Genomic DNA, 115343 nt, shown 5'->3' with positions numbered 1-115343 from the left:
ACCGGCCTACAACATCCCGGTCGCCCTGCAACTGGACGGTGCGCTGAACGTTGCGGCGCTCCGTGAGGCGCTCGGCGACGTCGTGGAGCGGCACGAGACGCTGCGCACCGTGTTCCCCGGTTCCGCCGACGGACCCAGGCAAGTCATCGTCGATTCCGCATCCACCGCCGCGGATCTCGAGCCGATCGCGGTCGGCGATCGGGATCTACGAGACACCCTCGACGCGTTCTTCGGAGTCGGATTCGATGTCTCCGAAGAAGTTCCACTCCGGGCGCGGCTGTTGAGACTCGGGCCCCAGCGCCACGTGCTGGCCGTCGTCATACATCACATCGCCGCCGACGGATTCTCGGTCGGACCGCTGGCGCGGGACCTGATGGTCGCCTACACCGCGCGCGCCCAACGTCAGGCACCCGCCTGGGCGCCGTTGCCGGTGCAGTACGCCGACTACACCCTCTGGCAGCGGGAGATTCTGGGAACGGAGGACCGCCCCGATTCGATTCTGTCGACCCAGCTTCGGTACTGGACGGAGACGTTGGCGGGTATCCCGGACGTGCTTGCCCTGCCCCTGGACCGGCCTCGGCCCGCGCACCGGTCCTTCGACGGAGCCGTCGTCACGTTCGACATCACTCCCGCTCTCCATCGCACCTTGATCAACCTTGCACACCAGAGCAATTCGACGCTCTTCATGGTGATGCACACGGCACTGGCAGCACTGCTCGAGCGGGTGTCGGGATCAGAGGACGTGGTCATCGGCACACCTATCGCCGGTCGCGGGCACGCGGCGCTCGACGATGTGGTGGGCATGTTCGTGGGCACGCTGGTGCTCCGCACGGCGGTGGCTGCGGGATCCTCGTTCGCGGAAGTGCTCACCGACGTGCGGGCGGCGGACCTCGGGGCGTTCGAACATGCAGATATTCCCTTCGAACGGCTGGTGGACGAACTCGCCCCCGAGCGGTCCACCTCGCACGCACCCCTGTTCCAGGTGCTGATCGAATTCCAGAACGCCGCCGGCACACGACTGAACCTGCCCGGGCTCGCCGCCCGGTCCCTCGACGTCGATCTGGATGTGGCGAAATTCGATCTGCAACTGAGCCTGGCGGAACGAGTCGACGAAGACGGGGAGCCGGACGGCATCACCGCCGGATTCCGCTACGCGACGGACGTGTTCGACCGCGAATCGGTGGAGGGTCTCGCGGAGCGACTCCTGCGCGTCGTCGACGCGGTGACGACAGACCCGACGCTGCCCGTCGGAGACATCGACATCCTGCACGGTCCCGAACGCGAACTCCTGCGAACCTCCGCGTACCGAGTGGGGACCACCGTCGCCCCCGCGACGCTTGCAGACCTGTTTGATCGGGCGGCGGCACGCGAGGCCGATGCAGTCGCGGTGCGCTGCGACGACTCCTCGATGACGTACCGCGAGCTCGATGAGCGGGCCAACCGGCTCGCGAGACTTCTTCTGACTCGGGGGGTAGGCCCGGAAGTACTGGTGGCCGTGGGTATCACGCCGTCGATCGACTTGGTGGTGGCACTGCTGGCCGTGGTGAAGTCTGGTGCCGGCTACGTGCCGCTGGACGTGACCTCTCCGCAGGAGCGGTTGGGCTTCGTGATGAGCGATGCACGGCCGATGTGCATGCTCACCACCAATGCGGACGCCGAGACTGTCCGGGCCCCCGGCATTCCGGCGGTAGTGATGGACGACCCCGAGACCCTCGATGCGCTGCGGCCGCTTTCTTCCCTTCTGGTAACCGACGCGGATCGCCGGAATCCGCTGCGCCCGGACTCGGTGGCGTACGTGATCTACACCTCGGGTTCCACCGGACGACCGAAAGGGGTGCAGGTCTCGCACCGCAACGTGGTCACATTGCTGGCGAACGCGCAGACGATGTTCGGGTTCGGTCCGGCGGACGTGTGGACCATGTTCCATTCCGCCGCATTCGACTTCTCGGTGTGGGAGATGTGGGGCGCGCTCGCGCACGGTGGGCGACTGGTCCTGGTGGACTACTTCACCGCTCGCACACCAGAGAAGTTTCTCGAACTCTTGCGGGCCGAACACGTCACGGTTGCCAATCAGACCCCGTCGGCCTTCTACCAGTTGGCGGAGGCGGATCGTCTCGCCGGCAGTCCCGCCCTGCCCCTGCGGTACGTGATTTTCGGTGGGGAGGCCCTCGATTTCGGTCAGTTGGCGCGTTGGTTCGCGCACCGGGGTGACGCGGCGCCCGCGCTGGTGAACATGTACGGCATCACGGAGACGACCGTGCATGTCACCCATCTGCCGATCTCGCGGGAACTCGTCGACGCGGAGTCCGCCTCGATGATCGGCCGGGGACTTCCCGGACTGGGCGTCTACGTGCTGGACCGACGACTGCATCTGGTACCGCCCGGCGTGGTCGGGGAAATGTACGTTTCCGGTGCTCAGGTCTCGCGCGGGTACCTCGGCCGCCCTGCCCTGACCTCCACTCGATTCGTGGCCGACCCTCTCGTCCCCGGGTCCAGGATGTACCGGTCCGGTGACCTGGGCAGGTGGAACAGCGCAGGACAGTTGGAGTATGTCGGCCGTAACGACCTTCAGGTGCAGGTGAGGGGCTACCGGATCGAACTCGGTGAGGTGGAATCGGCGCTGCTCGCCTGCGAGGGGGTGGCGCAGTCGGCGGCCGCGGTGCATCGGGATCGACTGATCGGGTATGTGGTTGCCGAGGCCGGCGCCGCGCTCGACCCCGAGGTGATCATCGACGCCGCCGAGGAGCGGTTGGCCTCGTACATGGCGCCCGCAGCGGTTCTGGTCCTCGACGAGCTGCCGTTGACGGTGAACGGCAAACTCGACCGGAACGCCCTGCCCGCGCCGGACTTCGCGCAGCGGGTGGGTACGGACCGTCGTCCGGTCACCGAGACCGAACGCATCCTCGCCGACCTGTTCGCCGAGGTCCTGGGTCTGGACTCCGTGGGTATCGACGACTCGTTCTTCACCGTCGGTGGAGATTCGATCATGTCCATTCAACTGGTCACCCGCGCGAAAGCTGCAGGTGTGCTGATCTCGCCGCGAGATGTGTTCGAGCGGAAGACGGTTGCGAGGCTCGCCGAGGTGGCGCGGACGGGAGACGAGGCGGTTGTTCTCGACGAGTTGCCCGGGGGCGGGGTCGGCGAGGTTCCCCTGACACCGATCGTGCGCTGGATGCTCGACCGGGGTGGGGACTTCCGCCGCTACTCGCAGTCGGCGGTGTTCACGCTCCCCGGGGCGTTGGACGAGGACACCCTGATTCGAGCTCTGCAGGCGGTGCTCGACCGACACGACCTTCTTCGGGCGCGGTTGTACCGCACCGCCCACACCGACGAGGGTTGGTCGATGGAGGTGCAGGCGGCGGGGGCGGTGCGCGCGACAACGGTGTTCCACCGGGTCGGTGCGGATGCCGCGGGTTCCGAGTTCCCCGACCTCGCCGCGACCGAACTCGACGCGGCGATCGATCGGCTCGACCCGGAATCGGGCGTGATGATGCAGGTGGTGTGGCTCGATGCCGACCACCGTCCGGACAGCCGGTTGCTGGTTGCGATCCACCACCTGGCGATCGACGGTGTTTCCTGGCAGATCCTGATGCCCGACCTCGCTCTGGCGTGCGCGCAACTGCAGTCCGGCTCGGAGCCGGCACTGGAGCCGCCGCGGACGTCGATGCGCCGGTGGGCCCATGCGCTCATCGACGCCGCGAGCGAAACCCGTGCCACCGCCGAGATGCAACTCTGGCGAGGGATGCTCGAGGCCCGCGATCCGATGCTGGGGTCGCGTTCCCTCGACGGGTCGGACACCGCGGCCTCGACGGACGACATCGAGATACGGCTTCCTGCCGCGTCGACCGAGACGCTCTTGACGCATGTGCCGAGCGCCTTCCACGGCAGCGTGGGGGATGCGTTGCTGACGGCACTGGCCATGGCGCTGATCCAGTGGCGACGAAGCCGGGGGATCGACCTCGGGGAGGCGCTGGTGAATCTCGAGGGGCACGGGCGTGAAGAACAGGTGGTGCAAGGGGCGGACCTCACCCGCACGGTCGGATGGTTCACCTCGATCTTCCCGATGCGACTCGATCTGAGAGGCGTGGACCTCGACGATGCGTTCGCGGGCGGCCCGTCGGCGGGGGTCGCGATCAAAACCGTCAAGGAACAACTACTCGCCGTTCCCGATCACGGCATCGGGTTCGGTCTCCTCCGATACCTGAACAGGGAGACGGCGCAGGATCTTTCATCGCTTCGTTCACCTCAGATCAGCTTCAACTATCTAGGCAGGCTGGGTTCGATCGGCGCGGGGCCGCGTGACGGATGGATGCCGGTGGACGAATCCGGACTGCGCGGAGCATTGAAGGCCGGGATGCCCGTCACTGCCGTCGTCGACGTCAATGCGATGGTGGTCGACTCGGACGAGGGGCCCGTGCTGGCCTCCACCTGGACTTACCCTCCGGCAATCGTGACCGGCGAGGAGGTCGACGAACTCGCTCGACTCTGGGTACGGGCCCTCGGCGGTCTCGCTGCGCACGTGCACTCGGGCGGTGGCGGATTCACTCCGTCCGATTTCGATCTGGTCGATCTTCGCCAGGATGCGGTCACCTCGCTCGAGAGCAGGTGTTCGGACCTGACGGATGTGTGGCCCTTGTCGCCTCTGCAGGCCGGAATGCTCTTCCACCACGAACTCGCCGACGAATCACTGGATGCCTACCTGGTGCAGGTGACACTCGATCTCGTCGGGGCAGTGGATGCGCACCGGCTGCACGGGGCCGTCGACGCCCTGCTGCACCGACACGCCAACCTGCGCACCGCCTTCCTGCACGACGCCGACGGCAACGCGGTGCAGGTGGTGCGGCAGCAGGTCGAGGCCCCTTGGCGTGAGGTCGACCTGACGGCTCTCGACCAGAGTGCCGCCGTATCCGAGGTCGAGCGACTGCTGGCCGAGGACCGCGTTCGCCCATTCGACATGACATGCGCCCCGCTGATCCGCTTCATGCTGATTACGACCGCGGAGAACGGATGTCGGCTGGTATCGACCAACCATCACATCCTCCTCGATGGCTGGTCGATGCCGCTGCTGTTCCGAGAGCTGCTGGCGCTGTACGCCGCCGACGCGGACCCGTCTTCGCTGCCACACGTTCGCGGGTACCGCGACTATCTCGCGTGGCGCACACACCGAGATCTTCAGGCCTCCAGAGAAGTATGGGCCCAGGCGCTCGCCGGAGTGGAAGGACCGACGCTACTCGTCCCGGGTGTTCGGGGCCGGGAGTTGTCCACCATGGCACAGGAGTGGATATTCGATCTGGACGAGGATCGCAGCACCAGTTTGCGCGAGTTCGCCCGCGCGCGAGGACTGACCCTCAACACTCTCGTGCAGGTTTCCTGGGCGATCGTGCTCGGTACGCTGACCGGGAGCGACGACGTGCTGTTCGGTGCCACGGTCTCGGGGCGGCCCCCCGAACTGGCCGGAATCGAGACGATGATCGGCCTGTTCATCAACACACTGCCCGTCCGAATCACGTTGCGTCCCAAGGAAACCATGGGCGCTCTGCTGGAACGTGTCCAGGCTGAGCAGGCGGCGTTGCTCGATCACCACTACCTCGGCCTCGCCGAGATTCAGCATGCGGTGGGACCGGAGGTCGGATTCGACACGTTGACCGTGTTCGAGTCGTACCCGGTCGACCGCGCGGGACTATCAAGCGACACCGACATCGCCGGAATGCGCGTTGCCGGAGTACAGGCGCGAGATGCCGCCCACTATCCCCTCAGTCTGGTGGCGTCCGCCGACGATCGCCTGCACCTGAAGTTCGAGTATCTCCCAGACATTTTCGAGGTCGACGTAGTCGAAGACATCGCGGGCCGCGTGCTGCGGGTACTCGACGCCTGCACCACCCCCGACCGCCCGTTGGCGGCACTGTCGCTGCTGACCGACCGTGAACGCGCCGATTCGGTACCGGTCCGGGGACGCCCGGGAGGGTCGATCCGTACCCTGCCGCAGATTCTGGAGGAGGCCGCCGCGCTCGACCCGGACTCGATCGCGCTGTCGTACGTCACACCGATCCACGAGGTCGGCGAGGTGAGCTACGGCGATCTCGACGAGCGGTCGAATCGCCTCGCCCGCGCACTGATTGCGCGAGGTGCGGGCCCGGAGACGTTCGTGGCCATCGGGATACCGCGGTCGGTGGATTCGATGCTGTCGGTGTGGGCGGTGGCGAAGACCGGGGCGGCATTCGTTCCAATCGACCCGAACTACCCCGACGAACGCATCACCCACATGCTTGCCGACTCCGGAATCACACTCGGGGTGACCACGACCGAGCACCGACGCCGACTTCCGGGGAACACGGGCTGGCTGGCCCTGGACGAACCGGAATTCGCGTCCGAGTGCGGCGGGCGGTCTGCTGCGGCAGTGACCGATGCGGAGCGCATCGGTGCGATCACACTGGACACCGCCGCCTATGTCGTCTACACGTCCGGGTCCACGGGAAGGCCTAAAGGCGTGGTGGTCACCCATCGCGGACTGGACAACTTCGCCCTCGATCAGCTCGAAAGACTCCGCGCGACACCACCGTCCCGCACCCTGCACTTTTCCACGCCAAGTTTCGACGGATCGGTCTTCGAGTATCTGCAGGCGTTCGGCGCAGGCGCGACGATGGTGATCGCACCGACGACGGTATTCGGCGGCGAGGAACTGGCGCGGCTCCTAGCCGAGCAGCAGGTCACCCACGCGTTCATCACCACCGCGGCGCTGGCGTCCCTCGATCCCGCCGGGCTCGAACATCTGACCGACCTGGTGTTCGGCGGCGAGGCGTGTCCGCCCGAACTCGTCGGTCGCTGGGCGCCGGGGCGTCGCCTCTACAACGCCTACGGGCCGACCGAGACCACGATCATGTCCAACATTAGCGATCCGATGGTTCCCGGAGAGCCGATTACCATCGGCGGACCCATCCGCGGCGTCACGGCATTGGTGCTCGACAGCCGGCTGCAACCGGTCCCCGTGGGAGCCCCGGGGGAGTTGTATCTCGGCGGCCCCGGGCTGGCCCGCGGATATCACCGACGGCCTGCACTGACCGCGGAGCGATTCGTGGCCGACCCTTCCCGTCCCGGCGAGAGGATGTACCGCACGGGTGACATCGTGCGGTGGACGGAAAACCGCACTGTCGAATTCGTGGGCCGCAGCGACTTCCAGGTCAAGGTTCGCGGGTTCCGCATCGAACTCGGCGAGATCGACGCGGCCCTCATGGCGGAGCCGGACGTCCGGTTCGCGGTGACCGTCACGCACCGCGGACCGACGGGGGACACCCTGCTGGTGTCCTACGCCGTCCCGGCGGCGGGCAGCGCCCTCGACGCCGCCGCACTCACCGATCGTCTGGCCGAACGCGTGCCGTCGCACATGGTGCCCGATTCGATCATGGTGCTCGAGACCATTCCACTGACCGCGGTGGGCAAATTGGATCGTGCGGCACTGCCGGAGCCCGACTACTCGGGAGTCGGCCGATCCCGGCAGCCGGTCGGCCCCATCGAGGAAACGGTGGCCGATGTTTTCGCGGAGGTGCTCGGTTTCGAGCAGGTCGGTGCCGATGCCGCGTTCTTCGACATCGGCGGCAATTCCCTGAGCGCCACACGAGTCATGGCGCGGTTGAGGGCATTACTCGGCACCGAGAGCGGGGTGCGTGATCTGTTCGAGTCGCCGACGGTCTCCGCATTGGCGGCACGAATCGGACACGCCGGTGCGGGGGCGTCCGTACGTCCGGTGCTGGCAGCGAGTGCGCGTCCCGAGGACATTCCGCTGTCGTTCGCTCAGCAGCGCATGTGGTTTATCAACCAGCTCGACACCGCCTCTGCCGCCTACAACATTCCCATCGTGTTGCGGCTGTGCGGTGAACTCGATGTGCCAGCCCTGAACTCGGCGGTCACCGACGTCGTCACCCGGCACGAGTCGCTGCGAACGATGTTCCCCGTGCGTGATTCCGATCCGGTGCAACAGATCGTTCCCGCAGACAGTGCGGCCACATCCCTGGTCCCCGTCCCGGTCGCCGACGAACACAGCCTGCGGGAGAAGCTGGCCCAACTGGTCTCGCCAGGCTTCGACGTCACTTCCAGTCCCCCGATGAGGGCCGGGTTGTTCGCACTCTCCGCAACCGAGCACGTGCTCGGCGTCGTCGTGCACCACATCGCGGCGGACGGGTTCTCGATGGCTCCACTCGTGCGGGACATGATGACGGCGTACGGCGCCCGGGCCGCAGGCGCCTCGCCCGGGTGGGCGCCCCTTCCGGTGCAATACGCCGACTACACCTTGTGGCAACGCGAGTTGCTGGGGTCCGAGCAGGACCCCGAATCGCAGATGGCGGGCCAACTGGACTATTGGAAGACCACTCTGGCGGGTGTTCCCGATCTCCTGGAACTGCCGAGCGACCGGGATCGCCCCTCCCAACAGTCCTTCCGCGGGGCTCGGATCCACTTCTCCATCGACAGTGACCTACACCGGCGCATCCGGTTGCTGTCACGAAGTCTGCGCTCCACCGAATTCATGACCGTCCACGCCGCGCTCGCGGCCCTGCTGGCCAGGCTCGGTGGCACCGACGACGTCGTGATCGGAACACCCATTGCCGGCCGGGGAGAACCCGCGCTCGACGATCTGGTGGGCATGTTCGTGGGCACGCTCGCCTTACGCACGCGGGTGGATGCGAAAGCGTCGTTCGCCGCCTTGGCTGCGCACTGTCGCGAAGTGGACCTCGGCGCCTTCACACACGCCGACGTCCCCTTCGAACGCGTGGTGGACGCCGTCGCGCCGACACGGTCGACCGCATACGCGCCCATCGTCCAGGTCTCGCTGGAATTTCAGAACAACGAGCGCCCCGTCCTGATGCTGCCGGGACTCGAGGTTCACGGAGTCGACCCCGAACTCGGCGTGGTCAAGATGGATCTCGAATTCCTCTTGGCGGAGGAGTTCGACGCCGACGGTGTTCCCGCCGGGATGAGTGGCGCGATCGACTTCGCCACGGACCTCTTCGACGCCGAGACCGTCCGTGGATTCGCCCACCGATTCGTGCAGATACTCGATGCGGTCGCCGAGAATCCCGACCGGACTCTCGGCGAGCTTCCCCTGCTGAACGAGGTGGAGACGCGGGCCGTGGTTCCCGCCCGCGGAAAACCTGATGTACCGGCAAAGCTCTGGCCCGATTTGCTGGCTGACGCCGTGGCGTTCTCCCCGGACTCGGTGGCCCTGTCCAGCGAGGGCCGCCAGGTCAGCTATCGCGAACTCGACGCGTGGTCCAACCGGCTGGCGAGGGTTCTCCGCAGCCACGGAGTGGGACCGGAGAGCTTCGTGGCACTCGGGATACCGCGCTCGATCGAGTCGGTGGTGTCGATCTGGTCGGTCACCAAGGCCGGCGCGGCCTTCGTGCCCGTCGATCCCAAATACCCGCGCGAGCGGATCAACTACATGCTCACCGACTGCCAAGCCTCGATGGGACTCACCGTCCGTGGCAGCCGGAACAACTTGCCCGACGTGGTTCGGTGGCTGGTGCTCGACGACGCCGACTTCGCCGAGCAGGTGGCCGAGGTGTCACCCGAACCGGTCACCGATACCGATCGGACAAGCCCGTTGCGTCTAGCTCACCCGGCCTACCTCATCTACACGTCGGGGTCGACCGGAAAACCGAAGGGGGTCACCGTCACCCACCAGGGCATGGCCAACTTCACCGCGGAAACGCGCGAGAGATTCCAGGTCACTCACGATTCCCGGGTGTCTCACTTTGCTTCCCCGAGTTTCGACGCCTCGGTGTTCGAGCTGACGATGGCGTTCAGCGCCTCGGCGCGGATCGTGATCGTGCCGCCCACCATTATTGGTGGCAGCGAGCTGGCGGATCTGTTCCGCCACGAACAGGTCACGCATGCGACCATCACGCCGACCGCGCTGGCAGCCCTCGACAACAGTGGCCTCGACTCGCTTCGAGTCCTGGATCTTGTGGGCGAAGCATGCCCACCGGAGGTGGTGGCGCAGTGGGCGCCCGGCCGCAGCCTACACAGCGGATACGGTCCCACCGAGACCACCGTCCAGGCGAGTGTCAGCGCTCCCATGCGCCCCGGGGAAGACCCGAATATCGGTGCGCCCGCAGTGGGATTCGCCTTCCTGGTTCTCGACGATCGGCTTCAGCCCGTTCCCGTCGGCGTTCCGGGTGAGTTGTACATTTCGGGGCCCGGTGTGGCGCGTGGCTATCACAATCCCACCGCGCTCACCGCGGAACGATTCGTGCCCTGCCCCTTCGGCAAGCCGGGTGACCGGATGTATCGGAGCGGAGACGTCGTGCGCTGGCGGCGCGACTTCACGCTCCAATACCTGGGCCGTATCGACTTCCAGGTCAAGGTTCGTGGCTTCCGCATCGAACTCGGGGAGATAGATGCTGCGCTCGCCGCGCATCCGGCAATCGCATTCGCGGCCACCATCGGGCACACCGGACCGTCGGGATCGACTGTGCTTGCCTCGTATGTGCGCGCTCGGGGCGGTCGCGATGTGGAGCCGGCGGAACTGCGTCGGTATGCCGCCGAGCGCCTGCCCGCACACATGGTGCCCTCCGCGGTCGTCGTGCTCGACGAAATTCCGATGACTCCGGTGGGCAAACTCGACCGGAAGGCGCTGCCCGCACCGGAGTTCGGCTCCACCGGAGCCGCGTACCGAGCACCGAACACAGAAACCGAGCGCACGGTGGTGGATGTCTTTGCGGATGTTCTCGGGGTAGACCGGGTAGGAACCGACGACAGCTTCTTCGACCTCGGTGGAAACTCCCTGCTCGCCACCAGGATTGTCGGCGAGCTACACGCCAGACTGGGCCGGAAGGTTCCGCTGCAATGGATGTTCCTCGATCCCGCCCCGGCGGGGATCGCCCGACGCCTCGAGAGTCCGACTCGAGGAACCGGGATCGAAGACGCGCTCGCCGTGGTGATTCCGCTGCGTGCGTACGGATCCAGCAGACCGTTGTTCTGCGTGCACCCGGCGATCGGCCTGTCCTGGGGTTACACGGGGCTGGTGCAACATCTGCCACCGGATCGGCCCGTGTACGGACTGCAGCTACCTACGATCAGTGACGACGGCGACTACCGGTCGGTGGAACAACTCGCGCACCGCTACGTCCAGGAGATCAGGGCGATCCAGCCGGAGGGGCCATATGACCTGCTCGGGTGGTCGCTTGGCGGGATTCTCGCCCATGCCATGGCTATCGACCTGCAGAGGTCGGGCGAAGAAGTTGCCACGCTGGCGATCATGGACAGCTATCCGAGCAACGCTCATGACCCGATGCCCCGCGAACTCGATATCCGAGATCTTCTGCGGGGCCTGGGGCTCGAGGTCGACGTGGACGGTGAGACGACCTACGAACGTGCGGCGCGGTTGATCGACGAGTCGTTCGGGACCGAGACCGGCGTGCAAGGGCAACACCTCGAGCGGATCGCCGCAGGGTACGAGAACTCCGGGCGACTAGGGCGCCAGTACGTCCCGCAGGTCTACGACGGTGACCTGCTCATCTTCCCTGCTCTGGGTAAAGGGGCCGGCGCTGCACGAATGCACTCGGCGGACGAGTGGCGGTCGCTCGTGACCGGCCGGATCGATGTGCAGCCCGTGGACTGCGAACACAACGACATGATCGAACCGCAGGCTCTGGCGATCATCGGACCGGCGCTTGCTCGCGCACTTTCGGCTCGTACCTGACGGATTTGCCGCCGCGGCGGGCTAGCGCCGGGGTACTCCGGTCGTGGTCTAGCGGCCATGTGGGCATTTGCGGCGCGTCGTGGACCGGAATCAGTTGCTGGCTGTTAGCCTGCCCTGGGCTGGTCGTCGAATCCGAAGGCCGGGCGCTCCACTGCAAGGTTGATCCGTTTTGTTCTGCTCAGTCAGGAGAGAAATGTGAATCACCACAGTAGTTTCCGCAGGTACTTCACGATTCGTGCGCGTTCCCGGCGTCTGGCCCTCGCGTTGACGGCGAGTGCGGCGATGGCACTCGGTATGGCCGGTCTCGGGACGGGGGCCGCAGCGGCGGACACCGTCATCGACACCATCCCGGTCGGGTCCGCCCCGCAAGGGATGGCGGTCACTCCGGACGGGGCGTTCGCCTATGTCGCCAACAATAGTGACGACAATGTGTCGGTGATCGACACAGCCACGAACGCCGAGATCACCACCGTCGCAGTTGGGCTCAACCCTCAGGGCGTGGCGGTCACCCCGGACGGGTCCTTCGTCTACGTCACCAACTTCGGGCAGGATACGGTTTCTGTGATCGAGACCGCCGGTAACACCGTGTCCACGTCCTTCACTCCAGGAGACGGCCCGATCAGGGTGGCGATCAGCCCAGACGGAACCCGCGCCTACGTGACCAACGCTCTCGGCGACACGGTGTCGGTGATCAACACCGCCACCAACCTCGAGATCACCGAAGTTCCGGTGGGAGTCTTCCCACGAGGGGTGGCGGTGACCCCGGACGGGGCGTTCGCCTACGTCGCCAACTTCACTGACAACAACGTGTCGGTGATCGACACAGCCTTGAACGCCGAGATCACCACAGTCGCGGTTGGGAACGGCCCAACTGGGGTGGCGGTCACCCCGGACGGTGCGTTGGTCTACGTCACCAACCAGATGGACGGCACGGTCTCGGTCATCGAGACGGCCGGAAACACCGTGGTCGACGGCTTCGCGGTCGGGGCCACCCCGTTCGGGGTGGCGGTCACGCCCGACGGGTCTCGTGTCTACGTCGCCAACTTTAGTGACGGCACGGTCTCGGTGATCGAGACGGCCGGTAACACTGTGGTCCAGACAGTTCCGGTTGGGCAGACTCCGATCGATGTGGCGGTTGCCCCGGACGGGTCCCGCGTGTACGTCACCGAGCAGAACGAGAACACGGTCTCGGTGATTGCGGTCGAGGAGTGTCTCGGGTCGCTGTGCTTCGACTTCGGGTCGTTGACCGGTAGCGGTTCGGGGGCGGGCAGCGCGTTCAGCTGACGCTTGCACTTACGAACCGGGTTACGCCGTCACCTCGATTGGGGGGTGGCGGCGTGACGTCGTTCGCTGATGCTCTCCGGCGCGTCGTGGACCGGAATCAGTTGCTGATTGTTAGCCTGCCCTGGGCTGGTCATCGAATCCGAAGGCCGGGCGCTCCGCTGCAGGGTTGATCCGTTTTGTTCTTCTGGGGCAGGAGGGAAATGTGAATCACCACAGCAGTTTCCGCAGGTACTTCAAGATTCGTGCGCGGTCGCGGCGTCTCGTGTTCGGGTTGACCGCGATTGTTGCGGTGGTGCTCGGGCCGTTCAGTCTGGGTTCGGTCGCGGCGGCCGATACCGTCATCGACACTGTCCCGGTCGGGGACTTCCCTGCCGGGGTGGCTGTGACCCCGGACGGGTCCCGCGCCTATGTCGCCAACGGTGGTGACGGCACTGTGGATGTGATCGATACCGGTACGAACACGGTGGTCGACACCGTCACGGTCGGGAGCGTCCCGGCCGGCGTGGCGATCACCCCCGACGGCTCCCACGCCTACGTCACCAACCAGTCGGACGGCACGGTGGATGTGATCGATACCGGTACGAACATGGTGGTCGACACCGTCCCGGTAGGGGATACCCCGATCGGGGTGGCGATCACCCCCGACGGAACCCACGCCTACGTCACCAATCTCTTCGACGGCACGGTGGATGTGATCGATACCGGTACGAACATGGCGGTCGACACGGTCACGGTCGGGAGCGCCCCGATCGGGGTTGCGATTACTCCGGGCGGGTCCCGCGCCTACGTGACAAACGGTGGTGACGGTACGGTGGATGTGATCGATACCGGTACGAACATGGTGGTCGATACGGTCACGGTCGGGAGCGGTCCGCAGGGGGTGGCGATTACCCCGGGCGGGTCCCGCGCCTACGTCACGAACGTCAATGACGGCACGGTAGATGTGATCGATACCGGTACGAACATGGTGGTCGACACCGTCACGGTCGGAAACATCCCGGTCGGGGTTGCGATCACCCCGGGCGGGTCCCGCGCCTACGTAACCAACTTCAATGACGACACTGTGGCGGTGATCGACACCGCCGGGAACTCCGTGATCGAGACTGTGTCGGTGGGGGACGGCGCGTTCGGGGTGGCGATCCCCCCGAGCGGGTCCCGCGCCTACGTCACCAACAGTAACGCCGCTTCGGTCTCGGTGATCGCCATCGAGAGGTGCCTCGGGTCGCTGTGCATCGACTTCGGCTCACTCACTGGCAGCGGGTCGGGGGCCGGCGGCGCGTTCAGCTGACACCCGCACGGTGAAAACGGGCGCCGCCACCCATGATCATGCCGGTGGCGGCGCCCAGGAGTCCGGTGCGTGTGGTCTCTTGGTGATTCCGGGGTCTGATCCGGATTGCGATTGTTAGCCTCATATCAGCATGTGGTCGGGTCCGGCTCTCGGTTGTCGCACAGCATCGCCCGTCTGTCTTGTTGCCCTGATTTAGGAGAGAGATGTGAATTGGCTCAGTGGCTTTCGAGGTCATTGCCCAGCAGGGAAGCCCGCCACCGATCTGATGTTCGGGGCAGCAACTGTTTCGGCGATGGTGCTGGGTATGGCCGGAATCGGTGTGGTGGCCGCAGAGGCGGACACCGTCATCGGCACCATTCAGGTGGGGGACTTCCCGTCCGGGGTGGCGGTGTCCCCGGACGGGTTCCGTGCCTACGTCGCCAACACCGGCGGAGATTCGGTGTCGGTGATCGACACCCTCACGGACACGGTGGTCGACACCGTCGCGGTCGGGGACTTCCCGCGCGGGGTGGCTGTAACACCAGACGGGTCCCGCGCCTACGTCTCGAACAACGCTGACGACACAGTGTCGGTGATCGAGACCGTCGGCAACACCTCGATCGCCGCCATTCCGGTCGGCGACGGTCCCTTTGGGGTGGCGGTCACCCCGGACGGATCCAGGGTCTACGTCGGCAACAACGACGGAACGGTGTCGGTGATCGAGACCGTCGGCAACACGGTGGTCAACACAGTCGGGGTCGGCATCTTCCCGAACGGGGTTGCGGTCAGCCCCGACGGGTCCAGCGTCTACGTCGCCAACACCGGTGGCGATTCGGTGTCGGTGATCGAAACGGCCGGTAATACCGTGGTCGACACCATTCCGGTTGGCGACGGTCCCTTTGGGGTGGCGGTCACCCCGGACGGGTCGTGGGTCTACGCCGCCGACAGCTTAGGCAATTCGGTGTCGGTGATCGAGACCGTCGGCAACACCGTGGTCGACACCGTCGGGGTCGGCATCTTCCCGCTTTGGGCGGCGGTGAGCTCGGACGGAACACGCGTCTTCGTCGGCAACAACAACGGGGGAACGGTGTCGGTGATCGAGACTGTCGGCCACACCGTGGTCGACACCGTCGCCATCGGGGACGGCCCTCTCGGGGTTGCGGTGAGCCCGCACGGAACCCGGGTCTACGTCGCCGACGCTGCCGACGACACGGTGTCGGTGATCGAGACACCGGGCCGCAAATAGTCGACACCGTAGTCATCGGGGATTGCCCTCTCGGGGCTGTGGTGAGCCCGGACAGATCCCGGGTCTACGGCAACAACAACAACGACGGAGCGGTGTCGGTGATTGCATTCGAGACGTGTTCTGGGTCGCTGTGCATCGACTTCGGCTCGTCACGGCGACCGAGTCCGACGTCAGCAGCGTGTTCAGAAGACACCCGCACCGTTGTGAAAAGCGTTTACCGCCAGCGACAATCGTGTCGGTGGCGGCATTGTTCGGTCTGGGGGTTGTTAGCCTCCTTTCGGCTGGTGGTCGAATCCGGCTTCCGGTTGTCTCGCCGTATGGCGTGTCTGTTGTGTTCCTCTGGCATAAGGAGAAATGTGAATCGGCTTAGTGGTTTTCCAGGACACCGCGTGGTCGGGAACGCGCCGCGCGTGTGATGTTCGGGGCAGTATCCGTTTGCGCGATGACGCTGGATACCGCGGGGCTGCGGCAGCGGAAACCGTCGTCGAGACTGTCTCGGTGGGTAGCGCCCCGTTCGGCGTGGCAGTCACCCCGGACAGGTCCCGCGCTTACGTCGCCAACTTTATTGACGACGACGTTTCGGCAATTGCTATCGAGAGGTGTCTGGGATCGCTGTGCATCGTCTTCGGTTCGTTGACGGGCAGTGGTTCGGGGGCGGGCAGCGCTTTCAGCTGACGGCTGCATTGATACCCCGAGTGACGCCACCACCTCAATCGTGAGAGTGGTGGCGTCCTTGGATTCGGTCACAGGAAGGCGAGTGGCCGGTATCGAGTGTGGTTGCGGGCCGGCCCCGGGCCGAGGATCGAAACAGTTTGCTGGCCAAGGTTTATGGGTGTATGCGGCATCCCGAGACCGGTGCTCCTGGTTTTTTCGCCGATCAGGGCTCTGATGATTCCGGGGGCTGATCCCGATTGTGGCTGCTAGCCTCCTTTCGGCCGGTGGTCGGATCCGGACGCCGGTCGTCCAGCTGTATGGACTGTCTGTGGTGTTTCTATGATGCAGGGGAGAAATGTGAATCGGCTCAGTGGTTTTCGAGGTCATCGCACAGTCGGGACCCGCACCGCGCGCGTAATGCTCAGGACAGCATGTGTTTCAGCGATGGCGCTGGGTGTTGCGGGACTCGGGACGGGGGCCGCGGCGGCGGAATCCGTCATCGGCACGGTCTCGGTGGGGGCTGCCCCGTTCGGGGCTGCGGTAACTCCGGACGGGTCCCGCGTCTACGTCACCAACATCGTCGACGATTCCGTGTCGGTGATCGAGACCGGTGGCAACTCGGTGGTCGCCACCATCGGGGCCGGGGACGCCCCGACTGGTGTGGCGGTGAGCCCGAACGGGTCTCTCGTCTACGTCGCGAACCAGTTGGAGGACACGGTCTCGGTGATCGACACCGGCACCAACAGGGAGGTCGACGCTTTCTCTGTCGGGGACGCCCCGACTGGTGTTGCGGTAAGCCCGGACGGATCTCGCGTCTACGTCGCCAACAACAATGACGGCACGGTGTCGGTGGTCGAGACCGTCCGCAACTCGGTGGTCAATACCGTTGAAGTCGGGAACGGCCCGCAGGATGTGGCGGTGAGCCCGGACGGATCCCGCGTGTACGTCACCAATACCCTGGTCCATTCGGTATCGGTGATCGAGACCGGCGGCAATTCGGTGGTCAACACCATCGACGTAGGGAACGGCCCCCGCGGGGTGGCGGTGACCTCGGACGGATCGCGCATCTACGTGGCCAACAGTGGTGACGACACCGTGTCAGTGATCGAGACCGCCACGGACACGGTGGCGCAGGTGATTCAGGTTGGCGACTTTCCGTTCGGGGTAGCAGTCACAGCAGACGGGTCCCGGGCCTACGTCGCGAACAGCGATGACGACACCGTGTCGGTGATCGACGTCCCGACGAATACGGTCGAGTCGATTCGAGTTGGGGCCGTCCCGTACGGCGTGGCGGTGAACCCGGACGGATCTCCCGCCTATGTCATCAACCATACGAGTTCCACGGTGTCGGTGATCGGCCCCGAGACGTGCACCGGATCGTTGTGCGGCGGCTCCTGATCGCTGGCGGGCGGTAGTTCGAAGGGCAGCGGCCCGGGAGCGAGTAGCAGGTTCAGCTGACACCCGCATTGACACGCCAGTGCCGCTGCTGCCCCGATTGCGAGGGTGGCAGCGGCACTCAGCTTTCCCAGAAGCAGTGGTCTCCGCAGTTCACGGGGCAAACCGAGATGGAGTCAGTCCCGTTCATCCGCCAGCCGAGGTGTTTTCCGGTTAACGTGATAGGGAATGTTCTTGGTATCACCGTACGAGGAGCGTGTATGTCTGCAAACGGATACCGTCGGGCGCTCTTGGTCGTAGCTGTCGTTGCCTCGTCGAGCCTGTTCGGTGGTGTCGCCGGGGCGTCTGCAGACGGGTGGCGGGCCCTTCCGGTCAACAACCCGACATCAACGGATGGGTCTTACCTCGATCACATCGAACAGGTCAACGACCGGCAGCTGAACATGTATGTCTACTCGGCGGCGATGGGGAGGGTGATCGAACTCGAGGTCATTCGCCCCGCAGACACCAGCGTGCCCCGACCGACGCTGTACCTGCTCAACGGTGCCGGTGGTGGCGAGGACGAGGCGACCTGGCAGGCCAAGACGGACGTGGTCGGTTTCTTCGCCGATAAGAACATCAATGTCATCACCCCGATCGGTGGTGCGTACAGCTACTACACCGACTGGCTTCAGCCCGATCCGGTCCTCGGTGTCAACAAGTGGACTACCTTCCTCACACAGGAACTTCCCCCGATCGTCGACGCCGCCCTCGGTACGAACGGGGAGAATGCCATCGCGGGACTGTCGATGTCGGGCACCTCGGTCCTGGGTCTGGCCGAGGCCGCTCCCACGCTGTATCGCGCGGTCGGTGCCTTCAGCGGGTGCGCTGAAACCAGCACTATTCCCGGCCAGAATTACGTCGAGTTCGTCGTCAGCGCCCGCGGCGGTGACCCCGTGAACATGTGGGGGCCGCCCGGCGGCCCTGACTGGGTGATCAACGACCCCGTCGTCAACGCCGAGAAGCTGCGCGGCATCAACTTGTTCATCACCAGTGGCACCGGGCTTCCCGGCCCCCATGAGACGCTCGAAGATCCGGGTGTCAACGGGGATTTCGGGGCTCTGGCCAACCAGGTGGTCGCCGGGGGAATCATCGAGGCGGGTGTCAATCAGTGCACCCACCAACTGGCCAACAGGCTGAATTCTCTAGGAATCCCGGCCACATACGATTTCCGGCCGACCGGAACCCACTCGTGGGGTTACTGGCAGGACGATCTGCATGCCTTCTGGCCCATGCTCACCGAGTCTCTCTCGGGAATCTCGTAGACGTCCAGCGGCTGCTGCGAAGCCGATGCCGCCTTGCTTAGTCATCTGGTGGCGGTGAGGAACCCCCACGCGATGTCGGTGCGTGGATCGCGGCCGTACGAGCGGGTGAGTTCTTCCTGGTCTGTGAGAGTGACAGCCCATCCTTGCTGCTCGAGAAGTTGCGGGGCATCCTCGCCGAGCCCACCCTTCCACAGACTGGCGAACTCGGTGGCCTGCGGCATGCTGAGGGCCCAATCAGGAAACGTGGGTAAGGTTTTCGGCGACCGCTCGAAAGACAGTCGGCTACCGCTGGCAGACAGGTCGCCGATGGCCGCAAACAGGCGCGCCGCGTCCTCGGCGGAGAGGTAGACCATCAGACCTTCGGCCAGCCAAGCCGTAGGAACGGTCCGGTCGAACCCGGCTGCGAGAAGTGGCTCCACCCACCCTTCGCTCAGGTCGGCCTCAACGATCGTTCTCTCGCAACGGGGAGCAGCGCCGGCAGCGTCCAGGACGTCGCGCTTGAAGCCCAGCACGTCCGCCCGGTCGACCTCGAATAGTCGCACGCCGTCGGGCCAATCCAGGCGGAACGCCCTGGTGTCCAGGCCGGCGGCGAGCAACGCCACCTGTCGGCATCCGTGTGTACACGAGTCGAGGAGATACGTGTCGAAGAATCGCGTCCGGGTGACGATGTGCGTAGAGAGGTCGTGCCGCAATCGATTTGCCCCCTCCGAATCTGTCGGCAGCTCAGGGGCTGACTCGGGAGCGGCTTCGACAAACGCTGAGGCGTAGGGGTCGTCGAAGAGCCGGTCTGCCCGCGTGCTCTCCTCGGCTCGCGCCCTCGCGACGGAAAGGGCAGTCTTTCCCACGGGAGTCAGTCGATCGCGTGACATGCAGGCCCCCTCGGATTTCGACGGCAATGTTCGATTCCGTTGCCAACCAGCGTGCCTTCTGGTTCGGTCCATTGCAACACCTTCGAACCGGACCGCGACCTCGGGGCGTGCCCGCACCCGGAGTCACGCGGGCCGCATGACCCCCGACGAATCCACCTGGGCACCCGATAGCATGAATCCGGTGAACACAGAATTCGACCGGGTGATGTCCGCAAAATATGTCTTGCTCACCACGTTCCGCAAAGACGGTAGCCCAGTGGGTACCCCGTTGTGGGCAGCCGCCGACGGTGACCGCCTGCTGCTGTGGACGGTGACCGACTCATACAAGGTGAAACGAATCCGGCGCAACTCGGAGGTGACCGTCGCGGTGTGTGATGCCCGGGGCAAGCGCGAGGGTTCCGAGGTTCCGGCCCGAGCCGTGATTCTCGACGCCGAGGAGACCGACCATGTGCGCGACGTGATCGCGCGCAAGTACGGCATCATCGGCTGGCTCACGATGAAGGGCAGCCTGCTTCGCCGTGGGAAGGCCGGCACGATCGGATTGGCCGTCACCCCGGAAGACCGGTAGCCCGTGTGCCGCGACCAGCGTGTTTTCGGCGGGACAGAAACCACCGATTAAGTCTGGGTCCGGCACGCGATCTTTTCCACGGAATCGACCGAAGAGACTGCGAGACAAAACCCTTGGACAAAACCAGGTGGGACAGAATGCTGTTGTCGATGGGTTTTGTCCCGTACGTTCGCTGTAGCGGATTTTCTCGGCTGACCCTGCACCCGTAGGCCCCCTGAATGCTCGGAAACGGCAGAAGTGACGACACGAAACATGGACAGAACGGACATATTTCACCCGCGAGGCGACGGCGGCGGCAGCAAACTTGGGTACTGCCGGGTGTCGACCGGTATGCAGAACACCGATCTACAACTCGACGCCCTCCGTGCCGCGGGGTGCTGGCGGATCTGGACCGACCAGGCGTCCGGTGCAAGGCAGGATCGTCCCGAGCTGCAGAAACTGTTCGAGCACTTGCGCCCCGGCGACACCCTCGTCGTGTGGCGGCTCGACAGGCTCGGGCGTTCCTTGCTGCACTTGATCAAATTGGTGGGAGAACTCGAGGCCAGGGGAGTGCAGCTCGAGTCGATCAACGACAAGATCGAAACCTCCACTCCTGGCGGCAAGTTGATCTTCCACATCTTCGCCGCGATCGCTGAGTTCGAACGCAACCTCATTCGTGAGCGCACTGCGGCGGGGCTGATCGCGGCGCGCGAGCGCGGGCGGGTCGGGGGGCGTCCCCGCGCAGTCGACGACACGAAGGGCAGCTACATCCGCTACCTGTACGGACAGGGGATGTCGAAGAAACGCATTGCCGAGGAGATCGGGGTCTCCACCAAGACCATCACCCGCTACTTCAAGTCGCTCGAGGAGAACGATTTCGACGACGATGACGACATCGAGTTGGGTGGGGGACCAGCGGGAATCGGTGCGTGATCGGATCGCCCAACGCTCGGGCGGTGTTTGAAGCAGCGGCTTCACAGCAGTTCCGGAACGAGTATTCCCGGGACCAACTCTGCGCAGCCCTACCACGACTGGCGACGGATTCCGCCCGCGCCACCACTGGGTGCCTTTCAATTCCGATGGGGTGATCAGCGACGGTCAGAGAGATAGCTAAACAATTGCTAACTGCAAAATACTGCTGGACCATAACTATTCATGGAAATTGTTCGGACTATCGATAGATTGATATTGCGAAGCGGGTGTGAGTTTAGTTTCGGGGCATTTAGACGCGCTCGGTTGGCCGCAGTGGCGAAATCCGTCGGCGCATGCATGGTGGATTTATCGAAGTGGGGGACTGCGCCTGCGAGATGCGCACGTCGGCGCCTCTCGAAACGATCCGGCGAACGGCAACTACCTCGTTCGGCGATCCTGGGATCGTTCCCCGGGGCCGCGCTTCGACAGGTGCAACGCCGCAATACGGCGTCCGTCCATCTCGCTGACGATGAGTCGGTGACCGTCGACTTCGACGGTGTCCCCGAGTCGTGGAATGCGTTGCAGGCGATGTAGCACATATCCGGCGATGGTCTCGTACGGACCGACGGGAACCGCTGTCCCGGTAGTCTTTTCGAAGTCCTCTACGAGAAGCATCCCGTCGATCTCCCACTCCTGCCCGTCTTCGTCCACGGCATCGGATTCGACCAGCGGGGCGAACTCGTCGCCGATCTCGCCGACAACCTCCTCGACGATGTCCTCGAGGGTCGCGATGCCCGCGGTGCCCCCGTACTCGTCGACGACGAGGAGAATCTGTGCGCTCTCCCGGCGCATCAAGGCCAGTGCTGGGAGTGCTGGTTTGGATCCGGGCAGCGCGAGAATCGGCCGGCACAGATCCCCGACGGTTGCGTCTTGGACCGGATCTGCGAGTTGGATATCACGGACGTGGACGAAGCCGACGATGTCGTCGAGAGTGGTGCCGACGACCGGGTAACGGCTGTGTCCCATCGCCAGGGCCTCGTGCCGTGCCTTGTGGACTGGGGTTTCCGCGGCGAGGAAGTCCACCTCGGTTCGAGGCTGCATCACCTCGTTCAGGGTTCGTTGGCCGACGTCGAACACTTCGGCGAGGACGCGACGCTCCTCGTCCTCGATCCCACGCTGACCGAGGACCAGTTCGCGCAACTCGGCGGGCGTCATCTCCTCCCTCTTATGGGACGGGTCCTCGCCGAGAAGGCGAACAAGTGCGTTGGTCGAGACCGACAGCAGCCAGATCACCGGCCGAACGAGGGTCGCAAAGCGGTCCAGTGGCGGTGCCGTCACCAACGCCACCCCGGTGGCGTTCTGCAGGGCAATGCGCTTGGGAACGAGCTCACCGAGGACCAACGACAAGTATGCGATCACGAGGGTGGTAGCGATCAGAGCGACTGTGTCCGCAGCCCTGACCGATATCCCCCAACCCCTCAACGTCGGGGCGATGCTCGGGGCGAGCGCCGCGGCGCCGTATGCCGCGGAGAAGAAGCCGGCGACGGTGACGCCGATCTGCACCGAGGAAAGGAAGCGGTTCGGATTCCGAGCCAGACCGGCCGCTCGCGCACCCCGGCGACTGCGATGCGCGAGGGCGTGAATCTGGCCTTCCCGCAGAGACACGAGGGCGATTTCGGTCGCGGCGAACACCCCGCCGACCAGGATGAACACGACGACCAGAACGAAGTCGAGGAGCGTACCGCCAGTCACGGCGGGCACCGCCGATTCGTACATCGGTGGCGGTTCATGTCCCTTTCACCTCGCCGAACGCAGCTGCGTCCACATCTCAAGACTATCGCGCACCGGGGGCGGCCGGTTCCCCATCCGCGAAAGAGATTCGGGCTTGCGGCAGTACGGTGAGCACCCAGAAGGTGGCGCCCAGCACGATGTCCGGCAGATGAACCACTCCACCTCCACTAGAGCTCGCCGCAACCAAGCGCCCGGAGGGCGGCCGACCCGATCATGCGGGAAGACGTGAAATCGCCGTCACACGCTCCCCGCTCGTTCCTATGGTCACATTCAGAAGCGGTTGCGGTAGAACGCATCTGATGGATTGAAGCTACGACCAGAAGTGCGTCCTGGCGGGCAGCGATGCCGCCACGCGCGGCACTCGGGCTCAGTCAACCGATCGGAGAGGATCGCCAGGGCTGTCCGTGCGATCGCGCATTGCGAGGAAGACAGTCCCGGATTCGAGGTCGAGTTCCTCTCCTGTGGCCGAATCTACTCGGGTCAGTCTCTTGCTTTCCCGTTCTTGCACAACGTTATGCGTCGAAGGTGAGAACAGGGTGTCCATGTACTCTAGCGCCCCCGACGGGCCGCCCGTCCCCTTCTTCTTCCGCCAGTAGATCCACCCGCGGCGTTCCGCCCACAGCCCGAGCTGGTCGAGTGCAAGGGCGCCGGCAACTGCAACCACGAGAACCGTGACACCCACCTGTGGGCCCCCTATCTTGCCGGACTACGTCGCGCTCACTCTATCCCGATGACGTCAAGGTGCGTTGATCCGGCAACCGCTTTTCGGAAAGGTGAAATTTTTGCGACAAAAAGAGTTTTCTCACTTTGTCTCGGCTCTACCGGATTTCCAGATTTCCGAAGAGTTAGCTGTCCGATCTCCATATTGCGCGAGTCGGCAATGGAATTTGGGCCGGGTCGAAACCGGTCAGTGTTGCGGGGAGTAACAACCAACATCGTGACCCGAAATCATTGATTGCTGTTCGATTGCCTGGTTTCCAAACCGCAGCAAATTCCCACGCCGCGAATAACCAGGCGCGGCGGTGGTGTGAGTGTCAGTGGGTGGTGGTGCTGTGCCAGTCGCGAAGTATGGCGGCGACCAGCTCCGGGTCGTCGCACATGGGGAAGTGGAATCCGCCGGGCACGATCTCTTGCCGTGCCCTGGGGAACCGCTGCCGCCATTGCGGTTGGAGGTGGAGCGGGTCGTTGTGTTCGCCGAACACGGTCAACAGGGAGCGACCGGCGAGGGGGCCCGTCAGAGCGGCGTCGATATTCCGGTAGATGAGGTCGGCCCCTCGTGCGTCGGCGAAGTACTGATGCCACGACTTGCGGGCGCTGCGGTCGATTCCGGCTCGGAACACAGTTCGATCCTCCTTCGTCCAGTGCCGCCCCACACCGAACCTGCCCGAGGTGGCCCAGGGGAGCCACCCGAATACCGCGTCACTGCCTCGGACCGGAGCGCTGCCCATCACGGCGAGCATCCCGCGGAACGCGGCACCGGTGGGTCGCCAGCCGAAACAATTCACTGCCGCAATCGCGCCGACCCTGTCCGGCTGCACTGCTGCGGCGGCCAGAGCGGCCGGCCCGCCCAGGTCGTGAGCTACGAGGGTGACATCGGTCAGGTCCAGGTGCTCGAGCAGCGTGTGTACGGCGTCCGCGGAGGCCTGCAAACTCACGCGCTCGCCGTGCACGCGATCACTGAGTCCGCAGCCGGGAGCGTCGATGGTGATGCAGCGAAACCCCGGGGTCAGAGCTCGCAGAAGGTCTCGCCACACGAAACTCCAGCTACCGGTGTGGACGAAGACCATGACGGGTCCGCGCCCCGTGTCGGTGATCGCCACGTGCCCGTCTGCGACGGGCAATGCCCGAGTACGCCAAGGCCATGCCCTCTCGCTCAGCCAGTGCGGTCGGTCAACGAGTGTCAGGGAATCCATCGGGTTCTCCTCGTGCCGGTGGCGCGGCGAGCCCGGGTTCGAGGAAGGCGATCAATCGCGCCAGTTGAATGTCGATGTCCGGGGACTCCATTGGATGGTGCCCGTCGGAAGGGGATGTGGCGGTGGCGAACAGGCCGGTGATGATCGAAACCACGAATCCGAGCCGGATTCTCAGTTCCGCGGCCGGCACTGTCGGAAGCGCCTGCTGCAGAAGCGGTACCAGGCGTTCGGCGACGGGCGCGAACTGGGCGTGCATGAACCCCGACACCGCCTCGCTGGGTTGCGTGTAGGCGCGACCGATGAATCGTGCGATCCGAGGGTTCTTCGCGCGCAGTTCGGCGAGCACTTCGAGGTCGGGTCGCACGAACGCCGTCAGTAGTACCCGCACCGGAACATGGTCGCCGAATGTGGCGACTGCGGCGTCGAACATCGCCATGCGTCGCGCGTTGATCGGTTCGATGTAACCCTCGAGCACGAGGCGCAGCAACTCGTCACGACTGCCGAAGTGGTAGTTGACAGCCGCGACGTTGGTGCCCGCTTCGCGGGTGATAGCCCGCAGCGAGGTTGCGTCCTCGCCGCCCTGTGCGAACAGGCGCTGCGCGGCGGCCAGCAGTCGTTCGCGCGTGGATTCAGCCACCGTCATTCAAACAGTGTATCAAACGGCGTTTAAATTCCGCGGTCAGTGGCTTGGAGGCGACCTCTTCAGAACGCCTTGCTGACCGACGACATATGGAAATCCGGAACACGCAGCGCTGGCATGGCGGTCCGCGTGAACCAGTCCTTCCACTCGCGGGGCAGGGTCCGTTCGGTGGCGCCGGCCTCGGTGACTCGGCGCAGCAGATCGAGTGGGCTCTCGTTGAACCGGAAGTTGTTCACCGCACCGGTGACCTTCCCGTTCTCGATGAGATAGACGCCATCGCGGGTCAGACCCGTCAGCAGCAGCGTTGCGGGGTCGACCTCGCGGATGTACCAGAGGGTGGTGAGGAGCAGGCCGCGTTCGGTCTCGGACACCATCTCGTCGAGCGACAATGATCCCTGCCCGTCGAGGATCAAGTTGTCACCCGGAACGGTGGCCTCGGTGCCGAACTCCTTCGCCGCGGCCCGTGGGTAGGCGAGTGCGTCGATGGTGCCGCCGAGCACCCAGTCGACCCGGCCGGCGTCCATTCCGTTGTCGAAGACGGAGACGGACTCCGACGACGACGCGGCTGTGACGAACGAAGCGTATTCCAATCCGGGCTCGACCGGGTTGGAATACAGGGTGAGGGGGAGCGTGCTCAACCGTTCCCCGATTCGGGTGCCCCCAGGCGCCGACAATGCCGAATGCCCCTCCTGCGCGGCTCGGCCCTCCATCGCCCACATCAGGCAGATCATGAGGTCTGCGACAGCGGAGGGCGGAAGGACCGTCTCGTAGCGGCCTGCCGGCAACTCGACTCGGTTGCTCGCCCAATCGAGGCGGGTTTCCAGATCCCGCAGCAGTTTCGAGGTGGCGACATCGGTGAAATCCTTGGTGCTGGTACCGACCCACGCGCTGGCGTCGCCGCGCTTGCCGTTGATCTCGACCGACCCGATGGGCTGGACCACCCTGCGTCGGATCCCGGTAGAGGTACCGAGCCAGGTGGTGTGTAGCTGGTGATGGGCGAATCCGTAGAGTCGAACGTTGCCGTCGAAACCCTTGCTCAGATCTTGGCCGAGTTGCTCGAATACGCCGATCTCGGTGCGTTCGGCGCGGTCGTCCCAGTGCTCGTCGGTCTCGGTGCCAGTGAGCAGGGGCATCGCATCGGACGCGCGACCGGCGCCGCGGGCGGCGCGTTCGGCGGAGCGCACCACTGCATCGACGTCGGCGGCATCGACGCTGGCCGAGGTGACCACGCCCACCTGTGCGCTCTCGCCGCTCCTGACGATCGAGATGACCGTCCAACTACGGGAGGTGGAGACGCCATTGGTGGTCATCGAGCTACCCGCCCATCGCAGGGACGCCTCACTGGCGTCGGTGACGATGACGATGGTCTCATCGACGGTGGCCCGAGCAAGGACCTGCTCGACGAGCTGCTGCGGTTCGATCATCGGCCGGCCTCCGTCCGGGTGTTCAATACGTTGATGCCACGGAAGAGTGCGGATGGGCAGCCGTGACTGACCGCCGCCACCTGACCGGGTTGCGCCTTGCCGCAGTTGAACGCCCCGCCGAGTTGCCATGTCGACGGACCTCCGACCGCGTCCATCGATCCCCAGAAATCGGTGGTCGTCGCCTGGTATGCGACGTCGCGGAGTTGCCCGTCGAGCCTTCCGCCGCGGATGCGGTAGAAGCGTTGGCCGGTGAACTGGAAGTTGTACCGCTGCATATCGATCGACCAGGATTTGTCACCGACCACGTAGATGCCGTCCTCGACCCCGGAGATGAGGTCATCGGTACTGCGATCGGTCACGGGATCGGGTTGCAGCGATACGTTCGCCATCCGCTGGATGGGAACGTGATGCGGCGAGTCGGCGTACGAGCAGCCGTTGGATCGACTCAGACCGAGCCGCGGCGCGAACGCTCGGTCGAGTTGGTACCCGACCAGGACCCCGTCGGCCACCAGATCCCAGGACTGGGCCTGCACGCCGTCGTCGTCGTAGCCGGTGGTCGCGAGGCCGTGCTGCACGGTCCGGTCCGCGGTCACATGCATGATCGGTGTCCCATAGCGCAGGGTGCCCAGCTTGTCGGGAGTGGCGAACGAGGTCCCCGCGTAGGCGGCCTCGTAGCCGATGGCGCGGTCGTACTCGGTGGCGTGCCCGATGGACTCGTGGATGGTCAACCACAGGTTGGTGGGGTCGATCACCAGGTCGGTGGGTCCGGCCACCACAGTGGGGGCTTTTACCTTCTCCGCCAACAGGTCCGGGATCTGCGCGAGTTCGGCCGACCAGTTCCAGACATCGTCGGGGGCGAGGTACTCCCATCCGCGCCCGACCGGTGGAGCGAGGGTGCGCATCGTGTCGAATACACCGGCCGACTGGTCCACGGTGGTGGCCTCGAGTTGCGGATGTAGCCGTACCCGCTGCTGCACGATGGACGAGCCGGCGAGGTCGGCATAGAAGGTCTGCTCCTTGACCTGCAGGCAATCGGCAGTGACATGATCCACGCCGTCGGACGCGAGCAGTGTGCGGGAGTAGTCGCCGAGTAGGGAGATCTTGTCCGCTGTCGGCACTTCGAACGGATCGACCTCGTAGTCCGATACCCAGTGGACGTTGGTGTAGACGGGTTCGGCGGCGAGCTCGACGTGCTCTCGGTTGAGTCCGCGCAGTGCACGTGCCACGGCCACCGCCTCCTCGGTGGTTGCGACGGCGGTTTCGGGTGTCAACTCGGCATGGGAGGCGAATCCCCAGGTGCCATCGACGAGGACACGAACTGCGAATCCTAGTTCGCTCGAGTCCACCACCGACTGCACCTCGCCCTCGCGCAGTCGTAGTGACTGACTGGTCAGCCGATGCACTCGCAAGTCGGCGTGAGAGGCGCCGGCCGACCGCGCCGCGGGCAACGCCGCATCTGCCAGTGAACGTAGGGGGAGGGCAAGGAACTCCGGATCAACCTGTCGAGAAGCTGTCACCGGAACTACGGTAGTCCGCGGATCAGCCGAACTGCTGCCAGCCCAATCGGATCACCATGACGATCACCACGATCAGCAACGTGATGCGGACGAACCCGGCGCCCTTGGTCAAGGCCATCCGCGAACCGGTGACGGCTCCGATCACGTTGCACACCGCCATGCTCAGACCGAGTGCCCACAACACGTGTCCCGTGGCCGCAAAGAGCACCAGCGCACCGAAGTTCGACCCGAGGTTGATCACTTTCGCCATCGCGGCGCTGCGCACGAACTCCGTACCCAGGAACGTTGCGAAGCTGATGATGAGGAACGTCCCGGTTCCCGGACCGAACAGGCCGTCGTAGAACCCGAAGGCTCCCGCCGCGAGCAGCACAACCGCGACAATCTTCCGCCGCGTGGGAGGGTCCTTCGCCAAGGTGACGCCAAGCTGGGGACGGATCGTGACGAACACCGCAACGCCGACGAGCACCACCATGATGATCGGAATGAACAGGTCCTTGTTGATCCGCGACACTGTCGCCGCACCGAGCGCGGAGGTCGCCGCCGCCAGCAGGAATGCGGGACCGAGCAGTCGCCAGTTCATCGGAATTCGGCGTGCGAAAGTGAATACGGCCGCCGATGTTCCGGTGAAGGCGGTGAGCTTGTTTGTGGCCAGGGCCGCTTGCGGCGTCAACTGGGGGAGGGCGAGGAACAACGCGGGCAAGAGGATCAGCCCGCCGCCACCGACCACCGCGTCGACCCATCCCGCAGCCGCCGCAGCCGTGAGCAGTAGCGTCCAGTCACCCGCATTCATGGTGGACGACTTAATCACACTCATCGGGAGATCCCTAGGCTGCGTCCATGCGGAGATTCAGCCTGTGGTTGCGAGGCAAACCGACTGTCGCGGACTCGATGCTGGCGGCGGTCCTCGTCATGTTGGAGGTGCTGGTCTTCGCGTCATCGGAGGGCACGCCCCCGAGGGTGCAGCTGATCATGGGTTTGCTGTTGTGCCTGCCGGTCGTATGGCGGCGCACCTATCCACGCACGGTGGCCGTAGTCATCCTGGTCGCGTCGATCACGAGCACCACCATCAGCTATGCGATCGGCCTCGACGACCTGGATCCCGAGCACCCCGGATTCTTCGCACTCGCCGTGGCGCTCTACACCCTCGTCGCGTACGTCGGCCGGCGGGCCGCGGCTTTGTACGTGGTGGGTCTCGTCGTCGATTCGGTGCTGGCGATCTGGTTGCTCCGGCAAGGGGTCGCCGCAAACGCTGTGTTCGCGTTGTTGGTCTTCGCACTCTCCTGGGTCACCGCGGAGTTCCTCGGTGCGCGGCGAGCTTACGACGAGGAAGTGGCCGCCCGGCTCGCGGTCGCCGAGTACGACCGGGATCGGCGCGCCGCCGAAGCCGTCGCCGCTGAGCGGACCCGAATCGCGCGAGAGTTGCACGACGTGGTTGCGCACGCGGTGAGCGTGATGATCGTGCAGGCCGACGGCGCCTCCTACGCGGTCAAGACGAAACCTGACGTCGCAATGAAGGCGCTGGCCAACATTGGGTCTACCGGCCGGGAAGCCCTCGCCGAGCTGCGGCGGACCGTGTCGCTGCTCCGCACGGAGCCAGCCACCGACGATATGCCCCAGCACGGAACCGCAGGCCTCGCTCGCGTGGCCGACATGATGCGCAGGGCCGGTCTGCCGGTCGAGATGGAGTTGACCGGGGAGTTGGACGACATCAGCCCAGCGATCAGTCTCGGCGTACACCGACTGGTTCAGGAATCGCTGACGAATGTGCTGCGGCACGCCGGTGAACGCCCTCGCGCCAAGGTGCGCGTGCTACGGCGCGACGCCGACGTTCTGGTCGAGGTCACCGACAACGGCAATGCATCGGGCCAGTTTCCACACGGTTCTGGCAACGGGCTGCTGGGGATGCGCGAGCGGGTCGCCGTCCTGCACGGCACGCTCGAGGCGGGTCGGCAGACTGACGGGAGTTGGCGGGTGGGCGCAGAGTTGCCGCTCGAACCGCGTGAATGAGAGTCGGTGCCTACTCGGTCTCCGGTGGAGCCGTCTCGCCCTTCTGTTCGAGCTGGTTCAACTGGTCGAGGACGCTGACGGTGACGCCGTAGGGGAGGAACCGCACCGACTTGCGCGGGTCGGTGTTGTGTTTGTGTGCGCGGAGCGCATCGAGTTCGGTGGCATACACCTGCTCGACGCGCGCGACCCCTTCTGCGTCGATGGCATAGATGGCCCAAACACCGTCACCTGCTTCGCCGGTCGTTTCCGGCTTGGAAGCCGGGCGAGGCGTTCCGGCGAAGTCCGCGAAGATCCCGGTCCAGGGAATCTGCGAGTCCGCCTGGTCGAGGAACTTGAGGATGCGGTCTTTGACGCCCTGCAACTCCTCGCCCGCCTCCCGGATCACGCGGTCGAGATCGTCGGGATCGAACCCGAACGGATTGCTGTCGGCCATCACTGTCTCCTCACTTCGGCGGGGTTGCCGTAGTCGCGGGTGGGACACCCAGTTGTTTCTGGTGGGACACCCAGTCTGTCGTCGTGACCTGCCCCGGGCATCCGCGAAGGTATCAGCTGCTCAACTCGTCCACGGAGGGCGTCCATTCGCTGATGTGCACTTTCTCCACCAGACCGGCGCGGGCAAACGGTTCATGCTTGAACAGCCGTGCGACGGAGTCGGCGTCGTCGGCATCGACGATGATCACCAGGCCGCCACCGTCGTGCAGGGGCTGCATCGACCGCACCATATGGCGACGGGTGAGCTCGGTGAGCCAGGCGCGGTGATCGGTCCGGTGATCGTCACGACCCGACGACGTTGCCGGGTTGTAGGTGTATTCCACGGCGAACAGAGACATGTCCTTCATCTCGCCTTCTGCGATGTTCGGTGTTGCTGCGCGATCAGCCCTGGTCGATATACGACTCGAGTTGGTCGCGTTCGGTCTGCAGTTCGTCTATCCGGCTCTTCACCACGTCACCGATGCTGACGATGCCCACCAGTTGTCCGTCTACGATTACCGGCAGGTGTCGGATTCGGCGCTCGGTCATAGTTTCGGCGAGACTGTCGACGGTGTCGGACGGAATACAGGCAAAGATTGCGGTGGTCATGATGTCCGCGACCCGTGCACTCAGGACATCGGGGCCGCGATCATGGATTCGGCGGACCACGTCGCGTTCTGTGACGATCCCGGCGACGACACCTTCTTCCATCACCACCAGCGCACCGACGTTATGTCGGGCCAACTCGCCGATCACCTCGCTGACCGACATCCCGGGATCGACGGTCGCCACCGCCGGGCCCTTGTTCCGCAACACATCCGCGATCCGCATCTCCGATACCCCGATCCGAGCGCTCGTTAGATAACCGGACACCTTGATCATAGGCGGATTCCGTGCCCACGACGGCGATTCTCAGCCCACCGCCCAGCGGCATCTCGGTCGGCGACCAACACGAGCGCGATGCTAGGTTTGCGCCCGTGCCTATCACCGTGCTACTCGTCGATGACCAGGAACTGATGCGGATGGGCCTCACCATGGTGCTCGACGCTCACGACGACATCACGGTCGTCGGTGAGGCCGGCGATGGAGCGGCCGCGGTCGTCGCGGCGCGCAAGCTTCAACCGGACGTGGTGCTGATGGACGTCCGGATGCCAGTGGTGGACGGGGTGAGCGCGACCGCCCAGATCGTCGAATCGGGCGCCGCGAGTCGAGTGTTGGTGATGACGACGTTCGACCTGGACGAGCACGCCATGGGCGCGTTGCGGGCCGGGGCCAGCGGGTTCCTGCTCAAGGACACACCGTCGGAGGATCTGGTGTCGGCCATTCGCAGTGTCGCGGCGGGAGACGCGGTGGTGTCACCCAGGGTGACCAGGCGGCTGCTGGCCTGTTTTCTCAGTGAGGATTCCGCCCCACGCCGCGACCCCGAGATTCTCGACGTGCTGACCGGGCGGGAACGGGAAGTGCTGCAAGTGGTTGCGACCGGGCTGTCGAACGCGGAAATTGCCGAACGACTGTTCCTGTCCGAGTCGACGATCAAGTCCCATGTCGGACGGATTCTCACCAAACTGAATCTTCGGGACCGGGTGCAGGCGGTTGTACTGGCTTACGAGACTGGACTGGTGCGACCTGGGGTTCGCCACGGTCGGGAGAAAATCGGTTCAGCCGGACGTTGAACAATCAGGTCGTGGACCGCGTGGGCCCCGCTGAATCTGCAAACCGAAAGGGGACGTCATGTACGCCGCACTGTTCCTGATGTACGTCGTGGTGGAGGTCGCCGCGCTCGTTCTCGTCGGGCAGGTGATCGGCGTGTTGTGGACGGTGCTGCTCCTGCTCGGAGGAACACTCATCGGCCTGCTATTGATGCGCTCCCAGTGGCGCCGGGTGATCGAGGGCTTGCGCCTCGCGGCGCGCGGGAACGGTTCTCCCGGTGCCGCGGTCGCCGACGGTGCGCTCGTCGCACTCGGGTCGGTACTCATGTTCGTTCCAGGCCTGGTCACCTCCGCACTCGGGATACTTCTCCTCATCCCGCCCACCAGGTGGCTTCTTCGACCTGCCGTCGTCCTGCTCGCAGGCAGCCGCGCCACGACCGTCGCTGCAGGGGCGGGGGCTTTCACTCGGGCAGGTCGCCGCGAGTCCGGGGAGGTGGTCGATGGTGAAGTCGTCGACGAGGTCTTCGAGGGCGAGGTGTTCGAAGGCAGGGTTATCGAAGGCGAGGTCATCGAGGGCGAAGTGCGTGAGAAAGAGCCTCGTACCCCTACCCGTGAACCCGACGGTCCGACCTGACAGGCAGACTTCTTGCCCGTGAGTACACAACTGCTGGTCGGCGCTCGAATATATAGTTCCGTTGCACCCGATGCCACGTCGATGGCGGTGACCGACGGTGTCGTGTCCTGGGTGGGAGATGATCGAGCGGCCCGCGCCCTCCACCCCGGCGCGGAGGTGGTCGACCTCGATGGGGCCTTCGTCGCACCGGCTTTCGTCGACACACACGTGCATGTCACCGCCTTGGGCCTGAACATCGTGGGGCTCGACCTGGTCGATGCGGGCTCGCTCCGCGAGTGCCTCGACAGGCTGTCGTCGTTCGCCCACACTCACCCCGACGCCGTCATCTGGGGGCACGGCTGGGACGAGTCGAATTGGGCGGACGGTGGGCCACCGACCACGGCGCAATTGGACGAGGCCGCGCCCGGGCGCGCCGTGTATCTCTCGCGGATCGACAGCCACTCGGCGGTGTGCTCGACCGCCTTACGGCGGTTGGTTCCTTCTCTGGCAGCCGCCGTCGGGTATTCACCGGACAGTCCACTGGTCTCCGAGGCACATCACGCCGCACGCGCAGTCGCGCGCTCCCTGCTGACTGCAGACCAACGATCCGCCGCACGCAGCGCGGCGCTCGACGCCATCGCCGCACGCGGAGTCGTCGGCGTGCACGAGTGCGGTGGCCCTGACATCTCCGGGCTCGACGACTTTCGTGAACTCCTGTCCACCGCGCACGGGGTCGAGATCCGCGGTTATTGGGGTGAGGCCGTCGCCGACGCCGGCGAGGCTCGTGAGTTGCTGCAATCCACGGGTGCCCACGCCCTCGGCGGCGATCTGTTCATCGACGGATCCATCGGCTCACACACCGCCTGGTTGGGTGAGCCGTACGCGGATCTCGGTGACTGCACCGGGAACGGCTACCTCGGAGTCGAAGAGATCGCGAATCATGTCCGCGCCTGCACGGTCGCTGGGATTCAGGCCGGGTTTCACGCGATCGGGGACGCCGCCGTCGCCGCAGCGATCGATGCCTTCGCCCTCGTCGCGGACGAATTGGGCGGTCCTGCGGTCGCGGCACTCGGACACCGACTCGAGCATGCCGAGATGATCTCCGGCGAGGACACGGCACGGATGGCGGCATGGGGTGTGATCGCCAGCGTCCAACCCGCCTTCGACGCCCTGTGGGGCGGGACCAGCGGCCTGTACGCGCGGCGCCTCGGAACCGAGCGCGCGCTTACTCTCAATCCGTTCGCGAAGGCTGCGTCCGCGGGTGTGTCACTGGCCTTTGGTTCCGACGCGCCCGTGACGGAGGTCGAACCCTGGGCGATGCTGCGAGCCGCCGTCCACCATCGTGCTCCGGGCAGCGGTATCTCGCCCCGGGCCGCGTTCGCCGCCGCCACTCGAGGTGCGTGGCGCGCCGGGGGAGTCCGGGACGGTCTCGCCGGAACACTGAATCCGGGTGCGCCGGCGTCGTATGCGGTGTGGAACGTCGACGAACTCGTCGTCGACGCCCCCAAGGATTCGGTGCAGCGATGGTCCACCGATCCGCGATCGCGGGTCCCCGCACTGCCTCGGCTCGACGATGACGCGCCGACACCGGTACTACTGCGTTCGGTCCACAGGGGGAATGTCGTTTATGGGTAATCGGACCGCGCGGAGCTGGGGCACGGGCGCCCAGGGCGTGTACCTGCGCTGTTTGCTGTCGGTGTTCGCCGGATTCTTGGTGTTCGCCGGTTTCCCGCCACGGCCGCTGTGGTTTCTCGCGCCGATCGGCATCGCGCTGCTGACCTTGGTCCTCACCGGCGGAGGCGGCAACCCGCCACGCCTGCGCGCCGGGTTCGGGTACGGCTATCTCGCCGGTCTCGGATTCCTCCTGCCGCTACTGCCGTGGATCGGGGTGTACGTCGGACCCCTGCCCTGGCTGGCGCTCGCCGCCGTCGAGTCACTGTTCATCGGGATGTTCGGACTGTTGGCCGTGCTCGTCTCCCGGCTGCGCTGGGCGCCCCTGTGGATCGCGGCGTGCTGGTCGCTCACCGAGTGGCTCCGTTCGAGTGTCCCGTTCGGCGGCTTTCCGTGGGGCAGGTTGGCGTTCGGGCAGTCGGAGGGGTGGCTGTTGCCGTTGGCGAGTGTCGGCGGCTCCCCGCTGCTCAGCTTCGCGGTCGCTTTGACCGGCGCGGGGCTGGCGTCCGTGGCGGTGACTGTGCGCGCTCGGGCGAGGGGCGCGACAGACCTCGAGCGCCCCCTTGCGGGCGGTTTGGTCGCCGCCCTGGCTGCGACGATCGTGTCGGCAGCGCTCTGGCCGACGCTGCCGAACATGGATTCGGGATACCGAACGATCACCGTGGCCGCGATTCAGGGCAGCGTTCCCAGGCTGGGGCTCGATTTCAACGCCCAACGCAAACAGGTCCTCGACAATCACGTGAACCGGACCATCGAGCTTGCCGAGGACGTCGCGTCGGGCGCAGCGCCGCAACCCGACGTCGTCGTCTGGCCCGAGAACGCGTCCGACATCGATCCACTGCGCAATGCCGACGCGGCCGCCGACATCACGCGCGCGTCCGAGGCGATCGGCGCACCCATCCTGGTGGGGGCGGTCCTGGTCAATTCCGACGGCACCACCACCAACTCGGTGATTGTGTGGGACGGCGACTCGGGGCCGCAGGAGCGGCACGACAAGAAGATCATCCAACCGTTCGGCGAATACCTGCCCTACCGTGAGTTCTTCCGGCACTTCTCCTCCTACGCCGATCGAGCAGGCCATTTCGTTCCGGGTTACGGCGACGGGGTCGTCCACGCGGACGGCATCGCTGTGGGAGTCGCGACGTGCTACGAGGTGGCCTTCGACAGGGCCTTCGAGCAGTCGATCCGCAGTGGGGCCGAATTCTTGGCCGTCCCGACCAACAACGCCACGTTCGGCGACACCGAGATGACCTATCAGCAGCTCGCGATGTCGAAGGTACGGGCCGTAGAGCACGGTCGGGCGGTCGTCGTGGCGGCGACGAGCGGTGTGAGCGCAATCATCGCCCCAGACGGTTCGACGGTCGCGCAGTCCCCGCTGTTCGCTCCGGCGGCGCTGGTGTCGCAGGTGCCCTTGCGGACCGACCTCACATTGGCGAGTCGGCTGGGCCCTGCACCTGAGGTGATTCTGTGCCTCGGTGCGGTCGGGGCCAGCGCTCTTGCCCTGCTACAACTCCGTCGCGATCGTCGTGTACGAGTAGCCGGCGCAGCGGCCGGGAGCCCCCCTGACTCATCCGACGCCTGAATTTCTCTTCGGTCGGTCCGGACTCACTGCGCGACGAGTTCACCGCAGACACTGTGAGGGAATACGCACGATAGGTGAGAGGTTGCACCGATCACGAGTGCCTGTCCCGGTATTGCCACGGCTGACGTTTCACCCTCAGGTGTGATGTTTCGTATTCCAGGTTTCCAGTTTCATACCCCAGGTATGAAACTGGCCTGCAGAGGAGACCGAGCCCCTTGACTCCGCCATACCGGCTAGTAAATTGGGAACGGTCATGTGACCTGGCCTCTTAGCCGAGATTCACGCATGAGGCGCAGGTCATGCGTGGTTTCTTCGACTGCGTGTTCGGGGCGTGACACTCAAACGTTTGTATGCTCGAAATGCAGCGCGCCCACGTTCAACAGATCGGAGTACTCGAATGAGTCCTGTCGAGACAGTGGCCACCCCAATCACGAGTGGGGCCACACCGGTGTCGAACTGGGCGGCCTCGCCTTCCCGGAAGTCGGATTACTCGGGTCGGCCCACCCAGATGCACCGAACGCCGCCCCGGCAGAGCCGAGACGGCGTTCGCGTAGTCGAACTGTCCGGGTCACGCTCCCCGGCGTTTCGCTTTGAGCAGATCGAGGCGCTCCTTGAGCAGGTCTTCCAACTCTTCCTTGGAACGACGCTCGAGCAGCATGTCCCAGTGGGTGCGCGGCGGCTTCACCTTCTTGGCCTCGGGCGCGGTGCCCTCGATCAGGGTTCCCTCGAGCCCGTTCCGGCACAGCCAGGTACCAGGAATCTCGGCGTCGTCGGCGAAGGGAATATCGAAGACCTCACCGTTGTCACACCGGTATTTGGCCATTCGGCGGGGTGCGAGGTCGTGGTCACGATCGGTTTCGTAACTCACCGCTCCGAGGCGGCTCCCTCGAAGTACGCGATCTGCCATGGTTGTGTCCTCTCCTCGTTCGTCTCCCGGCGAGCACGCCTGGACGAGAACCAAGCGTTCACACTCATCTACAACGTCACGGGCTCCCGATTGGTTCCCGCACGCCACGCAGATGCAACCCCGCAATCTTACCGGGCGTTTGTGACGGCGCCTCACAGTAAGGTGGGTGACTATGAACAGCGCTTCCCGCAGAACCGATTCCTGCGTGTGGTGTGGACGTCAGGTGGCAGAGTCCGGGGTCGGGCGGCGTCGCCGGTACTGCCGCCAGTCCTGCAGGCAGCGCGCCTACGAGCAGCGCAACCAGGTCAAGGGCACGAGCATTCCACCCGATGCGGTAGTACTCACCCCCGAGGCGGCGTCCGCCATCGTCGATCGGGTCTTCCAGGTCCGATGCGCAGCCGAGGACGTGGCGACAGCTGTTGCCGAAGGCGCGGCGGCCGAAGAGGTGAAGTCTCTGTGCGCCGATCTTGTGAAAATCGCACGTGAGGCCGAATGTTTTCGCTGAACCACGGTCACGCGCGCGATGCTCGCGCGGCGCACCTGGTTCGCCCCGTTCTAATGTGGCGGAAGTCTGGAATCGACGTCGAATCCGGAACAAACATCACGAATTCGCGAACGCCGGGCCCACACGTACAGGACGATCAGTACAGCGTGCGGCAACGTCGACCGTAGATCCGTCACACGCGCAGAACTTGCGCATCCACAGTTTTCTACCCGCTGGGGGAACGAGATGACGAGTTTGAACCCACCGCAGCCGAACAGTCGTGCCGAAGATCCGAATGTTCCGGACGGGGCCTTCCCCCTCTCCTCGGTGCAGCGGAGCATGTGGTTTGCGCAGCAATTGAGCCCCACGGTTCCCAAATTCATCGCCCAGTACGTCGATCTGCAAGGCGAGATCGATCTGAACCTGTTGAGCGAGGCCGCGGTGACGGCGGGCCGGGAGTTCCAGTCTCCATTCCTTCGGCTGTTGGACGTCGACGGTGAACCATACCAGGCGGTCGATTACACAATCGACCCGTCCATCGGTTTCTGTGACTTCCGCGACAAACCCGACCCGATATCCGCGGCGCGGGCATGGATGGACGAGGACTATGCGCAGCCGGCGCAGTTGACCCGCGACCGACTGGTCGAGATGACCGTCTTGCAGGTGGGAGAGCAGCACTACCTGTGGTACACCAGGATTCATCACGTCGCGCTCGACGGCTACAGCGGCATGACCATGTTGAACCGGATGGCGGCCCTGTACACGGCGGCTATCGAGGGCAGCGAACCTGCGCCGAACCGCGCGCTCGATCTGCGTGAGTTGTACGAGCTCGACCAGAAGTACCGCGCTTCGACCAGGTTCGAGAACGACCGCAACTACTGGGCCGAACGCATCGTCGGTATCGAGAACGGTTCCACCCTCGCCAAGCGTGATGCGCCTGCAGCGGCGCAGAGCTTGCTAGAGAGCGCGGCGCTGTCCGAGACTGCGAGGAGTCTCCTCGAGCAGTCGGATCAGCGGGTTGGCGCCACCTCGGCCGCCGTTCTGGTGGCCGCGTTCGCCTCCTATCTCTCACGGATGACGGGCAAGCGGGACGTGCTCGTCAACCTGCCGGTGTCCGCCCGCACCACCGCCCCGCTGCAGCGGTCCGGCGGCATGCTGGTGAACGTCGCCCCGCTGCGTATCACGGTCCAGCCGGAAGACACCGTCGCCGACCTCGTGCAGCGGGTGCAACTGGCGATGATGGGAGCGCTGCGTCATCAGCGGTGCAGCCTCGAAGACATTCGCCGCGACGCCGGACTCGCCGGAAGCCCGGACGGCTTGGCAGGCCCGATGGCCAACGTCATGCTCTTCCATCAGGCACTGACCCTGGGGTCGGTGACGGGCGAATACCACATCGTCACGTCGGGCCCGGTGGACGATCTTCTGTTCAACATCTACCAGAGCGGTGACGGCCAGACCCTGCTCGACTTCCGTGGCAATCCCAATCGGTACAGCACCGAGGAGTTGCACACGCACCACCGCCGGTTCATGGAACTGGTCGAAGAGTTCGTGACGGCGGAGCCGCACGCGCGGACCGCCGAGATCCACGACGAGAGCGCCCGTCTCGGGGCGCAGATCCTAGAACACAAATCCCAGCGCGAATTCTGGAAGAGGGAACTCGCGGGCGTTCCCGACGTGGCCGCGTTGCCGCTCGACCGACCGCGACCATCCGAGCGTTCCGAGCCCGTCGAGGTCGTCGACTTCGCCCTGGATGCCGACGTGCAACACCGCGCGGCCGCGTTGGCGGAGGAGGCAGGCACCGGGATCTTCACGGTTCTGCATGCAGCGCTCACCGTGCTCCTGTCCCGAATCGGCGACACCGACGACATCGTTATCGGAACGTCCGGCCCCACACAGGATTCAGGCTCCGTCTCCGGCAAGGTCGTCCTGCGGTCGCTGGTTGAGGGTGGGTCGTCCTTCGTCGATCACCTCCACCGGGTTCGCGACACCGACCGGGAAGCGTTCGCACATGCTGCGTTGCCGTTCGACGAACTAGCCTCCTTGCTCGACATCGACCCCGATTCGTCGCACGCCCCGCTGTTCCAGGTGATGCTCGAATTCGCCACCGGCGGCCATCCGCAGGACCCCGCGGAAGGGAAGTCCCGACTCGAGACGGCCGGTTCGGATGAGCGCGGAATCGATCTTCCTGGAATCGATCTCGCCTTCGCCGTCTCCGAATCGGAGTCCGGCGGTTTCAGCGCCCGCTTGGGATTCGCGACCGACGTGTTCGACCGTGGCAGCGCGGAAGCGCTTGCGGCACGCTACGTCCGGATACTGCGGGCGGTCACCGGGAACCCGGTCACCCCGATCGGAGACGTCGATGTTCTCGAACCGGCCGAACTCGCCGAACTCGCGCCTGTCCGCGGCGAACCGTCAGTGGATGCTCGCACCCTTCCCGAACTCCTGCGAGCAGCGGTGGAGGCCGGCGGCGACGGCCATGCCCTCGTCTTCGAGGGTCGGGCTCTGAGCTACACCCAACTCGACGAGCAGTCCGACCGTCTCGCCCGGATGCTGATCTCCCACGGGGTTGGGCCGGGTTCGGTTGTGGCGCTGGCGATCGCACGCTCCATCGAATCGGTGCTCGCCACCTGGGCGGTCGCGAAATCGGGCGCGGCGTTCGTTCCCGTCGACCCGAATTACCCGACCGATCGCATCAACCACATGCTGACCGATTCCGGTGCAATAGCGGGTCTGACCGTAGAGGAGTACCGGTCGTCCCTACCGGAGACCACGTCGTGGTTGGTTATGGACGATGCGGCGTTCGAGCAGACGGTAGCTGAGCATCGGCCCGGTGCCGTCACAAACGCCGATCGACTCCGGCCGCTGCGGACGACTGACCCGGCCTACCTGATCTACACCTCCGGCTCGACGGGCACCCCCAAGGGGGTGGAAGTCACTCACGTCGGACTCGCGAATTTCGCTGAGGAACAGCGGGGCCGGTTCGCCGTCACGGCAGATTCCCGCACACTTCACTTCTCGTCGCCGAGTTTCGATGCGTCCGTCCTGGAACTGCTTCTCGCGGTGGGCGCGGGGGCCACCATGGTGGTGGCGCCGCCGACGGTGTACGGCGGTACGGAACTGGCCGAGCTCTTGCATCGCGAGCGCGTGACCCACGCGTTCGTCACACCGGCTGCTCTGGCGTCCGTCGACCCTACCGGCCTCGACCACATCCGATGCGTGGTCACCGGTGGCGAGAGCTGTCCTCCAGCACTGGTGGCGCAGTGGGCGCCGGGCCGGGCCATGTTCAACGCGTACGGGCCGACGGAGGCGACCGTGGTCGCAAGCATCGCCGGACCGTTGACCGTCGGCGAACCCGTCACGATCGGTCGGCCGTCCCGTGGTTGCAGCCTGCTGGTACTCGATGCGCGGTTGCATCCGGTGCCGGTCGGGGTACCGGGAGAGTTGTACATCACCGGCGACGGTGTGGCACGCGGATACCACAACCGGTCGGTGTCGACCGCGGAGCGTTTCGTCGCCGATCCCTACGGCGCACCCGGTCAGAGGATGTACCGAACCGGGGACTTGACGCGCTGGAACGGGTCCGGTGAGCTCGAATACCTCGGTCGCACCGACTTCCAGGTAAAGATCCGCGGATTCCGCATCGAACTCGGCGAGATCGACGCCGTCGTGCGTGCACATCCGACCGTCGCGTTCGCGACCACGGTCGGACGGACCACACCCTCAGGTGACACCGCACTGGTGACCTATGTACTGCCCGAGGACGACGCACAGATCGACGTCGGCGACATCCTCGACCACGCCGCCGCCGCCCTCCCCGCGCACATGGTCCCCGCGCGGGTGATGGAACTGTCCGAGGTTCCGTTGACGCCCGCGGGCAAGCTCGATCGGAAGGCGTTGCCGGATCCGCATTTCGAGGCCACTTCGACGATATACCGGGCGCCGACGACCCCGACCGAGATGCAGATCGCGGAGGTATTCTCCACGCTGTTGGGGGTCGAAAGGATCGGCGTCGACGACAGCTTCTTCGACTTGGGTGGCGATTCACTCGTCGCGACTCGCGTAGTGTCCCGGGTCAATTCGGCGTTGAGCTCGGATATCGGGGTGCTGGACTTGTTCGAGGCCCCCAGTGTCGCCATGCTCAGCGCCCGAGTGGATGCTCTCGGTCCCCAGGCCTCACCTCGCCCGGAACTCACTCCGCGGCCCGGGTCCGGCCCGGTGCCGGTGTCGCTTGCCCAGCAACGCATGTGGTTCATCAACCAACTCGACACGTCGTCTCCCGCCTACAACATTCCCGTCGGCATCCGACTGCGCGGCACACTCGACGTCGGGGCGTTGCGGGCCGCGATCGATGACGTCCTGACCCGGCACGAATCGTTGCGGACGGTGTTCCCGAACACGCCCAACGGTCCGATCCAGGTAGTTCTGCCGGTCTCCGATGTCAGTCCGAGCCTCAACGTGATCGATGTCGTGGCAAGTGAGCTCGAGTCACGCCTGATCACCGATGCGGCAACAGGTTTCGACGTCACATCGGACCCGCCGCTACGGGCACAGCTCTATCGGATCGCCGCCGACGACCACGAACTGGTGTTCGTGGTTCATCACATCGCCGCCGACGGTCTCTCGATGACCCCGCTGACCAGAGACGTGATGGTGGCCTATCACGCCCGTGTCGGTGGGGATGCTCCGCAATGGGAGCCGCTGGAGGTGCAGTACGCCGATTTCGCCGTGTGGCAGCGCGAACTTCTGGGCTCGCCGGACGACCCCGCCAGTGTGCTCTCGCGTCAACTCGCCTTCTGGTCGAAGACCCTCGACGGCGCGCCGGAGGTCATGGATCTGCCGACCGACCGCCCCCGTCCAGCCCGCCAGTCGATGGTCGGGGCGACAGCCGACTTCGCGATCCCGGCACGCATCCATGCCGGGTTGCTCGGGGTCGCGAACGACCACGACGCCAGCCTGTTCATGGTGGTACACGCGGCACTCGCGGTCCTGCTGTCCCAGTCGAGTGGTTCGCCCGACGTGTCGATCGGGTCCCCGGTCTCCGGTCGCGGGGAACGCCAACTCGACGATGTCGTCGGTATGTTCGTCAATACCGTCGTCCTACGCACCGCAGTCGATCCGGACCTCACCTTCCCCGAGATCCTCTCGCACACGCGCTCGGTGGACCTCGCCGCGTTCAGCAACACAGACCTGCCCTACGAGCGTCTGGTCGAGGAGTTGAAGCCGACCCGCTCCGAGGCGCATTCACCACTGTTCCAGGTGATGCTGGTGTTGCAGGGATTCGCGAACACGCGGCTCGAGCTTCCCGGGCTCGACGTGGAGGTCGAAGCCCTCGAGACCGGTGCGGCGAAGTTCGACCTGCAGGTAATTCTCACCGAGCACACCGAGGATTCCGGCGAGCCGGGCCCCATCGACGTTCAGTTCTCCTACGCCTCGGAACTGTTCGATCCGCCGACGATGACGGCGCTGGCGGAGCGGTTCGTCACCCTGCTCGAAATGATCACCGCACGCTCGACTGCCAAGATCGGGGATCTGGACCTGATCGGTGCGGACGAGACGCACCGGATGCTCGAGAAGTGGATCGACACCGACGTACCCGTACCGGGGTCGACACTCGTCGAGATGTTCGAGAGCCAGGCGGCGCGGACCCCCGACGCCGTGGCCGTCGTGTTCGGGGGAGAGGAACTGCTGTACGCGGAGTTCGACGCGCGTGCCAACCGCCTGGCCCGGGAACTCCTTGCGCGCGGTGTCGGCCCAGAGTCGCGGGTCGCGGTTGCCCTGCGGCGTTCGCTCGAGCTGATGATCGCGATATACGCGGTGGAGAAGATCGGGGCGGCATACGTTCCGCTGGACCCGGACCATCCCGCCTCCCGGATCGCGTACGTGATCGAGAGCGCCGGACCGGCATGCGTTCTCACATCCACTCGAGACCGTCCCGAGGGTATGGGTGACGCGGAGGGCTCTGCCGTCATCGAGATCGATACCCTGCACCTATCCTGCCGGGCGAGTACCCCGATCACCGACGCCGAGCGCGGCGGTCCGATCTACCCCGATTCCGTGGCCTATGTGATCTACACGTCAGGCTCCACCGGACGCCCGAAGGGTGTCGCGGTCAGTCACCGGGCGATCGTGAACCGCCTGTTGTGGATGCAGGACACCTACCGGCTCGATCACACGGACGTGGTGCTCCAGAAGACGCCGGTGACGTTCGACGTGTCGGTGTGGGAACTGTTCTGGCCGCTCCAGGTCGGTGCACGGCTGGTTCTCGCCGCGCCAGACGGCCACCGGGACCCCACCTACCTGTCTCACATCATCGCCGACCACCAGGTCACCACGATGCACTTCGTACCGTCGATGCTGGCGGTGTTCACTGCCGGCGCCGACCCCGACCTCTGCGGTTCCCTCCGGCAGGTGTTCTGCAGCGGTGAGGCGTTGCCGCCGGCCACCGCCGATGCGTTCCGGGAATTCGGCACCGCATCACTGCACAACCTGTACGGCCCGACGGAGGCCGCCGTCGACGTCACGTACTGGGAGTGCACCGAAGGTGACCGGGCATCGGTGCCGATCGGTGCTCCGGTCTGGAACACCCAGCTCTACGTGCTCGATTCACGCCTGCACCCGGTTCCGGTCGGTGTACACGGAGAGCTGTACCTGGCCGGTATCCAGCTGGCCCGCGGATATGTCGGGCGCAGCGACCTGACCTCGGAGCGGTTCGTCGCGAACCCGTTCGGCGAAGCGGGACAACGGATGTACCGCACCGGTGACGTCGTCCGCTGGCGCGCCGACGGCAACATCGACTACATCGGCCGCCGGGACTTCCAGGTGAAGCTGCGCGGCCAGCGCATCGAACTCGGTGAGGTGGAGGCCGCAGTGCTGGCACACCCGTCGGTGGCACAGGCGGTGGTGACCGTTCACCGCAGCGAGGTCACCGGCGAGAGCCTGGTTGGCTACGTAATTCCGGTAGCCGGTGCCGACATCGATACCGCCCATGTGCGGGACGTGGCGGCGGAAGCACTACCCGCCTACATGGTGCCGACTCGCATCATGGTGCTCGACAATTTCCCGCTCGGTGCAACCGGAAAACTAAACCGTGCAGCATTGCCCGAGCCGGAGTTCCTCAGCCCGTCCGCCGAATTCGTGACACCACGCAATCCGATCGAGGAGATCCTCGCGTCGATCTTCGCGGATCTGCTCGACGCGTCACGAATCGGCGTGCACGACAGCTTCTTCGACCTGGGCGGCAACTCCCTGGTGGCCACTCGACTTGTAGCGCGGGTCAACGCCGCACTGGGCAGCCGGATCGGTGTGCGGGAAATCTTCGACGCCCCGACCGTGGCAGCGCTGGCGACCCGGATCGAGTCGGAGACCGGCAAACGGGCTGAGCGCCCACAGTTGGTCGCGGGGGAGCGGCCGGACCGGTTGCCGGTCTCGCTGGCGCAGAAGCGGATGTGGTTCATCAACCAGTTCGACCCCGATTCCCCGGCATACAACATCGCGCTCGCGGTGCGGTTGACCGGCGATCTCGACGAAGAGGCGATCCAGGACGCCGTCGCAGATGTGATGGGGCGGCACGAGTCGCTACGCACCATGTTCCCGATGGTCGACGGTGAACCTCTCCAGCGGGTTCTACCGACCGAAGACGTGGTGCCGGACCTGACTCCGATCGTGACGACCGAAAATGAACTGCACGAACATATCTCGGAACTGGCGGGCGCGGGGTTCGATGTCACCGTAGCGGTGCCGGTGCGCGCCGCGTTGCTCCGTACGGATCCGGAGGAGCACGTGCTGGTTATCGTGGTCCACCACATCAGCGCCGACGGCTTCTCCTTGGCGCCGCTGGCCCGGGACGTCATGACCGCCTACGCGGCGCGGACCGGGGGACAGGCCCCGGACTGGACGCCGCTGCCGGTCCAGTACCCCGATTTCGCGCTGTGGCAACACCGAGTACTCGGCGATGCGGACGACCCGGAAAGCCTTCTCGCCGCTCAACTCGACTACTGGATGCGCGCGCTGACGGGGATTCCGGAGCTCTTGGCTCTACCGACCGACCATCCTCGTCCGACCGAGCAGTCGATGCGGGGCGGCGTCCACACGTTCAGCATCGACCCACAGGTCCACAGCCGGCTCATCACTACGGCGCGCGAACACAATTCGAGCGTCTTCATGGCCGTGCACGCGGCGCTCGCGGTATTGCTGGCGCGGCTGGGAGATACCGATGACGTGGCGGTGGGTACGCCGATCGCGGGTCGCGGCGACGCCGCCCTCGACGACATGGTCGGCATGTTCGTCAACACCCTGGTGCTGCGTACCCCGGTCGATCCCGGCGTTTCGTTCACCGATCTGCTGTCCACGGTTCGAGACACCGACCTGAGCGCCTTCCACCATGCGGACTTGCCGTTCGAGCGGTTGGTGGACGCGATTTCGCCCGAACGCGCGACGTCTCACTCGCCGCTGTTCCAGGTGGTGCTCGAGTTCCGCAACAATGAGCGGCCACGGCTGGAACTGCCGGGCCTGACCGTCACTGGGCTCGACCTGCCGACCGGTATCTCCAATTTCGACCTGCAGCTCACCCTCACCGAGGAATTCGGCGCTTCGGGGGAGCCCGCTGGGATCTCCGCGTCGTTCACGTACGCGTCGAGTCTGTTCGAGCCGTCCACGATCGCCGTTTTCGCGAACTTCCTGGAGCGCATCTTCGACGCGGTGACCTCCGATCCGGAGAGGGCGGTCGGTGACATCGCTCTGATGGATGCGTCCGATCGCGCGGCACTGGCACCGGTGATGGGCGGACCGGATGTGGAGCCGCGGACGCTGCCCGAGCTTCTTGCGGCGGCGGCGGCGATCGATCCCAAGGCGGCCGCACTGTGGTTCGAGGGCAGGGAGGTGACGTACCGGGTTCTCGACGAGAGATCGAACCGGCTCGCCCGCCTGCTCATCGAGCGGGGTATCGGTCCGGAGTCGGTGGTTGCGCTGGCGATGCCGCGGTCGCTGGAGTCGGTGCTGTCGTTGTGGGCGGTCGCCAAGACCGGCGCCGCATTCGTCCCGGTCGATCCGGACTATCCGACCGACCGGATCGTCCACATGCTCAGCGACTCCGGTGCGGCGCTCGCGCTGACAGTCTCGGAGTTTCATTCCAGCCTGCCCGACTGCACCCACTACGTCGTGGTCGATGCACCAGGATTCGACGACGAGGTGGCCGCGCACTCCGCGGCCGGCATCACCGACGCCGACCGAACGGGTCCGCTCGACCTGGAGAACCCGGCCTACCTGATCTACACCTCGGGCTCCACCGGTACCCCGAAGGGTGTCGTCGTCACTCATCGCGGCCTGGCGAACTTCGCCACCGACCTCCGCATCCGGATGGGGCTCAGCCCGCGGTCGCGCACACTGCACTTCGCGTCGCCGAGTTTCGATGCGTCGATCTTGGAACTGCTGCTCGCGGTCGGGTCCGGCTCGACCATGGTCATCGGGCCTGCCTCAGTCATCGGCGGTACCGATCTCGCCGAGGTTCTCCGTGCCGGCCAGGTAACCCACGCCTTCATGACCCCGGCCGCCATGGCAACTGTGGATCCAGCGGGTCTGGACCACCTCCGAGTGGTCGCCACCGGTGGCGACGTGTGCCCGCCGGAACTGGTGGCCCAGTGGGTGACCGGCGGAAGGAAGATGTTCAACGCGTACGGTCCCACGGAAGCGACCGTCGTAACCAGCGCGAGCGGGCCGTTGCTGCCCGGCGAGGGTGTCACGATCGGCCGCCCGCCGCTGGGCACCGGGGAGATGGTGCTCGATTCCCGGTTACACCCGGTACCGAACGGGGTGACCGGTGAGCTATACGTCACCGGATCGGGCCTGGCCCGGGGATACAAAGACAGGGCAGGAACCACCTCGGAACGGTTCGTGGCCAACCCCTATGGCGGTCTCGGCGCCCGCATGTACCGGACGGGCGATCTGGCGCGCTGGAACAAGTCCGGCGAGCTCGAATACTTGGGCCGCAGCGACTTCCAGGTGAAGATCCGTGGTTTCCGCATCGAACTCGGCGAGATCGAGAGTGCACTGACCCGCCACCCGGATGTGGCGCGGGCGGTGGTGTCCGCGCACACGGGAAGCACCGGCGCCAACAGGCTGGTCGGCTACGTGGTCCCGGAGGCTGGCGCGGAACTGGAGACGGACGCAATCCTCGAGTTCGTCGGTGAGTTCCTCGCCCCGTACATGGTGCCGTCCGCTCTGGTCATCCTCGACGAACTGCCGCTGACACCTGCGGGCAAGTTGGACCGTCGGGCGTTCCCGGAGCCGGACTTCGGGGCTCTCGTGTCGCCGAGTCGGGCTCCGGTCTCGGAAATGGAGACCGTCTTGGCCGGTTTGTTCGCGGAGGTGTTGGGTCTCGAGGCTGTCGGGGTGGAGGATTCGTTCTTCGCGCTCGGTGGTGACAGCATCATGTCGATTCAGTTGGTGGCGCGTGCCAAGGCTGCGGGTGTGATCCTGACGCCGCGGGATGTGTTCGAGACCAAGACGGTGGCGGGTTTGGCTGCGGTGGCGTCGTGGGCGGGTGCTGCTGACATCAGGGTGCTCGAGGAGTTGCCGGGTGGTGGTATCGGCGACATGCCGGCTACCCCGATCGTGCGCTGGCTACTCGAGCGCGGCGGCGAGTTCAACCGTATGTCGCAGTCCGCCCTGTTGACCGCGCCGCCCGATTTGCGCGAACTCGAGCCTCTGGTCGGTACGTTCCAGGCCGTCCTGGACCGGCACGACATGCTGCGTGCGCAGTTGAACACCGAGGGTGCCGAGTCACGTCTCGAGGTCCGCCCGGTCGGTTCGGTCGAGGCACGAGATCTGATTCGCGTGGTCGAGGCGTCTGCCGATCCGGGAACACCCGCGTTCGCCGCCACAGTGATCGCGGAACTCGACGCCGCCCTCGACCGTCTGGACCCGGCATCCGGCGTCATGATGCAGGTGGTGTGGTGCGACGCGGGCGACGCGGGTGGGCGCCTGCTGGTGGTGGTCCATCACCTCGTCGTCGACGGCGTGTCCTGGCGCATTCTCGTTCCCGACCTCGCGACCGCGTGGGCGCTGATCTCTGCGGGGCAGAAACCCGCGCTCGACCGGGTGGGCACCTCCATGCGCAGATGGGCGCACGGACTGGTGGACGAAGCCACGAACCGGGCCGCCGAACTCGATCTGTGGCAACGCATTCTCGACTGCGAGGATCCGCTGGTCGGCTCCCGCCCACTCAACCCCGACGTCGACGTCAATGCCACGGTGGGCCGCGTCACGGTCGAGCTCCCGACCGAGGTCACCGAGGCAGTCCTCACCCGGCTGCCAGAAGCTATCCACGGCAGTGTGAACGACGGTCTCCTCACCGCACTCGCGATGGCGGTGACCCAGTGGCGCCGCAGCCGTGCCGTTCTGCCCGACGGCGGTGCCGTCAATCGGACGCCCGACGGCGGTGCTTTCAATGCGACGCTGGTGAGCCTAGAGGGCCATGGCCGTGAGGATCAGGTGGTTCCGGGTGCGGACCTGGGGCGCACGGTGGGTTGGTTCACGGCCATGTTCCCGGTGCGTCTGGATCTGGCGGGCATCGATATCGATGATGCGTTCGCCGGTGGCGGGGCGGCCGGTGCGGCGGTCAAGGCGATCAAGGAGCAGTTGCTCGCCATCCCGGACCATGGCATGGGCTACGGCATGCTCCGATACCTGAACGGCGACACCGCACCCCGCCTCGCGGCGCGGTCGGTACCGCAGATCAGCTTCAACTATCTGGGGCGCTTCGCGGCCGATCTGTCCGAGGCCGGCGAGAAGGTGGGCTGGACACCGACCGGTGAGGTCGACATGGACCGGGCCCAGGATCTCGATACCCCGATCACATCCGCCATCGACGTCAATGCCGTCACCACGGCAGTCGAGGATCGGCCCCAACTGCGCGCCACCTGGGCGTACGCGGCCGGTGTTCTTACCGTCGCCGAGATTCGAGAACTCGCCGATCTCTGGGTGCAGGCGCTGACCGCACTCACGACGTACGCGGCTCGACCCGACGCAGGCGGGCTGACGCCGTCTGACCTGGACCTAGTCAGTTTGAACCAGGACGCCATCGACCGCATCGAAGCGCGCTTCCCCGGATTGTCGGAGATCTGGTCGCTGTCGCCGCTGCAGTCCGGCCTACTCTTCCACGCACTGCTCGCCGATGAGTCGATCGATTCCTACACCGTGCAGATGACGCTCGAACTGAGCGGCGCCGTGGGGTCGCGATTGCGTGTTGCGGGGCAGGCCCTGCTCGACCGGCACGCGAACCTGCGGGCATCGTTCGTCTACGACGAGGACGGGACCCCCGTTCAGGCGGTCCACCAGTACGTGGAACTTCCGTGGACGGAGATCGATCTGTCCGACCTCGACGAGGTGAGTGCGGACGCGGAGATCGCCCGCCTCGTCGAGACCGACCGGGCCCGCGGATTCGACATGGCCGAACCGCCTCTGCTGCGGTTCATGTTGATCCAACTCGGTGGTGACCGGCAGAAGTTGATTGTGACGAATCATCACGTGCTGCTCGACGGTTGGTCGATGCCGCTGTTGATCCGCGATCTGCTGACGCTGTACGTCACGGAGGGTGATGGCGCCGCGCTGCCCCGCGTGCACCCCTACCGCGACTACCTCGCATGGATGGCGGACCGAAGCACCGAGGAGTCTCTCGAGGTCTGGAAGCGCGCCCTCGCCGGGGTGGACGAGCCAACCCTGCTGGCCCCATCCGATGCCACCGGCCAGAGCGATACCCCGTCGAGCGAGGTGATCGTCGACCTCGATGCCGACCGAACCGACATGTTGACGGTGCTGGCACGCGAACACGGCCTGACGCTGAGCACCCTCATCCGCACCGCCTGGGGGATTGTGTTGGGTGGTTTGGTGGGTCGTTCGGATGTGGTGTTCGGTGGCACGGTGTCGGGTCGTCCTCCGCAGATTGCGGGGATCGAGTCGATGGTGGGTTTGTTCATCAATACTTTGCCGGTGCGGGTGGTGTTGGATCCGTCGGAGTCGTTGGGTGAGTTGCTCGAGCGGGTGCAGGGTGAGCAGGCGGGGTTGCTTGATCATCATTATGTGGGGCTTACCGATATTCAGGCGGTGGCCGGTGCTGGTGCGAGTTTCGATACGTTGACGGTGTTCGAGTCGTATCCGGTGGACAAGGAGGGGTTGACCGAGCAGACCGACATCGCCGGCATGCGCGTCCTCGATATCCGCGACAGCGCGAACGCTGCGCACTATCCGCTCGCATTGATCGCATCGGCTCACGAACATCTCCAGTTGAAGCTCGAGTATCTTCCCGACCTGTTCGACCAGGCGAGCATCGAACGCATCGGTGACCGTGTGGTCCGCGCACTCATTGCGCTCGCCGAGAGTCCCGATATGAGGCTCTCCCAGCTGAGCTTGCTCACCGAAGCCGAGGCGGCCGAACTGGTCCCGGTCCGCGGCGGGCCGGGCGGGTCGGAGCGAACGCTGCCGCAGATGCTCGCCGAGATTGCAGCGGCTGCGGGTGATTCCATCGCCCTGGTGTCCGGTGATCGCCAGGTGTCGTATCGGGAACTCGACGAGCAATCCAACAGGCTCGCACGAGTTCTGATCGGCCAGGGAGTTGGCCCGGAGGACATTGTTGCACTGGGTATTACACGATCCATCGAGTCGGTTGTCGCCGTCTGGTCGATCGCCAAGACGGGGGCGGCGTTCGTTCCGGTCGATCCGAACTACCCACGTGAGCGAGTCGAGCACATGCTCACCGACTCCGGTGCCTCCTTCGGTGTGCGAGTCGCGGCCGATCACGACAGGTTGCCTGGCGCGGTCACCTGGCTGACACTCGACGACACCGAGACCGAATCAGCGGTGCGGGAGGTGTCCTCGGCACCGGTCACCGACGAGGAGCGCACCACCCCACTGCGATTCACGTATCCGGCGTATGTCATCTACACCTCCGGGTCCACCGGCACCCCGAAGGGCGTGGTTGTCAGCCATCGTGGCCTCGACAACTTCGCCGAGGAGATGCGGGCCCGGTACGGGACGGACTCTTCGTCGCGCACCATGCACTTCTCCTCGCCGAGTTTCGATGCCTCGATCCTCGACTACCTGCTGGCCTTCGCCGCCGGCGCGACCATGGTGATCGTGCCGACATCGATCTACGGCGGTGAGGAGTTGGCGGAGCTGATCCGTAGTGAAGGGATTACGCACGGGTTCATCACTCCGGCAGCACTCGCCTCCGTGGATCCCGAGGGTCTGGATGTGTTCCAGAACGTGGTGGTCGGCGGCGAGGCCGTCCCGCCGGAATTGGTCACCCGTTGGGCGCCGGGACGGAAGCTGTTCAACGGGTACGGCCCCACCGAGGCGACCGTGATGACCAACATCAGCGACCCCCTCGAGGTAGGTGAGGTGGTCACGCTCGGTGGACCGATCCGCGCGGTTGCCGAGGTGATTCTCGACGCGCGGCTGCAACCGGTTCCCCTCGGTGTTGCAGGGGAGTTGTACATCTCGGGTAAGGGTCTGGCCCGCGGCTACCACGCGCGCGCCGGGCTGACCAGCGAGCGCTTCGTTGCCAACCCCTTCGGCGAACCCGGTGACCGGATGTACCGCACCGGTGATCTCGCCCGGTGGATGCCCGATCACTCTGTCGAGTACCTGGGCCGCACCGACTTCCAGGTGAAGATTCGCGGTTTCCGCATCGAACTCGGCGACATCGACAGTGCACTCTCGGAGCACCCGTCCGTTTCGTTTGCGGTCACCCTCGGGCGTCCTGGACCAGCGGGTGACACCGTCCTCGTGTCCTACGTGCTGCCCGAGGCAGGATCGGAACTCGAACCGCCGGAGCTGAAGGAGTGGGCGGCAGGCCTGCTGCCCCCACACATGGTGCCGTCGAGCATCATGCTGCTCGACGAGATTCCGCTGACCCCGGTGGGCAAACTCGATCGAGCAGCGCTGCCGACACCGCAGTTCCTGCCAACGTCCGATGATTTCCGTCCACCGTCGACGGTGCTCGAGCACACCATCGCCGACATCTTCACCACCGTCCTCGGTATCGAACGGGTCGGTATCGACGACAATTTCTTCGACATCGGTGGAAACTCGCTCGTGGCAACCCGGGTCGCTGCACGCCTGAGCGCGGAACTCGATACCGACATCGGCGTCCGCGTCCTGTTCGAGGCGCCCACGATTCACTCGATGGCCCGCCTGATCGAGTCGACGGAGTTCGCAGGCGTCCAGGACGGCGATCACGCCCGGATCCCGCTCGGTCCGATGCCGCGGCCCGAGTACGTACCGGTGTCATTGGCGCAAAAGAGGATGTGGTTCCTCAACCAGTTCGACACCTCGTCGGCCGCGTACAACATCCCGATGGCCGTCCGGCTGACCGGTCACCTGGACGTGGAGTCGTTGCGCGAGGCCGTGACCGACGTCTTCTTCCGGCACGAATCGTTGCGGACCGTGTTCCCGTCCCACAACGGGGAACCAACTCAGGTCGTACTGTCGCCAGGACAGTGGTCACCGGACCTCGAGGTCACCGAGGTGCCGGAAGACGAACTGCGCGAGCACATCGCAACTCTGGCAACCGCAGGCTTCGATGTGACGGCAGACGTGCCGATCCGGTCGGCGCTGTTCGCTCTTGCCCCCGACGACCACGTGCTAGTCATCGTGGTGCATCACATCTGCGCGGACGGGTTCTCATTCACCCCGCTCGCCCGGGACGTGATGGGGGCCTACGCAGCCCGGATCGCGGGAAGCGCACCGCAATGGCACCCGCTGTCGGTGCAGTACGCGGACTATGCCCTCTGGCAGCTCGACCACCTGGGCAGCGAGAGCGATCCCGAATCGCTGATCTCGCGTCAGCTGCAGTACTGGACCGAGCAACTTGCGGACCTGCCCGAACTCTTGGCGCTTCCGCTCGACCACGCACGTCCGGTCCAGCAGTCCTTCCGCGGAGCGCAGGTCGACTTCACCGTTCCCGCGGACATACATCGGTCGCTCTCGGCGCTTGCCCGCAAGCACAACTCGACCATGTTCATGACCGTCCACGCCGCATTGTCGGTGCTGTTGTCGGCCCTGTCGTCCACCGAGGACATCGCGGTCGGCACCCCGATCGCGGGTCGCGGCGACGCCGCGCTCGACGACCTGGTCGGCATGTTCGTCAACACCCTGGTCCTGCGTGCCGTCGTCGACCCCGCCGAGGGCTTCGGTGCCCTGATCGACCAGGTGCGGGCCACGGACCTGGCCGCGTTCCATCACTCGGATCTTCCGTTCGAACGACTCGTCGACGTGCTGGCCCCCGAACGTTCGACAGCGCACTCGCCGCTGTTCCAGGTGATGCTCGAATTCCGGAACAACCAGACGCCGACCCTGGAGTTGCCGGAACTGACTGCGAACGCAGTCGATTTCGACCTCGAGGTTGCTAAGTTCGACTTGCAGCTCGGCGTCGAGGAACAATTCGACGCCGATGGGGTCGCGGCCGGTATCACCGCGTCGTTCACCTACGCGACCGATCTGTTCGACGCCGACACCGTGCGTACCATCGCCGAGAGGTTCCTGCGCGTCCTCGACGCGGTCACCTCCGACCCGCAAACCCCGGTCGGCGACATTGTGCTCACCGACGCCGCCGAGCGGTTGGCGATGGCAACCGAATGGAATGTCGCCGGCATCGGCTCCGGCGAGGACACGCTCGCCGACCGGTTCGCGCAGAGCGCAGCCAGGTTCCCCGACGCCACCGCGGTGACCTCGGAGGACGTGACCCTCACCTACAGCGAACTCGACGAACGCTCGAACCGGCTGGCCCGACTCCTCATTTCCAGGGGCGTCGGTCCGGAATCTCTGGTCGCCGTGGCACTTCCACGCAACTGCGATCTCATCATCGCCCTGCTGGCCGTGATCAAGGCCGGTGGCGGCTATCTTCCGGTCGACATCACGAATCCGTCCGAGCGCCTGGCGTTCGTCTTCGAAGACGCGGCGCCGAACTGTGTCGTGACCACCGTCGGGGACGCCTCAGCGCTGCCGGCGTCGGAGGTTCCGCCGATCCTGCTCGACGACCCCGAAACCACCGAACACCTTGCGCAGTTGTCGGCGGCGGCGATCACCGACACCGACAGGATGGCGCCGCTCGAGCCGTCGTCTGTGGCGTACGTGATCTACACGTCCGGTTCGACGGGCCGACCGAAGGGCGTCGTCGTCTCACACCGGAACGTGCTGACGCTGTTCGCGAACACCCAGCCGGAATACGGGTTCGATGAGACCGACGTGTGGACGATGTTCCACTCCTACGCGTTCGACTTCTCGGTGTGGGAGCTGTGGGGGCCGTTGCTCTACGGCGGACGCCTCGTCGTCGTGGACTACTACACGGCGCGGTCGCCGGAAATGTTCCACGAACTGCTGCGCAACGAGCAGGTCACCGTGCTCAACCAGACCCCGACCGCGTTCTATCAACTCGCCGAGACCGACCGCTTGGTGTCGGAGATGGACGTGAACGCGGCGGCTCTCGCGCTGCGCTATGTGATCTTCGGCGGCGAGGCGCTCGACCTTGCGCAACTCGGTCGTTGGTACTCGAGGCACGACGCCTCCGCCCCGACGCTGGTGAACATGTACGGCATCACCGAGACCACGGTCCACGTCAGCTATCTCCCGCTGGACCCCGAGTTCGCGGCGTCCACCTCGGCCAGTGTCATCGGCCGCGGTATCGCAGGCCTGCATGTTCACGTTCTCGACCGTCGCCTGCGCCCGGTACCTCCCGGAACCATCGGGGAGATGTACATTTCCGGAGACCAGGTGTCCCGCGGCTACCTCGGCCGGGCCGCGCTGAGCTCGACCCGCTTCGTGGCCGACCCGGCGAACCCCGGTGGCCGCATGTACCGATCGGGTGACCTGGCTCGCTGGAACAAGTCCGGCCAGCTCGAGTACCTGGGCCGCAGCGACTTCCAGGTCAAGATCCGTGGTTTCCGCATCGAGCTCGGCGAGATCGAGTCCGCGCTGCTGTCGTACCCGGGCATCGCGCAGGCCGTCGTCCTCACCCGTGACGACGGGCACGGCGGACACCGGCTGATCGGCTACGTGGTGCCCGAAGCCGGTACCACCATCGACGTGTCTGCGGTGCTCGAATTCGTCGGTGCCCAGCTCACCTCGTACATGGTGCCCGCCACCCTCGTGGCGCTCGATGCCCTTCCGCTGACGAGCAACGGCAAGCTCGACCGTCGGGCGTTGCCGGAGCCGGACTTCGGGGCCCGGGTGTCGGCGGGTCGCGCACCGGCGACGGAAATGGAAACCGTCTTGGCCGGTTTGTTCGCGGAGGTGTTGGGTCTCGAGGCTGTCGGGGTGGAGGATTCGTTCTTCGCGCTCGGTGGTGACAGCATCATGTCGATTCAGTTGGTGGCGCGTGCCAAGGCTGCGGGTGTGATCCTGACGCCGCGGGATGTGTTCGAGACCAAGACGGTGGCGGGTTTGGCTGCGGTGGCGTCGTGGGCGGGTGCTGCTGACATCAGGGTGCTCGAGGAGTTGCCGGGTGGTGGTATCGGCGACATGCCGGCTACCCCGATCGCGTCGTGGCTGCTCGAACGCGGCGGCGACTTCCGCCGCTACACCCAGACCGCCCTGCTCTCGCTTCCCGCCGAAGCCGACGAGACGTTGCTCGAACGCACGATCGCCGCCGTCGTCGATCATCACGACATGCTCCGCGCCCGGTTGCATCGCACCGAGTCGCAGTGGCGGATCGAAGTGCAGCCCGCCGGTGCACTGAACGTCGGCAGCATGTTGCGAAGGATTGAGGTTCCTTCGGTGGTCGGCTCCGGTTTCGCGGAAACCGCCACCGTCGAACTCGATGCCGCTGCAGGAAGACTCGACCCCGAGGCCGGGATCATGCTGCAGATGGTGTGGTTCGATGCCGGCGCGGAGGGCGGCCGCCTGTTGGTGGTGGCTCATCACCTTTCCGTCGATGGCGTCTCGTGGCGGATCCTGGTGCCGGACTTCGCGACAGCGTGGGCGCGGGTGTCCGCCGGTGAGGAACCGGCGCTCGAACCGGTCGGTACATCGATGCGTCGCTGGTCCCACGGCCTGGTCGAGATGACCGGCGCACGTGAGACCGAGATCGAGTTGTGGCGGCGCACTCTCGAAGCCGACGACCCACTGATCGGGTCACGCCCGCTCGACGCGGAGGTCGACGTGGCGGGGACGGTGGACAAGCTCACCGTCGAGGTGACGCCCGACGTCACGGACGCGTTGCTCACCCGGGTACCAGAGGCCTTCCACGGCGGAGTCAACGATGGACTGTTGACCGCGCTGGCGCTGGCATTGGCGAAGTGGCGCCGCAAACACGGAGACCTCACCCGCGAGTCCTTGGTCAACCTCGAGGGCCATGGCCGTGAGGATCAGGTGGTGCCGGGTGCGGACCTGGGGCGCACGGTGGGTTGGTTCACGGCCATGTTCCCGGTGCGTCTGGATCTGGCGGGCATCGATATCGATGATGCGTTCGCCGGTGGCGGGGCGGCCGGTGCGGCGGTCAAGGCGATCAAGGAGCAGTTGCTCGCCATCCCGGACCACGGCATCGGCTACGGCATGCTCCGCTACCTCGATCCCGATACCGCGAAGCAACTGCGGGCGCTGCCCCAGCCGCAGATCACCTTCAACTATCTGGGCCGGCTCGGAGGCGCGACGTCGACAGACATCCATCACGCCTGGGTGCCGGTGACCGACACCAAGCTCGACGACATCCCCGCCTCCGACATTCCGGTGGCCACGGCGCTCGATATCAACGCCGTCACCGGAACCGGGGCGGACGGAAACCGGCTGCGGGCCACGTGGGCGTTCCCCACCGGGGTGCTGGCTGCCTCGGAGGTGCGTGAACTCGCCGATCTCTGGGTGGAGGCGCTCACCGCGCTGACCGCCCATGTGGCTCGGCCCGATGCCGGTGGTCTGACCCCATCCGACCTGGACTTGGTCGCGTTGAACCAGGACGCCATCGACCGACTGGAAGCCAGATTCCCGACCCTGTCCGACATCTGGTCGCTGTCGCCGCTGCAGTCGGGGCTGCTCTTCCACGCTCAATTCTCCGACTCCGTTTTCGGTGCTCAGTTCTCCGATTCCACGGTCGACCCCTACCTCGTGCAGTTGGCACTGAAGCTCCGTGGCGAGGTGAACCCGGACCGCATCCGCCGCGCCGGGCAGGCACTGCTGGACAGGTACCCCAACCTGCGGGCGGCATTCGTCCACGACAGTGCCGGCGCCTCCGCGCAGATCATTCAGGAGCACGTCGAGTTGCCGTGGTCCGAGTTCGACCTATCGGCGCTCGGGGACGAAGACACGGATCGCGAATACGACCGGATCATGCGACAGGACCGAACGGTCAAGTTCGACATGGCCGAGGCGCCGCTACTGCGGCTGGCGCTGATCAGGCTCTCCGAGCACGACTACCGGCTGATTCTGACCAACCACCACATCCTGCTCGACGGTTGGTCGACGCCGCTGGTCATCCGCGATTTGCTGGCGCTGTACGCCACGGACGCCGACGAGAGCCTGCTACCCCGCGTGCACTCCTACCGCGACTACCTATCGTGGATGAAGCGTCACGACGTCACCGAGTCCCTAGATGCCTGGCGTACCGCACTCGGCGAGGTCGAGGAGCCGACTCTTCTCGCCCCGATGGAGCGCGGTGAGGCGCTCTCCGCAGTCGCGGAGGAAACCGCCTTCACCCTGTCCGAGGAGCAGACCACTCGTTTGCGCGATCTGAGCCGCGAACGCGGACTCACCCTCAACACCGTCGTGCAGGCGGCCTGGGGGATTGTGTTGGGTGGTTTGGTGGGTCGTTCGGATGTGGTGTTCGGTGGCACGGTGTCGGGTCGTCCTCCGCAGATTGCGGGGATCGAGTCGATGGTGGGTTTGTTCATCAATACTTTGCCGGTGCGGGTGGTGTTGGATCCGTCGGAGTCGTTGGGTGAGTTGCTCGAGCGGGTGCAGGGTGAGCAGGCGGGGTTGCTTGATCATCATTATGTGGGGCTTACCGATATTCAGGCGGTGGCCGGTGCTGGTGCGAGTTTCGATACGTTGACGGTGTTCGAGTCGTATCCGGTGGACAAGGAGGGGTTGACGGAGCAGACCGACATCGCCGGCATGTTCGTCACCGGCATCGTGGGCAAGGACTCCGCGCACTACCCCCTTGCCGTCGTCGCATCCGGTGACGATCGGCTGAACCTCAAGTTCGAGTATCTGCCCGAAGTCTTCGAGCAGAGCGCGGTCGACGAGATCGCAGATCGGCTGGGGCGGGTGCTCGACGCGATCGCCGAGCGGCCGGAGATGCCTCTGGCCCGGCTGCAACTGCTCACCGACGCGGAACTCGCCGATTTGGCGCCGGTCCGAGGCAGGCCCGGGTTCTCCGTCCGTACGCTGCCACAGATCTTCGAGGACGCTGCCGCGCTGGACCCCAATCGGACGGCGCTGACGTTCGAGGGCCGCAATGTCTCGTACCGTGAGCTCGACGAGCGTTCCAACCAGCTTGCGCGGGTGCTGATCTCGCGCGGCGCGGGCCCGGAGACGTTCGTGGCGCTGGGTATTCCCCGCTCGATCGAGTCGGTTCTCGCCATCTGGGCGGTTGCCAAGACAGGTGCAGCGTTCGTCCCGATCGACCCGAACTATCCGGCGGACCGCATCGAGCACATGCTGACCGACTCGGAGGCCACCATCGGGCTGACCATGTCCGCGTACAAGGAGTCGTTGCCCGATTCCATGCCGTGGCTGCAGCTCGACTCACCCAAGTTCGAGAAGGCATGTCAGGCGAAACCAGCTCTGCCAGTGGCAGATTCGGATCGACGTTCGCCGATCAGCCTCGACAACGCGGCGTATATCGTCTACACGTCGGGTTCCACGGGCAAGCCGAAGGGTGTCGTGGTCACACACGAGGGTCTCGACAACTTCGCCGAGGACCAGCGCCAGCGGTTCGCCGCCGGGCAGACCTCCCGCACCCTGCACTTCTCGACGCCGAGCTTCGACGGGTCGATCTTCGAGTACCTGCAGGCGTTCGGTGTCGGTGCCACGATGGTGATCGCGCCGCGGACGGTATACGGCGGGGTGGAACTTGCCGAACTCATCCGGTCGGAGCACGTCACGCACGCGTTCATCACCACTGCGGCGCTGGCCACGGTCGATCCCCGAGGCCTCGACGAATTCCAGCACGTCGTATTCGGTGGCGAGGCCTGTCCGCCGGAGCTGGTGACGCGTTGGGCTCCGGGACGATTCCTGTCGAACGCCTACGGGCCCACCGAGACCACGGTGATGGCCAATATCAGCGATCCGATGACCGTGGGCGAACCCATTACGCTCGGCGGCCCGATCCGCGGTGTCGGCGAACTGGTGCTCGATTCGCGTCTCCAACCGGTACCCGTCGGTGTGCCGGGTGAGCTGTACATCACCGGGGCGGGCCTGGCCCGCGGCTACCACCGGCGACCGGAGCTGAGCAGTCAACGCTTCCTCGCCAACCCCTTCGGGGAGGCCGGCGAGCGGATGTATCGCACCGGCGACATCGTTCGCTGGCGGTCCGATCACACCGTCGAATACGTGGGCCGCAGCGACTTCCAGGTGAAGATCCGCGGCTTCCGCATCGAACTGGACGAGATCGACTCGGAGATCACCGCGTTCCCGGGGGTCAAGTTCGCGGTGACACTCGGAGTCCCGGGACCGTCCGGCGACACCGTGCTGGTGACGTATCTGCTGACCAATACGCCGGGCGAAGTCGACGAGGCGGAGTTGACCGCACACCTGTCGACCCGACTGCCGGCGCACATGGTGCCGACGAGCATCACGTTCCTCGACGAGATTCCGTTGAACCCGGTGGGCAAACTCGACCGTTCGGCGCTGCCCGATCCGGAGTTCCACACCACCAAGGAGTTCACGCCGCCGTCCAATGATCTCGAAGCGATGATCGCGGACATCTTCGCCGATGTCCTCGGAATCGAACGGATCGGTATCGACGACAACTTCTTCGACCTCGGCGGCAACTCGCTGGTGGCTACCCGTGTCACGGCACGGCTACGGGATGCTCTCGATGCCGATATCGGCGTTCGCGCGCTGTTCGAAGCCCCGGATGTCCGGTCTCTGGCCGCACGTGTCGGGGACGCCGTGCACAGTGGTGGTGCAGCGCCCGCACTCGAGCCTGTCGAGCGTCCCGAACTGATTCCGCTGTCGCTTGCGCAGAAGCGGATGTGGTTCCTCAACCAGTTCGATACCTCGTCACCCGCGTACAACATTCCATTGGCAGTCCGGTTGACCGGGAACCTCGATGTCGACGCTCTGCGACTGGCCATGACCGACGTCCTCGAACGGCACGAAACGCTGAGGACCATCTTCCCCACGGTCGAGGGCGAACCAACTCAGAAGATCCTGGCCGCCGCCGACGCGCAACCGGAAATCACCACTGTCTCGGTTGCCGCGAACGACCTGCCGCGGCACATGATGGAACTGGTATCGCGCGGGTTCGACGTGAGCATCGACGTCCCGGTCCGGGTGGCGCTGTTCGAAACCGCACCCGATCATCACGTGCTCACGATCGTGGTCCACCACATTTGCGCGGACGGCTCCTCGCTGGCCCCGTTGGCGCGGGACGTGATGGTGGCCTACACCTCGCGGCTCGACGGTGCCGCGCCGCAGTGGGATCCGCTGAAGGTGCAGTACGCCGACTACACGCTGTGGCAGCACGCCGACCTCGGTTCGGAGAACGACCCCGACTCGAAGATCAACCGGCAGTTGCGGTTCTGGTCGGACACGCTGGCCGGGTTGCCGGACGTCATCCAGTTGCCGACCGACCGTCCGCGCCCGATCCAGCAGACGTTCGAGGGCGATCGGGTGGAGTTCACCCTCAGCGCGGACCTTCATCAACAGTTGACCGCACTGGCCCGGGCGAACAATGCCACCATGTTCATGACCGTCCACGCAGCGCTCGCGGTGTTGTTGGCCAGGCTCGGCAGCACCGACGACGTCGCCATCGGCACCCCCATCGCCGGACGAGGCGAAACCGCCCTCGACGATATGGTGGGGATGTTCGTCAACACTCTGGTCCTGCGTAGCCGGATGAACCCAGCAGCGACGTTCACAGAGTTGCTCGGGCAGATCCGGGAGACCGATCTGGCCGCGTTCGGGCACTCGGACCTGCCGTTCGAGCGCCTCGTCGAGGAACTCAACCCCACCAGGTCCACCGCCTACTCGCCGCTGTTCCAGGTGGCCCTCGAGTTCCAGAACAACGTGAGCCCCACCCTGGAACTTCCGGAACTACGGGTCGAGAGCGTGGACCTGGAAACCCGGGTGGTGAAGGAAGACCTCGAAGTGATCCTGGTCGAGCAGTTCGATGGAGACGGTGCGCCCGCCGGTATCTCCGGCGGACTGGACTTTGCGGTGTCCCTCTTCGACCCTGAGACCGCACGCTCGTTCGCCGACCGCTTCAGCCGGATCCTCGCGGCCGCCGTCACAGATCCGGACCGGCCGATCGGCACGTTCCCGCTGCTCGACGAGGCCGAGACCGCCGAACTGGCGCCGGCCCGGGGCGAACCCGGAGTACACCCCGAACTGTGGCCCGACCTGTTGTCGGCCGCCGCGGCTCGGGACCCGGAAGCGGTGGCGTTGTCCTTCGAGGACCGTCAGGTCAGCTATCGGGAACTCGACGAATGGTCCAATCGGCTGGCCCGGATCCTGGGTTCCCACGGTGTGGGACCGGAGACGTTCGTGGCCATCGGCATACCGCGGTCGATCGAGGAAGTGGTGTCGATCTGGGCGGTGGCCAAATCCGGTGCGGCATTCGTCCCGGTCGATCCTGCCTATCCAGCCGACCGGATCGAGTACATGCTCACCGACAGCCGTGCGACGGTCGGAATCACCGTCGCCGCCCACCGGGAGGGGCTGCCGGACACCGTTCCGTGGTTGGTGCTCGACGCTGAGGACTTCGCCGAGCAGGTCGAGGCCGTGTCCCCGGCGGCGGTCTCGGACGCCGACCGGACGAGCCCGCTGCGATTGGCCCACCCTGCGTACCTGATCTACACATCGGGTTCGACCGGTCGACCGAAGGGTGTCATCGTCACACACAGTGGTATCGCCAACCTCACCGCCGAAGAACGCGGGCGGTTCCAGGTCACGCATGAATCGCGGGTATCGCACCTGGCGTCCCCGAGCTTCGACGCGTCGATTTACGAGCTGATGATGGCATTCGGGGCTGCGGCACGGGTGGTGATCGTGCCGCCTGCCATCTTCGGTGGCACCGAGCTGGCGGAACTGCTGCGAAGCAACGCGGTCACACACGCGTTCATCACACCCACCGCATTGTCCTCGATGGAAGATGAGGGACTCGATTCGCTCCGCGCCCTCTTGGTGGCCGGCGAGGCATGCCCGCCGGAACTGGTGGAGATTTGGGGCAAGAACCGCAACATGCACAACGGCTACGGGCCCACGGAAACCACCATCCAGGCGAACGTGAGTACCCCGATGCGTCCGGGCGAGGTCGTCAACATCGGTGCGCCAGCACTGGGATTCGGCTCGCTCGTGCTCGATGAACAGCTGCAACCCGTGCCGGTCGGCGTGCCCGGAGAGTTGTACATCATCGGACCCGGGCTCGCGCGTGGGTACCACAATCGGGCGGAACTGACCTCCGAGCGCTTCGTCGCGTGCCCGTTCGGCGAAGTCGGCCAGCGGATGTACCGCACCGGGGACGTCGTGCGCTGGCGGCCCGATCACACCCTCGAGTACATCGGCCGCACCGACTTCCAGGTAAAGGTCCGCGGGTTCCGCATCGAACTCGGTGAGATCGACACCGTTCTCGCCCGGCACCCTGCTGTCGCATTCTCGGCCACGATCGGGCACACCGGCCCTTCGGGCGACACACTCCTCGCGTCGTACGTACGGACCGTGGACGGAGTCGACCTCGAGCCCGCGGAACTGCGTACGTACGCCTCGGAACACTTGCCCGGGCACATGGTCCCGTCCGCGGTGGTGATCCTCGACCAGGTCCCGATGACTCCGGGCGGCAAACTCGACCGCAAAGCACTGCCCGCGCCCGAGTTCGGTACCACCGGCGCGGCGTTCCGTGCCCCGACGACCGAGACCGAACGGATCATCGTGGAAGCCTTCGCTGAGGTACTCGGTGTGGACCGGGTGGGCACGGCGGACAGCTTCTTCGACCTCGGCGGCAACTCGATCGTCGCGACCCGCGTGATGACCGTCCTGCAGGAACGATTCGGGCGGCACATCCCGCTGCAGTCTATGTTCCTGGACCCGACACCGGCGGGTCTGGCATTGCGGATCGACAAGGAGGACGCGGAGGCCTCACCGGTCGACGAGGCGTTGGGCGTCGTCATCCCACTGCGTCCGACCGGCGAGAAGGCTCCGCTGTTCTGCATCCACCCCGGGATCGGCCTGTCGTGGGGTTACGCCGGACTTGTGCAGCATCTCGCGCCGGACCGCCCGGCCTTCGGCCTGCAGTTGCCAATCATCAGCGGAGGCCCGGCCTTCGAGTCGGTCGAGCAGTTGGCGCACCACTACGTGGTGGAGATGCGCCGCGTCCAGGCTCACGGGCCCTACCACCTGCTCGGCTGGTCTCTCGGTGGGGTCATCGCCCACGCGATGGCCGTCGAACTGCGCAGGGAGGGCGAGGAAGTGGCAACCCTGGCCATCATGGACAGCTATGTGACGAACGGAAACGGCCAGGGTCCCGAGCACCTCACCGTCTCCGAACTCCTGAACGGCCTCGGACTGGATCTCGAGTCGGAGACAGGAGAGGAACTGACCTACGAGCGAGCCGTCGAGTTGCTCGATGAAGCGTTCGGGCAGAAGATCGGACTGACCCCACAGCACTTGGAGCGGATCAGTTCCGGATACACGAACTCCTCGCAGATCATGACCAATTTCCGCCCACAGGTGTTCGACGGAGATCTGCTCTTCTTCTCCGCCAGCGCGTCCGAAGGGGAGCATTCACCCGAGGAGTGGCAAGGGTCCGTCACCGGTGGGATCGACGAAGTCAAGATCGATTGTGAACACAATCAGATGATCGAACCGGAAGTGCTTGCCGTAGTGGGGCCGGTGCTCGAGAACTACCTCAGTAGGGGATGACGTAGGACCGCGCTCGACCCGGATCGGGTTCTGTTTCGAGGCTGGTTGCCGGGTTGCGTTCTGCGCGAGCGGGTATCCGGAACTGGTGAGCGTTTGGCTAGCTCCGCGAACGGGTATCCCCACGTAATGCACCCCAGCACACGCGCTGCAGTAGTGACGGCATCCGACTCGGGGTTGGGGAGGGCGATAGCACTCACACTCGCTGACGACCGTTTTCACGTCGGCCTGGCATATACGAACGACCGGCGCAGCGCCGAGAACACGGCCGCGCAGGTGCGAACAAAATCCCTTGGTGCGGCGGTGCGGCGTCTGGACCCGGCCGACCTTCCCGACGCGGTAGCCGTCATCGACGAATTCGCGGGCGAACTCGGTGGCATCGGCGTGCTCGTCAACTGTCCCGGCAGTATGACCGTCGAGTGCATTCGGCGCGCCGTGCGGTACATGATCGATAGCGGCGGGGGCGGCCGAATAGTCAACATCCGAACGTCATTGCCCGGACCGGGCGGACTCACCGGCCAGCTTGCCACCGAATTGGCTCGGTATGCGATCACCGTGAACGCCGTTGTCGTCCCTGCTGCAGAACCGGGCTCCGCTTGTCCCGGTCGCGACGACCCGGCGGCGACGTCCGTGGTCTCGTATCTGACCTCCCCTGAAGCCGCGTCCGTCACCGGTGCGGCGTACGTCGTCGACGGCGCCAGGATCACCATCGTCCCGCACGGCCTGGCCGAGGTCGGAAGCAGACGTCCGGCCCACAACACCGAGCGGACCCATCCCCATACCGGTCACCGTGCGCCCACCCGACGGACGCGCTGAACGATCGGCTTTCGGCTTCGAACCCGCAGCCGAAAGCTCTCTTGCCGAGACACTCCGGGGAGTACCGTGTGCAAGAGGGGGCATGAGTCGAGAGAGACGGTGTACGCCGCCGGGAGTCTGTAATGCCGCCGGGATCCAAGGGCACAGTGGGTAACCTTCCCCACGAGTTGACGAGTTTCGTCGGACGTCGACGTGAGTTGACCGAGGCGAGACGTCTGTTGTCCGTATCGCGGCTGGTCACACTTTCCGGTATCGGAGGAGTTGGGAAGACCCGTCTTGCGTTGCGTGTCGCGGCCGACTCCCGACGCGCGTTCGACGACGGGGCCTGGATCGTCGGACTGGGGGAACTGGACGAGGGTTCGAGGCTCGTCGACGCCGTATCGGCGGCATTGCGATTACGGGAGCAGCTCACCGGGAATCCGGAAGCTCTCCTGGTCGAGTTTCTCTCCTCCAAACGATTGCTGCTGGTCCTGGACAACTGTGAGCACGTGGTTGCCGCCGCCGCGCAGTTGTCGGAAACGTTGTTGCGCAGGTGTCCCGAGTTGCGGATTCTCACCACAAGTCGTGAACCACTGGGCATCGGGGGCGAGGCGGTGCTGCGGGTGCCGCCTTTGACGGTGCCGGAACCGGAGCGATCGTCGCTACAGGGTCTGCCACAGTACGAGGCAGTGACGCTGTTCATGGAACGGGCGGCAGCGGCGGTACCGGAATTCGAACTGACCGAGGCGAACCATGCGGCGGTAGCCCGGATCTGCCGACAACTCGACGGGTTGCCATTGGCGATCGAGCTAGCTGCAGTGCGGTTGCGGGTCATGTCGGTCGAGCAGATCTTGCAGCGGTTGACAGATCGATATCGGCTGTTGACGGCCGGGTCTCGGTGTGCGCCGAGTAGGCAGCAGACTTTGCGGCTGTCCATCGACTGGAGCTACGACCTGTGCACCGAGGTGGAACGGACCCTCTGGGCGAAGCTGTCCGTGTTCGCGGGCGGTTTCGAATTGGACGCTGTCGAGGGCATATGCGCCGGCGACGTCCCGGTCGAAGAAGTGCTCGACGTGGTGGCGTCGTTGATCGACAAGTCGATCCTCATCCGGGAGGAGTCGGGCCCGACGGTACGGTACCGACTCCTCGAGACGGTGCGCCAATACGGAAGGGAAAGGCTGCTCGAGACCGGAGAGATCGTGGCGTTGCGTCGGCGGCACCGGGATTGGTACGAGGCGTTGGTGCTGCAGTCCGAGGCCGAATGGATCAGCCCGCTGCAGGGAATGTGGATCAGGCGACTCGACGCGGAGAAGTTGAACGTGCGGGCGGCGCTGCACTTCTGTCTGACCGAGCCGGGGGAGCTCGAGTCGGGACTGCGTATCGGGGCCGCGCTGTATCCCTACTGGCGTTCACGCGGAATGCTCCGAGAGGGTCGGCGCTGGCTCGATCAGCTGCTGGCACGGCACGACGGCGATCCGAGTCAGGAACGGATCGAGGCGATGTACGTCAACAGCGTGCTCACCGGTATGCACGGCGACGTGGCGGCAGCGCAAGACCTGGTAGCGGAGGGGACGAAACTCGCCGCGCGGAACGAAGACGCCCTGATGCGTGCACTGATGATGCATGCAGCCGGGTGCTGCGCACTGTTCCTGGGTGACTTCGCGAACGCCCGCAAGCACATGGATGAAGCGCTCGTCGTGTTCCGGGACAAGGGCAGCCTTTTGCAGCTGGTTTGGGGATTGTCAGGGGTGGCTCTGGTCAGTGGCATGCAGGGGGAGACTTCGACGGCGAAGAGGTACGGAACCGAGCTCTCCGACCTCACCGAGGCGCACGGCGAATCCGTCTACCGGGGTTGGTCCCTGTGGGTCGCGGGGGTGTCCGAGTGGCAACGCGGGCAGTTGGAACTCGCCGAGGACTATGTGAAGCAGGGTTTGCGTCTGTCCCATCTGGTCGATGACCGGATCAGCGCGTGCGGCGCGCTCGAGGTGCTGGCCTGGATCGCGGTGGGCCGCGATCGGGCGGAGCACGCTGCAGAGCTGATGGGCGCCGCAGCGGCCGTTGCGCAGGCAGTCGGCAACCCCAGCACCGTCTACCCGAATCTGCTCGTCCACCATGCGGCGTGTGAGCAGTCCGCCCGCGATGCAATCGGGGATCGCTCGTTCGACGCCGCGTTCCAGCGCGGCGTGAGCACATCCTTCGGAGCCGCTGTCGCCTGCGCTTTCGAGGAGCAGCCCCGCGAGACGCCATCGACTCCGAATTCGTCGACGGATCTCACCCGCCGCGAATGGCAGGTTGCCGAACTCGTCGCAGACGGGCTGACGAACAAAGCGATCGCTGCGAAGCTGGTCATCTCGCAGCGGACCGCTCAGGGGCACGTCGAGCACATCCTCGCCAAACTGGGCTTCAACTCGCGTAGTCAGATTGCTGCCTGGACGGTCGAACACGTCAAGGCCCAGCACCCTTGATCAGGTGCTTGTTCTGCTCTCGACATTGCCGCCGAATGGTCGACGAGGCCGGCGAAAGTTAACGTCCACCCGCTCGAACCTGCGATATAGGTATACCCACGGGTAGTTTGGCCGATGCCCTGCCGCGCCGAGGTCGGGATGATCGCAGATATCCCCCAAAACCAGGTGATGGACCGAGGTCTTGATGCTTCCCGCGCTGCAAGCAAATCGACAGCTACCCCGATGTGTGTGGTTGCCGACTGAGTGCTGGACGCACATCGCCGATCGACATCACGAGTGGGCCAGGGGATCGGCCGCTTCCGGGGCCGACGTCGAGAATGTAGTCGCATGACCGCAGCGGGGGCCACCCATGTGCAGGGTGCGGCACGGACGTGGGAACTGATGATTCAGCGTTGTTCGGACTGCGGGACGCTCTTGGCGCCGTTGATGGTGACTTGCCCGCACTGTCATGGCCGCAGACTCGAGCGCGTGCCGGTTTCCGGCCGAGGGTCGATCGTGTCCTCGAAGGTTGTCCATCGCGAGGTCGATGGGATCGGGAAGGATTTCGTCCCCTGCACGATAGCCATCGTCGAACTCGACGAAGGGCCTTGGGTTTACACCTGGATAGACGGGGACGTTCCGAACCAACCAGACCGACCGGTACGTGTCGAGTACCGTCCGATGTCGCCGGAAGATCAGCTACCCGTGTTCTCCATCCAATCCGCCTTCCCGAGGTAAGACGCATGAGTACGCAGACCTGGGACGAACCCTCTACCACCTACAGCACCGAATGGCTACGGTCGGCCCTTCGCCGATGTGACCTCCTCGAACGGACGTATGCAGTCAGTTCGGATGCTCGCTGGATGATCGACTTTGCCCTTCAGTGGGCACCGTTCGGGGGCGCCACAGACGCGGACGTGCTCGTCCGGTTCGGCGTAACCCGACACCGATTCATGGACCTGGTTCTGGCCGGTCTCGCCCCGAAGGAAGCGGACCCACCCAAGATTCGTGCAATGAAGAACCAACTGTGCATTTCCCTGGCGCAGGCGTGGAACGTGCAGTAGATCCCGCGATCACTACCGGGTCACTCACCGGACCCGCGGGTTTGAGACCTTCGGGAATGCGCGAGGTAGGGTCGCCGAATCACCCTTTCCCGTCTTCCCTGCGCCGGGGCTTCCCCGCTTACCCCGTGCCAGCGACCGACCGCGGCAGGCGGCATGATTGCCGCGTCGGGCACGCCTGGCGGCGCTGGCGTGTTCCGGCAGTAGTCGTCGATCAGTTCCGCGGTTCTGTCCGAGCATTGGGCGGGAGATGGCATCCGTCCGATGCCCAGACCGTCGATCACGACCACGCTGCAGCCGAGTCCCTCCACCCCAAGGGACCACCCGAAGTTCCTGTTCCATGACAGCACCGCATTGCGATCCGGCAGGTTGTGTAGCCGGAACGGGAGCACGAGGACGACGTCAATGCTCTCCATCTCCCACCAATCGACAGAGTCGGCATGAACGTCCCTGGCTACCGCAAGGATGTAGTCCCGAATGGTGTTCGTGCTGGCAATGCCCGATTCACTCTTCATGGTCCACCCCCACACCTCGTCGAAGATCGAAATACCCTGCCCGGCGACGGTTGAAACTTCAGCCTTTTGATGTCGTCTTTCTGGTAGTGGACCGTCAACGACAGCCGGTAGCCTCGGCCCATGCCTTATGTGGAGCGTGTGGGAGACGTCTTCGTCCTGTACTTCGGCGCGGAAGGGGAGGGGGGTGGCGAAAACACCCTCCACCCGGACTGGATAGAGCGCGTCGAGGAACTTCTCGACGAGATCGAAGCCCACGAAGGTCCTGCCGCCCTGGTGACCACGGCAGTAGGGAAGTACTACTCCACCGGCCTCGACACCGCGTGGGTCCTCGCGAACACCGACCGTCTGAACTCCTACATCGATTCCGTGCAGGCGCTGTTCGCGCGGATCCTGACGTTTCCGATGCCCACCGTGGCCGCGCTGAACGGACATACCTTCGGCGGCGGCGCCATCCTCGCTGCAGCCCACGATCATCAGGTGATGCGCGAGGACCGCGGCTACTTCTGCCTGCCCGGAATCACCGTCGGCGCAAGCTATGCACCCGGCAGTATCGCCCTGCTCGCAGCGCGGCTACCCACCCGCGTCGCGCATACAGCGCTTGTCACCGGTCGTCGGTACGGCGGCATCGAGGCTCGCGAACGCGGACTCATCGACGAGGTCGCGCCTGCACAGGACGTGCTGCCCAATGCCGTCGAACATGCTCGCAGCCTTGTCGCAACTCGTGGCCGCACCCTCGGTGAGATCAAGTCCTCGCTCTACGCAGAAGCTGTTGCCGCGCTGACAAATCCGGTGGTTGACATCAATGCGCAGGAGGCTCTGAACGGTCGGTGATTGTACACCCCGGAGACAAGGGAGCGGCGCCGCGAGAATCGGTACACTTCTGACGAAGGGCGGTGCATGAAGCATCCGCTCTCATGTGCATTCGGAGGCGACCAAATTGAAACGCGTTCTCACCCTTGTCCTGCCGATCCTGTTCACCGTCTTCGCGCTCGCAGCCTGCAGTAGCGGCAACAACGATTCGTCAAGCCCGCCCGCAAGCGCCGATCAGGCGTCCGGCCCGGAAATCGTTGCCGACGACTACACGTTCAGCGTTTCAGGAACCTTCGCGCCCGGCGAGGAGGTCACCATCCGCAACAACGACGATGTCGAACACAGTGTCACCTCGGACGACCCCAACAACCCGTTCGAAGAAGTCGAGATCCATCCTGGTGAGACCAAGACGCTCACAGTGCCCGACCAGCCCGGGTCATACGCCTTTCACTGCAGGTATCACCCGTTCATGATGAGCAGCTTCACCGTGCAGTGACCGCGCACCGAGGCAGCTAACCGGATCAACCGCCCAGAAGGGGGCCGGCGACGGCGGGCAGGGCGAACACACCGCCAAAACCCATCAAAAACCCATGTAGCGGCCACGTTCACGAGCGGCCACGGGAAGCGGCGTGCGTCCTCGATCATGGCCCAATCGGATGGGTTCAATCGGATGGGAAGTGAACCTCGCCGACGCCCGGCACGGTTTCGGCCAGTGCGGCGATGACATCTCGTTCCGGGTCGCCGGTCGTGACTCCGTGAATCAGGGCGGAACCGTCAGCTACCTCCACTCGCCACCGACCGGCACCGCCGTACACGTCGAGTCGATGTTGAGCCTCCTTCGCAATCCGAGCGTCGTCCGCTGTGAGGACGGCGATGAGATCCGGACGAGTGACGATCCCGATGATGTCGTGCTTGTCCACGATGGGTATCCCTCGCAGGCGCGATCGCAGCATGGCCGACGCAAGCTCACTGACCTCCGCGTCGGCCGTCATCGCGACGACCGGACTGGTCATGACATCGGCCACAGTCAACCCTTCGTGCTTCGAACCCGCTTTGTCGATGCCACCGCCAGTTCCGTGCAGGTCGTGAAATCGTGCTCTGAGGAGATCTCCTTCGGTCACGATGCCCACGAGATGGGTCCTCTCGTCGACGACCGGAAGAACCGTGAAGTGCGACCTACTGACCAACCGCAGGCAGTCATCGACCGAAGCCGATCGATCTACTGTCGTGACCGGACTGCTCATCACATGTCGTGCGTGCATGACGACTCCTCTTCTCACATACCAGCATCGGCGCGACGTTGCAGGTATGAAAGGGTCCTAGGACCCTCACATCCCGGAATTGTTCGTGCGGTGACTCGAAGAGTGCTTCAGGGAAAGCCTGGATACCTCGGTGACGCGATCATCGGGGGCGCTGGAGCCGGAAGGCATCCACCCGCCACGCATCTCACGGCTCGGGAACCTTCTGCTGTCCTCACATGTTCGGAATTAGCTGTGCCTCAGAACATTTCTGCTACAGAATCTAGACGGCACCGGCAATGCTGCCGGCTTCCCGACGGCTGGGCAGGCCTCCGATCCGCTACGTCGAGCGACCGAAGGGCGGTGACTTTTGACTCTGTGCGTCCCGGACGCGCCGGTGTTGTCTGGACAGTAACGACGAGGGAACCTCGTTGTCTGGACAGTAGTGACGAGGGAACCACATGAATGTGCAGCGGGCAGTAGTAGTCGAGCACCATTGGGTGGAGCCGATCGATCAACTCGGATTGGCAGACGCACCGTCGGTGGGCGGTAAGGCGGCCAACCTCGGAGAATTGACTCGGGCGCGCTTCCCGGTCCCGGCCGGGTTTGCGGTGACTGCGGAAGGCTACCTGAAGGCGATGGATGACGCTGGGGTGCGGGACTCCCTGCGGGATCAGGCGTTGCCACCAACCGGGACCGACGACGCCGCCCTCGCCACGATGGCGCACGACCTGAGGTCGACCGTGCTCGACGCACCGATCTCGGATGCCCTTCGAGCGGAGATTCTCGAGGCGTATCGAAAACTCGGTGGCGAATCACCCCGTGTGGCGGTGCGTTCGTCCGCCCCGGCCGAGGATGCGTCCGACACGTCGTTCGCGGGCATCCACGACAGTTTCACCGATGTGTCCGGGGAGAACGCGCTCATCGAGACCATACGCAAATGCTGGGCGTCGTTGTGGTCCGAACGCGCGCTGACTTATCGCAGTGTTCAGAAGGTCGACGACGAACCATCGATCGCTGTGGTTGTGCAGTTGATGGTCGATGCCGACCAGTCTGGTGTCGTCTTCACCGCCGATCCCAGAACGGGTGCACGGGACCGAGTCGTCGTCGAGGCCGCGAGGGGACTCGGCGAAACGGTGGTGGGGGGCCAGGTCGAACCGGACACCTATGTGGTGGCGAAGTCGGGATTCGACGTGATCGACACCCACATCGGGTTGCAGTCCTTTTCGATCAAGGCCAATGCCGACGGCGAACGCGTAGAGATTCCCGCCGCGGCGCAGGGGCAACGCGTTCTCGACGAGAATCAGATCGAGCGACTGGCAATGCTCGCCGTCGCTGTCGAAGACCACTATCACATACCTCAAGACCTCGAGTTCGCATTCGCCGGAGACCGGCTGTGGATCGTTCAGACGCGTCCCATTACCACGCTCGGCGTAGCGCGGGCACGTGATGAGCATGGGGAATCGACCGGCAAGGTACTCGTCCAGGGACTCGGTGCGGGGCCCGGAGCGGCTTCGGGCAGGGTGCGCGTACTGCGAACAGTGGCCGATTCCCACCGGCTGTCCGACGGTGACATACTTGTCGCCCCGATGACGCGCCCGGACTGGCTCCCCGTGCTGCGCCGTGCGAGGGCGATCGTCACGGACGGCGGCGGAATCACCTGTCACGCCGCAATTGTCGGGCGGGAACTGGGACGTCCTGTGGTCGTTGGTACTCGTACCGCTACCAGTGAGCTACAGGACGGCCGGATGATCACCGTGGACGGTGATTCCGGGGTGGTCTACGACGGCGTGGTGGCCACCTCTGAGCCGGACTCGACACCGACGCGCACCGGTGCTCCACCGCAGCCTGCGCCCGTCCGGACAAACGGCGGGGGATCGGTGGCACCGCAGGTGACAGCCACATCCGTGTACGTCAACCTGGCCACACCAGATGCCGCCGAAAAGGTGGCCGCGCTCGACGTCGACGGAGTGGGATTGCTGCGCGCCGAGTTCATGATCATGGATGCACTCGAAGGTATGCACCCGGCGGCGATGATCGCGCAGGGACGCCGAGACGAGTACGTGGCCGCGATGGTGGCGGCCGTCGAGCGCATCGCGGCAGCGTTCGCGCCGCGACCGGTCATCTACCGAGCGATCGATCTGCGCACGAACGAATTCGCGGACCTTGCCGGGGGCGACGTCGAACCAGACGAAGACAACCCGATGATCGGCTATCGCGGGTGCTTCCGCTACGTCCGGGAACCGGAACTCTTCGACCTCGACCTCGACGTGCTCCTCGCCACGAGGAAGCGTTACCCGAATGTGCATCTGATGATTCCGTTCGTCCGCACACGCTGGGAACTTCAACGGTGCCTCGCACACCTCGACGCCCATCCACTGGGCACCGACCGCTCGATGCATCGGTGGATCATGGCGGAAGTGCCCTCGGTTGCATACTGGATCCCCGAATATGCGGCTCTCGGCATCGATGGTGTCTCGATCGGCACCAACGATCTGACTCAACTCATGCTCGGCGTCGACCGCGATTCCGAGATCTGCCGAGAATTGTTCGACGCCATGGATCCAGCAGTGCTCGACGCGATCGACGTCATCATCGAACGAGCCACACGTGCCGGGCTCTCGACATCCCTCTGCGGACAGGCGGTGTCAACGGATCCGACGCTCGCCGAACATCTCGTGCGCGGGGGAATCACCTCCGTGTCCGTGACGCCGGACGTGGCCGCCACCACCCGTCGCAACGTTGCCGCGGCAGAACGCCGAATACTACTCGATCGGGCAAGGTCGAATTCACCGATCAGCACGGCGAACGGCAGGCGCGGAGGAGCCCGATGAGCGAGTCGGGGCCGATCCGTCGGTGAGCTCGCTATAGAAGCGCTTGACGTCCTCCAGTCGGCACAGCGCGGTACCCGGTGTCTGCAGCATGGCTGCGCCCGCCGAAACCCCGTATCGGACGGAGTCGCTCAGCGACCAGCGGTGAGCCAGACCGTAGACCATCCCCGCGACCATACTGTCTCCTGCGCCCACACCACTGACCACGGGGACGTCGATCGACGGGAAGTACTCCTCTTGGTGCCGAGTGACCAAGAGAGCCCCCTCGGCACCCAGAGAGAGTACGACCACAGCGCATACTCCGCGGACGATGAGCTCTCGCGCCCCGGCCACCTGGTCGTCGACCACCTGCAACTTCCGCCCAGTCCACTCCCGCAGTTCACGAATGCTGGGTTTGACGAGAAACACACCACCCCGAAGTTGTCGCAGCGCCGGGCCGGAAGTATCCACCACCACACGCGCACCCAGTTCGCCGACGACATCCGCCACATGCTGATAGAAGTCGTCAGGCACACCCGGCGGAAGACTCCCGCTCACGACCACGTAGGAGGCCTCGGACGCGGCCTCCGTGACCAGGTCGAGAAAGGCTGCCTGCTCCATCGATGTCATCCTGGGCCCAGGCAGGACGAACCGGTATTGCAGACCCGTCTCGGTCTCGTTGATCGTAAGACTCTCCCGTGTGGACCCCCGGATCGTCAGACTGCGCATCGCGACACCCTCGGTGGCCACCAGATCCTCTATGGCACGGCCGATGTGGCCACCGGACGGAAACACCGCCGTAGCCGATGCTCCGAGGACTCGGAGCACCCGGGCGACGTTGAGACCGCCACCGCCGGGGTCGCGACGCGGTTCTCCGCACCGCACCTTGCTGGTCGGTACGACCATGCTCGTGCTCGTGGTGATATCAAGCGCGGGATTCATCGTCACGGTCACGATGCCGGGCATCCGCGCCTTCTCTTCTCGGGTAAACCGCCTCGCAACCACGGCTGTTTTTCCTAGTCCTTTCGCCACTCCGATGTCGAATGCCATATCCGCTCGGCCGCCGCGAGGCTTTCCTCGGGGGCCGCGGCGGTGTCGACCTCTGTGGCCGATGTCCAAGGGGCAGCCTGCGCGGACATGGCGTCGTACACCGCGGGTGTCGCGTCCGAGTCGCCGAGTGGTCGATTCCGTATCCTCCCGATAGCGACATCGCGTGGCGCTGTGCACCGAAGTTCGACGAGATCACTGTGGCTTCGGCTAGCAACGAGATCCGCATGCTGTCGGAAACCCGACAGGGTCCACGATGCATCCAGGATGACCGACTGCCCGGCGGCGAGGTGGGTAGCCGCCCTCCGCAGCATCTCGGCATAGGTGCGGTCGGTCATGGTGCCGGTGTACAAACCCTCGCCGAATTCGGAAACCTGACGGGAACTCGCATCGAGTCCTGCGAGTTCCTTACGGACGCGATCGCTGGATATGACGACCGCGCCGGTACGTTCGGACAATCCGCGCGCGAGCGTCGACTTTCCCGTGCCGGGCAGCCCTCCGACCAAAGCCAGTCGAACAGTGCCGACTCTCAGATGTCGCAAGGCCAGTCGGCAATGCAACCGGGCGTCTTCGCTGGCGGCAAGAGAACCCTGCATGTATCTCAGACATGCCACTTTCGCGCGCACGAACGCCCGGTACGCGATGTAGTGATGGCGCAGAGAATCGGGTGGCTGGTCAGCAGCCTCGAGGCAGTAGCGATCGAGGAACCGCGACGCGAGGTCTTCGCGCCCGAGGTACTCGAGATCCATGGCCAAGCATGCTGCGTCGTCGACACCGTCGACGTGGCGCAGGTGCTCGTCGAAGTCGAGACAGTCGAGAACGCGCGGCCCGTCCGGGAGACAGAAGATGTCGTCCGCCAGAAGATCGCCATGCCCATCGACGACACGGCTTTCCCGGATCCGGTTGTCGAACAGATCCTTCCGCCCTCTCAGGTATCTCCGGGCCCGTCGGTCGACCTCGTCGATCTCCACCTCGGACAGCACATCACATTGGTAGCCCGACACCTCGGAAACGTTGGCCCCCCACCGCACGGTGATCGCATCCGCCGTTGCGTCCCGGTCGATCTCCGCACTCCGCTCGGCTCGCGCATGGAAGTGGGCGACGAGCTCCGCGATTGTATCCAGGAACGGGTGAGAGTCGCTGTCCTTCGTGACCAACAGGGCCAACCTGCGATCCGCCGGCATCCGGCGCATCTTGACCAGTGGCTCCGCCTCAACCCCGCCGGGGTCGATGAGCTGCGCCACTCCGAGATACACATCGGGGCACAGCCTCTGGTTCAAAGCTACTTCGCGCTCACATGCCTCGCGCCGCTTCTCTGCGGTACCGAAGTCGACGAACGCCGTCCTGATCGGCTTCTTGGCCTTGAAGACGACATCACCGACCATAAAGACATAGGCCGTGTGCGTCTCGGTTCCGTTCACGCCGAGATCGCCGGCGACGCGCGGCGACGAAGACCTTTGCGACCTGTCGGAGATCTGCATGAGGACTCCGTCACGCGATGGCAGCCGAGTGGATCGTCGACGGATGGCGTTCGTGACGTTCCACCCGCTCATACAGAGTCTGCAGGGTCTGCAGGTCGTCTTCGTCGGCGGAGTCCAGAGTTGCTTTCATGCGCCATCACCTGCCAGTAGTCTGCTGCCGGAATTCATCCAAGCGAGGTTGTTGCCAAATGTATCAGGGCCTTTCGTCATCGACCGCGGTCCGCAGCGTCGGGTCCGTGGTATCGAACTGCTCGGTCGGAAGCCGGTCCGCGGGTGGTGTTCAACGATACGCCTCGGTCTGCATCACCAACGTTCTCGTGACCGTGCAACCTGCAAGAAGCTACCGAACGATGAGGAGTGGACAGCGGACCGAGTGCATCAGAGCCCGACTCGTGGATCCCAGCAGCATGCTGGCGAACCCTCCACGTCCGCGACTACCCACCACGAGCAGTCGGGCACTATCGGCTTGCTCACGCAGGTTTTGCACCGGGTCGTCCCTCACGACCTTCGTCCGAACCTTCACGTCCGGAAAGCTCTCGGCACGGCCGGCGAGGCTGGCCGACAACACGGCAGTTTCCTGGGTGACAACCTGCTGCACCTTGGACTCGCCATCGCTATCGCTTCCCCTGGGGAGCTTGACGTCGGACCATGCGTGAACTGCGACCAGTTCACACCGCCGCAGCGCAGCCTCCTCGAAGGCCATCGAAATGGCGGCTTCACTGTGAGCTGATCCATCCACCCCGACGACAACCGGGCCCTCAGTACGGGTGATCTCGGTTTCGGGATTGGCGCGAATGATTGCTACCGGACACTGCGCGTGGGTGCCCACTGCGGCACTGACCGACCCGAGGAACCCTCGCTCGATGATCCCACGCCTGTTCGCACCGACGACCACCATCGATGCGGATTTCGATCGTTCGAGGAGTTCACCGGCCGGGGTGCCTGTGCAGAGAGTGGTCTGAATGTCCAAGGTGTGTCCGGGTGCGCTTTCAGCCGCGAGCTGGGCCGCAGCCTCGAGGCGGTTCTTCGCGTCGCGTTCTTCGTCTTCGAAGAAGCTCGCCGGCATACCGATGGGGACACCGTAGTTACCAGGAACGAAGTTGGTCGTGATCACCGATAAGGGACAACTCCGCAGCGCAGCTTCGTACGCAGCCCAAGCGACTGCCTGAACCGACGATGGGGAACCGTCTGTTCCCACGAGAATCGGGCGACGAGCGGTCATTGTATTCTCCTCGAGGATATGCGCGGCTTCTGTATTCACCATCGTCACAGCCACGACGTGCGCACTGTAGGGGACAAGGTCCTCACCACGGCGGTGTCTTGGGTGACTCGGTCTGGTCAGCGCCCGGGTCGGGACAGTGGCGCCGACCAACGGAGTGTGGTGCCACCCCCCAGGGTGGTATCGATGGTGAAGCGTCCGTTGACCTCACGCGCCCGGGTCGCCATATTTTCCAATCCGCTGGTGGCAACATCCTCCGAGAACCCGACGCCGTCGTCGGAGACTTCGATGACGAGATCGTCGTAGACGGAGATACTGATCGTGACGGTCTCGGCGGCCGCGTGATGAACCACGTTGCTCAGCGCCTCGCAGAGGACAGCCTCGGCATGTTCGGCGAGCGTGGAGTCGACGACGGACAACGGCCCCGAGGTGTGCACGGTTGTTCGAAGTCCCGAATCGGCGGTGATCTCGGTGATGATCTCTTGAAGTCGCTGCCTGAACCGGGTCGTGCCGTCCGAACCTCCGTGCAGATCGAAGATAGCGGTACGGATGTCGCGCACGATGTCGTGGAGATCGTCGACCGATTGTCCGAGCCGCGCCTTGATGTCGGGAGACTTCGCCCGTTGCAGGGTGCTCAGAAGCGACAACCCGACCGCGAAGAGTCGCTGGATGACATGATCGTGTAGGTCTCTCGCGATGCGGTCGCGATCGGACAGCACCTCCAGTTCGTGCATCCGGCGTTGACTGTCGGCAAGTTGTAGCGCGATGGCCGCTTGATCCGCAAATCCCGACATCACCGCCAACTGCTCGTCGGTGAACGGCGCGGAGTCTGCGTTGCGGAGTGCCAACAGCACACCGGTTACCGATTGCGCTGCTCGCAGAGGCAGTACCATCGCCGGGCCTCGGGTTTCAGCATCGGACGCAGCTTCGAACGCGAGTTCGGGGACGCGGAGCGGTGTTCGTTCGCGAAATGCCTCGCCGCAGGTCGACCGCTGAAGCGGGATCCGCAGGCCGATATAGCGACCGGACACCGCCCCGGAGGACGCCGCGACAACGAGTTCGGTGACGTCGTCCGACGGCGTGTCGGGATCATCCGGAACGGCGAGAATGGCGCTGTCCGCCCCTGCGAGGGAGAGCACATCGTCCGCGATCACCTGAAGCACCTCTGCCATGTCGCTCCCCGCGAGAAGTTCGGTCGTGATCTCGCGTGTCGCCTCGAGCCAGGACTGTCTGGTCCGCGACTCCTCGAACATCCGGGCATTCTCTATCGCGATTCCAGCGGCAGCCGCGAGAGCACGGAGAATGACCTCGTCGTCTTCGGTGAACTGTGACCCGTCGGCCTTCTCGGTGAGGTAGAGATTCCCGAATACTTCGTCCCGAATCTGAACGGGGACACCTAGAAAGGTCGTCATCGGCGGATGGTGGGCAGGAAAACCCACAGAAGCAGGGTGCTGGGAGATGTCACTCAACCGCAACGGCTTCGGATTGGTGATGAGGAAACCGAGGACACCGCGCCCACGCGGAAGGTCGCCGATCTGTTCGCGTGTCTTCTCGTCTATCCCCTCGTAGACGAACTGGCTCAGTCCTTCACCCGGGCCGAGCACGCCCAAAGCGCCGTACCGGGCATCCGTCAGCTCGATCGCCGCATGGACGATCGTGCGAAGCGTGCTGTCGAGGTCGAGTCCCGATGTCACAGACAGCATCGCCTCGAGCAGTCCGTCGACGTGCTCCCGAGCATCGACGATTTGCTCGATTCGATCGCGCACCTCGGCCAGAAGTTCGCGGAGCCGAAGCTCGGAGAGCCTGCCGAGGAGAGGGGGTTCGTCCCGCCCATCCGGTTCACCGCTCACACAACGCATTGTTCCACGTAGTCGCATCAACTGTGATGGAACCGCTACTTGGCCGATCCCGATCTGGAGGGGTAGCTGTCAGGTGTCGGTTGGTCTGGACGGCATCTTCGTAGCGAGTACCGCCGCCTGAGTCCTTCGTTCGACTCCCAGCTTGGTCAGCAGACGCGAAACGTAATTCTTCACTGTCTTCTCCGCGAGGAACATCCGGGCGGCGATCTGGCGGTTGGTCAGCCCTTCGCCGAGTAGGGCGAGCAACGTTCTCTCCTGATTTGTCAGGTGACCGAACATGCCCTCCCGCTCGCTCGAGTCCGCTCGAATCTTCGCTCTCAATGCATCGGCGGCGCGACTGTCGAGAAGGGACTTGCCCGCGCCGACGTCGTGGACCGCCTCCGCCAGTTCCATGCCCCGAATGTCCTTGACCACGTATCCGCTTGCGCCGGCGAGGATCGCGTCGAGCATAGCCTGGTCGTCCATGAACGATGTCATTATGAGGCAACGTAAGTCGGGTACTGTCGATTGCAATTCGCGGCACAACTCGATTCCGTTCCCGTCGGGCAGGCGGACATCGAGGATTGCGACGTCCGGTTTCAATGCGGGCACCCGTGCCATCGCCTGGGAATAAGAGGCGGCTTCGCCAATGACCGTCAGATCGGGATCGGCCCCCAAGAGGTCCGCGATCCCGCGGCGGACGACTTCGTGGTCGTCCACTAGAAATACCGTGATCATGCGTCAAACTCCGATCCTGGCTGCGTGACCGCTCCGAACCTCAGATTACGCCGACCGCAGCGGGCGGCATCAGGCCTCAGGCATCAGGCAGCACCCCGGCACCCCAGGACAGACCGGAACATCGAAGCGCGTCGGGGCCGAAACTTCAGCACAGAAAACTCCGTCACAACAGCGCCCGATCGGGCCACGTGGGGTTGGCCACCAATGGAATAGAGGACTGTTGGCCCTACCTCGTTGTGCACCCGAGGAGTCCAATCGAAGAGTCAGTGTCGACTATCCCTGATTGGAGTTGTCATGAGCACTCTTTCGCCCCGCCGCCCGCACCAGTCCTGGTTCTCGAACCTGCCGGCTCTGCCCGACTGGCCGGACCTGCTGCCCCGATTCGAGGCGACACCTCCGTGGATGTCACTCGGGCGTCACATGATTCACGTCGAGGAACAAATCGCTGACGGGCGCTACACACTGCGCGCCGAACTACCCGGCGTGGACCCTGCCAAAGACATCGACGTCAGCGTCCGCGACGGACAACTGACCATCAAGGCCGAACGCACAGAAGAGAGCCAGGATGCTCGGTCGGAATTTCGATACGGAAGCTTCTACCGTTCGGTCCCGCTGCCGGCAGGCGCGACGGACGATGAGATCGAGGCCAGCTATGAGGGTGGAATTCTGACGGTGTCGATGCCTGTCTCCGAATCTCAGACAGCGGAAAAGCACATCGAGATCCAACAAGCCCCCGCGACGGAAGCGGATGAAAGGACCGATGCAGATCGGGACGAGTAAGAATCGGGACGAGTAATCGGTCACGAGGCAGATCCGCTCGTGCCGCCGGTGCTCGAATCCGAATCACCTCCCTCGTCGGGAATTTTGTCGTATACCGGCACGATCTGGGATACCGTGAACATCGGTGGGACCGTCTGTGTTCACCGAGCTAATGACCTTCTGCCCTACACCGTGTGACTCGAGCGCGAAAGACTTGAACACACGAGGATGGTCCCGGGGGAGGCGCGTGATGAACACAGCCCAGACACCGACAGTGCGCTGGTGGCGATTGGCGCCGTGGAATCGAAATCCACTCATGCGTGCCAGCGATCGACTCGATTTCGTCGCCGCGGCGGTAATGATCATCGCACTCCTGATGATGGTCCCGATCGCAGCGGCGTTCGGAACCGCGACGTACGCGGGCCTGAACGAACAATCCCAAGCCCAACTCAGGGCCGGACACACCGAATCCGCCACACTCATCGACGACCCCCGGCCGTCGGTGGTCGAGAGCGCTACCAGCCGCTTTCCGGAAGTACTGGACCGCGCGACGGCGCAGTGGTCCGCCCGGGACGGCACACTGCGCACCGCCGTAGTGCAAACCAGGCCCGGCGCGCAGCGCGGCGACACCGTCGATGTATGGGTCGACATGAACGGCAACATGACCGACGAGCCCAGGCCGACCGCCGAGAACGCGGCGATTGCCGTGGGTTCGGCAGTGTCGGTCTGGGTGGGCGCGGCGGTGGTCTTCGTCCTGCTGTTCTTCGGGCTTCGCTGGATGAGTACACGAAGCCGGATGCGGCAGTGGGATCGAGAGTGGAACGATTTCGGCCGGACACCAGAATGGCCGGTCGGCTGACCCAAATCGGCAAACCTGGCGCCCAGGGCTCTAGCGGGAGGTGAGAGCCAGACATGGCCGACGACAACTTGACCCCGCTGGATGCAGGCTTCCTCGAAGCGGAGGATTCCGACCCGCACGCGAGTCTGACGATCGGGGCGATCGCAATCATCGCTGGTCCGCCTCCGAACCAGATCGAGTTCCTCGAATCTGTCGCGCAGCGTCTGTCGATGCTGCCGCACGCGCGACAGCGAGTGCGCACCCTACCCCTTGATCTCGGCTCGCCGACCTGGGAGGACGATCCCCTGTTCGACATCGGTCACCACATCCGCCGGGTAGCGCTGCCACATCCTGGCGAGGCCGACGCGCTGTTCGGTTTCGTGGGACGGGTGATGGGGCATCGCCTCGACCGTGACCGCCCACTATGGGAGTGCTGGGTGATCGAAGGTCTCGCCAACGACAGATGGGCAGTCCTGGCGAAGATGCATCACTGTATGGCAGACGGTATCGCCGGCGCACGACTCTTCGAAGCCCTCTGCGACGAGGCGACTAGCGACAGCGTAGACACCGGGGCGCCGCACGCCGAACAAGAGTCCCGCGGACGTCTCTCACGCACTCGCGCCGTGTTGTCCTCGCCCTCAGAACAATTGGATTTGGTCGCCGCCGCGTTCGAGGTGCCGCGCCGCGTCGCAGTCAAGGGGCTGGACACCGCCCGAGGATTCGCCCGATTGGTTTCCGAGATATTCACGCCGGCGAGTCCGACGTCCCTGATCGGTCCGATCGGAAAGCAGCGCCGGTACCGTGCCGCACGCATAAGCATGTCCGAGACCCGCGAGATCTGCGATGCGTACGGCGTCACCGTAAATGACGTGGCACTCGCTGCTATCACCAGCGGATTTCGCCACATTCTGTTGAAGCGCGGCGAACGGCCGAGACCTCACACCGTCCGGACCCTGGTCCCCGTGTCGGTGCGCCCGGCACGCGGGGGCGGCACGACCCACAACGAGATGTCGCTCATGCTGCCCTATCTACCCGTCGATGTCGCCGACAACGTCCAGCAACTCATGACGGTGCATCGCCGTCTCGCAACTCACAAGGCGGGCAAGGAATCCGAGGGTGGGCACGCATTCACGACGCTTGCGCAATACGGCCCCTTCATGGCGATTGCCTGGGCCGTCCGTCTCGCCACCCGGCTGCCGCAGCACAGTGTGGTGACCATCGCTACCAACGTTCCCGGACCGAAGCGCATCCTTCATGTCATGGGACGCGAGATTCTCGAGATCAATCCCTGCGTGCCGATCGCGCTACGGCTCCGTATCGGTATCGCAATTCTGAGCTACCGTGACAACGTGAGCTTCGGCATCACAGGGGATTTCGACACGACACCGGACATCACCGATTTCGCAGACGCGATCGAACGTGCCGCCGCGAACCTCCTCTCCGCCGCGCGTCGCGTCGAGACCGAAGCCGCGTTGCGGGCCCAGCAGGGTAAGCCCGCGTCATAGGCACCGTCGAAGGATGCATACAGCCAGATGACCTCTGCCTCTATCGCTGTTGGTACTTCCTCTGAGAGAGTGAAATTGTTCCGCTCAATCCGGTACACCCGGCCGAACGCACCTGCATACCCGAGTATCGGGGGTGATAAGGAATGAATGCTGCCGCTCGACGCCCGCCAATCGTCGTCGGTGTCGACGGTTCAGAAGAAGCGACACGAGCGATGGTGTGGGCGGCTGCGATCGCAGATCGGAAGTCTGTGACGCTGCAGCTGGCCCACAGCCTGCCCACCTCGTGGTACCACTACAGCGAGGCCGCACCGCTCTTTCAAGCCGAATTCAACGAAGACGCCGAGCGAACCGCCCACGAGATCCTGGATCGGGCCGCACTGGCCGTGAAGAGCGAGTTTCCCGAAGTCACCGTGCTCAGCAGTACCCATCCGGGGCCCGCCGGCATGGCCCTCACGGGATTGAGTCGGCAAGCATTCATGGTGGTGGTCGGAGCCACCGGTGCGGGGGCAGCGGAATCCCGTGGCATCGGTTCCACGGTCATGCGAGTGGTCAACCATGCACAGTGTCCCGTCACCGTGTTCAGTTCGGACGCCCCTTCTCCGGTACCCGACCATCGTCCCGTCGTTGTCGGGGTCGATGGAAGTGAGCTGAGCTCACTGGCGATTTCCGCAGCGGTGGAGTTCGCGACGACCTTCGATGTCCCAATCCTCGCCGTCCACGGCTGGGGTCCCGGGCATACGTCGCGACATCACACCCCCTCGACAACGGGAAACTCGGCCGTCGTCGAGGACGAGCAATCCGTGCTGATGGCGGAGAGCCTCGCCGGCTGGAAGGAGACGTACCCGGATCTACGAGTAACAACCATCATCGAACGATCCAACCCAGCCGAACTGATCCGCCAATACTCCCACGACGCGCAACTCGTCGTCGTCGGTAGCCACGGCCACGGTCGACTCGTCGGAGCTCTCCTGGGATCGACGAGCCAGAACCTTCTCCATCACCTCACACGCCCACTGATGATCTGCCGCCGGGCGAGTTAGGCACCGGCTGCCACGGAAGAGCCCACAGACCCTGGAAGGAACCCCACACGCTACAAGACACTGGAGCAGAAGCTGACCAGCGAGTGAGTCGATCATGAACACAAGTACTCGATATATGACGCAGCCGGATTTCATGTCGTGGCGGATGGAGGAGGATCCGATCCTCCGCTCGACCATCGTCGCTGTCGCGTTGCTCGATTGCAGCCCCGATCAGACCCGTTTCGTCGATATGATGCGCAGAGCGGTCGACCTGGTCCCGATCTTCCGACGGAGAGTGGTCACGGACCCCATAGGCACAGTGCCACCATGGTGGGCCGACGATCAGGATTTCGACCTCAGCTGGCACCTCCGCAGATTCACCGTTCCTGAACCCAGGTCATGGGACGTGGTACTCGATTTCGCCCGGACAGCCCAAATGGCCGCGTTCGACAAGAGCCGCCCGCTCTGGGAATTCACGGTTCTGGACGGGCTCGATGACAACCGATCCGCCCTCGTGATGAAAGTGCACCACTCCCTTACCGATGGCGTCGGCGGAATGCAGATCACACGGGAGATCGTCGATCTCACCCGAGAAGGAACTCCACGGAAAGACGCAACGGAGCATGGGGCGAACCCCGAGAATCGCGACTTCAGTTCATCGGGTCCGCCGAGCCGCTTGGCCTGGTATCGGGATATCGTCGGCGATCTGGCGCGTACGACGCCGACGACACTGGTTCGGAGCGGTGGTCGCTTTTTGCGGGCTCCGAGAAGTGCCATCCGTGACACGGTCGCCGTGGCCGGTTCCGCGATGCGTTTCACACGGCCAATCGTCTCCACGCTGTCACCGGTAATGACCAACCGCAGCACACGTCGTCGCTGTGCAGTGCTCGACGTCCCGGTCGAGGCGCTTGCGCAAGCGGCCGCGGCCGCTGACGGCACGATCAACGACGCGTTTCTCGCAGCCGTCCTGCTGGGGATGGCCCACTATCACCGATTTCACGGCGCAGAGGTCCCGAATTTGCGGATGACCTTGCCGATCAGCCTCCGCACCGAGACCGACCCGGTGGGCGGCAACCGCATCACCCTGGCCCGCATGGTCCTGCCGACGGATGCCGGCGGCCCGGCCGAACTCATACGTCGCGTGCATACCACGGTCGAGACCTGGCGCAACGAGCCCGCGGTCCCGCTGTCACCGATGATTGCCGGCGTCCTGAATCTGCTTCCCGCCTCGATCCTCGGAAACATGCTCGAACACGTCGACCTCGTCGCCTCCGACGTCGTCGGATCTCCCGTACCGCTGTTCGTCGCCGGGGCGAAGATTCTCCGGTACTACGCCTTCAGTCCCACGCTGGGATCGGCGCTCAACGTCACATTGATGTCCTACACAACGCAAGGCTGTGTGGGAATCAATGCCGATGCCGACGCCGTCCCCGACCTCGCTTCCCTGACCGCCTCGGTGGCGGAAGGGTTCCGCGAGGTCCTCGAGTTGAGCGCCGAGACAACCGAAAAAACAGTAGTCGTGGCGTCGTGATCGGCGTCCACACCACACCGAACGGAGACGATCGAGATGAACGAGAAGAAATGGTCGGTGGACGTCGTCATCGACGAAAACGAAGACGACTCCAGGACCCGAGCTCAGGCCCGGCTCCGCACCAGCGACACCCGGACACTCGTCGGGGTCGGGCTGGCTCGCCGAAATCCGGATGACCCCGAAATCCCCGAAATCGGGGACGAACTGGCCACGGCCCGGGCTCTGGCCGACCTATCCCACCAGTTGGTCGAGGCCACAGCATCCGATCTGGAAGCAGCTACCCACAGCCGCGTTCATCTGACCGGATAGCGGTCCGACTGCGCCCGAGGAAAGGCCGAACGGCCCTGGTTTTGAGAATGCTGGGCCTGGCTCAATGGAGATGACCGAAGCGGACCGGTCGGGGAGGAGCGTGCGCGTGGACCGTCACAGCATGCTGGATCGTCACGGCCTCGACCAGCTGATCGATGCCTTGCGCGCCCGTGGCTATCGTGTCGTCGGGCCAACTGTTCACGACTCGGCGATCGTTCTGGACGAACTCGAATCCGGCGCTCAGTTGCCCTCCGGCTGGGGTGTGACGACCGGACCCGGAATCTATCGGTTGCGGCGACGAGACGATGCCGCGGTTTTCGGCCACTCTGCTGGACCGCAATCGTGGAAGCGGTTCCTTCATCCACCGCGGCAGCAGTTGTGGTCCGTCGACCGGAACGGCACCTACGAGGCACCGGCACAGGACGAGCGACCCTACGCCTTCGTCGGGGTCCGCGGCTGCGACCTCGCGGCAATCGCTGTGCTGCGTCGGGTTCTGTGCCCGGATCCGAGCGCCGACAGCCCGACCGCCCGAAGGTTCCAGCATCTGTTCCTCGTCGCCGCTCACTGCACCGAGCCCGGTGAGGTCTGCTTCTGCGCATCGATGGGGACGGGGCCCGCCGCCGGGTCCGGCTACGACCTCGCACTGACCGAGCGCATCGACGAGCACGGCCACCGCTTCCTCGTCGACATCGGCACCGACGAAGGAGCCTCGGTCCTCGACGACGTCGCTCGCCGTCCGGCGGCCGTCGGAGAAGTCGACGACGCCCGCACCGCGGTGACGTCTGCGGCCGATCGGATGGGACGCACGATGCCGGAGGTGGATCTGCGGCTGCTACTGCGCTCGGCGCGGGAGGCCGACGTCTGGGAGGACGTCGCCGCGCGGTGCCTCACCTGCGGTAACTGCACGATGGTGTGCCCCACCTGCTTCTGCACCACTAGCGAGGACATCACCGATCTGACGGGGGACCACGCCGAGCGGTGGCAGCACTGGTCGTCGTGCTTCGAACTCGACTTCAGCCACCTGCACGGTGGGGACGTCCGGGTCTCGGGGGAGAGCCGATATCGGCAGTGGATGTCGCACAAGCTCGGCACCTGGTTCGACCAGTTCGGCAGCTCCGGGTGCGTCGGGTGCGGACGATGCATCGACTGGTGCCCAGTCGGCATCGATATCACCGAGGAGGCGGCTCGTCTTTCACAGGTGCTTCCGGCCGAGACCCCGGAGGATGCATGAACAGCGAGGATCCATGAACAGCGACGTGCCCGCCGCGTTCTCGTCGCTGCCGGGACTGGAGCGCGAACATCGGAGCAGACTCGCCGAACTCACCACGCCCGTGCGGTTCGCCGCCGGTCAATCCATCTTCCGGGAGAACCAGGCTGCGATGCGATGCTGGCTGCTCGGTACCGGCAGTGTAGACCTGACCACGGTGATCCCCGGCAAGGGCGCGGTCACGCTCGAAACGCTGCACGGCGGCGACGTCCTCGGCTGGTCCTGGCTGAACCCACATGGGGTCTGGCAGTTCACAGCGACGGCAACGTCGGACACCGACGCGGCGGAACTCGACATCGTCGAACTCGAGCGGATGGTGGATGACGAGCCGGGCTTCGCCTACGCGGTCACGCGGGCGTTGTCCGGCGTGCTGATCGCCCGCTTGCAGTCCACGCGGGCCCGACTGCTCGATCTCTATGCGAGCGGTGGGAGGAGTGAGTGATCGGCATGCAGAACGACCGCGCGACCCCGACCGGCTACCGGGTGGTGTCCCGTGTGGCGGAGACTCACGACACCGCCACCTTGATCCTCGAGCCGACGACCACGGTCCCCGAGCAGCGGGTCGCTCCGGGCCAGTTCATGATGCTGTATGCCCACGGTGTAGGCGAGATCGCGGTCTCGATCAGTGGACACCCTGAAGGGATCCACTCCGGGCTTTCCCACACCGTCCGCAGTGTGGGGGCGGTGAGCAAGGCCATTCACGACGCTTCGGTCGGGACGATCCTCGGGGTTCGCGGACCCTTCGGCCACGGCTGGAATCTGGATGTGGATCGGGGTGCCGACCTGCTGATCGTTGCCGGGGGATTGGGCCTGGCCCCGCTGCGACCCGTGGTGGTGGCAGCGCTCGCTTCACGACAACGATTCCGACGGGTCACGCTCATCGTCGGTGCGCGTGACCCCTCGAACATCCTGTATCGGGGCGAACTGGCCGCGTGGCAAGTCTCCGACGCCATCGCAGTCGAAGTGACGATCGACCAGCCGGTCTCCAGGTGGACCGGACCCGTCGGTTTCGTCACCGAATCATTGCACCGCGTGGCCATCGACCCCGCATGTACCACCGCACTGCTGTGCGGGCCCGAACCGATGATGCGGTTCAGCGCTAGCTCACTGATCGATCGCGGTGTAGGGGCCGAGAACATCCAAGTGTCGCTGGAACGCAACATGCAGTGCGGGACGGGTACCTGCGGGCATTGCCAACTCGGCGAACTCCTCCTCTGCCGTGACGGCCCCGTCGTCGACTACGCCACCGCCCAACCACTCCTACGGGTACCGGAGTTGTGATGAGTTCACCACAAACCACCAAACCCAAACTCGCCGTGTGGAAGTTCGCCTCCTGCGATGGCTGTCAGCTGACATTGCTCGACTGCGAGGACGAGCTGCTCGCCCTGTCCGAAGCAGTGGAGATCTCCCACTTCCTCGAGTTGTCCGACACCGTCGTTACAGGCCCGTATGACCTGTCGCTCGTCGAGGGATCGATCACCACCGCCGAGGACCGCGACCGCATCCGCGCGGTGCGCGAACAATCACGTTTCCTCGTCACGATCGGAGCCTGCGCCACCGCCGGCGGCATCCAGGCGCTGCGCAATTTCGCCGACATCGACGACTTCCTTTCGGTGGTCTATGCGAGCCCCGGCTATATCGACACCCTCGCCACGTCGACCGCGATCGGCGCGCACGTCCCAGTCGACTTCGAGCTCCGCGGCTGTCCGATCGACCGGCGTCAGCTCCTCGAAGTCATCACGGCGTACCTGGCGGGCCGGAAGCCGAACATCCCGAACACCAGCGTGTGCACCGAATGCAAGAGACGGGGCCTGACCTGTGTGATGGTCGCCGAAGGCACACCCTGCCTCGGTCCGGTCACACACGCCGGGTGCGGCGCAGTGTGCCCGTCGCTCTCTCGCGGATGCTACGGCTGCTTTGGCCCCACCACCGACCCGAACCTCTCCTCCATGACCGGGTGGCTACGCACCTGTGGAATGAACGACGATTCAATCAACCGAATCTTCGCCACATTCAATGTGGCGGCCTACCCTTCCTCCCCGACAGGCGCGCATCATGGTGCCCCGGAATAGGGAACTGACCGTGCGCGCTCTCGCTCGGGTCGAGGGCGAGGGTCGGGTCGATGTCACCGTCCACGACGGCCGTGCGGAACGCGTCGAACTCAGCATCTACGAGCCGCCCCGCTTCTTCGAGTCCTTTCTCCGCGGCCGCCATTTTCTCGAACCCCCGGACATCACCTCACGTATCTGCGGAATTTGCCCCGTGGCCTACCAAGTGAGTGCGTGCAACGCCGTCGAACAAGCCTGCGAACTCGTATTGGACCGCTCCGTATTGGATCTGCGACGTCTGCTCTACTGCGGTGAGTGGATCGCGAGCCACGTGCTGCACATCTACTTCCTCCATGCGCCCGACTTTTTCGGAGTTCCGGATTCGATCGCCCTCGCCCGGCACGATCGCGAGGCCGTCGAGAGAGGGTTGGCGTTGAAGAAGGCCGGCAACGCCATCCTCGAGCTGATCGGAGGGAGGCCGATCCACCCGGTCAATGTGCGAATCGGTGGATTCCACCGCACGCCGACGAGGGCCGAACTCGGTCCCTTGGCCGACCAACTACGTACGGCACTCGATCACGCCGTGGCGACGGTCGAATGGGTCTCGGCCTTCGAATTCCCCGACATCGAACTCGACCACGATCTGGTCGCGCTCCACGACGACTCCCGCTACGCCATCGAGGATGGTGAGATCTGGTCTTCGTCCGGATTACGCTGCACCGCTGACGAATTCCCACACCATGTGACTGAACACCAGGTGCCGCACTCGACTGCGCTCCATGCCGAACTCGACGGGCGAAGGTACCTCGCCGGCCCGCTCGCCCGATACTCGATCAACTCGGCGCAACTGACAGACATGGCCGCCCGGACCGCCACAGCCGCAGGTCTGCAGGGGTCGTGCCGGAACCCCTACCGCAGCATCATCATCCGTGCCGTCGAAGTCGTCTACGCAGTAGAGGAAGCGTTGCGCATCATCGAGCGATACGACCGTCCGATGCAGCCCTTCATCGCCGGGCCACCGGTACGCAGCGTCGGGCACGGCGTCAGCGAAGCACCCCGTGGACTGCTGTACCACCGATACGAACTCGATCCCACGGGACTTATCAGCGCCGCGAGCATCATTCCACCGACCTCACAGAATCAGGCCGCGATCGAATACGACCTGCGTCGCACAGTCGATGAGAACCTCACGCTCACCGATGACGAACTGACCGCTCTGTGCGAACGCACCATCCGCAACTACGATCCGTGCATCTCGTGCGCCACCCACTTTCTGACCCTGAAGATCCATCGACGATGAACACCGTAGTGATCGGACTGGGAAACGACCTGCGCCGCGACGACGGGATCGGACCGTCGGTGGCGCGAGAAGTGGCGGAACATGTTTCATCGGACGTGTGCGTCTCGGTATCCGAGGGTGACCCCGCCGCTCTGCTCGACACCTGGACCAGTGCGGACCTGGCCGTCGTCGTCGACGCCGTCGTACGCGAACCGCCTCGGCCGGGCACTATGCACCGGCTCACCCCGGAGGAGGTCGTCGAAACAGAGGAAGGACTGTTCAGCACGCACGGACTCCGACTCGACGACATCCTCCGGCTCGGTGAGGCGCTGGGTCGTCTGCCACGCCGAATGATCATCTTCGCGGTAGAGGTTGCCGATCTGGGCTGTGGCCGCGGACTCTCACCAGCAGTGGTCGGGGCCCTCGAATCGACGGTCTCGGCTGTTCTCGCGGCTATCGACGAGGCAACCGGGCAGGCACCGGAGAACGTGGACGGCCGCTCCTGATCGATTGTCACCGACCAGAGCGTCGTCTATCCACTGAGAACACCGATTCGACGGGTCGCCTCGGGGTGTGCCCGGGCGGACTCGCCGCCTCGGCAACACCTACCCGGATGAGAACCTGTGGTAGTCCGCGGTCGGGGAGTAGGTCACGAATCATCTCCCGAGCCGGGCCGAGTTCCGTCACGTGGGTCAACGGACACGTCGCAAGGCCGGCGAGCGTCGATTCCAGCAGCACGACGGAGAGGGCTTCACCGGCTCGGAGCCACTCGTGGCGACCATCGGTATCGGTACTCAACACGAGAACCGTCGAGTGATCGAACTTCGTGCCGGTACCGCCGTCTCGGCCGCCGGGAAAGCGCCTCCCGATGTCGACCCCGGCACGGCTTTCCGCCGCCGCGAGGGCATCCGGCGGCACGCCGATCTGCGAGACAGAATGACCGGTCCACCAGTGGATCTCGGCCTGATATGCGGAATCGTACTTGCGTACGTTCGCGGTCATCTCTGTCGCTTGCGCGAGCGTCGGGCGGGTGTCCTGCCCAAGAACGGTTAGGTGTACTTGCCAGTGGTGCACCACGTCGGTCAGGGAAGCGGGCAGCGGGGTTTTCGGGCTGACTGGACCGAACGGTCGACGGTCGGAGTGGCGGTGCCGGATTGCCGCGAGCAGATCGAAATCGTGCGACTGGGGTCGAGCGTCATGGCGGAAGCGAATCGAGGCCAGGTGTCCTGAGCGTGGCCCTTCCGGGACACGCTGGATGTCAGTGGACCATCTGAGCGCGGTCAGTGCCGTCTGGAGATGATTGAGCGCAGCACCGCAGCTGATGACCAATTGCCGACCCGTGGGGTCGGCCGAAGTCAGTACTCTGCTGCCGTCGACATACAGGTCGAGTTGCCCGTCGGCGTACCTCCACCGCCAAGGCTGGCTGTTGTGTACCGACGGTGCCCGGCATGCGAGATCCACGGCGATGCGAACTACGTTCTCGTCGGGGATGCTGCTGTTCACGATCACCTCCGGGTCGAAGCACGAACTCTGCCATTCGATACGGGAAGTCGATGCTGCTTCAAGTGTTCGCCCTCGGTCGGCACGGGGTTAGGGCCGATGGTCACTGGCGAGGAGGAAATTCGTTCAGCCGCGCAGGTCGCGCCGCTCGAAGAGGAGGGCCGCGGCGACGCCGATGATCACAGCTGATGCGCCCAAGATCGACAGGTGCGCCCAGTCGAGCCCATTGACCAACGGATTCGAAGCCGTGTAGTAGTACCAGGGGCTGATTTTCGCGCCACCGGCGAGGGTGTCGGACAGGGGGAGGAACACGCTGACGGCGAACGCGAGGGCCGCGAGGGCGCCGGTGGCGGCAGTCGCAACCCTACGGCTTCCGGTGAGCGCGCCGAGTGCGATAGCGATCATCCCGAACAAGATCCCGAGTAGTGCGGTATGCGCGGTGGCACCAAGGATGCCTGGCGCCGACAAACCCAGGTTCCCGATCGCACTCGCGATGACCAGGCCAACCGACAAGAATGCACAGACCACGAGTACGTGGACGATCATCGCACCAATCTTTGCCAATAGAAACGGAAGTCGACCCACGGGTGCGCCGAGGAGAATTCCGAGAGTCTTGTCTTCCTCTTCACCGGCGGTGGCGCGGACTGCGGAGATCACCCCGATCGCGATTGCCCCGGCCGGTGCCACCATCGACATGAGTTCGGCGTTCACCCAACCGGCGGGGGTGGTCAAATCTGCGCCGGCGAACGCCTTGCCCATCATGTCCAGCAATCCGGTTGGGAAGTTGGCGAACGTTTCCTTCAGTGGAGGCCACAACGCGCCCACCATCGCACCCATTGCGACCAACAAGACGCCGATCACGACCGACAACGTCATCCGGTCAGCGATCGCCTTGTTGACCAGGGCCCGGATGGACTCCAACCTGGTAGCCAGAGTCCGCGCCTCGGCCTGCTCGGGGATCGAGGGGGCACTTTCCATGGTCATCGAATCTCACCCCTTCAGATCGCGGTGCTCGAAAGCAAGGAACGCGACGACAAGCGAAATGGCGGTCAGCGCGGTAAGCACCAGCAGGTACCCGGGGTCGAGTCCGTTCACCAACGGTTCGCCCCCGGCGTAGTAGTGCCATGGGCTCAGTCGGGCCCAACCATCCAAGTCGGCCAGCGGCAGCATGGCGTTGGTGATATAGCTCAGGGCTGCTACCGATCCGGCGACAGCGGCGGCGACACTGGGCCGACCGGTGATCGCACCCACTGCCAGTGCGAGTGCGCCGAAGGCGAACGCAAGCATCAACAAGTGCAAGCAGGCGGCCACTATGGCGCTTTGGGTCAATCCGATCCCGAAGAGGGCGTCCGAAGCAGCGGCCGACGCCCAGAACAGAACGGTCGCAGCAGTCAGTGCCAGCAGAAGTCCGCCGAGTTTGGAGGCGAGGATGTGTGCTCGGGTGACCGGTTGCGCGACCAGCACTGCCATCGTTCCCTCTTCCTCTTCTCCGGCGGTGGCCCGGGCGCCGCCCGCCACGGCGTAGCCGACCAGGGCCAGGGGGGCGATCAGGTTGAATACCTCGCCGACCACATAGCCGCCAGGCACATCGGCACCGATGAAGGCGTTCAGCGCCGCGGGGAAGCTGTCGGTGAGGTCGGCAATCGTGCTGGCGAGCGTGGAGCCGATGGCGAGGGCGAAGACGGTCAACACGATCAGTACGGCCCCGAGCCACAGAACCGGCATCCTGCGGTCGCGGAGATCCTTGCCCAGAATGTCAGTGGACATCGGACGCCTGCCTCTCATGCTTGCCTGGTGCCGTCTCCGCGGCGGGTTCGTCGCGGTAGTAGGTCAGGAAGACCTCCTCGAGGTCCGACTCGCGACTGTTGAGGTTGAGGACCTCGTGAGCCATGGCCGCCTTCAGGATGTCGTTGACCGAGCCCTCGAACGACACGGTGGCATGCCGGCGCTCCACCGACGCCTCATGCACCCCGGCGACCCCGGTGAAGGTTTCGGGGGGAATGGGATCGGCGAACTCGAAGTCGATCCGGCGGATCGCTTTGCGCTTGAGATCATCGACCCGTTCCACCACGACCAGTCGTCCTTCCCGAATGATCCCCACCCGGTCGGCCACTCGCTCGACCTCGGAGAGGGTGTGCGAGGACAGGAACACCGTGCGCCCCCCGTCACGCACCTCGTCGATTAGAGCGTGGAATTCCTGCTGGATCAGCGGATCGAGGCCAGCGGTGGGTTCGTCGAGTACCAACAGGGCCGGCCGGTGCATGAACGCCTGGATCAATCCGATCTTCTGCCGGTTTCCCGTCGAATAGTCGCCGACCTTGCGGGAAAGATCGGCCTTGAGTCGTTCGGCGAGCTCGTCGATGTAGGACTGCTCGACTCCACCACGCAAACGGGCAAAATACTGCAGTGTCTCCCTGCCGGTGAGCCGTGGATACAGCGCCAGGTCACCGGGCACGTATCCGATCAGCCGACGGATCTCGAGGGCGTCGCGGTGCACATCATGGCCAAGTATCGTCGCGCGTCCCGAGGTCGGCCGGATCTGGTCGAGAAGGGTGCGGATGGTTGTCGACTTGCCGGCCCCGTTGGGACCGAGGAATCCGAAGATCTCGCCCCGAGCGACCTGCAGGTCCAGGTCTTGCACGGCGGCGACATCGCCATAGTGCTTGGTCAATTTCTGTGTGTCTATTGCCCACTCAGTCATCGCCGCCTCGCCTTTCGTTGTGATACCGCGTCAGTAGCGCGGGGGTTTCGGCCTCCATGAATTGGGCAAGTTCCCACATCTCTTCGAGCCGCCGTCGCCGGTCCGGGGCGTTGTCGGCGAGGGCGCTCAGTCCCTCCTCGGCGAGTTTCCGCAACTCGGCCATCGACCGTCTGCGTTCCTCGATGACGGAGTCGAAGGCATGCCGGCGCAGCCGGTAGTAGGTGCGGCGGTCGCCCGGCACCCCGGACCGTTCGACCAACCCCATCCGAATCAAGAGCCGCGCGGTGGTGCTGACCCCGCCACTCGAGGCCCGCAATCCCGTTGCCAGATCCTCGGAAGATTGCCGTTCGGGTTCACACACCAACAACCAACCCAGCAATCGGCCGGCGAGCCGGGTCGAACCTGCGGACTCGAAATAGCCGCCCATCCGTTCGACGAATTCGCTCAATCTCACGTCGGCCGGTGAGCCTGTCGATGCAGCGACTTCGACGCCATCACGTTTCATAGATTTCAGTATATTCTGAAATCTCCGACTGTCGGCGCGTCCTGCCGGAGTAGCTCCCGTCACTCGGGGAGGTTCTGCTTCGTGCGGAACAGGTAGACGTCGGCGGGCCTCGTATATCGCACGCCGCGTCCGTCGGCCCGGAGTAGCTCGCGGGTGGGATGGGGTGGCCGCTTGGGCTGGAAGTACCGGTCGAGACCGTCGGTGACCACCCGGAATCGGCCGGACTCGCAATGGACGGCGGCCTCGAGCTCGAACCCAGAATCGAGGTGTGCGAGCCCGGCATCGGCGTGACTGTTGTTGACCAGCAGATGCCCACCTGGGCGTAGGCACCGGGCGGCATGCTCGGAGACGGGACCGGCGTAGAGGGAGAGAGCCAGATCCCACTGGGCTCTCGGCAGCGCGGCGAGTGAGTCCGTGTAGTCACCTGCGATGAACTCGATCCTGGGTTCCGCCTCGTACTTTCGCCGGGTCCGAGCTAGGGATATCGCCGCATCGGTACCGGTGAAGGCCCTGTGGGCACGGGTATCCGAATCCAGGTATGTGACGTCGGGCCACACGTAGGAGGGCGCGAGGTCGAGGTAGCTGCCGGGGTACAGCACCCGGCGTGCACCGATTCGGTCGGCGACAGCCTCATAGAGATCAGTGCGGTCACCGATGCTTTGCAAGTAATCGGTGAACGGGTTGCCGAAGCGGGACATGGAACCTCCATAGGCGGTGCGGTAGCGGGACAGTCTGCCGCCGACGGCTCGACAATCGACTGACTTCTGGTCATACTACTGACTGTCGGTCAGTCAACTCAACTGTGAAGGTCACGCAATGCACGAAGCACATCACTCACTCGATTTCGATTGGAACTCCATTTATCGGGGTGACGGCAGCGACACCGCAGCCCCCGATCCTCTGCTGCTCGCTCACACCGCCGCACTGATGCCGGGCATGGCACTCGATTTGGGCTGCGGCGCGGGCGGCAACGCCCTGGAACTGGTTCGACGGGGCTGGCGGGTCACCGGCGTAGACATCGCACCCAACGCCCTTGCCAGTGCCCGTGCGAGTGCGCGCGCTCGCGGGCTCGACCTGGAACTCGCTCTTGGAGACACGGCCAGTTGGCGCCCTTCCACGCGCTACGACCTGGTGCTCAGTTCCTACGCGCTACCGATCGACCCCGCCGCCCAGGCTGCCACCTTCGCAACCTTCGCCGCCGCACTCGCTCCTGGTGGGACCCTTGTCCTCAGCGAGTGGGACGGCGAACGCCTCCACTGGTCAGGTCCGGGTGACCTGCTCACCGAGACCGAACTGCGGGAGGGCATCGATGCGGCCGGACTGCACGTCGAACGAGTCGACCGGATCTCGGCCACGGCGCACCAGCATCGCGGATTCGAGCAGGGACCGATCGAACAGGCCGCACTGATCGTGGTGGCCCGCGCATCGCATGCCATCCTGGAATCCGAACGCTGACTGAACGCCAGTCGGTCGATCCCACCACAGTGAGGAGGGCTCGTGCCCACCGAGAGACCAAACCCCACCGGTCGATTTCAGCCCCCGGATGTGCGCCGCCGCCAGATCCTCGACGCAGTTGCCGAACTGCTGCTAGAGGACGGCTACGACGCGTTGACCATGAGCAAAGCCGCCGCCCGTGCCGGCGTGGCCAAGGGCACGGTGTACCTGTATTTCACCTCCAAACAGGAACTCCTCGCAGCCCTGCAGGGGCGGATGTGGGAGCGGATGCTCGCAGAACCAGCAGCGCGGCTGGACCAACCGGACCTGAGCTGGACCGACCGGCTCGACGGTTTGGTCGCCGACTGGCTGGCCGTCGAACGTACCGACCACGAGCTCTATCACCTGCTGTTCCACGAACTGGGCGCCGTCGGCGGCGAGGAACCCATGCACGCCGCTCGGGACCTTCTGGTGGACTTGCTGCGTGACGGCGCAGCCGCCGGTGAGTTCGACGTCCAGAATCCCGAACTCACCGCCGACTTCCTCACCCACGCCTACGTGGGACCCTGCCATCATCACCCGGATCAAGATGTGACCGATGCGGTACAAACACTCTTCCGGCGCGTCGTCGGCGTCAAAGCGACCGGCGACCGCAACGGCAAGGCATCCGGGTAGCGACAGACTGAATACGTCACTGTGACGTAATGGGACGCGTATGCGGGGAGGTGGAGGAGTGGGCGAAAGTGAACGGATTGCGCCGATCCGGCCTGGACGCGCAGTCACGGGATCGTCCGGATCGACTTCATCGCGAGATCTCCGCGTATTCGACTCGCTGAATAATATTCACAGCGCAGATCGACCCGATATGAGCGACCATCCACGAGTGGCGCACAGGCCGCGTTCGTTCACCTGACACCAGCGGCGATAACGAGCCGCGAGGGATCGCTGTATGTATACCTATGGGGTCGACCGCCGTTGTGACCTGCACCGATATAGCCCACTCAAAATGCCGATAATCGACATTATGTCAAGTCACGCTTTCGGGCCGCGCTGGGTCACCCGCATTCAGGTACGTTCGAGGAAGCCGTCTCCCCTGGTGAGGCGACCGTGAGTTGACCAGACGGGGGGCGAAGTGAGGATCTCCCGATGCCGGAATTCAAGCCCTTCTTCAATCAAGTGCAGTCCCACTACGACCTGTCCGACGACTTCTTCAGGCTGTTCCTCGATCCGAGCATGACCTACAGTTGCGCCTACTTCGAGCGTGAGGATATGACGCTTGAACAAGCGCAGCTGGCCAAGATCGATCTCTCACTCGGCAAATGTGACCTACATCCAGGCATGACGCTACTGGACGTTGGCTGCGGTTGGGGCTCGACGATGCTCCGCGCGCTCGACAAATACGACGTCAACGTCATCGGCCTGACCCTCAGCGAGAACCAATACCGGTACGCGACCGATCTCCTTCGGTCCCTCGTCCGATCTCCGCGAACCGCGGAGGTTCGCCTGCAGGGCTGGGAGGAATTCGACGAGCCGGTAGACCGCATCGTCAGCATCGGCGCCTTCGAGCACTTCCGCCGCCACCGCTATCAGGCATTCTTCGACAAGTGCCGGGACCTCCTCCCCCCGGATGGCAGGATGTTGCTGCATTCGATCGTCGCGTACCAGCGAGACAGCCTGGAGAAGCGGGGTATCCCCGTTACCGAGGAACACGTTCGGTTCGCGATCTTCATCGTTCGAGAGATCTTTCGTGGTGGATTCCTGCCCGAACCGGAATGGGTTACCGCCCCGGCCGAGCGGGCGGGGTTCGAAGTCGACCGGATTCAGCCGCTGCAACCGCACTATGCTCGCACACTGGATATATGGGCCGCGGCGCTCGCCGCCCATCATGATGACGCTGTCCGGATCGCCTCGGAAGAGACCTACGAGCGGTACATGAAGTACCTGACTGGCTGCGCCGAGCAGTTCCGCGATGGACGTGTCGACGTCATGCAGTTCTCTCTGTCCAAACAGGGTTGAGCCGACGTGCCAGCGGTTGGCGCGGGCCAGACCCTCAATCCCCGTCGCGCACATCTTGCGTTTATCCCTCCGCACCGCGGGTATCAACGATCAAGAGGATGTTCAGGGACAATGTCGCTGAGATTGAGGGTTTCCGATGAGGGCATTCACGGAACGCGCAGCCGCCTCCATAATCTTCGCCGGAACCCTTGCCGTGGCCATGGCAAGTTCCGGGATGGCCGAACCGGGTGACGTCACGGTCGCGTCCACCGCGGACGGCAGCACCGTCACAACCACGATCACCAACGGCACCGGCGAGGACATCGTGTGCGGGGTCGTTGGTATGGATGCCGCGGACGACGTCACGAATCCGGAATCCGTCGCCGTTTTTCGTGAGCCCAACGTGACTGTCAACCCCGGATCGCGTGAACTCACATTCTCGGACGTGCCGGATGGCGATTACCTGGTCCACTGGATTTGCAGGGACCCCGACGGCCCGGAAGGCGGTGTCTGGGGTTCGTCGCCGCTCCCAGAGACCGCCTACGCCATGCCCGGCACAGCGCAACCCATCCCCCTCAGTGTGAACGCCGCGTAAGTTCTGGTCTGGGTGAAACACGCTCTCGGGTCCCGTTCTCGGGGAATCGTCGGGACTGCAGTGGTCAGTTGTACTCGGAGATCAAGACCGCCCGCGTTCCCGGCTCGAGTGCCTCGAACACATGTGCGATGTCGCCCGGGTATGTGATGTAGTCCCCTGGTCCGAGTTCGACGGGATCCCCCGCGACACCCACGAGTGCGCGTCCGGCACTGAGGATGACGTGCTCGACCAGCCCGGGCATGTGGGGCTCGGATTCTCGACCTGATCCCGGTTCCGCCGCAATGCGATACACATCTCGCCGCGCTGTCGGCAGGAAGGACGCGACCAGCGTGGCGCGATAGTCGGCCTGCTCGGATGCCAGCTCCGGACCCTCGTTCGCGCGGATCACCTGAACCCGCGGCCGTGGCGGGTCCAACAATTGCGACATAGGCACATCCAGAGCGACGCACAGAGCCCACAGCGTCTCCACGCTCGGATTTCCGCTGCCCGACTCCAGCTGGGAAAGAGTGGATTTCGCTACGCCCGCACGGCGGGCCACCTCAGTAAGGGACAAGCCCGATCGCTCGCGCTCGCGGCGAAGCGAAGGGCCGATGTATCCCAGCGGAGATTGACTTTCCATGACTCCCCATCCCGTGCCTGTTCGCTAGATTGGGCAATTGTTCGATTTGACGAACACGGCCGCACTGTTCAGTATATGCGTTATGCGTTCGATATTACGAACACTCGACTCAGCCCTCCTCCGGAACATCGCACTGGTGTGCGTTGCCGACGGCCTCGTCGGCATCTCGTATGGCGCGATCGCGGTCAGTGGGGGTCTCGACCCGTGGGTACCCGTCGCCTTGTCGGTACTGGTGCTCGCGGGTTCGGCTGAGTTCCTGTTCGTGGGCATCGTCGGCGCAGGCGGAAGCCCGATTGCGGCGGTGTTCGCCGGCCTGCTGGTGAACGCACGCCACCTTCCGTTCGGTCTGGCGGTCGGAGACGTCCTGGATCGCGGATGGACCCGCGTTCTCGGAAGTCACCTGATGAACGACGAGTCGGTGGTCTTCGCCCTCAGCCAGGCCGATCGTGACCGCAGGAGGGCCGCGTTCTGGGTGTGTGGTGTCGGAATCGCCATCTGCTGGCCTCTCGGGGCATTCATCGGCGCACTGATCGGCAATGCGGTAGGTGATACCGCCGCACTCGGACTCGACGCCATGTTCCCCGCCGTCCTGCTCGCACTGGTGCTACCCGCGCTGCGTGATCGTGATGTCCGGGGGCCCGCACTGGCCGGCGCGGTCATCGCCTTGGTGACCACTCCCCTCCTGCCCGCCGGATTACCCATTCTTGCTTCACTTCTCGGACTGCTGATCGGTTTCTGGTGGAAGGTTCTGCGTTGAATTCAGCTCTCGTCCTGATCGGAGCGGTCGGCGCCCTCGCCGCGGGCACATACGCCTTTCGCTTCGCGGGACCGATACTGCAGCCCCGTCTCGCCGTCAGGCCTGGGTTGGAGAAACTGATGGCGGCCGCGGCGGTCGTACTCCTCACATCGCTCGTAGGCACGACGGCCCTCATGGAGGGTCACGGTCCGGCCGGAGTAGCACGTCCTGCCGGGGTGCTCGTGGCGGGAATACTCGCCTGGCGCAGGGCACCTTTCGTCGTCGTTGTCCTGTCCGCCGCGGCAACGGCTGCCGGATTACGCCTCCTAGGCGTGCCCTGAGGGGCATGATCATGGAGTGCCCCTTCATCTTTGCGCCACGTGCGGTGTCGAACAGGACCCATACACGCCCCTCCCCGAGGATTGTGCGATCTGCGCAGACGAACGACAGTACATTCCCCTGGGTGGTCAGGTGTGGACGACTGTCGAGGCTCTGTCCGCCGAGGGGCACCGTGTCGAGGTGCGCGAAGTCGAGCGGGGGTTGTTCGGGCTGCACGTCGAGCCGAAGTTCGCGATCGGCCAGCAGTCCCTGCTGGTCTGCACGCCCCAGGGGTCGCTGTTGTGGGACCCGATCGGCTTCGTCGATGCGGCGGCAATCGATGTGGTCGCGTCGCACGGTCCGGTCATCGCGGTTGCGGCCAGCCATCCCCACATGTTCGGCGTGCAGACGCAATGGTCGAGAGCACTTGGAGACGTACCGATCCTGGTGGCGGACGCCGACCGTTCGTGGCTGGCACGATGCGACGGCCCGACCGTGTTCTGGTCCGGGACACACGAGGTCGCCCCGGGGCTGACGCTGCATCAGATCGGTGGTCACTTTCCGGGTAGCGCGGTGGCGCACTGGCAAAGCGGAGCCGATGGCCGGGGCGTGCTCCTCACCGCGGACGGAGTGTTTCCCAACCCGGACCGTCGCACGGTGTCTTTCCTTCGCTCGTATCCGAATCGGTTGCCCTTATCGGCGTCGGTGGTCAGACGCATCGCGGACCAATTGTCGAGCCTCGAATTCGACCGCATCATCGGCAATTTCGACAACGCAATCGAACAAGGCGGACCTGCCTCACTCGAGTACTCGGCTGCCCGCCATTGTGCGTGGGTCACTGGCGAGTTCGACAACCTGACGTAACGTCTAGACAGTGCCCTCAGGGTGACTGCAGCGGTGAGTGACGAGGGCATCCGAAGCATCGGCGACCCTGCGCAACAGCAGGCCACAACGGAGGAGGCAAGTCGGATGGATTGGACAGCAATTGGAGTCGGTTTCGGATACGTGGTCACCGTGCTCGTCGTTCTCGTCGTGGTGGTCGGGCTGTCGGGGCTGTTCGTGTTGTCGATCAGACCGGATTTCGATGAACCGACACGTGCGGAATGGAAGTCGCTGAGGAAGCAAATCGACAACACGAAGTAACCGAGGCCGCAGCGTGCGGCGGGCAGTTCACTCAAGGGCGCTGCCCGCTTCGCGGACCGTGGGAGTAGGCGCGATTCTTGATCGATTCTGCGCTCGACCGCACCGAAGCAAGGCCTGCTGATCCGCGCGGAACGGCGGCGACTACCGTTGCACTAGTCGCCTATGTTTCGAGGAGTCTGGAATGAGTAACCAGTCGGCTGAGTCACGCCGCCATCGCGTCGTGGTCATTGGATCCGGCTTCGGGGGTTTGTTCGGCACACAAGCCCTCAAGGGTGCCGACGTCGAGATCACCATGATCGCACGCACGACTCACCATCTTTTCCAGCCATTGTTGTATCAGGTGGCCACCGGAATCCTCTCTGTCGGCGACATCGCTCCCGCGACCCGGCTCGTCCTGCGCAAACAGAAGAATGCCCAGGTTCTGCTCGGCGATGTCCAGGAGATCGACCTCGAGGCCAAGACGATCACCTCTCAGTTTCTGGAGCGGACCACGGTGACCCCGTACGACAGCCTGATTGTCGCGGCGGGCGCCGGTCAGTCCTACTTCGGCAACGATCACTTCTCCGAGTTCGCGCCCGGAATGAAGACGGTCGATGACGCACTCGAGCTGCGAGGCCGCATTCTGGGCGCCTTCGAGCAGGCCGAGCTGTCCGAAGATCCGGAGGAACGAGCACGCCTGCTGACCTTCGTGGTGGTCGGCGCCGGGCCTACCGGTGTCGAACTCGCAGGACAGATTGCGGAACTGGCGCATCGCACCCTGTCCGGGGCCTTCCGCAACATCGATTCGCGTGATGCTCGCGTGATTCTGCTGGATGGAGCGGACGACGTCCTGCCCGCGTACGGCGGTAAACTGAGCAGAAAAGCAGCGCAACAGCTCGAGAAGCTCGGCACCGACATTCAGCTCGGTGCCATGGTCGTCGATGTCGACGTCGACGGTCTCGTCGTGAAGGACAAGGACGGTACCGAACGACGGATCGAGTCACAGTGCAAGGTGTGGTCCGCGGGCGTGCAGGCAAGTCCGCTGGCTAAGCAGATTGCCGATCAGTCCGAGGCCGAGGTGGACCGCGCTGGTCGATTGATGGTCAATCCCGACCTGTCGGTGCCCGGACACCCCGATGTCTTCGTGGTCGGCGACATGATGTCGCTCGACAACCTGCCCGGCCTCGCCCAGGTGGCCATGCAGGGCGGCAAGTACGCAGCCAAGCAGATCAAGGCCGGACTACACGGCCACAAGCCCGAGGACCGCGCACCCTTCAAGTACTTCGACAAGGGCAGCATGGCCACGATTTCGCGGTTCAGTGCCGTCGCGAAGGTCGGCAAACTCGAGATCAGCGGATTCGTCGGCTGGGTGGCATGGCTGGCCGTCCACCTCATGTACCTGGTCGGATTCCGGAGCAGGCTCTCCACCATTCTGTCTTGGACCGTCACGTTCCTCGGCCGGGGACGTGCACAGATGGCGTCCACCGAGCAGTGGGTCTTCGCGCGAAACGCGATGGAGCAACTCGAGCGGCACGAGCGGGAGCGAGAGATCTCCGCGAGCGAGCACCCGCACAAAGCCGCTGGGTGATACCTCGCTGTCGGTGATTCCGGCCGGCTAGTTTCCGAGCCTGCCGGTGTCGCTGATGTTGGCCAGCCGGACCTGACCCTTCGAGACCATGCGGCCGTGTTCGTCAGCGATTCGAACCTCCCACAACTGCTGGGTGCGGCCGCGATGGATGGGTTCGGCGGTGGCGGTCATTCTTCCCTCGCGTACCGCACGCAGAAAGTCGGTGTTGTTGTTGACCCCGACGACGTGTCCGCGACCTCCGAGCCACATCATCCCCGCGGTGCTGGCAACCGATTCGATTACGGAGCAATACACTCCACCGTGTTGAATTCCGGCGGGTTGATGGTGGTCGGGTGAGACGGTCCACTGGGCCTGCACGCGATCGGGACTGAGTTCGGTGTATTCGAGTCCGATGAGGGCATCGAATCCCCTGTCCAGATGTTCGAATACCTCGGCAGTATCGATCCGACCTTCCCCGTTCGAGGCCTGCCGCTCGCCGGAACCCGCCATCATGCTCCCCATCCGATCATGGTGCGCCCTAGCGGCGCACGCCCTGTCCTGCCTACACGACGACCGACTCATCGATTGCGGCGGGTGCGACAAAGGGATCGGCGGGCCTCACGCCTGGAGATCGTGAGGCCCGCCGAGGGGAGGACCGGGAGTCGCTGCAGCCCTCAGGACTCCGGTGCGGTCCGGTAGTTCGGTTCTCGGCGCATCGCCTGACCGCTCGACGCGCCACAGCGACTATAGGCAAGGCTGCCCTAATTCCGCAACTAAGTGCGGTCTACGGGATAGGGTTCCGTAACCTAAGTGGATGAATCGGCGCCTGCTCGGTTCACCAGCAGACACGTCAGGAGCTCTTCCACTAGTGACGACCAGACAGTTCGGCAGCGACATCCCGCACCTGCCGACCGACGAACCGTACGGAAAAAGCGACGTTCCGCACGGCCGTGCCCCGGTGCATCTGCGTGCACTGGCGGCTCTATTCGACCTCGGGATCGTGGCGATTCCCCTCGTCCTCGGCTGGTATACCGTCGATGCGCTGAGCGAAGCCAACGGAGGCGGGCAGGCAGACCGCATCGTCTTCGGCTCTGCCGCGGCCGCCATTGCGGTGGCACTTGCGGTGTGGAACCGAGGTTTTCGCGAGGGCAACACCGGGCAGAGTTCCGGCAAGGGTTGGGTCGGCCTCGTCACCCGCGACATCGACACTCGCGACGCGATCGGCCCCATACGGGCCCTGACGCGGGTGCCGTGGGGATCCGGAACCGAAGTTGTCCGCGAGAGCACTGCGAAAGAGGAAGGTTTCACCGTCCTCACGAAGGACGTGTCGGTCGCGGGAATCCGCCGTCGCAGGCTTGTCGGCCTGGGTGTCCTTGTTGTCCTGCTCGCCCTGGTTCTGCTCGCGAGCATCGCAATCGGGGCGCGCCCGTTGTCCTTCACGGAGATCTTCCACGCCCTGTTCGCGGCGGATGGGTCGCAGACCGACATCATCGTGCACACCCTGCGCATTCCGCGCACAGCGTTGGGGCTCATAGTGGGCATCGCACTCGGTGTGGCCGGGGCATTGATTCAGGGCCACACCCGCAATCCACTCGCCGATGCGGGCCTTCTCGGTCTCAGTGCCGGCGCCGCATTCCTTGTCGTGCTGTCGATGTACCTGTTCGGCTTCACCACGCCCAGCGAATACCTGTGGTTCGCCTTTGCCGGGTCGTTCGCGGCTAGCGTGATCGTGTTCGGGCTGGCGTCGATCGGCAACGGTGGGGCGAGTCCGCTGAGTCTGGCACTGGCCGGCGCTGCCGTCGCGTTCTTTCTCCAGGCCATGACGAACGCGGTCATCATCATCGACCAGGCCAGCCTGGATGCCTACCGTTTCTGGGTGGTCGGTTCGGTGGCCGGACGGGGTTTCGACGTGCTCTGGCAAGTGCTGCCGTTCCTCATCGTCGGGCTGATCCTCGCCCTGGTCAGTACCCCCGGGCTGAACGTCCTGAGTCTTGGTGAGGATGTCGCCCGGGCCCTCGGTACCAACGTCGCGGCCAGCCGCGTCCTTGGCGTCCTCGCCATCACGCTGCTGATCGGTGCGGCCACCGCAGCCTGCGGACCGATCGCGTTCATCGGCCTGGTGGTCCCCCACGTGGCCCGCGCGATCACCGGCCCCGACTACCGTTGGCTCGTCCCTTACGCGGGGCTACTCGGCGGCATCATGCTCGTCACCGCGGACGTTATCGGTCGCGTCGTCGTCCGACCGGGTGAGTTGCAGGTGGGCATCGTGCTGGCCGTGTTCGGCGCACCGTTCTTCATCGCATTGGTTCGGCGTAGAAAGCTGGCAAAGCTATGAGTGTCAGAGACGAGTTGCGCAGCGACGCCACACCGAAGGTGACGTCAGGGGTTCCTGCGCGCCCGGCATTCCGCCTCGGGGCGATCTCCCTTGTCCTCCGGCCGCTCGCAATCGCCGTGAACGTAGCGTTACTGGTGGCGCTGTTCCTTCTGCTCTGCCTGCACATCGGGCGGGGCGACTACCCGATGTCGATCCCCGAGGTCTCGAGGGTGCTCTTCGGGGGTGGCACCTCGGCCCAGAATTTCATCGTCATGGACCTGCGCCTGCCGAGGGCGCTGACCGGGGCGTTCATCGGCATGGCCCTCGGGTTGGCCGGCGCCATCACCCAGTCGATCGCCCGGAACGCGTTGGCGAGCCCGGACATCCTCGGCATAACCTCCGGTGCCAGCGCTGCCGCGGTTGCATTGATAGTTCTCGGCGGGGGCGGCTCCTTCGTCGGTCTGCTGGCAACCGTGGGTATCCCACTGGCCGCGCTGTGTGGTGCGCTGCTCACCGCGGCAGTCATCTACCTGCTCGCCTGGCGCGCCGGCGTCGAGGGTTACCGGTTGATCCTGATCGGCATCGGAATCAACGCCATGCTCATCGCGGTCACCGGATGGCTGCTCATCTCGGCGGACATCAACGATGCCTCCCGCGCCCAGATCTGGCTCAACGGTTCCCTGGGCGGTGCGTCGTGGGACCAGATGTGGCCGGTGGCGATCGCCGTCGCGGTGATCGGCGGTTATGCGGTCGTCTCGTCGTTCACGATGGGAGCGCTCCGCCTCGGCGACGACAACGCCGTCTCGTTGGGCGTCCGCCTGCAGTGGTCGCAGGCGCGTCTCCTGCTGATCGCCGTGACCCTGGCGGGCATCGCGACGGCGGCGGCGGGTCCGATCGCTTTCGTGGCGCTCGCCGCACCCCAGGTCGCCCTGAGGCTGGTACGCGCCGCGGGACCGCCACTGATCGCGTCAGCGCTGACCGGTGCCGTACTCGTCGTGTGCAGCGACGTGGTGGCGCGCACGGTTCTGCCGGTCGAACTCCCCGTCGGCATCGTCACCTCGGCGCTCGGCGGAATATTCCTGATGTATCTGCTGGTTCGCAACAATCGGAAGGTCACGGCATGACCGCGCAGCCGCACGCACGACTGATCGCCGAAGGCGTGAGCCTCGGATACGGCGACCGCATCATCGTCGACAAGCTCGACCTCCAGATCGAGACGGGGGTGATCACCACCGTGATCGGCCCCAACGGGTGTGGCAAGTCGACCCTGCTGCGTGCGCTGGGCAGGCTACTCAAGCCCCGGGCTGGTTCGGTGCTGCTCGATGGGAAGGCCATCGGGTCGATGCGTACCAGGGACGTCGCCCGCACCCTTGGCATGCTCCCCCAGTCGCCGACCGCGCCGGAGGGCTTGACGGTTGCCGACCTGGTAGCGCGCGGTCGGCATCCGCATCAGTCGTGGATCCGGCAGTGGTCGTCGGACGACGAGGGCGAGGTCGCCGAGGCGCTCGCATTGACCGGGGTGTCCGACCTTGCAGATCGTCCGGTCGACCAGTTGTCCGGCGGACAGCGGCAGCGCGCGTGGATCTCGATGGCGCTCGCGCAGGGAACCGACATCCTCTTGCTCGACGAGCCCACAACCTACTTGGACCTGGCGCATTCGATCGAGGTTCTCGACCTCGTCGACCGAATGCACGAGGAGATGGGCCGCACCGTGGTGATGGTGCTCCACGACCTCAACCTTGCGATCCGCTACAGCGACCGGTTGATCGTGATGCGGGACGGCACGGTCTTCGCGGCAGGCGCACCGAAGGACATCATCTCCGCCGAACTCCTCCTCGAGGTGTTCGGCCTCGAGGCCACGGTGATCGCCGACCCGGTGGCCGATCGCCCGTTGGTGGTACCGATCGGGACGCGTCACGTGTACGGCGCGACAGGGGGTCCCGCCGCTGCAAATCGAGCATCGACCGACCCGACGACACTATGACCATTACCACACGCTGAACCGACTGTTGGCTACGCCCACTTGTGCATACCCGCGAGATGATAACCGTAGAATCGGAACATGGCTGGTCTCGGGGAACTCGAACGCGCGGTGATGGATCACCTGTGGTCAACATCGGAACCACAGACTGTGCGTCAGGTGCACGAGGAACTGGCGACCCGACGTGACCTTGCGTACACGACGGTCATGACCGTGCTGCAGCGACTGGCCAAGAAGCGCCTAGTCATTCAGCAGCGCGACGATCGTGCACACCGATATCTGCCGGTGCACGAGCGTGAAGAACTCGTCGCGAGCCTCATGGTGGACGCACTCCAGCAGGCCGACGAGTCAGGAAGCCGCGCTGCCGCACTCGTTCACTTCGTCGGCCAGGTCGGTGCCGACGAGGCCGACGCACTCCGTGAGGCCCTCGCCGCACTCGAGTCCAAGGAACGATCCGACGGCGGCGATGAGCCCGGAGCCGCTCGCGCGGTCTGACATTCGTCGTGCATTATGTGAAGGACATGCACGCCACCGCCGCGCTGGTATTCGGAGTACTCGCACTCCTGTTCGCAGGGCCAGTCCCTGCGCTGCTGAGTCGTGCCCGCTGGCCGTACCGAGCACCGCGCGCGGCCCTGGTGTTATGGCAGGCAATCGCCCTCGCAGCGGTGCTGTCTGCATTCGGTTCGGGACTTGCGATCGCCAGCCAACTCCTCGTTCCCGGCCCGGATGGCCGACCGACCACCTCGCCGGTCGAGGAGATCGACGCTCTGGGCTTGCCCCTTTGGCTCCTCTACGTGGCGGTTCTCGCTCTGACACTGATGGTCGGGGCGCGGCTGATCTTCTCTGTCGTCCAGGTCGGTATTCGAACCAGGCGACGGCGCTCGAGGCACCGCATGCTTGTCGATCTCCTCGACAACGGTCCCACGGCGTCCCCGCTTGCGCGCGCTCCGGATCTGCGCGTCCTCGACGCGGCCGAGCCGATCGCCTATTGCCTACCCGGCCTGCGTCGGCGAGTCGTACTGAGTCGGGGAACGTTCACCAAACTCAGCGACGTGGAGATTGCTGCGATCCTCTCCCACGAACGTTCACACCTGCGCGCCCGACACGACCTAGTGCTCGAGGCCTTCACCGCTGTCAACGCTGCCTTCCCGAAGGTCGTGCGCAGCAAGTCGGCGCTGGGATCGGTGCAGCTGCTTGTCGAGATGCTGGCCGATGATTCCGCTGTCCGCGCCACCGGGCCAGCGGCACTCGCCAGGGCACTCGTGGCCTGTTCGGGTTCACACGCTCCCAATGGAGCGATGGCTGCAGGTGGCCCCGACACGCTGCTGCGGGTGCAGCGGCTCGCCTCATCGGAGACGCGTGCGGCAACGTCCGTATCGCTGGCGGCATATGCGGCGTCCGTCGCCATACTCGTCGTGCCGACAATCGCCGTCGCCGTCCCCTGGCTGACCGAACTGAGCAGGTTGTTCCGCGCCCTGTAGTCACTCACGTCACAGAACAACGAATTCGCTGGCCGGGCACTGCGTCGCGTACACTGTTCGGCGGCCGCGGTAGTTCATCAACACCGAAGTTCACCAAGCACCGAACTTCACCAAACACCGAGGTCGATCAACACCGAAACGGCACACAGCCCCATTCCCCCGCGCTCACGCGAATGGATGACCAGGTGACATGTGCCCTGGCTCGTCCCATTGTGCGTGCTGAACGACAGCCCCCGCTCCGCGACGCGCCCTATGCCCGGAGAGGTACCGCGTGACCAACGCTGTCCAGATGACGTCTGCCCACGACGAGCAGGCTGATATCGAAGCCCTTGATGAGAATGCCGGCGCAGCCGACACAGCCGCCGTGACGTTCGCCGAGATCGGCCTGCCCGCGCCGCTGGTGCAAGCGCTGGCCCGCAACTCCATCACGATCCCGTCACCGATTCAGGCGCAGTCCGTTCCGGACGCACTCGCGGGCACCAACGTTCTCGGCCGCGCCCAGACCGGATCGGGCAAGACCCTCGCCTTCGGTCTGCCGATGCTCGCCCGACTCGCCCGACACGAAGACCGACCCGCACCCAAGCGTCCCCGCGCGCTGGTGCTCGTACCCACCCGTGAACTCGCCTTCCAGGTGGTCGATTCCCTCGCGACCTACGCCGGTGCGCTCGGACTGAGCGTAAGACCCGCCGTCGGCGGAACTCCGTTCACGAGACAGGTTGACCAGTTGCGGCGTGGTGTCGACGTCCTCGTCGCCACCCCGGGCCGACTCGGTGATCACCTCCGCCAGGGCACCTGCATCCTCGATTCCGTCGAAATCACAGCCCTCGACGAGGCTGATCAGATGGCTGACATGGGCTTCCTGCCCGAGGTGCGGTCCATCCTCGGCGACACACCGGCCGAAGGCCAGCGTCTGCTGTTCTCCGCCACTCTGGACCGCGAGGTGCAGTCGCTGGTCCGCCAGTTCCTTCCGGATCATGTTCAGCACTCCACGGAGGACGGGCGGGCCAGCGTGGACACGATGGAGCACTACGTGCTGCTCGTCGACCGCGGCCAGAAGGACAACGTCCTTGCCGAAATCGGTGCCCGCGAGGGGCGCACCATCATGTTCGCCCGGACCAAGCTCGGGTGTGAGGGCATCACCGACCGTCTGCGAGCGGTCGGAATCGCCGCCGAGGCTCTGCACGGGGGCAAGGCACAGAACCAGCGCAGCCGGGTCCTCGAACGATTCAAGAACGGCCGCACCCCGGTACTGGTCGCGACCGACGTCGCCGCACGCGGCATCCATGTCGACGGCATCGACCTGGTCGTGAACGTCGATCCGCCCGCCGACCACAAGGACTACCTGCACCGTGCAGGCCGGACCGCGCGTGCCGGCGAGAAGGGCATCGTCGTCGCGATCGTGCTACCCAACCAGAAGCGCACGTTCAGGCGCCTGACCGGGATGGCAGGCGTCGACGCCACGGCTGTGCCGGTCTCCCCCGGTTCGGAGAAGCTGGCCAGCATCACCGGAGCCAAGGCACCCAGTGGAGAACCGGTGCGCGAAACCCACTTCGGCCGCGGCGGCGATAGAAAGTTCGGCAACCGTGGGCCCCGGCGCGATGGTGGATACGGCCGCCCCAACCGCGGCAATCGGAGCAACGACGACCGGCCGTCGGGCAGGCGTAACTTCGAGGGCCGCGACCCCCGTCGAGACCAGTCCGACTCCAGATCTAGCGGCTACCGGAGCGCTCGGCCAAGCCGAGACGGTGACACCCGCGGCAGCGGCTACCGAGGGGACCGCGACAACCGCACGGTGAACGATCGAGCGCCGCGCCGTGACCTCGGTGACCGCGGCGACAACCCTCGCGCCACCGCCGAGCGGACCTTCGACCGCGGTACCCATCGCCGCGACTTCGGTGACAGCCGGGGCCGTGACAACCGGGGCGGGGGCTTCCGCCGCGACGACGATCGTGGGGCAGCCGCGCCGGATCGGCGTCCCGCGCCCACCCGCGGTGGATTCCGTAGCCGCACGGATCGTCGCTCCTACGACGGCTTCGACGGCCCGATTCGCGAGCGTCGGAGCTGAGTTCGCCGAACTCAGGATCCGAAGACGCCTCCGGCCGATCCGGCGCCGCCGCCATCGTCTGTGACGACGGCGGTAACGACCTGACTGGTCGATCCGAGAAAGCCCTCGGTTCCGCTGTAGACCGCAGTAATTGGGTGATCGCCCGCCTCGGTGAAGGCATGCGACAGTGTCGCCCTACCGTCGGTCACCCGCACCGGGTCCCCGATGAGAATCACGCCATCGAAGAACTGTACTGTGCCACCGGACGGGTTCCCGGAGACCATCGCAGTGAGGTCCACTGCAACGCCCTTCACAGTAGTTGTCGGCCGGGACACTCTCGTCGTGGTCTCGACATCGGGCGTCGCGGTTATCTCGATCACTGACACTGTGTTGTTTTCGGAGTTGGTGACGTAGGCGCGGGATCCGTCCTGGGTCACCGCCACGTCGTGCGGGCTTGCCCCGACCTGCACCGTACCGACCACATCATTGGTGCCAGTGTCGATCACCGACACCGTATTGTCCTTCGAGTTGGTGACATAGGCGCGGGATCCGTCCTGGGTCACCGCCACGTCGTGCGGGCTTGCCCCGACCTGCACCGTACCGACCACATCATTGGTGCCAGTGTCGATCACCGACACCGTATTGTCCTTCGAGTTGGTGACATAGGCGCGGGATCCGTCCTGGGTCACCGCCACGTCGTGCGGGCTTGCCCCGACCTGCACCGTACCGACCACATCATTGGTGCCAGTGTCGATCACCGACACCGTATTGTCCTTCGAGTTGGTGACATAGGCGAACTTCCCATTCGGTGTCACCACCACCCCTTGGGGGCGGCCCCCGACCGAGAGGGTCGTGGCCACGATGTTGTCGGCAGTGCCGATCACATACACGTCATTGCTGAAATTGTTGGTGACGTAGACGAAATTCCCGTCCGGGGTCGCCGCCACCCCTTCGGGGATGATCCCGGCGGGGATGGTCGCGACCACCGTGTTGTCGGCGGTGTCGATGACCGACACCTCACCGAGAAGACCACTGTAGGCGTTGGCGACGTAGACGCGGGATCCGTCGGGAGTCACAGCCAACCCTTGGGGGGTGGTCCCGACCGGGACTGTCGCGATCACGATGTTGCTCACAGTGTCGATCACCGACACCCTATTGCTCTTCGAGTCGGCGACGTAGGCGCGGGCCCCATCCGGGCTGAGCGCCACCCCCTCCGGAGCATCCCCGACCGGGACGGTGCCGATGACGGTGTCTGCCGACGCAGTCACCGCTCCCACTCCGGCGGTACCCACCACCATCGCGACGACGGCCGTCGACCCGAACAAGAGACGTCGGGTGCAGCGCCAGGCTTCGAGGAAACCGCGGAAACCGCTGTGCCGATTCATATTTCTCCTAACTCAGTGGAACAGCGAGGTGATCCCGGGGCTCCTGGAAGTTGAGGCAGTGGACTCCCGCTCGATCGGACCGCTCATACTTACCTGTGGCCGGAATCATAGTCAACGGACAACTTCGGTCACGATCGCTCCTTTGCGGGGGCGCGAAGACGAAGCCGCTCCACTCACGGCACGATCCACAGGATCCGCAGAGCTCCGCGATTCCTCCGCGGGGCGCCGCGCATCGGCACAGCACGCCGATGACCCCGGCGATAACCTTGCTGGAGGTCTATCCAACCGCCGATTTCGCGACCACCGAGTGAGAAGGAATGCTGTATCTATGACTATCGACAACACCGAGGGCGCACGCGCCCAGATCGGCGTCACCGGACTGGCCGTCATGGGCTCGAACATTGCCCGAAATCTCGCCCGGCATGGTCACACCGTCGCTCTCCACAACCGCAGCATCGCGAAGACCGACGCACTTCTCGACGATCACGGCAGCGAGGGCGACTTCGTCCGTACGGAAACCATCGAGGAGTTCGTAGGCGCGCTGCAGAAGCCGCGTCGCGTGCTGATCATGGTCAAGGCCGGCGATGCCACCGACGCCGTCATCGAGGAACTCGCCGCCGCCATGGAGCCCGGTGACATCATCATCGACGGCGGCAATGCCCTGTACACCGACACGATGCGCCGTGAGGCGGCGCTGCGTGAGCGGGGCCTGCACTTCGTCGGCGCCGGCATCTCCGGCGGTGAGGAAGGCGCACTGAACGGACCGTCGATCATGCCGGGTGGACCCAAGGAGTCCTACGAGGCGCTCGGCCCGCTGCTCGAATCGATCGCCGCTCAGGTCGACGGCATCCCGTGCTGCACCCACATCGGCCCCGACGGATCCGGGCACTTCGTGAAGATGGTGCACAACGGCATCGAGTACGCCGACATGCAACTGATCGGCGAGGCGTACCACCTGTTCCGCGATGCCCTCGGCTATGACGCCGACAAGATCGCCGAAGTGTTCACCGAGTGGAACTCGGGCGACCTCGAGAGCTATCTCGTCGAGATCACCGCGGAGGTGCTGAAGCAGAAGGATGCCAAGACCGGTAAGGCGTTGGTCGATGTGATCGTCGATGCAGCCGAGCAGAAGGGTACGGGTCGCTGGACCGTCAAGTCGGCGCTCGATCTCGGAGTCCCTGTTACCGGAATCGCCGAGGCCGTGTTCGCCCGCGCCCTGTCCGGTTCGCGCGAACAACGCAAGGCTGCGGTCGGCCTCGCATCCGGTCGGCTCGCGGACAAGCCTGCGGACGCCGCACAGTTCACCGAGGACATCCGCCGGGCGCTGTATGCGTCGAAGGTTGTGGCGTACGCGCAGGGATTCGACCAGATCGCCGCCGGCAGCGCGGAGTACGACTGGGATCTACACCCGGCCGACCTGGCGACGATCTGGCGTGGTGGTTGCATCATCCGAGCGCGCTTCCTGAATCGCATCAAGGACGCGTACGACGAGAACCCGAAACTGCCGAGCCTCATCCTGGCGCCGTACTTCCGGGATGCAATCGAGACGGCCATCGACAGTTGGCGCCGCGTGGTCTCCACCGCCACCCTGCT

Annotated in this window: 80 protein-coding genes (2 of these 80 only partly in view); 51 read left to right on the top strand and 29 right to left on the bottom strand. The window is 64.9% G+C overall.

Annotation, left to right across the window (positions count from 1 at the left end):
- From BFN03_RS08185 to BFN03_RS08170, 4 genes are all read left to right on the top strand, one after another.
- Positions 1–11695, top strand: the 3' end of a protein-coding gene (locus BFN03_RS08185) for a non-ribosomal peptide synthase/polyketide synthase (RefSeq protein ID WP_070380729.1). Its footprint begins 15035 nt before the window's first position; 11695 of the gene's 26730 nt are visible here — the last part of the coding sequence; the start codon falls outside the window, past its left edge; its stop codon occupies positions 11693–11695.
- 195 nt (positions 11696–11890) lie between these two features.
- A complete protein-coding gene (locus BFN03_RS08180; protein WP_070378601.1) occupies positions 11891–12979 on the top strand; it encodes a beta-propeller fold lactonase family protein in 1089 nt (362 codons plus the stop codon).
- Between the two features lie 202 nt (positions 12980–13181).
- Complete coding sequence (locus BFN03_RS08175) at positions 13182–14267, top strand: cytochrome D1 domain-containing protein (protein ID WP_232320469.1); 1086 nt, start codon at positions 13182–13184, stop codon at positions 14265–14267.
- Between the two features lie 205 nt (positions 14268–14472).
- A complete protein-coding gene (locus BFN03_RS08170; RefSeq protein ID WP_157109578.1) occupies positions 14473–15492 on the top strand; it encodes a beta-propeller fold lactonase family protein in 1020 nt (339 codons plus the stop codon).
- Between the two features lie 64 nt (positions 15493–15556).
- Here BFN03_RS08170 and BFN03_RS20915 read toward each other — a convergent pair whose 3' ends face one another.
- A complete protein-coding gene (locus BFN03_RS20915; RefSeq protein ID WP_269748460.1) occupies positions 15557–15685 on the bottom strand; it encodes a hypothetical protein in 129 nt (42 codons plus the stop codon).
- Between the two features lie 176 nt (positions 15686–15861).
- On the opposite strand from BFN03_RS20915, the gene BFN03_RS08165 reads away from it, so the two are divergent.
- From BFN03_RS08165 to BFN03_RS08155, 3 genes are all read left to right on the top strand, one after another.
- Positions 15862–16167, top strand: coding sequence for a hypothetical protein (locus tag BFN03_RS08165; RefSeq protein ID WP_070378598.1), 306 nt, complete (start codon positions 15862–15864; stop codon positions 16165–16167).
- Positions 16168–16590: 423 nt separating this feature from the next.
- Positions 16591–17544 (top strand): YVTN family beta-propeller repeat protein, encoded by a 954-nt coding sequence (locus tag BFN03_RS08160; protein WP_070378597.1) that lies wholly within the window; start codon positions 16591–16593, stop codon positions 17542–17544.
- A gap of 257 nt (positions 17545–17801) precedes the next feature.
- Positions 17802–18845: an alpha/beta hydrolase gene (locus tag BFN03_RS08155; protein ID WP_070378596.1), complete on the top strand. Its 1044-nt coding sequence runs from the start codon at positions 17802–17804 to the stop codon at positions 18843–18845.
- A 41-nt stretch (positions 18846–18886) separates the two neighbouring features.
- Here BFN03_RS08155 and BFN03_RS08150 read toward each other — a convergent pair whose 3' ends face one another.
- A complete protein-coding gene (locus BFN03_RS08150) occupies positions 18887–19714 on the bottom strand; it encodes an SAM-dependent methyltransferase (protein ID WP_070378595.1) in 828 nt (275 codons plus the stop codon).
- Between the two features lie 172 nt (positions 19715–19886).
- Here BFN03_RS08150 and BFN03_RS08145 point away from each other — a divergent pair, with 172 nt between their 5' ends.
- Positions 19887–20282: a PPOX class F420-dependent oxidoreductase gene (locus BFN03_RS08145; RefSeq protein WP_070380728.1), complete on the top strand. Its 396-nt coding sequence runs from the start codon at positions 19887–19889 to the stop codon at positions 20280–20282.
- Positions 20283–20534: 252 nt separating this feature from the next.
- Positions 20535–21194 (top strand): recombinase family protein, encoded by a 660-nt coding sequence (locus tag BFN03_RS08140; protein ID WP_084385547.1) that lies wholly within the window; start codon positions 20535–20537, stop codon positions 21192–21194.
- Positions 21195–21611: 417 nt separating this feature from the next.
- On the opposite strand, the gene BFN03_RS08135 is transcribed toward BFN03_RS08140, so the two are convergent.
- From BFN03_RS08135 to BFN03_RS08105, 7 genes are all read right to left on the bottom strand, one after another.
- Positions 21612–22925, bottom strand: coding sequence for a hemolysin family protein (locus BFN03_RS08135; protein WP_070380727.1), 1314 nt, complete (start codon positions 22923–22925; stop codon positions 21612–21614).
- A 406-nt stretch (positions 22926–23331) separates the two neighbouring features.
- Complete coding sequence (locus BFN03_RS08130) at positions 23332–23646, bottom strand: DUF6191 domain-containing protein (protein ID WP_070378594.1); 315 nt, start codon at positions 23644–23646, stop codon at positions 23332–23334.
- Between the two features lie 352 nt (positions 23647–23998).
- A complete protein-coding gene (locus BFN03_RS08125; protein WP_070378593.1) occupies positions 23999–24877 on the bottom strand; it encodes an alpha/beta fold hydrolase in 879 nt (292 codons plus the stop codon).
- Positions 24855–25520: a TetR/AcrR family transcriptional regulator gene (locus tag BFN03_RS08120; protein ID WP_070378592.1), complete on the bottom strand. Its 666-nt coding sequence runs from the start codon at positions 25518–25520 to the stop codon at positions 24855–24857. Before BFN03_RS08120 ends, BFN03_RS08125 begins: the two co-directional genes overlap by 23 nt.
- Before the next feature lie 59 nt (positions 25521–25579).
- Positions 25580–26941: a metallopeptidase TldD-related protein gene (locus tag BFN03_RS08115; RefSeq protein WP_070378591.1), complete on the bottom strand. Its 1362-nt coding sequence runs from the start codon at positions 26939–26941 to the stop codon at positions 25580–25582.
- The gene (locus BFN03_RS08110; protein ID WP_070378590.1) at positions 26938–28458 is read right to left on the bottom strand and encodes a TldD/PmbA family protein; all 1521 of its coding nucleotides are present in this window, start codon (positions 28456–28458) and stop codon (positions 26938–26940) included. Before BFN03_RS08110 ends, BFN03_RS08115 begins: the two co-directional genes overlap by 4 nt.
- 22 nt (positions 28459–28480) lie before the next feature.
- Positions 28481–29248: a TSUP family transporter gene (locus tag BFN03_RS08105; RefSeq protein WP_070378589.1), complete on the bottom strand. Its 768-nt coding sequence runs from the start codon at positions 29246–29248 to the stop codon at positions 28481–28483.
- Between the two features lie 47 nt (positions 29249–29295).
- Between BFN03_RS08105 and BFN03_RS08100 the strand changes: the two genes are divergently transcribed.
- Positions 29296–30465, top strand: coding sequence for a sensor histidine kinase (locus BFN03_RS08100; RefSeq protein WP_070378588.1), 1170 nt, complete (start codon positions 29296–29298; stop codon positions 30463–30465).
- 10 nt (positions 30466–30475) lie between these two features.
- On the opposite strand, the gene BFN03_RS08095 is transcribed toward BFN03_RS08100, so the two are convergent.
- From BFN03_RS08095 to BFN03_RS08085, 3 genes are all read right to left on the bottom strand, one after another.
- A complete protein-coding gene (locus BFN03_RS08095; protein WP_070378587.1) occupies positions 30476–30898 on the bottom strand; it encodes a hypothetical protein in 423 nt (140 codons plus the stop codon).
- Positions 30899–31010: 112 nt separating this feature from the next.
- On the bottom strand, positions 31011–31295 hold the full coding sequence (locus BFN03_RS08090; protein ID WP_070380726.1) for a YciI family protein: 285 nt from the start codon (positions 31293–31295) through the stop codon (positions 31011–31013).
- A gap of 43 nt (positions 31296–31338) precedes the next feature.
- Positions 31339–31767 carry a CBS domain-containing protein gene (locus tag BFN03_RS08085; protein ID WP_070380725.1) on the bottom strand — a complete coding sequence of 143 codons (429 nt, stop codon included), beginning with the start codon at positions 31765–31767 and terminating at the stop codon, positions 31339–31341.
- A gap of 146 nt (positions 31768–31913) precedes the next feature.
- Between BFN03_RS08085 and BFN03_RS08080 the strand changes: the two genes are divergently transcribed.
- The 4 genes from BFN03_RS08080 to lnt are packed head-to-tail and all read left to right on the top strand — an operon-like array spanning position 31914 to position 36451.
- On the top strand, positions 31914–32609 hold the full coding sequence (locus tag BFN03_RS08080; protein ID WP_070380724.1) for a response regulator: 696 nt from the start codon (positions 31914–31916) through the stop codon (positions 32607–32609).
- A gap of 58 nt (positions 32610–32667) precedes the next feature.
- Positions 32668–33219: an FxsA family protein gene (locus BFN03_RS08075; protein WP_070378586.1), complete on the top strand. Its 552-nt coding sequence runs from the start codon at positions 32668–32670 to the stop codon at positions 33217–33219.
- A 12-nt stretch (positions 33220–33231) separates the two neighbouring features.
- On the top strand, positions 33232–34833 hold the full coding sequence (locus BFN03_RS08070; RefSeq protein WP_070378585.1) for an amidohydrolase: 1602 nt from the start codon (positions 33232–33234) through the stop codon (positions 34831–34833).
- A complete protein-coding gene (lnt, locus tag BFN03_RS08065) occupies positions 34817–36451 on the top strand; it encodes an apolipoprotein N-acyltransferase (RefSeq protein WP_442971870.1) in 1635 nt (544 codons plus the stop codon). Before BFN03_RS08070 ends, lnt begins: the two co-directional genes overlap by 17 nt.
- Positions 36452–37019: 568 nt before the next feature.
- Here lnt and BFN03_RS08060 read toward each other — a convergent pair.
- A complete protein-coding gene (locus BFN03_RS08060) occupies positions 37020–37358 on the bottom strand; it encodes an RNA polymerase-binding protein RbpA (protein ID WP_070380723.1) in 339 nt (112 codons plus the stop codon).
- Between the two features lie 172 nt (positions 37359–37530).
- Between BFN03_RS08060 and BFN03_RS08055 the strand changes: the two genes are divergently transcribed.
- The 6 genes from BFN03_RS08055 (at position 37531) to BFN03_RS08030 (ending at position 69205) form a co-directional block, all read left to right on the top strand.
- Positions 37531–37863, top strand: a complete 333-nt coding sequence (locus BFN03_RS08055; RefSeq protein ID WP_070378583.1) for a hypothetical protein — start codon at positions 37531–37533, stop codon at positions 37861–37863.
- Between the two features lie 225 nt (positions 37864–38088).
- Entirely contained in the window at positions 38089–64905 is a 26817-nt protein-coding gene (locus BFN03_RS08050; RefSeq protein ID WP_070378582.1) for a non-ribosomal peptide synthetase, read from the top strand.
- Positions 64906–65031: 126 nt separating this feature from the next.
- On the top strand, positions 65032–65718 hold the full coding sequence (locus BFN03_RS08045) for an SDR family NAD(P)-dependent oxidoreductase (protein ID WP_070378581.1): 687 nt from the start codon (positions 65032–65034) through the stop codon (positions 65716–65718).
- 122 nt (positions 65719–65840) lie between these two features.
- Positions 65841–68162 carry an ATP-binding protein gene (locus tag BFN03_RS08040; RefSeq protein WP_070378580.1) on the top strand — a complete coding sequence of 774 codons (2322 nt, stop codon included), beginning with the start codon at positions 65841–65843 and terminating at the stop codon, positions 68160–68162.
- Between the two features lie 327 nt (positions 68163–68489).
- Positions 68490–68879, top strand: coding sequence for a Zn-ribbon domain-containing OB-fold protein (locus BFN03_RS08035; RefSeq protein ID WP_070378579.1), 390 nt, complete (start codon positions 68490–68492; stop codon positions 68877–68879).
- 5 nt (positions 68880–68884) lie between these two features.
- On the top strand, positions 68885–69205 hold the full coding sequence (locus BFN03_RS08030; RefSeq protein ID WP_070378578.1) for a hypothetical protein: 321 nt from the start codon (positions 68885–68887) through the stop codon (positions 69203–69205).
- Positions 69206–69225: 20 nt separating this feature from the next.
- Here the strand turns inward: BFN03_RS08030 and BFN03_RS08025 are convergent, their stop codons facing one another.
- Positions 69226–69717 (bottom strand): DUF6292 family protein, encoded by a 492-nt coding sequence (locus BFN03_RS08025; RefSeq protein ID WP_070378577.1) that lies wholly within the window; start codon positions 69715–69717, stop codon positions 69226–69228.
- A 120-nt stretch (positions 69718–69837) separates the two neighbouring features.
- Here BFN03_RS08025 and BFN03_RS08020 point away from each other — a divergent pair, with 120 nt between their 5' ends.
- Both BFN03_RS08020 and BFN03_RS08015 read left to right on the top strand, forming a co-directional pair.
- Positions 69838–70548: an enoyl-CoA hydratase/isomerase family protein gene (locus BFN03_RS08020; RefSeq protein ID WP_070378576.1), complete on the top strand. Its 711-nt coding sequence runs from the start codon at positions 69838–69840 to the stop codon at positions 70546–70548.
- A 106-nt stretch (positions 70549–70654) separates the two neighbouring features.
- Positions 70655–71023 (top strand): cupredoxin domain-containing protein, encoded by a 369-nt coding sequence (locus tag BFN03_RS08015; RefSeq protein ID WP_070380722.1) that lies wholly within the window; start codon positions 70655–70657, stop codon positions 71021–71023.
- Between the two features lie 166 nt (positions 71024–71189).
- On the opposite strand, the gene BFN03_RS08010 is transcribed toward BFN03_RS08015, so the two are convergent.
- Positions 71190–71789, bottom strand: coding sequence for a CBS domain-containing protein (locus tag BFN03_RS08010; RefSeq protein ID WP_070378575.1), 600 nt, complete (start codon positions 71787–71789; stop codon positions 71190–71192).
- A 437-nt stretch (positions 71790–72226) separates the two neighbouring features.
- Between BFN03_RS08010 and ppsA the strand changes: the two genes are divergently transcribed.
- Positions 72227–74599 (top strand): phosphoenolpyruvate synthase, encoded by a 2373-nt coding sequence (gene ppsA / locus BFN03_RS08005; RefSeq protein ID WP_070378574.1) that lies wholly within the window; start codon positions 72227–72229, stop codon positions 74597–74599.
- Here ppsA and BFN03_RS08000 read toward each other — a convergent pair.
- From BFN03_RS08000 to BFN03_RS07980, 5 genes are all read right to left on the bottom strand, one after another.
- Positions 74555–75541 carry a 1-phosphofructokinase family hexose kinase gene (locus BFN03_RS08000; RefSeq protein ID WP_070380721.1) on the bottom strand — a complete coding sequence of 329 codons (987 nt, stop codon included), beginning with the start codon at positions 75539–75541 and terminating at the stop codon, positions 74555–74557. The genes ppsA and BFN03_RS08000 overlap by 45 nt on opposite strands.
- 50 nt (positions 75542–75591) lie before the next feature.
- On the bottom strand, positions 75592–77103 hold the full coding sequence (locus BFN03_RS07995) for a bifunctional aminoglycoside phosphotransferase/ATP-binding protein (protein ID WP_070378573.1): 1512 nt from the start codon (positions 77101–77103) through the stop codon (positions 75592–75594).
- A gap of 340 nt (positions 77104–77443) precedes the next feature.
- Positions 77444–78325 (bottom strand): universal stress protein, encoded by an 882-nt coding sequence (locus BFN03_RS07990; protein WP_070380720.1) that lies wholly within the window; start codon positions 78323–78325, stop codon positions 77444–77446.
- Between the two features lie 116 nt (positions 78326–78441).
- A complete protein-coding gene (locus BFN03_RS07985; protein ID WP_070378572.1) occupies positions 78442–80181 on the bottom strand; it encodes a GAF domain-containing sensor histidine kinase in 1740 nt (579 codons plus the stop codon).
- Between the two features lie 69 nt (positions 80182–80250).
- The gene (locus BFN03_RS07980) at positions 80251–80898 is read right to left on the bottom strand and encodes a response regulator (protein WP_070378571.1); all 648 of its coding nucleotides are present in this window, start codon (positions 80896–80898) and stop codon (positions 80251–80253) included.
- 294 nt (positions 80899–81192) lie between these two features.
- Here BFN03_RS07980 and BFN03_RS07975 point away from each other — a divergent pair, with 294 nt between their 5' ends.
- The 12 genes from BFN03_RS07975 to BFN03_RS07920 all read left to right on the top strand — a co-directional run bounded on the left by BFN03_RS07975 (position 81193) and on the right by BFN03_RS07920 (position 91959).
- Positions 81193–81678 (top strand): Hsp20/alpha crystallin family protein, encoded by a 486-nt coding sequence (locus BFN03_RS07975; protein ID WP_070378570.1) that lies wholly within the window; start codon positions 81193–81195, stop codon positions 81676–81678.
- 229 nt (positions 81679–81907) lie between these two features.
- Positions 81908–82516: an Rv1733c family protein gene (locus tag BFN03_RS07970; RefSeq protein ID WP_070378569.1), complete on the top strand. Its 609-nt coding sequence runs from the start codon at positions 81908–81910 to the stop codon at positions 82514–82516.
- Positions 82517–82569: 53 nt separating this feature from the next.
- Positions 82570–84000 carry a WS/DGAT/MGAT family O-acyltransferase gene (locus tag BFN03_RS07965; RefSeq protein ID WP_070378568.1) on the top strand — a complete coding sequence of 477 codons (1431 nt, stop codon included), beginning with the start codon at positions 82570–82572 and terminating at the stop codon, positions 83998–84000.
- 143 nt (positions 84001–84143) lie between these two features.
- Positions 84144–85040: a universal stress protein gene (locus tag BFN03_RS07960; protein ID WP_070378567.1), complete on the top strand. Its 897-nt coding sequence runs from the start codon at positions 84144–84146 to the stop codon at positions 85038–85040.
- A 94-nt stretch (positions 85041–85134) separates the two neighbouring features.
- Complete coding sequence (locus BFN03_RS07955) at positions 85135–86550, top strand: wax ester/triacylglycerol synthase domain-containing protein (RefSeq protein ID WP_070378566.1); 1416 nt, start codon at positions 85135–85137, stop codon at positions 86548–86550.
- 36 nt (positions 86551–86586) lie between these two features.
- Positions 86587–86859, top strand: a complete 273-nt coding sequence (locus BFN03_RS07950; protein ID WP_070378565.1) for a DUF1876 domain-containing protein — start codon at positions 86587–86589, stop codon at positions 86857–86859.
- 70 nt (positions 86860–86929) lie between these two features.
- A complete protein-coding gene (locus BFN03_RS07945; protein WP_070380719.1) occupies positions 86930–88090 on the top strand; it encodes a 4Fe-4S dicluster domain-containing protein in 1161 nt (386 codons plus the stop codon).
- Positions 88091–88103: 13 nt separating this feature from the next.
- A complete protein-coding gene (locus BFN03_RS07940) occupies positions 88104–88568 on the top strand; it encodes a cyclic nucleotide-binding domain-containing protein (protein WP_070378564.1) in 465 nt (154 codons plus the stop codon).
- 5 nt (positions 88569–88573) lie between these two features.
- The gene (locus BFN03_RS07935; RefSeq protein ID WP_070380718.1) at positions 88574–89407 is read left to right on the top strand and encodes an FAD/NAD(P)-binding protein; all 834 of its coding nucleotides are present in this window, start codon (positions 88574–88576) and stop codon (positions 89405–89407) included.
- Positions 89407–90198: an oxidoreductase gene (locus tag BFN03_RS07930; protein ID WP_070378563.1), complete on the top strand. Its 792-nt coding sequence runs from the start codon at positions 89407–89409 to the stop codon at positions 90196–90198. The genes BFN03_RS07935 and BFN03_RS07930 overlap by 1 nt, the downstream gene beginning before the upstream one ends.
- Positions 90182–91474, top strand: a complete 1293-nt coding sequence (locus BFN03_RS07925) for a Ni/Fe hydrogenase subunit alpha (protein WP_070378562.1) — start codon at positions 90182–90184, stop codon at positions 91472–91474. Before BFN03_RS07930 ends, BFN03_RS07925 begins: the two co-directional genes overlap by 17 nt.
- Positions 91471–91959 (top strand): hydrogenase maturation protease, encoded by a 489-nt coding sequence (locus BFN03_RS07920; protein WP_070378561.1) that lies wholly within the window; start codon positions 91471–91473, stop codon positions 91957–91959. Before BFN03_RS07925 ends, BFN03_RS07920 begins: the two co-directional genes overlap by 4 nt.
- A gap of 7 nt (positions 91960–91966) precedes the next feature.
- Here BFN03_RS07920 and BFN03_RS07915 read toward each other — a convergent pair whose 3' ends face one another.
- The 6 genes from BFN03_RS07915 to BFN03_RS07890 form a co-directional block, all read right to left on the bottom strand.
- Entirely contained in the window at positions 91967–92956 is a 990-nt protein-coding gene (locus BFN03_RS07915) for an Acg family FMN-binding oxidoreductase (RefSeq protein ID WP_198163424.1), read from the bottom strand.
- Between the two features lie 123 nt (positions 92957–93079).
- Positions 93080–93937 (bottom strand): ABC transporter permease subunit, encoded by an 858-nt coding sequence (locus BFN03_RS07910; protein WP_070378559.1) that lies wholly within the window; start codon positions 93935–93937, stop codon positions 93080–93082.
- Between the two features lie 6 nt (positions 93938–93943).
- A complete protein-coding gene (locus tag BFN03_RS07905; RefSeq protein ID WP_070378558.1) occupies positions 93944–94720 on the bottom strand; it encodes an ABC transporter permease subunit in 777 nt (258 codons plus the stop codon).
- Positions 94710–95654 (bottom strand): ABC transporter ATP-binding protein, encoded by a 945-nt coding sequence (locus BFN03_RS07900; RefSeq protein WP_070378557.1) that lies wholly within the window; start codon positions 95652–95654, stop codon positions 94710–94712. Before BFN03_RS07900 ends, BFN03_RS07905 begins: the two co-directional genes overlap by 11 nt.
- Positions 95647–96159 (bottom strand): GbsR/MarR family transcriptional regulator, encoded by a 513-nt coding sequence (locus BFN03_RS07895; protein WP_070378556.1) that lies wholly within the window; start codon positions 96157–96159, stop codon positions 95647–95649. The genes BFN03_RS07900 and BFN03_RS07895 overlap by 8 nt, the downstream gene beginning before the upstream one ends.
- Before the next feature lie 59 nt (positions 96160–96218).
- Entirely contained in the window at positions 96219–96857 is a 639-nt protein-coding gene (locus tag BFN03_RS07890) for a class I SAM-dependent methyltransferase (RefSeq protein ID WP_070378555.1), read from the bottom strand.
- Between the two features lie 118 nt (positions 96858–96975).
- Between BFN03_RS07890 and BFN03_RS07885 the strand changes: the two genes are divergently transcribed.
- The 4 genes from BFN03_RS07885 to BFN03_RS07870 all read left to right on the top strand — a co-directional run bounded on the left by BFN03_RS07885 (position 96976) and on the right by BFN03_RS07870 (position 100183).
- The gene (locus tag BFN03_RS07885; RefSeq protein WP_070378554.1) at positions 96976–97614 is read left to right on the top strand and encodes a class I SAM-dependent methyltransferase; all 639 of its coding nucleotides are present in this window, start codon (positions 96976–96978) and stop codon (positions 97612–97614) included.
- A 42-nt stretch (positions 97615–97656) separates the two neighbouring features.
- Positions 97657–98268 (top strand): TetR/AcrR family transcriptional regulator, encoded by a 612-nt coding sequence (locus BFN03_RS07880; protein WP_084385543.1) that lies wholly within the window; start codon positions 97657–97659, stop codon positions 98266–98268.
- A 471-nt stretch (positions 98269–98739) separates the two neighbouring features.
- Entirely contained in the window at positions 98740–99609 is an 870-nt protein-coding gene (locus tag BFN03_RS07875; RefSeq protein WP_070378552.1) for a cyclopropane mycolic acid synthase family methyltransferase, read from the top strand.
- A gap of 136 nt (positions 99610–99745) precedes the next feature.
- The gene (locus tag BFN03_RS07870) at positions 99746–100183 is read left to right on the top strand and encodes a hypothetical protein (RefSeq protein ID WP_070378551.1); all 438 of its coding nucleotides are present in this window, start codon (positions 99746–99748) and stop codon (positions 100181–100183) included.
- Positions 100184–100247: 64 nt separating this feature from the next.
- On the opposite strand, the gene BFN03_RS07865 is transcribed toward BFN03_RS07870, so the two are convergent.
- A complete protein-coding gene (locus BFN03_RS07865) occupies positions 100248–100802 on the bottom strand; it encodes a helix-turn-helix domain-containing protein (RefSeq protein ID WP_070378550.1) in 555 nt (184 codons plus the stop codon).
- 82 nt (positions 100803–100884) lie between these two features.
- On the opposite strand from BFN03_RS07865, the gene BFN03_RS07860 reads away from it, so the two are divergent.
- The 5 genes from BFN03_RS07860 to BFN03_RS07840 all read left to right on the top strand — a co-directional run bounded on the left by BFN03_RS07860 (position 100885) and on the right by BFN03_RS07840 (position 104566).
- Positions 100885–101559 (top strand): AzlC family ABC transporter permease, encoded by a 675-nt coding sequence (locus BFN03_RS07860; RefSeq protein ID WP_070378549.1) that lies wholly within the window; start codon positions 100885–100887, stop codon positions 101557–101559.
- A complete protein-coding gene (locus BFN03_RS07855) occupies positions 101556–101879 on the top strand; it encodes an AzlD domain-containing protein (RefSeq protein WP_070380717.1) in 324 nt (107 codons plus the stop codon). Before BFN03_RS07860 ends, BFN03_RS07855 begins: the two co-directional genes overlap by 4 nt.
- A gap of 16 nt (positions 101880–101895) precedes the next feature.
- The gene (locus tag BFN03_RS07850) at positions 101896–102720 is read left to right on the top strand and encodes a hydrolase (protein ID WP_070378548.1); all 825 of its coding nucleotides are present in this window, start codon (positions 101896–101898) and stop codon (positions 102718–102720) included.
- Positions 102721–102741: 21 nt separating this feature from the next.
- Positions 102742–102999, top strand: a complete 258-nt coding sequence (locus tag BFN03_RS07845) for a hypothetical protein (protein ID WP_232320467.1) — start codon at positions 102742–102744, stop codon at positions 102997–102999.
- 181 nt (positions 103000–103180) lie between these two features.
- Entirely contained in the window at positions 103181–104566 is a 1386-nt protein-coding gene (locus tag BFN03_RS07840) for an NAD(P)/FAD-dependent oxidoreductase (RefSeq protein WP_070378547.1), read from the top strand.
- Positions 104567–104593: 27 nt separating this feature from the next.
- Here the strand turns inward: BFN03_RS07840 and BFN03_RS07835 are convergent, their stop codons facing one another.
- Positions 104594–105055 (bottom strand): PaaI family thioesterase, encoded by a 462-nt coding sequence (locus tag BFN03_RS07835; protein WP_070378546.1) that lies wholly within the window; start codon positions 105053–105055, stop codon positions 104594–104596.
- 304 nt (positions 105056–105359) lie between these two features.
- Here BFN03_RS07835 and BFN03_RS07830 point away from each other — a divergent pair, with 304 nt between their 5' ends.
- The 6 genes from BFN03_RS07830 to BFN03_RS07805 all read left to right on the top strand — a co-directional run bounded on the left by BFN03_RS07830 (position 105360) and on the right by BFN03_RS07805 (position 112386).
- Positions 105360–106880 carry a FecCD family ABC transporter permease gene (locus tag BFN03_RS07830; protein WP_084385542.1) on the top strand — a complete coding sequence of 507 codons (1521 nt, stop codon included), beginning with the start codon at positions 105360–105362 and terminating at the stop codon, positions 106878–106880.
- Positions 106877–107983 carry a FecCD family ABC transporter permease gene (locus BFN03_RS07825; protein WP_070378545.1) on the top strand — a complete coding sequence of 369 codons (1107 nt, stop codon included), beginning with the start codon at positions 106877–106879 and terminating at the stop codon, positions 107981–107983. Before BFN03_RS07830 ends, BFN03_RS07825 begins: the two co-directional genes overlap by 4 nt.
- A complete protein-coding gene (locus BFN03_RS07820; protein WP_070378544.1) occupies positions 107980–108843 on the top strand; it encodes an ABC transporter ATP-binding protein in 864 nt (287 codons plus the stop codon). Before BFN03_RS07825 ends, BFN03_RS07820 begins: the two co-directional genes overlap by 4 nt.
- Positions 108844–108921: 78 nt before the next feature.
- Positions 108922–109335 (top strand): BlaI/MecI/CopY family transcriptional regulator, encoded by a 414-nt coding sequence (locus BFN03_RS07815; RefSeq protein WP_070378543.1) that lies wholly within the window; start codon positions 108922–108924, stop codon positions 109333–109335.
- Positions 109336–109361: 26 nt separating this feature from the next.
- Positions 109362–110321, top strand: a complete 960-nt coding sequence (locus BFN03_RS07810; protein ID WP_070380714.1) for a M56 family metallopeptidase — start codon at positions 109362–109364, stop codon at positions 110319–110321.
- A gap of 271 nt (positions 110322–110592) precedes the next feature.
- On the top strand, positions 110593–112386 hold the full coding sequence (locus BFN03_RS07805; RefSeq protein WP_070378542.1) for a DEAD/DEAH box helicase: 1794 nt from the start codon (positions 110593–110595) through the stop codon (positions 112384–112386).
- Positions 112387–112397: 11 nt separating this feature from the next.
- Here the strand turns inward: BFN03_RS07805 and BFN03_RS07800 are convergent, their stop codons facing one another.
- A complete protein-coding gene (locus tag BFN03_RS07800; protein ID WP_070378541.1) occupies positions 112398–113750 on the bottom strand; it encodes a YVTN family beta-propeller repeat protein in 1353 nt (450 codons plus the stop codon).
- A gap of 328 nt (positions 113751–114078) precedes the next feature.
- On the opposite strand from BFN03_RS07800, the gene gndA reads away from it, so the two are divergent.
- A protein-coding gene (gene gndA / locus BFN03_RS07790) for an NADP-dependent phosphogluconate dehydrogenase (RefSeq protein WP_070378539.1) crosses the window boundary here: on the top strand, positions 114079–115343 show its 5' portion. The gene runs 187 nt beyond the window's last position; only the first 1265 of its 1452 coding nucleotides appear in the window; its start codon is at positions 114079–114081; the stop codon falls past the right edge of the window.

Origin of the sequence: Rhodococcus sp. WMMA185 (assembly GCF_001767395.1) — a bacterium.
In the GTDB taxonomy this organism is placed as follows: Bacteria; Actinomycetota; Actinomycetes; order Mycobacteriales; family Mycobacteriaceae; genus Rhodococcus_F.
The sequence above is the reverse complement of the archived record's forward strand: the minus strand, read 5'-3'. Positions and strand labels throughout refer to the sequence as shown.

Excerpts from the sequence above, each read along its gene's own strand:
- BFN03_RS08160 (WP_070378597.1), top strand. The coding sequence starts at position 16,591 with ATGGCGCTGGGTGTTGCGGGACTCGGGACGGGGGCCGCGGCGGCGGAA.
- BFN03_RS08155 (WP_070378596.1), top strand. The coding sequence starts at position 17,802 with ATGTCTGCAAACGGATACCGTCGGGCGCTCTTGGTCGTAGCTGTCGTT.
- BFN03_RS08150 (WP_070378595.1), bottom strand. The coding sequence starts at position 19,714 with ATGTCACGCGATCGACTGACTCCCGTGGGAAAGACTGCCCTTTCCGTC.
- BFN03_RS08145 (WP_070380728.1), top strand. The coding sequence starts at position 19,887 with ATGAATCCGGTGAACACAGAATTCGACCGGGTGATGTCCGCAAAATAT.
- BFN03_RS08140 (WP_084385547.1), top strand. The coding sequence starts at position 20,535 with ATGGACAGAACGGACATATTTCACCCGCGAGGCGACGGCGGCGGCAGC.
- BFN03_RS08125 (WP_070378593.1), bottom strand. The coding sequence starts at position 24,877 with ATGGATTCCCTGACACTCGTTGACCGACCGCACTGGCTGAGCGAGAGG.
- BFN03_RS08120 (WP_070378592.1), bottom strand. The coding sequence starts at position 25,520 with ATGACGGTGGCTGAATCCACGCGCGAACGACTGCTGGCCGCCGCGCAG.
- BFN03_RS08115 (WP_070378591.1), bottom strand. The coding sequence starts at position 26,941 with ATGATCGAACCGCAGCAGCTCGTCGAGCAGGTCCTTGCTCGGGCCACC.
- BFN03_RS08105 (WP_070378589.1), bottom strand. The coding sequence starts at position 29,248 with ATGAATGCGGGTGACTGGACGCTACTGCTCACGGCTGCGGCGGCTGCG.
- BFN03_RS08100 (WP_070378588.1), top strand. The coding sequence starts at position 29,296 with ATGCGGAGATTCAGCCTGTGGTTGCGAGGCAAACCGACTGTCGCGGAC.
- BFN03_RS08095 (WP_070378587.1), bottom strand. The coding sequence starts at position 30,898 with ATGGCCGACAGCAATCCGTTCGGGTTCGATCCCGACGATCTCGACCGC.
- BFN03_RS08090 (WP_070380726.1), bottom strand. The coding sequence starts at position 31,295 with ATGTCTCTGTTCGCCGTGGAATACACCTACAACCCGGCAACGTCGTCG.
- BFN03_RS08085 (WP_070380725.1), bottom strand. The coding sequence starts at position 31,767 with ATGCGGATCGCGGATGTGTTGCGGAACAAGGGCCCGGCGGTGGCGACC.
- BFN03_RS08075 (WP_070378586.1), top strand. The coding sequence starts at position 32,668 with ATGTACGCCGCACTGTTCCTGATGTACGTCGTGGTGGAGGTCGCCGCG.
- lnt (WP_442971870.1), top strand. The coding sequence starts at position 34,817 with ATGTCGTTTATGGGTAATCGGACCGCGCGGAGCTGGGGCACGGGCGCC.
- BFN03_RS08060 (WP_070380723.1), bottom strand. The coding sequence starts at position 37,358 with ATGGCAGATCGCGTACTTCGAGGGAGCCGCCTCGGAGCGGTGAGTTAC.
- BFN03_RS08055 (WP_070378583.1), top strand. The coding sequence starts at position 37,531 with ATGAACAGCGCTTCCCGCAGAACCGATTCCTGCGTGTGGTGTGGACGT.
- BFN03_RS08050 (WP_070378582.1), top strand. The coding sequence starts at position 38,089 with ATGACGAGTTTGAACCCACCGCAGCCGAACAGTCGTGCCGAAGATCCG.
- BFN03_RS08045 (WP_070378581.1), top strand. The coding sequence starts at position 65,032 with ATGCACCCCAGCACACGCGCTGCAGTAGTGACGGCATCCGACTCGGGG.
- BFN03_RS08040 (WP_070378580.1), top strand. The coding sequence starts at position 65,841 with ATGCCGCCGGGATCCAAGGGCACAGTGGGTAACCTTCCCCACGAGTTG.
- BFN03_RS08035 (WP_070378579.1), top strand. The coding sequence starts at position 68,490 with ATGACCGCAGCGGGGGCCACCCATGTGCAGGGTGCGGCACGGACGTGG.
- BFN03_RS08030 (WP_070378578.1), top strand. The coding sequence starts at position 68,885 with ATGAGTACGCAGACCTGGGACGAACCCTCTACCACCTACAGCACCGAA.
- BFN03_RS08025 (WP_070378577.1), bottom strand. The coding sequence starts at position 69,717 with ATGAAGAGTGAATCGGGCATTGCCAGCACGAACACCATTCGGGACTAC.
- BFN03_RS08020 (WP_070378576.1), top strand. The coding sequence starts at position 69,838 with ATGCCTTATGTGGAGCGTGTGGGAGACGTCTTCGTCCTGTACTTCGGC.
- BFN03_RS08010 (WP_070378575.1), bottom strand. The coding sequence starts at position 71,789 with ATGCACGCACGACATGTGATGAGCAGTCCGGTCACGACAGTAGATCGA.
- ppsA (WP_070378574.1), top strand. The coding sequence starts at position 72,227 with ATGAATGTGCAGCGGGCAGTAGTAGTCGAGCACCATTGGGTGGAGCCG.
- BFN03_RS08000 (WP_070380721.1), bottom strand. The coding sequence starts at position 75,541 with ATGCCCGGCATCGTGACCGTGACGATGAATCCCGCGCTTGATATCACC.
- BFN03_RS07995 (WP_070378573.1), bottom strand. The coding sequence starts at position 77,103 with ATGCAGATCTCCGACAGGTCGCAAAGGTCTTCGTCGCCGCGCGTCGCC.
- BFN03_RS07990 (WP_070380720.1), bottom strand. The coding sequence starts at position 78,325 with ATGACCGCTCGTCGCCCGATTCTCGTGGGAACAGACGGTTCCCCATCG.
- BFN03_RS07985 (WP_070378572.1), bottom strand. The coding sequence starts at position 80,181 with ATGCGTTGTGTGAGCGGTGAACCGGATGGGCGGGACGAACCCCCTCTC.
- BFN03_RS07980 (WP_070378571.1), bottom strand. The coding sequence starts at position 80,898 with ATGATCACGGTATTTCTAGTGGACGACCACGAAGTCGTCCGCCGCGGG.
- BFN03_RS07975 (WP_070378570.1), top strand. The coding sequence starts at position 81,193 with ATGAGCACTCTTTCGCCCCGCCGCCCGCACCAGTCCTGGTTCTCGAAC.
- BFN03_RS07970 (WP_070378569.1), top strand. The coding sequence starts at position 81,908 with ATGAACACAGCCCAGACACCGACAGTGCGCTGGTGGCGATTGGCGCCG.
- BFN03_RS07965 (WP_070378568.1), top strand. The coding sequence starts at position 82,570 with ATGGCCGACGACAACTTGACCCCGCTGGATGCAGGCTTCCTCGAAGCG.
- BFN03_RS07960 (WP_070378567.1), top strand. The coding sequence starts at position 84,144 with ATGAATGCTGCCGCTCGACGCCCGCCAATCGTCGTCGGTGTCGACGGT.
- BFN03_RS07955 (WP_070378566.1), top strand. The coding sequence starts at position 85,135 with ATGAACACAAGTACTCGATATATGACGCAGCCGGATTTCATGTCGTGG.
- BFN03_RS07950 (WP_070378565.1), top strand. The coding sequence starts at position 86,587 with ATGAACGAGAAGAAATGGTCGGTGGACGTCGTCATCGACGAAAACGAA.
- BFN03_RS07945 (WP_070380719.1), top strand. The coding sequence starts at position 86,930 with ATGACCGAAGCGGACCGGTCGGGGAGGAGCGTGCGCGTGGACCGTCAC.
- BFN03_RS07940 (WP_070378564.1), top strand. The coding sequence starts at position 88,104 with ATGAACAGCGACGTGCCCGCCGCGTTCTCGTCGCTGCCGGGACTGGAG.
- BFN03_RS07935 (WP_070380718.1), top strand. The coding sequence starts at position 88,574 with ATGCAGAACGACCGCGCGACCCCGACCGGCTACCGGGTGGTGTCCCGT.
- BFN03_RS07930 (WP_070378563.1), top strand. The coding sequence starts at position 89,407 with ATGAGTTCACCACAAACCACCAAACCCAAACTCGCCGTGTGGAAGTTC.
- BFN03_RS07925 (WP_070378562.1), top strand. The coding sequence starts at position 90,182 with ATGGTGCCCCGGAATAGGGAACTGACCGTGCGCGCTCTCGCTCGGGTC.
- BFN03_RS07920 (WP_070378561.1), top strand. The coding sequence starts at position 91,471 with ATGAACACCGTAGTGATCGGACTGGGAAACGACCTGCGCCGCGACGAC.
- BFN03_RS07910 (WP_070378559.1), bottom strand. The coding sequence starts at position 93,937 with ATGACCATGGAAAGTGCCCCCTCGATCCCCGAGCAGGCCGAGGCGCGG.
- BFN03_RS07905 (WP_070378558.1), bottom strand. The coding sequence starts at position 94,720 with ATGTCCACTGACATTCTGGGCAAGGATCTCCGCGACCGCAGGATGCCG.
- BFN03_RS07900 (WP_070378557.1), bottom strand. The coding sequence starts at position 95,654 with ATGACTGAGTGGGCAATAGACACACAGAAATTGACCAAGCACTATGGC.
- BFN03_RS07895 (WP_070378556.1), bottom strand. The coding sequence starts at position 96,159 with ATGAAACGTGATGGCGTCGAAGTCGCTGCATCGACAGGCTCACCGGCC.
- BFN03_RS07890 (WP_070378555.1), bottom strand. The coding sequence starts at position 96,857 with ATGTCCCGCTTCGGCAACCCGTTCACCGATTACTTGCAAAGCATCGGT.
- BFN03_RS07885 (WP_070378554.1), top strand. The coding sequence starts at position 96,976 with ATGCACGAAGCACATCACTCACTCGATTTCGATTGGAACTCCATTTAT.
- BFN03_RS07875 (WP_070378552.1), top strand. The coding sequence starts at position 98,740 with ATGCCGGAATTCAAGCCCTTCTTCAATCAAGTGCAGTCCCACTACGAC.
- BFN03_RS07870 (WP_070378551.1), top strand. The coding sequence starts at position 99,746 with ATGAGGGCATTCACGGAACGCGCAGCCGCCTCCATAATCTTCGCCGGA.
- BFN03_RS07865 (WP_070378550.1), bottom strand. The coding sequence starts at position 100,802 with ATGGAAAGTCAATCTCCGCTGGGATACATCGGCCCTTCGCTTCGCCGC.
- BFN03_RS07860 (WP_070378549.1), top strand. The coding sequence starts at position 100,885 with ATGCGTTCGATATTACGAACACTCGACTCAGCCCTCCTCCGGAACATC.
- BFN03_RS07840 (WP_070378547.1), top strand. The coding sequence starts at position 103,181 with ATGAGTAACCAGTCGGCTGAGTCACGCCGCCATCGCGTCGTGGTCATT.
- BFN03_RS07835 (WP_070378546.1), bottom strand. The coding sequence starts at position 105,055 with ATGGCGGGTTCCGGCGAGCGGCAGGCCTCGAACGGGGAAGGTCGGATC.
- BFN03_RS07830 (WP_084385542.1), top strand. The coding sequence starts at position 105,360 with ATGAATCGGCGCCTGCTCGGTTCACCAGCAGACACGTCAGGAGCTCTT.
- BFN03_RS07825 (WP_070378545.1), top strand. The coding sequence starts at position 106,877 with ATGAGTGTCAGAGACGAGTTGCGCAGCGACGCCACACCGAAGGTGACG.
- BFN03_RS07820 (WP_070378544.1), top strand. The coding sequence starts at position 107,980 with ATGACCGCGCAGCCGCACGCACGACTGATCGCCGAAGGCGTGAGCCTC.
- BFN03_RS07815 (WP_070378543.1), top strand. The coding sequence starts at position 108,922 with ATGGCTGGTCTCGGGGAACTCGAACGCGCGGTGATGGATCACCTGTGG.
- BFN03_RS07810 (WP_070380714.1), top strand. The coding sequence starts at position 109,362 with ATGCACGCCACCGCCGCGCTGGTATTCGGAGTACTCGCACTCCTGTTC.
- BFN03_RS07800 (WP_070378541.1), bottom strand. The coding sequence starts at position 113,750 with ATGAATCGGCACAGCGGTTTCCGCGGTTTCCTCGAAGCCTGGCGCTGC.